This window comes from Gellertiella sp. DMC107 (genome assembly GCF_056313605.1).
This window is the reverse complement of sequence record NZ_JBQUZZ010000001.1, coordinates 1,073,650-1,187,579: the sequence shown is the minus strand read 5'-3', so window position 1 is coordinate 1,187,579 and position 113,930 is coordinate 1,073,650. Positions and strand designations below refer to the sequence as shown.

The 113,930-nt window shown below is 63.9% G+C and carries 101 protein-coding genes (1 of these 101 running past the window's edge); 51 read left to right on the top strand and 50 right to left on the bottom strand.

Annotated features, from left to right (window positions below; all coding sequences use genetic code 11):
* Positions 1-351: 351 nt before the first annotated feature.
* Entirely contained in the window at positions 352-1,431 is a 1,080-nt protein-coding gene (locus tag ACT54B_RS05505) for a GlxA family transcriptional regulator (RefSeq protein ID WP_476043523.1), read from the top strand.
* On the opposite strand, the gene ACT54B_RS05500 is transcribed toward ACT54B_RS05505, so the two are convergent.
* The 6 genes from ACT54B_RS05500 to ACT54B_RS05475 form a co-directional block, all read right to left on the bottom strand.
* Positions 1,432-3,369, bottom strand: a complete 1,938-nt coding sequence (locus ACT54B_RS05500) for a beta-galactosidase (protein ID WP_476043424.1) — start codon at positions 3,367-3,369, stop codon at positions 1,432-1,434.
* On the bottom strand, positions 3,369-4,463 hold the full coding sequence (locus tag ACT54B_RS05495; RefSeq protein WP_476043423.1) for an ABC transporter ATP-binding protein: 1,095 nt from the start codon (positions 4,461-4,463) through the stop codon (positions 3,369-3,371). Before ACT54B_RS05495 ends, ACT54B_RS05500 begins: the two co-directional genes overlap by 1 nt.
* A complete protein-coding gene (locus tag ACT54B_RS05490) occupies positions 4,456-6,561 on the bottom strand; it encodes an alpha-galactosidase (RefSeq protein WP_476043421.1) in 2,106 nt (701 codons plus the stop codon). Before ACT54B_RS05490 ends, ACT54B_RS05495 begins: the two co-directional genes overlap by 8 nt.
* A complete protein-coding gene (locus ACT54B_RS05485; RefSeq protein WP_476043420.1) occupies positions 6,558-7,409 on the bottom strand; it encodes a carbohydrate ABC transporter permease in 852 nt (283 codons plus the stop codon). Before ACT54B_RS05485 ends, ACT54B_RS05490 begins: the two co-directional genes overlap by 4 nt.
* Complete coding sequence (locus ACT54B_RS05480; protein WP_476043418.1) at positions 7,409-8,314, bottom strand: carbohydrate ABC transporter permease; 906 nt, start codon at positions 8,312-8,314, stop codon at positions 7,409-7,411. Before ACT54B_RS05480 ends, ACT54B_RS05485 begins: the two co-directional genes overlap by 1 nt.
* An 82-nt stretch (positions 8,315-8,396) precedes the next feature.
* Positions 8,397-9,626, bottom strand: a complete 1,230-nt coding sequence (locus tag ACT54B_RS05475) for an ABC transporter substrate-binding protein (RefSeq protein ID WP_476043416.1) — start codon at positions 9,624-9,626, stop codon at positions 8,397-8,399.
* 158 nt (positions 9,627-9,784) lie between these two features.
* Here ACT54B_RS05475 and ACT54B_RS05470 point away from each other — a divergent pair, with 158 nt between their 5' ends.
* Entirely contained in the window at positions 9,785-10,690 is a 906-nt protein-coding gene (locus tag ACT54B_RS05470; RefSeq protein WP_476043415.1) for a helix-turn-helix domain-containing protein, read from the top strand.
* 25 nt (positions 10,691-10,715) lie between these two features.
* Here ACT54B_RS05470 and ACT54B_RS05465 read toward each other — a convergent pair whose 3' ends face one another.
* From ACT54B_RS05465 to ACT54B_RS05400, 14 genes are all read right to left on the bottom strand, one after another.
* On the bottom strand, positions 10,716-11,420 hold the full coding sequence (locus ACT54B_RS05465) for a L,D-transpeptidase (RefSeq protein WP_476043414.1): 705 nt from the start codon (positions 11,418-11,420) through the stop codon (positions 10,716-10,718).
* A 256-nt stretch (positions 11,421-11,676) separates the two neighbouring features.
* Entirely contained in the window at positions 11,677-12,432 is a 756-nt protein-coding gene (locus ACT54B_RS05460; RefSeq protein ID WP_476043413.1) for an amino acid ABC transporter ATP-binding protein, read from the bottom strand.
* Entirely contained in the window at positions 12,429-13,109 is a 681-nt protein-coding gene (locus ACT54B_RS05455; protein WP_476043412.1) for an amino acid ABC transporter permease, read from the bottom strand. The genes ACT54B_RS05460 and ACT54B_RS05455 overlap by 4 nt, the downstream gene beginning before the upstream one ends.
* A 79-nt stretch (positions 13,110-13,188) precedes the next feature.
* Complete coding sequence (locus ACT54B_RS05450; protein ID WP_476043411.1) at positions 13,189-13,962, bottom strand: amino acid ABC transporter substrate-binding protein; 774 nt, start codon at positions 13,960-13,962, stop codon at positions 13,189-13,191.
* Positions 13,963-16,077: 2,115 nt separating this feature from the next.
* Positions 16,078-18,639 (bottom strand): GcvT family protein, encoded by a 2,562-nt coding sequence (locus ACT54B_RS05445; RefSeq protein WP_476043410.1) that lies wholly within the window; start codon positions 18,637-18,639, stop codon positions 16,078-16,080.
* Between the two features lie 203 nt (positions 18,640-18,842).
* Complete coding sequence (locus tag ACT54B_RS05440) at positions 18,843-19,463, bottom strand: RBBP9/YdeN family alpha/beta hydrolase (protein WP_476043409.1); 621 nt, start codon at positions 19,461-19,463, stop codon at positions 18,843-18,845.
* Positions 19,464-19,615: 152 nt separating this feature from the next.
* Complete coding sequence (locus tag ACT54B_RS05435) at positions 19,616-20,413, bottom strand: SDR family NAD(P)-dependent oxidoreductase (protein WP_476043408.1); 798 nt, start codon at positions 20,411-20,413, stop codon at positions 19,616-19,618.
* A gap of 29 nt (positions 20,414-20,442) precedes the next feature.
* Positions 20,443-21,612 carry a zinc-dependent alcohol dehydrogenase gene (locus ACT54B_RS05430; protein ID WP_476043407.1) on the bottom strand — a complete coding sequence of 390 codons (1,170 nt, stop codon included), beginning with the start codon at positions 21,610-21,612 and terminating at the stop codon, positions 20,443-20,445.
* Positions 21,613-21,799: 187 nt separating this feature from the next.
* On the bottom strand, positions 21,800-24,910 hold the full coding sequence (locus ACT54B_RS05425) for an efflux RND transporter permease subunit (protein WP_476043406.1): 3,111 nt from the start codon (positions 24,908-24,910) through the stop codon (positions 21,800-21,802).
* A 55-nt stretch (positions 24,911-24,965) separates the two neighbouring features.
* On the bottom strand, positions 24,966-26,114 hold the full coding sequence (locus tag ACT54B_RS05420) for an efflux RND transporter periplasmic adaptor subunit (protein WP_476043405.1): 1,149 nt from the start codon (positions 26,112-26,114) through the stop codon (positions 24,966-24,968).
* A 17-nt stretch (positions 26,115-26,131) separates the two neighbouring features.
* Complete coding sequence (locus ACT54B_RS05415) at positions 26,132-26,752, bottom strand: TetR/AcrR family transcriptional regulator (protein WP_476043404.1); 621 nt, start codon at positions 26,750-26,752, stop codon at positions 26,132-26,134.
* Positions 26,753-26,911: 159 nt separating this feature from the next.
* On the bottom strand, positions 26,912-27,070 hold the full coding sequence (locus ACT54B_RS05410) for a DUF3309 domain-containing protein (RefSeq protein ID WP_476043402.1): 159 nt from the start codon (positions 27,068-27,070) through the stop codon (positions 26,912-26,914).
* A 186-nt stretch (positions 27,071-27,256) separates the two neighbouring features.
* Complete coding sequence (locus ACT54B_RS05405) at positions 27,257-27,427, bottom strand: CsbD family protein (protein ID WP_476043401.1); 171 nt, start codon at positions 27,425-27,427, stop codon at positions 27,257-27,259.
* A gap of 143 nt (positions 27,428-27,570) precedes the next feature.
* Positions 27,571-28,953, bottom strand: coding sequence for a response regulator (locus ACT54B_RS05400; protein ID WP_476043400.1), 1,383 nt, complete (start codon positions 28,951-28,953; stop codon positions 27,571-27,573).
* Between ACT54B_RS05400 and ACT54B_RS05395 the strand changes: the two genes are divergently transcribed.
* The 3 genes from ACT54B_RS05395 (at position 28,952) to ACT54B_RS05385 (ending at position 29,936) form a co-directional block, all read left to right on the top strand.
* On the top strand, positions 28,952-29,086 hold the full coding sequence (locus tag ACT54B_RS05395; RefSeq protein ID WP_476043398.1) for a hypothetical protein: 135 nt from the start codon (positions 28,952-28,954) through the stop codon (positions 29,084-29,086). The genes ACT54B_RS05400 and ACT54B_RS05395 overlap by 2 nt on opposite strands.
* A 167-nt stretch (positions 29,087-29,253) precedes the next feature.
* Positions 29,254-29,541, top strand: coding sequence for a hypothetical protein (locus ACT54B_RS05390; RefSeq protein ID WP_476043397.1), 288 nt, complete (start codon positions 29,254-29,256; stop codon positions 29,539-29,541).
* Between the two features lie 8 nt (positions 29,542-29,549).
* On the top strand, positions 29,550-29,936 hold the full coding sequence (locus tag ACT54B_RS05385; RefSeq protein WP_476043396.1) for a hypothetical protein: 387 nt from the start codon (positions 29,550-29,552) through the stop codon (positions 29,934-29,936).
* Between the two features lie 67 nt (positions 29,937-30,003).
* Here the strand turns inward: ACT54B_RS05385 and ACT54B_RS05380 are convergent, their stop codons facing one another.
* Positions 30,004-32,979 carry an NAD(P)-dependent oxidoreductase gene (locus ACT54B_RS05380; protein ID WP_476043394.1) on the bottom strand — a complete coding sequence of 992 codons (2,976 nt, stop codon included), beginning with the start codon at positions 32,977-32,979 and terminating at the stop codon, positions 30,004-30,006.
* Between the two features lie 267 nt (positions 32,980-33,246).
* The gene (locus ACT54B_RS05375) at positions 33,247-34,623 is read right to left on the bottom strand and encodes an NAD(P)/FAD-dependent oxidoreductase (protein WP_476043393.1); all 1,377 of its coding nucleotides are present in this window, start codon (positions 34,621-34,623) and stop codon (positions 33,247-33,249) included.
* Between the two features lie 130 nt (positions 34,624-34,753).
* Between ACT54B_RS05375 and ACT54B_RS05370 the strand changes: the two genes are divergently transcribed.
* From ACT54B_RS05370 to ACT54B_RS05335, 8 genes are all read left to right on the top strand, one after another.
* Entirely contained in the window at positions 34,754-36,109 is a 1,356-nt protein-coding gene (locus tag ACT54B_RS05370) for an amidase (RefSeq protein WP_476043391.1), read from the top strand.
* Between the two features lie 116 nt (positions 36,110-36,225).
* Entirely contained in the window at positions 36,226-37,302 is a 1,077-nt protein-coding gene (locus ACT54B_RS05365; protein WP_476043390.1) for a LacI family DNA-binding transcriptional regulator, read from the top strand.
* A 1-nt stretch (position 37,303) separates the two neighbouring features.
* Positions 37,304-38,050 (top strand): transporter substrate-binding domain-containing protein, encoded by a 747-nt coding sequence (locus ACT54B_RS05360; RefSeq protein ID WP_476043389.1) that lies wholly within the window; start codon positions 37,304-37,306, stop codon positions 38,048-38,050.
* Between the two features lie 98 nt (positions 38,051-38,148).
* Positions 38,149-39,795 carry an amino acid ABC transporter permease gene (locus ACT54B_RS05355; protein WP_476043387.1) on the top strand — a complete coding sequence of 549 codons (1,647 nt, stop codon included), beginning with the start codon at positions 38,149-38,151 and terminating at the stop codon, positions 39,793-39,795.
* Positions 39,779-41,170 carry a GH1 family beta-glucosidase gene (locus ACT54B_RS05350; protein ID WP_476043385.1) on the top strand — a complete coding sequence of 464 codons (1,392 nt, stop codon included), beginning with the start codon at positions 39,779-39,781 and terminating at the stop codon, positions 41,168-41,170. Before ACT54B_RS05355 ends, ACT54B_RS05350 begins: the two co-directional genes overlap by 17 nt.
* Positions 41,171-41,172: 2 nt before the next feature.
* Positions 41,173-41,853, top strand: a complete 681-nt coding sequence (locus tag ACT54B_RS05345; RefSeq protein ID WP_476043384.1) for an SDR family oxidoreductase — start codon at positions 41,173-41,175, stop codon at positions 41,851-41,853.
* Positions 41,854-41,967: 114 nt separating this feature from the next.
* Positions 41,968-42,801: an aldo/keto reductase gene (locus ACT54B_RS05340; RefSeq protein WP_476043382.1), complete on the top strand. Its 834-nt coding sequence runs from the start codon at positions 41,968-41,970 to the stop codon at positions 42,799-42,801.
* Between the two features lie 32 nt (positions 42,802-42,833).
* Positions 42,834-43,934, top strand: a complete 1,101-nt coding sequence (locus ACT54B_RS05335; protein ID WP_476043381.1) for a M24 family metallopeptidase — start codon at positions 42,834-42,836, stop codon at positions 43,932-43,934.
* Here ACT54B_RS05335 and ACT54B_RS05330 read toward each other — a convergent pair.
* The 5 genes from ACT54B_RS05330 to ACT54B_RS05310 form a co-directional block, all read right to left on the bottom strand.
* Positions 43,931-44,926, bottom strand: a complete 996-nt coding sequence (locus ACT54B_RS05330) for a P1 family peptidase (protein WP_476043380.1) — start codon at positions 44,924-44,926, stop codon at positions 43,931-43,933. The genes ACT54B_RS05335 and ACT54B_RS05330 overlap by 4 nt on opposite strands.
* A gap of 62 nt (positions 44,927-44,988) precedes the next feature.
* Positions 44,989-46,152 carry an N-acetylglucosamine-6-phosphate deacetylase gene (gene nagA / locus ACT54B_RS05325; RefSeq protein WP_476043378.1) on the bottom strand — a complete coding sequence of 388 codons (1,164 nt, stop codon included), beginning with the start codon at positions 46,150-46,152 and terminating at the stop codon, positions 44,989-44,991.
* The gene (locus tag ACT54B_RS05320) at positions 46,149-47,174 is read right to left on the bottom strand and encodes an SIS domain-containing protein (protein WP_476043376.1); all 1,026 of its coding nucleotides are present in this window, start codon (positions 47,172-47,174) and stop codon (positions 46,149-46,151) included. The genes nagA and ACT54B_RS05320 overlap by 4 nt, the downstream gene beginning before the upstream one ends.
* 29 nt (positions 47,175-47,203) lie before the next feature.
* Entirely contained in the window at positions 47,204-47,974 is a 771-nt protein-coding gene (locus ACT54B_RS05315; RefSeq protein ID WP_476043375.1) for a GntR family transcriptional regulator, read from the bottom strand.
* A complete protein-coding gene (locus tag ACT54B_RS05310) occupies positions 47,971-48,858 on the bottom strand; it encodes a glucosamine kinase nucleotide-binding domain-containing protein (RefSeq protein WP_476043374.1) in 888 nt (295 codons plus the stop codon). The genes ACT54B_RS05315 and ACT54B_RS05310 overlap by 4 nt, the downstream gene beginning before the upstream one ends.
* 209 nt (positions 48,859-49,067) lie before the next feature.
* Between ACT54B_RS05310 and ACT54B_RS05305 the strand changes: the two genes are divergently transcribed.
* The 8 genes from ACT54B_RS05305 (at position 49,068) to ACT54B_RS05270 (ending at position 57,143) form a co-directional block, all read left to right on the top strand.
* Positions 49,068-49,991, top strand: coding sequence for an N-acetylmuramic acid 6-phosphate etherase (locus ACT54B_RS05305; RefSeq protein WP_476043372.1), 924 nt, complete (start codon positions 49,068-49,070; stop codon positions 49,989-49,991).
* Positions 49,992-50,033: 42 nt separating this feature from the next.
* A complete protein-coding gene (locus tag ACT54B_RS05300; protein WP_476043371.1) occupies positions 50,034-51,290 on the top strand; it encodes an ABC transporter substrate-binding protein in 1,257 nt (418 codons plus the stop codon).
* A 307-nt stretch (positions 51,291-51,597) separates the two neighbouring features.
* Entirely contained in the window at positions 51,598-52,548 is a 951-nt protein-coding gene (locus ACT54B_RS05295) for a carbohydrate ABC transporter permease (protein WP_476043369.1), read from the top strand.
* A gap of 19 nt (positions 52,549-52,567) precedes the next feature.
* On the top strand, positions 52,568-53,407 hold the full coding sequence (locus tag ACT54B_RS05290) for a carbohydrate ABC transporter permease (protein WP_476043367.1): 840 nt from the start codon (positions 52,568-52,570) through the stop codon (positions 53,405-53,407).
* Positions 53,404-54,459, top strand: coding sequence for a Gfo/Idh/MocA family protein (locus ACT54B_RS05285; RefSeq protein WP_476043365.1), 1,056 nt, complete (start codon positions 53,404-53,406; stop codon positions 54,457-54,459). The genes ACT54B_RS05290 and ACT54B_RS05285 overlap by 4 nt, the downstream gene beginning before the upstream one ends.
* 13 nt (positions 54,460-54,472) lie before the next feature.
* On the top strand, positions 54,473-55,471 hold the full coding sequence (locus ACT54B_RS05280; protein ID WP_476043363.1) for an ABC transporter ATP-binding protein: 999 nt from the start codon (positions 54,473-54,475) through the stop codon (positions 55,469-55,471).
* A gap of 44 nt (positions 55,472-55,515) precedes the next feature.
* Entirely contained in the window at positions 55,516-56,427 is a 912-nt protein-coding gene (locus ACT54B_RS05275; protein WP_476043361.1) for an ROK family protein, read from the top strand.
* Positions 56,424-57,143 carry a copper homeostasis protein CutC gene (locus ACT54B_RS05270; protein WP_476043360.1) on the top strand — a complete coding sequence of 240 codons (720 nt, stop codon included), beginning with the start codon at positions 56,424-56,426 and terminating at the stop codon, positions 57,141-57,143. The genes ACT54B_RS05275 and ACT54B_RS05270 overlap by 4 nt, the downstream gene beginning before the upstream one ends.
* 199 nt (positions 57,144-57,342) lie before the next feature.
* Here ACT54B_RS05270 and ACT54B_RS05265 read toward each other — a convergent pair whose 3' ends face one another.
* The 4 genes from ACT54B_RS05265 to ACT54B_RS05250 are packed head-to-tail and all read right to left on the bottom strand — an operon-like array spanning position 57,343 to position 61,131.
* Positions 57,343-58,380, bottom strand: coding sequence for a sulfate/molybdate ABC transporter ATP-binding protein (locus ACT54B_RS05265; RefSeq protein WP_476043358.1), 1,038 nt, complete (start codon positions 58,378-58,380; stop codon positions 57,343-57,345).
* 7 nt (positions 58,381-58,387) lie between these two features.
* On the bottom strand, positions 58,388-59,254 hold the full coding sequence (gene cysW, locus ACT54B_RS05260; RefSeq protein WP_476043357.1) for a sulfate ABC transporter permease subunit CysW: 867 nt from the start codon (positions 59,252-59,254) through the stop codon (positions 58,388-58,390).
* Positions 59,238-60,095 (bottom strand): sulfate ABC transporter permease subunit CysT, encoded by an 858-nt coding sequence (cysT, locus tag ACT54B_RS05255; RefSeq protein WP_476043355.1) that lies wholly within the window; start codon positions 60,093-60,095, stop codon positions 59,238-59,240. The genes cysW and cysT overlap by 17 nt, the downstream gene beginning before the upstream one ends.
* Positions 60,096-60,105: 10 nt before the next feature.
* Positions 60,106-61,131 (bottom strand): sulfate ABC transporter substrate-binding protein, encoded by a 1,026-nt coding sequence (locus ACT54B_RS05250; protein ID WP_476043353.1) that lies wholly within the window; start codon positions 61,129-61,131, stop codon positions 60,106-60,108.
* Between the two features lie 376 nt (positions 61,132-61,507).
* Between ACT54B_RS05250 and fba the strand changes: the two genes are divergently transcribed.
* The gene (gene fba / locus ACT54B_RS05245; RefSeq protein WP_476043351.1) at positions 61,508-62,572 is read left to right on the top strand and encodes a class II fructose-bisphosphate aldolase; all 1,065 of its coding nucleotides are present in this window, start codon (positions 61,508-61,510) and stop codon (positions 62,570-62,572) included.
* 321 nt (positions 62,573-62,893) lie between these two features.
* Here fba and ACT54B_RS05240 read toward each other — a convergent pair whose 3' ends face one another.
* Both ACT54B_RS05240 and ACT54B_RS05235 read right to left on the bottom strand, forming a co-directional pair.
* Positions 62,894-63,532, bottom strand: coding sequence for a TetR family transcriptional regulator C-terminal domain-containing protein (locus ACT54B_RS05240; protein ID WP_476043349.1), 639 nt, complete (start codon positions 63,530-63,532; stop codon positions 62,894-62,896).
* 209 nt (positions 63,533-63,741) lie between these two features.
* A complete protein-coding gene (locus tag ACT54B_RS05235; RefSeq protein WP_476043347.1) occupies positions 63,742-65,157 on the bottom strand; it encodes a helix-turn-helix domain-containing protein in 1,416 nt (471 codons plus the stop codon).
* 155 nt (positions 65,158-65,312) lie between these two features.
* Between ACT54B_RS05235 and ACT54B_RS05230 the strand changes: the two genes are divergently transcribed.
* The 4 genes from ACT54B_RS05230 to ACT54B_RS05215 are packed head-to-tail and all read left to right on the top strand — an operon-like array spanning position 65,313 to position 69,360.
* Positions 65,313-66,845: an acyl-CoA carboxylase subunit beta gene (locus ACT54B_RS05230; RefSeq protein ID WP_476043345.1), complete on the top strand. Its 1,533-nt coding sequence runs from the start codon at positions 65,313-65,315 to the stop codon at positions 66,843-66,845.
* A gap of 11 nt (positions 66,846-66,856) precedes the next feature.
* Positions 66,857-67,093, top strand: coding sequence for a DUF4160 domain-containing protein (locus tag ACT54B_RS05225; protein ID WP_476043343.1), 237 nt, complete (start codon positions 66,857-66,859; stop codon positions 67,091-67,093).
* Entirely contained in the window at positions 67,074-67,358 is a 285-nt protein-coding gene (locus tag ACT54B_RS05220) for a DUF2442 domain-containing protein (protein ID WP_476043341.1), read from the top strand. Before ACT54B_RS05225 ends, ACT54B_RS05220 begins: the two co-directional genes overlap by 20 nt.
* Positions 67,359-67,365: 7 nt before the next feature.
* Entirely contained in the window at positions 67,366-69,360 is a 1,995-nt protein-coding gene (locus tag ACT54B_RS05215) for an acetyl-CoA carboxylase biotin carboxylase subunit (RefSeq protein ID WP_476043339.1), read from the top strand.
* An 11-nt stretch (positions 69,361-69,371) separates the two neighbouring features.
* Here ACT54B_RS05215 and ACT54B_RS05210 read toward each other — a convergent pair whose 3' ends face one another.
* Entirely contained in the window at positions 69,372-69,563 is a 192-nt protein-coding gene (locus ACT54B_RS05210) for a ribbon-helix-helix domain-containing protein (RefSeq protein WP_476043337.1), read from the bottom strand.
* A gap of 111 nt (positions 69,564-69,674) precedes the next feature.
* Here ACT54B_RS05210 and scpA point away from each other — a divergent pair, with 111 nt between their 5' ends.
* From scpA to ACT54B_RS05190, 4 genes are all read left to right on the top strand, one after another.
* Positions 69,675-71,816 (top strand): methylmalonyl-CoA mutase, encoded by a 2,142-nt coding sequence (scpA, locus tag ACT54B_RS05205; RefSeq protein ID WP_476043335.1) that lies wholly within the window; start codon positions 69,675-69,677, stop codon positions 71,814-71,816.
* 159 nt (positions 71,817-71,975) lie between these two features.
* Entirely contained in the window at positions 71,976-72,134 is a 159-nt protein-coding gene (locus ACT54B_RS05200) for a hypothetical protein (RefSeq protein ID WP_476043333.1), read from the top strand.
* Between the two features lie 132 nt (positions 72,135-72,266).
* Complete coding sequence (locus ACT54B_RS05195; RefSeq protein WP_476043331.1) at positions 72,267-73,268, top strand: glycosyltransferase family 4 protein; 1,002 nt, start codon at positions 72,267-72,269, stop codon at positions 73,266-73,268.
* 35 nt (positions 73,269-73,303) lie between these two features.
* A complete protein-coding gene (locus ACT54B_RS05190; RefSeq protein WP_476043329.1) occupies positions 73,304-74,221 on the top strand; it encodes a glucosamine inositolphosphorylceramide transferase family protein in 918 nt (305 codons plus the stop codon).
* Positions 74,222-74,227: 6 nt separating this feature from the next.
* Here ACT54B_RS05190 and kynA read toward each other — a convergent pair whose 3' ends face one another.
* The 3 genes from kynA to ACT54B_RS05175 are packed head-to-tail and all read right to left on the bottom strand — an operon-like array spanning position 74,228 to position 77,896.
* A complete protein-coding gene (gene kynA, locus ACT54B_RS05185) occupies positions 74,228-75,061 on the bottom strand; it encodes a tryptophan 2,3-dioxygenase (RefSeq protein WP_476043327.1) in 834 nt (277 codons plus the stop codon).
* Between the two features lies 1 nt (position 75,062).
* Positions 75,063-76,262: a kynureninase gene (gene kynU, locus ACT54B_RS05180; RefSeq protein WP_476043325.1), complete on the bottom strand. Its 1,200-nt coding sequence runs from the start codon at positions 76,260-76,262 to the stop codon at positions 75,063-75,065.
* Positions 76,263-76,267: 5 nt separating this feature from the next.
* Complete coding sequence (locus tag ACT54B_RS05175; protein ID WP_476043323.1) at positions 76,268-77,896, bottom strand: AMP-binding protein; 1,629 nt, start codon at positions 77,894-77,896, stop codon at positions 76,268-76,270.
* A 219-nt stretch (positions 77,897-78,115) separates the two neighbouring features.
* Here ACT54B_RS05175 and ACT54B_RS05170 point away from each other — a divergent pair, with 219 nt between their 5' ends.
* Entirely contained in the window at positions 78,116-78,943 is an 828-nt protein-coding gene (locus tag ACT54B_RS05170) for an alpha/beta hydrolase (protein ID WP_476043321.1), read from the top strand.
* Between the two features lie 112 nt (positions 78,944-79,055).
* On the opposite strand, the gene cydB is transcribed toward ACT54B_RS05170, so the two are convergent.
* The 5 genes from cydB to ACT54B_RS05145 form a co-directional block, all read right to left on the bottom strand.
* Positions 79,056-80,060 (bottom strand): cytochrome d ubiquinol oxidase subunit II, encoded by a 1,005-nt coding sequence (cydB, locus tag ACT54B_RS05165; protein WP_476043319.1) that lies wholly within the window; start codon positions 80,058-80,060, stop codon positions 79,056-79,058.
* Positions 80,050-81,438, bottom strand: a complete 1,389-nt coding sequence (locus ACT54B_RS05160) for a cytochrome ubiquinol oxidase subunit I (protein ID WP_476043521.1) — start codon at positions 81,436-81,438, stop codon at positions 80,050-80,052. The genes cydB and ACT54B_RS05160 overlap by 11 nt, the downstream gene beginning before the upstream one ends.
* Positions 81,439-81,652: 214 nt before the next feature.
* Positions 81,653-82,009, bottom strand: a complete 357-nt coding sequence (locus ACT54B_RS05155) for a YbaN family protein (RefSeq protein ID WP_476043317.1) — start codon at positions 82,007-82,009, stop codon at positions 81,653-81,655.
* Positions 82,010-82,110: 101 nt separating this feature from the next.
* Positions 82,111-83,226 (bottom strand): HPP family protein, encoded by a 1,116-nt coding sequence (locus ACT54B_RS05150; protein ID WP_476043315.1) that lies wholly within the window; start codon positions 83,224-83,226, stop codon positions 82,111-82,113.
* An 80-nt stretch (positions 83,227-83,306) separates the two neighbouring features.
* Positions 83,307-83,504: a heavy-metal-associated domain-containing protein gene (locus tag ACT54B_RS05145; RefSeq protein WP_476043313.1), complete on the bottom strand. Its 198-nt coding sequence runs from the start codon at positions 83,502-83,504 to the stop codon at positions 83,307-83,309.
* 163 nt (positions 83,505-83,667) lie between these two features.
* On the opposite strand from ACT54B_RS05145, the gene ACT54B_RS05140 reads away from it, so the two are divergent.
* On the top strand, positions 83,668-86,133 hold the full coding sequence (locus ACT54B_RS05140; RefSeq protein ID WP_476043311.1) for a heavy metal translocating P-type ATPase: 2,466 nt from the start codon (positions 83,668-83,670) through the stop codon (positions 86,131-86,133).
* A 1-nt stretch (position 86,134) separates the two neighbouring features.
* On the opposite strand, the gene cueR is transcribed toward ACT54B_RS05140, so the two are convergent.
* On the bottom strand, positions 86,135-86,524 hold the full coding sequence (gene cueR, locus ACT54B_RS05135; protein ID WP_476043309.1) for a Cu(I)-responsive transcriptional regulator: 390 nt from the start codon (positions 86,522-86,524) through the stop codon (positions 86,135-86,137).
* A gap of 198 nt (positions 86,525-86,722) precedes the next feature.
* On the opposite strand from cueR, the gene ACT54B_RS05130 reads away from it, so the two are divergent.
* Complete coding sequence (locus ACT54B_RS05130; protein WP_476043307.1) at positions 86,723-88,159, top strand: aldehyde dehydrogenase family protein; 1,437 nt, start codon at positions 86,723-86,725, stop codon at positions 88,157-88,159.
* 78 nt (positions 88,160-88,237) lie between these two features.
* Here ACT54B_RS05130 and ACT54B_RS05125 read toward each other — a convergent pair whose 3' ends face one another.
* Positions 88,238-88,450, bottom strand: coding sequence for a hypothetical protein (locus tag ACT54B_RS05125; protein ID WP_476043305.1), 213 nt, complete (start codon positions 88,448-88,450; stop codon positions 88,238-88,240).
* A 224-nt stretch (positions 88,451-88,674) separates the two neighbouring features.
* Between ACT54B_RS05125 and ACT54B_RS05120 the strand changes: the two genes are divergently transcribed.
* Positions 88,675-89,622, top strand: a complete 948-nt coding sequence (locus ACT54B_RS05120) for a phosphoribosylaminoimidazolesuccinocarboxamide synthase (protein ID WP_476043520.1) — start codon at positions 88,675-88,677, stop codon at positions 89,620-89,622.
* 14 nt (positions 89,623-89,636) lie between these two features.
* On the opposite strand, the gene ACT54B_RS05115 is transcribed toward ACT54B_RS05120, so the two are convergent.
* Positions 89,637-91,574 carry a polysaccharide biosynthesis protein gene (locus ACT54B_RS05115; protein ID WP_476043303.1) on the bottom strand — a complete coding sequence of 646 codons (1,938 nt, stop codon included), beginning with the start codon at positions 91,572-91,574 and terminating at the stop codon, positions 89,637-89,639.
* Between the two features lie 257 nt (positions 91,575-91,831).
* Between ACT54B_RS05115 and ACT54B_RS05110 the strand changes: the two genes are divergently transcribed.
* Both ACT54B_RS05110 and ACT54B_RS05105 read left to right on the top strand, forming a co-directional pair.
* Positions 91,832-93,283, top strand: a complete 1,452-nt coding sequence (locus ACT54B_RS05110; RefSeq protein ID WP_476043301.1) for an APC family permease — start codon at positions 91,832-91,834, stop codon at positions 93,281-93,283.
* Between the two features lie 92 nt (positions 93,284-93,375).
* Positions 93,376-94,032: a GntR family transcriptional regulator gene (locus ACT54B_RS05105; protein ID WP_476043299.1), complete on the top strand. Its 657-nt coding sequence runs from the start codon at positions 93,376-93,378 to the stop codon at positions 94,030-94,032.
* Positions 94,033-94,041: 9 nt separating this feature from the next.
* Here the strand turns inward: ACT54B_RS05105 and ACT54B_RS05100 are convergent, their stop codons facing one another.
* Positions 94,042-94,755, bottom strand: a complete 714-nt coding sequence (locus ACT54B_RS05100; RefSeq protein ID WP_476043297.1) for a type 1 glutamine amidotransferase — start codon at positions 94,753-94,755, stop codon at positions 94,042-94,044.
* Positions 94,756-94,865: 110 nt separating this feature from the next.
* Here ACT54B_RS05100 and ACT54B_RS05095 point away from each other — a divergent pair, with 110 nt between their 5' ends.
* The 3 genes from ACT54B_RS05095 to ACT54B_RS05085 all read left to right on the top strand — a co-directional run bounded on the left by ACT54B_RS05095 (position 94,866) and on the right by ACT54B_RS05085 (position 97,837).
* A complete protein-coding gene (locus ACT54B_RS05095; protein WP_476043295.1) occupies positions 94,866-96,128 on the top strand; it encodes a cytochrome P450 in 1,263 nt (420 codons plus the stop codon).
* 84 nt (positions 96,129-96,212) lie between these two features.
* Positions 96,213-97,487 carry a type I glutamate--ammonia ligase gene (locus ACT54B_RS05090; protein ID WP_476043293.1) on the top strand — a complete coding sequence of 425 codons (1,275 nt, stop codon included), beginning with the start codon at positions 96,213-96,215 and terminating at the stop codon, positions 97,485-97,487.
* Positions 97,488-97,522: 35 nt separating this feature from the next.
* Entirely contained in the window at positions 97,523-97,837 is a 315-nt protein-coding gene (locus tag ACT54B_RS05085; protein ID WP_476043291.1) for a 2Fe-2S iron-sulfur cluster-binding protein, read from the top strand.
* A gap of 115 nt (positions 97,838-97,952) precedes the next feature.
* On the opposite strand, the gene ACT54B_RS05080 is transcribed toward ACT54B_RS05085, so the two are convergent.
* A complete protein-coding gene (locus ACT54B_RS05080) occupies positions 97,953-98,972 on the bottom strand; it encodes an ABC transporter substrate-binding protein (RefSeq protein ID WP_476043289.1) in 1,020 nt (339 codons plus the stop codon).
* Between the two features lie 518 nt (positions 98,973-99,490).
* On the opposite strand from ACT54B_RS05080, the gene ACT54B_RS05075 reads away from it, so the two are divergent.
* From ACT54B_RS05075 to ACT54B_RS05040, 8 genes are all read left to right on the top strand, one after another.
* Entirely contained in the window at positions 99,491-100,546 is a 1,056-nt protein-coding gene (locus tag ACT54B_RS05075; protein WP_476043287.1) for a glycoside hydrolase family 5 protein, read from the top strand.
* 82 nt (positions 100,547-100,628) lie between these two features.
* The gene (gene ung, locus ACT54B_RS05070) at positions 100,629-101,342 is read left to right on the top strand and encodes a uracil-DNA glycosylase (RefSeq protein WP_476043285.1); all 714 of its coding nucleotides are present in this window, start codon (positions 100,629-100,631) and stop codon (positions 101,340-101,342) included.
* Positions 101,343-101,568: 226 nt separating this feature from the next.
* Positions 101,569-102,996, top strand: coding sequence for an aldehyde dehydrogenase family protein (locus ACT54B_RS05065; protein WP_476043283.1), 1,428 nt, complete (start codon positions 101,569-101,571; stop codon positions 102,994-102,996).
* Between the two features lie 152 nt (positions 102,997-103,148).
* A complete protein-coding gene (locus ACT54B_RS05060) occupies positions 103,149-104,042 on the top strand; it encodes a DMT family transporter (protein WP_476043281.1) in 894 nt (297 codons plus the stop codon).
* Positions 104,039-105,565 (top strand): alkaline phosphatase family protein, encoded by a 1,527-nt coding sequence (locus ACT54B_RS05055; protein ID WP_476043279.1) that lies wholly within the window; start codon positions 104,039-104,041, stop codon positions 105,563-105,565. Before ACT54B_RS05060 ends, ACT54B_RS05055 begins: the two co-directional genes overlap by 4 nt.
* Before the next feature lie 73 nt (positions 105,566-105,638).
* On the top strand, positions 105,639-106,289 hold the full coding sequence (locus ACT54B_RS05050; RefSeq protein ID WP_476043277.1) for an exopolysaccharide biosynthesis protein: 651 nt from the start codon (positions 105,639-105,641) through the stop codon (positions 106,287-106,289).
* Positions 106,290-106,326: 37 nt separating this feature from the next.
* On the top strand, positions 106,327-106,779 hold the full coding sequence (locus ACT54B_RS05045; RefSeq protein WP_476043276.1) for an RbsD/FucU family protein: 453 nt from the start codon (positions 106,327-106,329) through the stop codon (positions 106,777-106,779).
* Between the two features lie 4 nt (positions 106,780-106,783).
* Positions 106,784-107,578 carry a carbon-nitrogen hydrolase family protein gene (locus ACT54B_RS05040; RefSeq protein WP_476043274.1) on the top strand — a complete coding sequence of 265 codons (795 nt, stop codon included), beginning with the start codon at positions 106,784-106,786 and terminating at the stop codon, positions 107,576-107,578.
* 33 nt (positions 107,579-107,611) lie between these two features.
* Here ACT54B_RS05040 and ACT54B_RS05035 read toward each other — a convergent pair whose 3' ends face one another.
* Entirely contained in the window at positions 107,612-108,415 is an 804-nt protein-coding gene (locus ACT54B_RS05035; protein WP_476043272.1) for a MurR/RpiR family transcriptional regulator, read from the bottom strand.
* A gap of 244 nt (positions 108,416-108,659) precedes the next feature.
* Complete coding sequence (gene nth / locus ACT54B_RS05030; RefSeq protein WP_476043270.1) at positions 108,660-109,445, bottom strand: endonuclease III; 786 nt, start codon at positions 109,443-109,445, stop codon at positions 108,660-108,662.
* 23 nt (positions 109,446-109,468) lie between these two features.
* Between nth and ACT54B_RS05025 the strand changes: the two genes are divergently transcribed.
* The 4 genes from ACT54B_RS05025 (at position 109,469) to ACT54B_RS05010 (ending at position 112,976) form a co-directional block, all read left to right on the top strand.
* Positions 109,469-109,966, top strand: coding sequence for a DUF2244 domain-containing protein (locus ACT54B_RS05025; RefSeq protein ID WP_476043268.1), 498 nt, complete (start codon positions 109,469-109,471; stop codon positions 109,964-109,966).
* Between the two features lie 66 nt (positions 109,967-110,032).
* Positions 110,033-110,920, top strand: a complete 888-nt coding sequence (locus ACT54B_RS05020; RefSeq protein ID WP_476043266.1) for a methylated-DNA--[protein]-cysteine S-methyltransferase — start codon at positions 110,033-110,035, stop codon at positions 110,918-110,920.
* Positions 110,921-111,242: 322 nt separating this feature from the next.
* A complete protein-coding gene (gene tal, locus ACT54B_RS05015) occupies positions 111,243-112,199 on the top strand; it encodes a transaldolase (protein ID WP_476043264.1) in 957 nt (318 codons plus the stop codon).
* 99 nt (positions 112,200-112,298) lie between these two features.
* Positions 112,299-112,976: a DUF1345 domain-containing protein gene (locus ACT54B_RS05010; RefSeq protein WP_476043262.1), complete on the top strand. Its 678-nt coding sequence runs from the start codon at positions 112,299-112,301 to the stop codon at positions 112,974-112,976.
* A gap of 127 nt (positions 112,977-113,103) precedes the next feature.
* Here ACT54B_RS05010 and ACT54B_RS05005 read toward each other — a convergent pair whose 3' ends face one another.
* Positions 113,104-113,930: the 3' portion of a gamma-aminobutyraldehyde dehydrogenase gene (locus ACT54B_RS05005; protein ID WP_476043260.1), read on the bottom strand. 601 nt of this gene lie beyond the right edge of the window; only the last 827 of its 1,428 coding nucleotides appear in the window; its start codon lies off the right edge, out of view — the gene reads right to left on this strand; its stop codon occupies positions 113,104-113,106.

The window sequence follows — 113,930 nt, the reverse complement described above, 5'->3', positions numbered from 1 at the left end:
ACCTGAAGGCCGCAGGTTCAAATCCTGCCCCCGCAACCAATCACAAAAATCATTCACAAAAAAATCCCAAAACGCCCAACAGGGCGCATAAAGCGTTCAAACCATAATATCCCCACCCTGAATACCAAGCGGCAACTCCAACACGTTCGCCTTCCCAGGTCCTACCCCTCAGCGGCTAGCCTTCACACAACACGACAAAAACACAGACTGGCCAACAAGAGCAGCTTCTCTCTTGAATGAGATGCTTCGCTCTGCAAATGCTCTCAGCAGGAACATCAAGCGTCGAAGTCTTGTGGTATTAAAGCTTCTTGATCGCTGGCTGACCAATGTGCGGGAAGAATTGTCCAGATGATGAGGCGTGAGAACCCACCTGTCGTGACAGGAAAAGGAACAGCCCGAAAGCCGGTGCACGAGCCGCAGTTGAAGGTGGCATTCGTTCTTGCCCGATCCTTTACGCTTTCGGCCTTTGCCCTGTTTGTCGATACGCTTCGGCTGGCCGGAGATGAACTGGACATGTCGCGGCGGGTGACGGCCGACTGGCAGGTTATTGGCAGCACCCGGTTCCTGATCTCGTCCAGCTGCGGCGTTCAGGTGGCGCCGACGTCGGATTTTGTGGACCCCAGTCGTTTCGATTATGTGGTTGTCGTCGGCGGCTTGCTCAATACATCGATGCCCATCGACAGCGAGACCATGGCCTTTCTCAAGCAAGCGGCCGCGAAGCGCGTTCCTTTGCTCGGGGTTTGTACCGGTACGTTCATCCTCGCCGAAGCCGGGTTGATGGGAAATCATGAAACCTGTGTCAGCTGGCTTCACTATAACGAGTTCCGGGAACGCTTTCCTGACCTGAGGGTAAGGTCCGACCGGCTGTACAGCCTCGATCGACAGCGCGGCTCCTGCGCCGGCGGCAGCAGCGCGGTCGATCTGGCGGCCACTCTTGTGCGTCGACACATCAGCAAGGATGCTGAGCGAAACGCACTGGAGGTATTGCAGGTGGAGCGCGCCCGCAGCGTCCATGACATTCAGCCACGGCGCCCGCTTGCCATTGCCTGTGACGACAGCCGGGTGAAGGCGGCGCTGATCCTGATGGAAAGCCATCGGGGCAACAGAATACCGATAAAACGACTGGCTGAATCCGTCGGTCTATCGAGGCGGCAGCTGGAGCGGCTCTTCACCGACGAGCTGAAAATGTCCTTGGGCAATGTGTACAAGAAAATCATGCTCGAGAAAGCAAAGAGGCTTGTGCAAACGACGAGCATGCCCCTCGTCGATATCGCGCTCGAATTCGGTTTCCACAGCGCCTCCACCTTCTCGCGCAACTTCAAGCGTAATTTCGGCGTTGCGCCGACGTCATTCCGGGCGGCCATGACGGATATGTCGCCGGAGGCTCGGGAGCGCCAGGGGTCTGCGCCAAGCAATGCGGATGACATCTGATCACGGTTCGGTCCATGCGGCGACGGAGCAGGGTTCAAGCACAGGGCCACCCAGCACGAATGTATCCGGCGCCGCCTCGATGATGTGCGGGGCCGGGCCGTAATTGAAGGCGAACACCGTGTTGCCCCGACGGCGGAGACGAATATGGGGCGGCAGGCTTCGTATGGCGAGTTCTGCCCGTCCGGCCAGCTCTGCGAGCAGTGCGCGGAGCGTTTCTCCCTCCGCCCAGCCGGCCAGATAAAAATGGTTGCCCTTACGTGTCAGCGCCGGCGAGCCATCGGAAAAATGGGCCAGCACCTCGCCTGTCGCGTCCAGATATTCCCGCCAACGGCTGAAGGCGCCGGTCAACAGACCTTCCACGGGGGCCGTGAGACCGGGCCGCAAGGAGGATACCTGGGTGACGCGAACACCGGTGAGACCCGCGAGGGGCCCCGGCGGCAGGTTGACGGGGATGCGGAAGCTTCTGTCCCGCGAGCCGGAGCGGGGGCCGTAAAGCACTAACCCGTCAGCCTCGGAGAAGGCTTTTTCCGCTGCTTCGTCTATGTGCATGAGGCAGGGAACGAGGATGAGGCTATACCCCTTGAGCGACGTACCGGGGCGGACGAAATCCACGTCCTGTCCCAGTGTGCGGATCGCCTCGTACCAGCGAAACGCCAGCTCCTCATAGCGGAAATCCCGGCCCTGCGGCTGGATCATGGTGGACCAGTAGGTCTCGTAGTCATAGACGATGGCGACGCGTGCCTTGTCCGTTTCCGGTAGCGAGCCGATGCCGGCGAGCTCCTGGCCTGTCTGCTCTGCCTCGCGGCCACCCGGCGACAATTCGTCGAGGCCCGGGAGGTTGAGGCCCGCATGCATCTGTTCCTGCGCGAAAGGCGCCTGCCGCCAGCGGAAATAGCTCACGACTTCGGCGCCATGGGCCAGCGCCTCCCAGGTCCACAGACGCACCATGCCGGGCTTCGGCACGGGGTTCCAGGGCGCCCAGTTGACGGGCCCCGGCTGCTGTTCCATCACCCAGAAGCGGCCCTTGCCGACCCCGCGATAGAGATCGTGATGGAAGGCGGCGATATCGGGATGGGAGGTTTCCGCCCAGCGATTGCGCTCGTCCTCAGAGAAGGGGAACTTTTCGACGAAGCCGATCGGATAGCTGTCCCAGGAGGCGAGATCGAGATTGTCACCCACCTTCCAGTGGTCGAAATCATTGACGAAGCCCATGAAGTTATGGGTGATCCAGCGGCCCGGCGAATGGGCGCGGATGATCCCGCACTGCATGCGGTCATAGGCGGCGACCTGATCTGAATGAAAGCGCCAGAAATCCAGCCGGGTTGCAGGATTGGGCTCCGTCACCGTCAGGATCGGCAGTTCCACCTCGTCGAAACTGTTGACTTCCATGGACCAGAAGACCGAACCCCAGGCCTCGTTCAGCTGTTCGGGTGACTGGTAGCGCAGGCGCAGCCAGCGGCGGAAGGCTTTGCGGTCTTCCGGGCCCCAGGACAGCGTCGTGTCATGGCAGCCATATTCATTGTCGGTCTGCCAGCCGACAAGCCCCGGGTGATGGCCGTAGCGACGGGCGACGATGTCGACGATGCGGGCGGATTCCTTCCACCAGGTCTCGGAGGAGAAGGTATAATGGCGGCGGGACCCGAAGCCGCGCGGGCGGCCCTGTTCATCGACGGGCGCGATGTCCGGATGCTCGTCCATCAGCCATTTGGGCGGTGTGGCGGTGGGCGTGCCCAGAACGATCTTCAGGCCGGCGGCGTGGAGCGTGTCCATCGCCTCGTCCAGCCAGCCGAAATCAAAACGGTCACGGGAGGGCTCAAGCCGCGACCAGGCGAATTCGCCGATGCGGACGAAGGAAATGTCCATGGCCCGCATGCGCTCCGCATCCCGTTTCCAGGCGCTTTGCGGCCAGTGTTCCGGATAATAGCATACACCCAGCATCAGCGCGTCAGGTCCCCGTTGTGAATGGCGAGACCCGAGGCGTCGAAGAGATGGCAGGCAGCTGCGGGAACCGGCACCGCAATCGTATCGCCCGGCTTCGCCCGGGTAAGACCGTCGGTCTTCACCGACATCTCCGTCCCGTCGGACAAGGTGACGTAGAGAAGCGTTTCGGAGCCCAGATGTTCGGCAAGCCGGACCGTACCCGAAAGGATGACGTCCCCTTCCTTCCGGTCAAGATGTTCGGGACGAATGCCGAGCGTCAGGCGCGCTTCCCCGTTCAGCACCGGGTTGGCGGTCGGCACCAGAAGTGTGACGCCCCCCGGCATGTCGACAAGAATGCCGCCCTCGGCAGGCCGGGCGGTCACCGGCAGGAAATTCATCTTCGGCGAGCCGATGAAGCCCGCGACGAAAAGATTGCGCGGCCGGTGGTAGAGTTCCAGCGGAGAGCCGACCTGCTCGATCAGCCCACCCTGCAGCACCACGATCTTGTCGGCCATGGTCATGGCTTCCACCTGGTCGTGGGTCACGTAGATCATGGTCGACTTGAGGTCCTGGTGCAGCTTGCTGATCTCGATGCGCATCTGCACGCGCAGCGAGGCGTCGAGGTTGGAAAGCGGCTCGTCGAACAGGAAGACATCCGGGTTGCGCACGATGGCGCGACCGATGGCAACGCGCTGCCTCTGCCCGCCGGAAAGCTGGGCGGGCTTGCGCTCGAGCAGCGGCTTCAGCTGCAGCATGTCTGCCGCCGCCGCCGTGCGGCGGGCAATCTCCTCCTTCGGATGTCCCGTCATGCGCAGGCCGAAACCGATATTCTCGGCCACCGTCATGTGGGGGTAGAGCGCGTAGGACTGGAACACCATGGCCACGCCCCGTTCGGCGGGGTCCACGTCGGTCATGTCGCGGCCGCCGATGGAGAGCGACCCTGACGTGATGTCCTCCAGCCCGGCCACCATGCGCAAAAGGGTGGATTTGCCGCAACCCGAGGGGCCGACGAAGACACAGAATTCGCCGTCATCCACCTGAAGGTCGATGCCCTTGATGATGTCTACGGCGCCAAAGGATTTGGTGACGCGGTTCAGCGTGACGTTACCCATGACTCTTGTCTCCCTCCACGGGTTCTAGTTCGAGAAGCAGCCCGCTTTCGGGCCGTAGCATCGGCAGGGGCAGGCCCGCATGGCGGAGCGCTGCAAGCGAAAAGGTGGTCTCTCCGGCCAGAAGCCGTTTCTGGCCGTCCGAGATGCGGATGAAATCCGGCTCGGCGGGGTGGACCGCCGCGATCTTCCAGAGGCGGTGATCGTCCTCCACGGCCACCGGCATGGTAAGCGGAGGCGGTTGTTCGCCGACCATTTGCGGCCCCTGCGCCACGAAAAGGGCGATGCACCCGGCGCTTGCGGCCCCCCAGGCGTAGCGGCCATCTACGGGGTCCAGCCTGAACTGGCCATCGCTTTCGTGCAGCAGCGGGCGCAGGCGCTTGTGCGTGGCAATCCAGCCTTTGAGGTCCTGCCGTTCATCGGCCGACAGCGTCAACGGGTTGAGTTCCACGCCGAGATGATAGGCCAACGCGACGATTGCGCGGAAGGACAAGGAAAGCCGGCGATGGGTCTGGTGGTTCGGCGAGGCCGAGATGTGCGAGCCGAGGATTTCCGGCGGCAGGAACACCGAGGCGCCGCGCTGGATTTCCAGCCGTTCCAGCGCATCGGTGCAATCCGAGGTCCAGACCCGGTGCGTGTGGCGGAGCACGCCGAAATCGATGCGGCCGCCGCCGGAGGCGCAGGATTCGATCTCGACATCGGGGAAGGCCTCGCGGATCCGCTGCATCAGGGCATAGACGGCGCGGGTCTGGGCGGAGGTCATCGCCCGTCCGTCGGCGCCGCCCGCATGGGCAAGATCGCGGTTCATGTCCCACTTGATGTAGGAAACGGGCAGATCGGAAAGCACGGCTGCGATTGCACCGAACAGATAGTCGGACACTTCGGGCCGCGTCAGGTCGAGCACCAGCTGGTTGCGGGAGAGCAGCAGCGGCCGCCCCTTCACCTGCAGAACCCATTCGGGATGGGCGCGGTAAAGGTCCGATTGGGGGTTCACCATTTCCGGCTCGAACCAGATGCCGAATTCCATGCCTTCGGACACGACATGCTCGGCGAGCGGCTTCAATCCGTCGGGATATTTGCGCCGGTCGATGAACCAGTCGCCGAGGCTCGTCGTGTCGTCGTCGCGGCGGCCGAACCAGCCATCGTCCAGCACGAAGCGTTCGATGCCGAGTGCCGCTGCCGCATCGGCCTGGGCCATCAGGTCTTCCGGCTTGTGGTCGAAATAATTGCCTTCCCAGGTGTTGAGCGTCACCGGGCGCGGCCGCATGGCGCCGCCGGGCCAGGCGAGAACCTCCTTGCGCAGGAAGGCGTGGAAGGCCGCGCTGTCGAGGCCTGCATGGGCCTTCGGTGTCTGATGGGTCGCACCCGGCTTCAGCCGGATCTCGCCGGGCTCGAAAAGCTCTCCGAGATGCACGAGGCGTCGGCCGTCGTCGAGGCGGTCGATGGCGATCCGGTGGTTGCCGCTCCAGCCGAGATGGAATCCGAAACCTTCGCCGCCCGCCCGGATGAAGCCGAAGGGGAAGCGGTCATGGGAGGTGCGGCCGCGGCGGCTTTCCTGCATCCAGAGACCGTCACCGAGACGGGTGGTCCGGCTCTGGAATTCCCGTCCCCACATGCCGGTATAATGGTCGAGCACCGCATCGCCGGCCGGAAGCAGGAAGCTCGCGGCCATCAGCCGGTCCAGCGTGTAATCGCTGTCGCCCACATTGGTCAGTGCCGTCGCAATGGAAAGAATGCCGGTTTCGCTCGCCTCGAGGGAAAGAACGATCTCCAGCGCGCTCACCGGATCGCGGGCCGAAAGCCGGGTCATTCCCGGCGAAACCGAAACGGTCCAGCCGGTGAATTCCACGGTGAAGTCGCGGCCATCCCGATGCCCGGCAATGGCGGGCCAGCCGAAGAAGCCCATGCCGCCCGTCGGCAGCAGGACAGCGGCCGGCACGGCTTCGTCCATGCCGTTGATGCGGCTGGCGCGGTCGACGACGTTCGAAAATGCCGGGGCTTCGGCCTTTTCCCCGAAAGCCAGGATTTCGGGCATGCCCCGGTCGGGCAGACCCAGCACCAGTCCGAGGGCTCCGGCCCTGATGGTCACGGTCCGGGTCATCCCTTGGTTGCTCCCAGTGTCAGGCCGGCGATGAAATGCCTCTGCATCAGGAAGAACATGAGAACTGGCGGCAAGGCGGCCACGATGGAGCCTGCCGAGACGAGATGCCAGGCGGCCACCCACTGGCCGTTGAGGGAGTTCAGACCCGCCGTTACCGGCATGGCCGACTGGCCCTGCACCAGCACGGTCGCCCAGAAATAATCGTTCCAGACGAAGGTGAAGATCAGCACCGAAAGGGCGGCAATGGCCGGGCGCATCAGCGGCAGCACCACATGCACGAAGATTCGCCATTCGCTGACGCCTTCGACGCGCGCGGATTCGATGAGGGCGAAGGGAAGGCCGCGAATGAAGTTGCGCATGAAGAGGGTGCAGAAACCCGTCTGGAAGGCGACGTGGAACAGGACGAGCCCGGTAACCGTATCATAGAGCCCGAGCTTCAGCGTGAGATCGCGCACCGGCACCATCAGGATCTGGAACGGAATGAAATTGCCGGCGACGAACAGGAAGAACAGGACGAGATTGCCGCGAAACCGGTAGATGGCCAGCGCGAAGCCTGCGAGGCACGAGAGCCCCACCGCGCCGATGACGGTCGGAATAGTGATCTTGAAGGAGTTCAGGATATAGGCGCCGATGGGCGAATCCCGGAAAACGGCGGTGTAATTCTCAACGCCCGCAAAGCTCGACGGTATGCCGAAATAGTTGCCGGCGGCGAGATCGCCGGACGGCCGCACCGAGGTGATCGCGACGCCGATCAGCGGCAGGAGCCAGATGACGAGGGCAATCGGCAGGACGATCTGGTAGGCGGTGGTGGCGAAGCGGCCGGATTTCTGGACGGGGGTCGGAAACATCAGGAATTCCTTTCCTGCCGGAACATGCGCACCAGGAAGATGCTGATGAAGACCATCATGATGACGAAGAGCACCACGGCAATCGCCGCGCCATATCCCATGCGGTAGCCGTATTCGGACAGCGCCTGCTCGTACATGTAGAAGGACAGGACCCGGCTGGAGCCATAGGGGCCGCCTGCGGTCATCACCGAGACGAGGTCGAAGGAGCGCAGCGCACCGATGACGGTCACGACGAGCGCGATGAAGGTGGCGGGCCTGAGCTGCGGCAGCACGATGTTCCAGAACAAGCGGAAGCCTCGTGCGCCATCCATGCGGCCGGCCTCGATCTGCTCCGGATTGATGTTGTTGAGACCGGTCAGGTAAAGGATCATGCAATAGGCGATCTGCGGCCAGAGGCCGGCGGCGATGATGCCGTAGGTGACGTAGCGCTCATCCGCGAGAACCGCGACTTCCGTGCCGGTGATCGTCTTGATCAGCGTCGACAGCAGGCCGAAATCGGGCGCGTAGAACCAGGTGAAGATCAGCCCCACGACCACCTGGCTGATGACGAAGGGGAAGAAGAACAGCGACTTGTAGAGCCGGATGCCGGCGACCGTCTGGTTCAGGAAAAGGGCAATCGCCAATCCCGCCGGAACGGCGAGCAGATAGAGCAGAAGCCAGAGGATATTGTTGTAGAGCGAGGTGTAGAAGGCCTCGTCCTGGAAGAGTTCGACATAGTTGTCGAGGCCGATCCAGGTGCGGGGGCCGAGACCGTCCCAGTCCTCGAAGCTGATCCAGATGGACTGGAAGATCGGCAGCACGACATAGACCAGGAACATCAGGATGCCCGGGGCCAGGAAAAGCCAGGGCGCCCACTGGCGCTGATTGCGCTTCCAGAAGCCGGAAGCGGTGGATCCGTTGCTCATCGTCGTATCCCCGGATATTCGCAAAAAAGGTGCTGCCGGATGAAGAGGACGCATCCGGCAGCGGCTGTCTACAGGAGGAGGATCACTTGTAGACGCGGCCCCTTACCTTTTCGAGCTTTTCCAGGATGGCGTCGGTATTGTCCGGCTTGACCATGAATTCCTGGAAGCCTTCCATGCCCGCCTTGGCCATTTCGGCCGGGGCGTCGCGGTCATAGAACTGGGCGAGCGCATAGGCGTTCGACAGCATGGTGAAGCCGGCGTCGAGGAACTTGTCGGTGGGCTTCTCCGACTTGTTGTTGACCGGCAGCTGGCCGAGCGTCGCGTTCATCTTGGTCTGCGCTTCGGGGGAAGCCAGATAGGCGAGGAACTTCTTCGCATCTTCCTTGTTCTTGGCGCCCGAGGGAATGTGGAACGTATCGGTCGGGGCTTCCTCGGCCATCGGCAGGCCCGCGGTAATTTCCGGGAACTGCATGAAGCCGATCTGGTCTTCCTTCAGACCGCCGTCCTTCATGGTGGCAACCGCGAAATTACCCATCAGATACATGGCGGCCTTGCCCTGCACCAGCTGCGGAATGGCATCCTGCCAGTCGAGCGCGGCATGGTTTTCGAGGAAGTAGCCGGGCTTGACCAGCTCGCCCCACTTCTCGAACACGGCCTTCACCTTGGGATCGGTGTAGGGCACCTTGCCGGAGGTCAGGTCCATGTGGAATTCGTAGCCGTTCACGCGCAGGTCGAGATAGTCGAACCAGCCGCCCGTCGGCCACAGTGCCTTGGTGCCGATGGCGAAGGGCGTGATGCCGGCAGCCTTCAGCTTTTCGCAGGCGGCGAGCAGTTCGGCCCAGGTCTTCGGCGGCTCGATGCCCTGTTCCTTGAAAATGTCGGCGCGGTAGTAGATGCCCCACTGGTAGTAGGTGTAGGGCACGCCCCACTTCTTGCCGTCGATGGTCATCGAGGCGGAGGCGGACTTCAGCTGGTCGTCGAGACCGTTGGCGGTCCAAACGTCGGTCACGTCCTCGAAGAGGCCGGCCTTGACAAAGGGCTCCATGCGGTTGCCCGCATACCAGGCCGCCACGTCAGGCGCATCGGCCGTCAGGAAGTTGCGGATGGCGGACTTGTAGCCCTCGTGATCGAAATTGTTCCACTTGACGGTGATGCCCGGGTTCTTCGCCTGGAAGTCGGCGATGAGCTCTTCCATGGCTTTCTTCGGGGCGGGGTCGGACTGGTCCGAATTCAGGACGATTTCCCCCGCGAAGGCGGAGCCTGCCAGCATGGTACCAAGCGCAAAAGCACTGAATGTCTTCAAAACGGTCATGTAATCCTCCCTGACCTGATCTGCGGAACGAAGCCGCTGCCGCGCAACTCTCCCTTACGCGATGACCGGATCATGCGGCCGAGCGACCGCCGATTTCTACCGCCCTTGCAAAATTCAATTCCGGTATCCTAAGATCTCCGCCGATCAGGAGGAAGACCGTGACCGCTGAAGACGAATCCGTTCCGGTGCATGAGGGGCCGACGCGCCACCCGCTGGTGGTGTTCGGCGACCATCGTTTCTGCGCGGGCGAGCGGCTGGACGTGCGCCGGATGAGCGGACCGCACATGCACAGCCAGGTCGAAATCAATTTCATGATCGACGGCCGCATCACCTACTGGTTCGACGGCCGCATGCTGCAGATCTCGGAAGGGCAGCTCTGCCTCTTCTGGGGCATGGTCCCGCACCAGGTGGTGGAGGTAAGCCAGCCGGCCAATTTCGTCTGCCTTTATGTGCCCATGTCCGTGCTGGTCAATCTGCACGGCATGGCCGATTTCCGCGATGCGGTGTTCCGCGGCGGTCTGGTCGAGGCGCTGCAACTGCGCCCCTATGACCGCGACGTCTTCCTGCGCTGGCGGGAGGAGCTGCTCTCGGGCGATGCCGAAATGGAGCAGATCGTCCGCGACGAGCTGGTGGCCCGCATCCGCCGCATCGGCCGGGAAGGCTGGCGCGACCTGCGCGAGCAGGGCTCCGCCATTGCCGGCTCCCGGCATCACGATCACGACCGCCTGCCGAAGGTGGAGGTCATGCTGCGCTATATTGCCGAACACGCGCTTGGCCCGATCTCCGTGGAGGAGGTGGGCGAGGCGGCCGGTCTGCATCCGAACTATGCCATGACCATCTTCAAGAAGATGGTGGGCCTGACGGTCAATCAGGCGATTACCCGGCACCGGCTGGATACCGCCCAGTCGCTGCTGATCTCGTCCGACATGCCCATCGCCTCGGTTGCCTTCGAGAGCGGCTTCGGCTCGCTCTCGCGCTTTTACGAGGCCTTCGAGGGCCGGTTTGCCACGACACCGGCCAAATATCGCAGCGGCTTCGGGGCCGCGACGGCGCGGACGGCCTGAAAGGCCCTGCCGCGCCGGGTCCGGATCACTGCAGCACGACGATGCGGGCGTGGTAGGGCACCCGCTCGTAGAGGTCGATCACGTCCTGGTTCATCAGCCGCACGCAGCCCGAGGAGACGGCCTTGCCGATCGAGCGCCAGTCCGGATTGCCGTGCAGGCGGTAAAGCGTGTCCTGGCCGTTCTGGAAGATGTAAAGCGCACGGGCGCCGAGCGGATTGGTGACGCCGGGATCCATGCCGCCATTTTCGATGGAATAGCGGGCGAGTTCCGGCTGGCGGGCGATCATGTCCTGCGGCGGCTTCCAGCGCGGCCACTTCTGCCGCCAGTGAATGACGCCCTCGCCCTGCCAGGCAAAGCCCTCGCGGCCGATGCCGACGCCGTAGCGCATGGCCGTTCCGCCGGGCTCGACCACGTAGAGCAGGCGCTGCGGCGTATCCACCACCACGGTTCCCGGCGGTTGGCCGGTCGGGTCCGGCACGCGCTGGCGGTAATATTTCGGGTCCATCTTCTGGTAGGGAATGGCGGGGATGATGTGACCGTCCTCGATCACCTGGCCATACATCGCATCCAGTTCCGGATCGCCCGGTTCCATGATCGGGCGCTCGGCAAATTGCGGAACGGGCGGCGGCGCCATGGCCACCGGCCGGTAGGTGGTGCAGCCGGCCAGCGCGCCGGTTGCGGAGAGGGACGTCAGAAGGAATGTCCGTCGTGACAGGGTAATCTTGCTCATTTATTTTCGATCTCAAGAAGAAACAGATGAATCACGACACGGCGCGATTGAAGAAAGCCCACTGGAACGCGCGAAGCGGCCACAAGTTTGTCCCATTGCTGCCGATCACGCGGATTGTGAACCGGCTTGTCTGTCGCTGTTGCCGGAAGGACACGGTCCGTTGCGTCCCGGTCTCCGGGCGCCTTCCCGAGGCGGCGCATAAATCGGCCCGCATTCCTGACCATGCGGGCCTTCTGTCTGGTGTCACCCGATCCCGTCAGATGCCCTGGGCGGCGTTGATCGAGGCGATGAAGCGCCTGGTGCGCTCGGAGGCCGGCGCCTGGAAGATCTGTGCCGACGGTCCGGTTTCCACGATGCGGCCCGCTTCCAGAAAGACGACATGATCGGCGATCCGCGAGGCGAGGCGCAGATCGTGGGTCGCCATCACCATGGTCGTTCCCTCCCGCGCCAGCGTGCCGAGAACATCGACCACTTCCTGCGACAGTTCCGGATCGAGCGCCGAGGTCGGTTCGTCGCAGAGAAGCACGCGGGGGCTGGGGGCGAGCGCCCGCGCGATCGCCACGCGCTGCTGCTGCCCGCCGGAGAGCGAGCCCGGCCAGGCATCGGCCTTGTGGGCCATGTCCACCTTGGAGAGAAGCTCCATGGCGCGGGCGCGGGCCTTGTCTGCCGGCCAGCCGAGAACGGTGACGAGACCTTCCATCACGTTCTCCACGGCGGTGCGGTGGGGGAAGAGCTGGAAATTCTGGAAGACCATGCCCGTCTGGAGCCGCAGCCGGCGGATATCCTTCCAGCCGGTCTTCTGGCCGGGGGCAAAGCCGAGGCTTTCCGTGCCGATGCGGATCGTCCCGGCCTGCGGGATCTCCAGCAGGTTGATGCAGCGCAGAAGCGTGCTCTTGCCGCCGCCGGACGGCCCGATCAGCGCGGTGACGCTGCCTTCCGGCAGGGTGAGGCTGATGTCGTTCAGGATGACGGCGTCGCCGAAGCGTTTTTCGAGATGGGAGATGTCGATCATCGATTGGCCTCCAGCATGCCGCCATAGCGGGCGAAACGGGCCTCCAGCCGCACCTGCAGGGCCGAAAGCACCGAGCTCATGGCGAGATACATCAGCGCCGCCTCGATATAGAGGATCAGCGGTTCATAGGTGGTGGCGACGATGCGCTGGGCGGACTGGAACAGTTCCGGCACGGTGATGGCCGCAGCCAGCGACGTATCCTTGACCAGCGAGATGAAGGTGTTGGAAAGCGGCGGCACGGCCACGCGGGCGGCCTGCGGCAGGATGGTGCGCATCATCGCCTGGCGCCAGGTCATGCCGATGGAATAGGCGGCTTCCCACTGGCCGCGCGGCACGGACGAGATGACGGCGCGGATGATTTCCGACGAATAGGCGCCGATGTTCAGGGTGAAGCCGATCAGGGCCGCCGGGAAGGCATCGAGCAGGATGCCGAGGCTCGGCAGGCCGTAGAAGATCACGAAGAGCTGCACCAGAAGCGGCGTGCCCCTGATAATCCAGACATAGAAACGGGCAACCGCCACCAGCGGCGCGGGGCCGAAGAGGCGCGCAATCGCGGTGGCGAGCCCGAGCGCGAGGCCGAGCACGAAGGAAATCAGCGTCAGGGGAATGGTGAAGGTGAGGCCCGCGAGCAGCAGCGTCGGAGCCGAGTCGATCATCAGTTGAAGCCAGTGGGGCACGGGCGTGATCCTTGAAGAGGAATGCCCGGCACACGATGCCGGGCATGTCGAAAAGCGGCAAGCGAACGGATGGTTCCGCTTACTTCGAAACGTCCTGGCCGAAATACTTGTCGGCGATGGTCTTGTAGGTGCCATCGGCCTTGATGTCGGCCAGCGCCTTGTTGATCGCTTCCAGCAGTTCCGGCTCGCCCTTGCGGATGATGATGCCGGAATAATCGGCATTTTCCTGCTCGGCGGCAATCTTCACCGGGGCATCGGCCTTGTGCTTCTTGAAGTCGAGGAAGGAGAGGCTGTCATTGATGGTCGCATCGGCGCGGCCGGTCAGAACCAGCTGGATCGACTGGTCGAAGCCGTCGGTGCCGACCAGTTCCGCGCCGTTTTCCTCGGCGATCTTGCCGAAATTGCTGGTCAGCGACTGGGCGGATTTCTTGCCCTTCAGATCGGCAAAGGTCTTGATATCGGCATTGTCGTCCTTGACGATCAGCACCGCCTTCGAGGCGATATAGGGCTCGGAGAAATCATATTTCTGCTTGCGGGCCTCGGTGATGCCGACCTGGTTGATGACCGTGTCGTAGCGGTTGGCATCGAGGCCCGCGATCAGGCCATCCCACTTGCCCTCGACGAATTCGGCCTTCACGCCGAGCTTGGCGGCAATCGCCTCGCCGATCTCCACGTCGAAGCCGACCAACTTGCCGCTCTCGTCGTGATAGGTGAAGGGCGCATAGGTGCCTTCGGTGCCGATCTTCAGCGCGCCGGCGGATTTGACGGCGGCAAGGTTCTCGCCGGCCGTGGCGGGCAGCAGGGCGGCGGCCTGGAAAGCGGCGGCGAGGGCGATGGTTTTCAACCAGTTCATGGACTTGATCCTCTCGATGAAAAGTTGTCTTGCCCCACCTATCGCAGAAAATAGGCGCGCCGGAGTGGAAGGAAACACTGAAGAAAAACCAAAATGGCAAAAACTTTTTCTTTCCGGTAAAATTTTTGAGGTGCAGGGTCGAGCGGACCGCGTCTTGAGGGGAGGGCGGCTTTCTCCCCGCCTTTCGCGGCTTTGCGCCGGGTGGCTGGGTGCTTTGCCTCTTCCGTCGGCTCCAGCTGATTGGGGTGGCCCGGTCCCCGCCTGTACCACTGCGAGGGGCAGCGGCCTGCCATCGCGGGCCTGATCTTCAAGACGGGACCGTCTTTCCAACCCCGACGACATGCCCGCAAAATCGCCCCCTCCTTGTTCCCCTTGTGGGGGCGTGGGGAGGGGGCAGTCATGCCATGCCATGCTTCATCGATCCCGCGCTTTTGGAAAAGCCGGGTTATGCCTCATTTCCCCCCTCGGGACACGAGGGGTCGGCCGGGGCGCGGGGAGCACCTCGTATGAATAAGTTTATATGGCGCTTTCCGCGCCCCGTTTCGGCTTTATGCGATGCAACTCCGGCTTCTCTGCACCAAGCCTACGGTCCGCCGGGTATTTCGCATGCGCCCGGCGACGGGCGACCGGATTGACCGGTCTTGTTCGCACCGGACCGCTATTTTTCACGCGACCCGGCCCGCAGCAGTTTTTCGTCGTCACACAGACGGACCCCCCGACATTGGCGACGGGGAGCGGAAGCCATTTTCTGCACCGTCTCCTCCTGCGCATCTGCGAGAGCGCAGGAAGAAAGACCGGCTCCACCTGACCGGGATCGCAGGGCCCCCGGCGTTACCAGAGCGGAACGAGGAATATTATCCCACAGGTTTTGCTGAGGGGGATGACGGGGGTGCAAATTTATCTGCGGGGGAAAACAGGGGGTTAGGGGAGGGAGTGAGTAGTGAGTAGTGAGTAGTGAGTAGTGAGTAGTGAGTAGTGAGTAGGCAAGGTCAGTTGTCCGCGTAAGAGCCCTGGAAGCCGAACGCCGGCGGTTGTCTTTCCTCTCCCCAGCGGGGAGAGGATGCCGGCAGGCAGGTGAGGGGGCGGCTGGCACGGACCGGAGCCATCGCATTGTTTGGAACATATGGGGGTGCGGCAAACTCAAGGGTCTCCCTCCCCCTCACGGCGAGCGAAGCTCGTCCGGATGTGGGGAGGGGCAGGGGTGGGGGTAGGCCGAGGAACTGAAGGTGTTGTGAGTGAAAATACATTGAGGCCTTCGGCCACTTTTTTCGCTCCGACCCCCACCCCTAACCCCTCCCCACAAGGGGGAGGGGAATAACTCCCGTTCTGCCAATCCGCCCCCTCATCTGCCCTGCGGGCATCTTCTCCCCGCTGGGGAGAAGAGGGGGTCGCCGACCTTTTCGCAGAACAACGGACGCCGAACGCTTGCGGTTGTCTTTCCTCTCCCCCGCGGCGAGCTTCGCTCGTCCGCCGAGGGAGAGGATGCCGGCAGGCAGGTGAGGGGGCGGCAGGCGCTGACCGATGAAGCCGCTTGGTTTGGTGATGATCAGGGCGGCAAATTCGACCGTCTCCCTCCCCCTTGTGGGGAGGGGCAGGGGTGGGGGTAGGCCGAGGAACTGAAGGTGTTGTGAGTGAAAACATATTGAGGCCTTCGGCCACATCTTATTGCTTACAGACCCCCACCCCTAACCCCTCCCCACAAGGGGGAGGGGAACCCCGCCGTCCTGCCAATGGCCCCCTCATCTGCCCTTCGGGCATCTTCTCCCTCGGCGGACAAGCTTTGCTTGCCGCGGGGGAGAAGAGGGAGTCGCCGACCTTTCCGCAGAACAACGGACGCCGAACGCTTGCGGTTGTCTTTCCTCTCCCCCGCGGCGAGCGAAGCTCGTCCGCCGAGGGAGAGGATGCCGGCAGGCAGGTGAGGGGGTCTCTGGCACTGACAGAAGCCATTGCGTGATTTTACGGAGATCAGAGAGCGGCAGACTCGACCGTCTCCCTCCCCACAAGGTGAGGGGGCGGCAGGCACGGACCGTAGAAATCGCAGGGTTTACACCCCACAAAACGCGGAAAGGCCGGTCTTGCGACCGGCCTTTGCCTTGATCCGTCCATCAAGCCCGATCAGGTGCGGGGCTTGAGGTTCTGGGGGTCGTAGAGCGGCTTGTAGCCGACGCCGGCGACTTCGACCGGGTAGGTTTCGCCGAAATATTCCACTTCCAGCTTGCGGCCTTCCTGGCAATAGGACCAGGGCAGGTAGGCGAGCGCGATGTTCTTGCCGATGGTCGGGCCGAAGGCAATCGAGGTGGTGTAGGAGCGGCGGCCGAGCTCGTCGATCAGCACCTCCTTCGTCTCGGGATCCATGACCGGGAGCGTGCCGACCGGGTAGCGCTTGACGCCGGTCTTGTCGGTGTTCTCGGTCATCACAAGCGTGCAGAGCATGGCCGGCTGGTTGGCGCGGGCCTTGTACTCCAGGTGCTTTTCCTTGCCGCGGAAATCCGCTTCCTTCACCTTCGGACGGGCCAGATCGCATTCGATCAGGTTGTAGTAGGTAAGGAGGTCGGCATTCTGCAGGCGCAGGCTCTTTTCCATGCGGCGGCTGTTGGCATAGGTTTCCACGCCGAAGGCCATGACGCCGGTGGAGCGCAGCGCATCCCAGACGGCCAGGCCGTCTTCATACTTCATGTGCAGTTCCCAGCCCTGCTCGCCCACATAGGAGATGCGGAAGGCGGTGACCGACTTGCCGGCAATCTCGATCTGCTTGATCGCGGCGAAGGCGAAGTTTTCCGGGTCGAGACCGGCCGGATCCGTGACGACCTTCTTGAGGTTGTCGCGGGCGTTCGGGCCCCAGATGCCGATGGTGATGTACTTCTCCGAAACGTCGGTGACGGTGACGTTGAAGCCCTTGTCCTCGGCAACGCGCTTTACGTAGTGATAGTCGCGCGGGCCGGCATCGGCGCCGTCGATGACGCGGCAGCGGTCGGCCATGCGGATGACGGTGAGGTCGGCGCGGACCATGCCCTCGTCATCGAGGAAGTGAGTGTAGATCCCCTTGCCGATATTGGCGTCACCACCGATCTTGGCGGCGCAGATCCATTCCATCAGCTCCACATGATCGGGGCCTTCCACGTCGAACATGTAGAAGTGCGAGAGGTTGACGATGCCGCAATCCTCGCTCATGGCCAGATGCTCGGCATTCGACACGCGCCAGAAATGGCGGCTGTCCCACTCGTTTTCGCGGACCGGAACGCGGTCGCCGTATTTTTCGAGCAGGTGCTCGTTGGCCGCGTAGCCATGGGCACGTTCCCAGCCGCCGAGTTCCATGAAGTAGCCGCCGAGCGCCTTCTCGCGCTCGTAGAAGGGCGAACGCTTGGCATCGCGGCTGGTCGCATAGGGTTCGCGCGGGTGAACGGCCGGGAAGTAGATCTTCTGGGCGGCTTCGTAGCAGCGGTTGGCGATGAATTCCTCGGTCAGCTGATGCGGGTAGAAGCGCGCATAGTCGATCGAGTTGTGGTCGATATGGGTGCGGCCGTCGGTCATCCAGTCGGCAATGAGTTTACCGTAGCCCGGGCCGTCCTTGACCCAGATGGCGACGCAGTACCAGAGGCCGCGCACCTTCTGGCTCTCGCCGCAGGAGGGGCCGCCGGCGGCCGAAACCTGCAAGAGGCCGTTGAAGGAATGGCCTTCGTTATAGCCGAGTTCGCCGAGGATCGGGGTCAGCTCGATGGCGCGTTCCAGCGGCTCGAGGATCTGTTCCATCTCGAGGTCGCGCTGCGAGGGCGAGAGGCGGGCCTCATGCTTTTCGAGCAGTTCGCGCGGGTGGCACATGCGGGGATTGGTGGTTTCGTAATAGCCCCACTCGATCTGGCCGCCTTCGGTGGTCTTCGGGTCGCCGGTGTCGCGCATATAGGCGGAGTTGCCCTGGTCGCGCAGCAGCGGGTAGCCGATTTCCTTGCCGGTGCCTTCGAATTCGTTGTACGGACCGAAGAAGGTCAGCGGGTGGTCGACCGGCATGACCGGCAGGTCTTCGCCGACCATTTCGGCGATCAGGCGGCCCCAGAGGCCGGCGCAGACGATGACGTGATCGGCCATGATCGTGCCGCGATGGGTGACGACGCCCTTGATGCGGCCGTTCTCGACGATCAGCGACTGGGCGGGCGTGTTGGCGAAGGACTGGAGCTTGCCGCTCTTCTCGGCCGCATCGACCAGCTTGCCGGCAACGGTCTGCGAGCGCGGGATGACGAGGCCGGCATCCGGATCGAACAGGCCGCCCATGACCTTGTCTTCCTCGATCAGCGGGAAGAGCTTCTTGATCTCGGCCGGGTCGACATAATGGGCGCGGGTGCCGAAGGCCTTGGCGGACATCAGCTTGCGCTTGATTTCTTCCATCCAGGTATCGTCGCCGGTGCGGGCGACTTCCAGGCCGCCGATGCGGGCGTAGTGGCCCATCTTCTCGTAGAAGTCGATGGAATACTGGGTGGTCCAGACCGACAGATAGTCGTGGCTGGTGGTGTAGCAGAAGTCGGAAGCATGGGCCGTCGAGCCTATGTCCGTGGGGATGCCCGACTTGTCGATGCCGACAATGTCGTCCCATCCGCGTTCGATCAGGTGGTGGGCGATGGATGCGCCGACAATGCCACCGAGACCGATGATGACTACCTTCGCCTTTGTGGGAAACTCTGCCATGGGGGTGCGACCTCAATTTGTTATCGGCCGGACTCTAGGGCGAAGCCAAGGGGAATTGAAGCCTGTCTGCGACATTCTTGGGGGACTGCACGACCACTTTCAGGGCGCTCACGGGAAAGGCCATGGCCTGTCTACGACCGAACGCGGCTTCTGGCCCCCGTCCCGTGTCGCAGCCGGGCCACCGGTGCCGCCTGCAACGCCCGTCAGGCATGGCGTTGCGGGCGTTCCCCCGGCGTCGCAAATCCGTAAGCGGGGCCGGTCGCGCGGGTCGCTTCCGCCCGTTCCACCAGCGCATCGAACAGGCGATAGCCGCGGTTGAAGCGTCCGTAGCCGCTCGACAGGTTGATATGGCCGGCATAGCCGATGTCGTGGAGAGACGATCCCCAGCGCGCCGCGAAATGCTCCGCCCGGTCGAAGGCCATGTAGGGGTCGTCGCGGCTCGCGACCAGCACCGAAGGGAAGGGCAGCGGGCTTTCCGGCATGGCGCCGAAGCGGACGAGGCCCGGATGGATCCGGCCCGTGGCCGTGAGGTCGCAGGGCGCGACGAGAAGGGCGCCGCGGATCTTCGCTGCGACCGGGCGGTGGGCCATGTGGGCCGTCAGCACGCAGCCGAGACTGTGGGCGACGAGATAGGCGCCCTCGCTTGCGGCCAGCGCCGCTTCGAGATTGGCGCTCCAGGCTTCGAGATCGGGAAAGTCCCAGCTCTCCTGCTCCACATAGCGGGCGCGCGGACGCTCCTCGGCCCAGAGATATTGCCAGTGGCCTTCCGGCGAACCGGCGAGGCCGGGGATGATGAGGGTCTCGGGATGATCGGAAACGGTCATGGCGGCCTCCAGCTCTCTTCGTTCGCTGCCAATCTGACGGATCGGGACCCGGAAACGAAGAATGGAACTGCCAAATTCTATAAATTCAGTAGAAAATATATGCCGGCCCGCCGGAAGCGGGCCGGAAGGGGTTTCGGGTTCGCCCCGGAGCCTTACTGTTTCTCGCCGCTGCCGGGGGCTGCCATGCGGGCATGCTGCTCGGCCAGGATGCCCGACGGCGTGACATTGGCGAGCGTCGATTGCAGCTTGTTCTTCCAGCCGGTGACGATATCGCCCTCGTTTTCCATCATGGCGTCGAAGCCGGCGCGGGCGACGTCGGCGGCATCGTCCTTCTCCGACTGGCCGACGGAAGTATCCTCCAGTCCCGCCCGTTCGAAGAAGCGGGTTTCGGTGGCGCCGGGCATCAGGCAGGTGACGGTCACGCCGCTTTCTTCCAGTTCCTCGCGAAGGGCGAAGGAGAAGCTGTTGAGGAAGGCCTTGGTGCCGTTATAGACGGCCTGGTAGGTCCCGGGGATGAAGCCCGCGATGGACCCGGTGATCAGGATGCGACCCTGGCCGCGCGCCCGCATGGCGCTGCCGATGCGGTGGATCAGGCTGATCGTGCCGGTGATGTTGGTGCCGACCACATGCAGGGCCTCGTCGAGGTCCTGGTCGAGGAAGGCGTGGCCGAGGCCACGGCCCGCATTGGCGAGGAGGATATCGACCGGCTGACCCTTGTCGGAGACGAAGGTGAAGAAATCCTCCGCCCCGGATTTGGTGGCGAGGTCCACCTTCATGGCGTCGACGGAGACGCCGAGGCCGCGCAATTCGCGCGCGGCGCTCTCGATCTGCGGCTCGTCCGCCGCGATGATCAGGTCGTAGGCGCGGCTGGCCGCGATCTTCGCAAGTTCGAAACCGATGCCGGACGAAGCGCCGGTCACGACGGCGAGGGGACGTATCTGGCTGCCCATGGGAATGCTCCTTGGCTTGGTGGGGACGATCAGGGTTTGAGGACGACCTTGATGCAGCCGTCCTTCTTGTCGCGGAAAGTCTTGTAGAGGTCCGGCCCCTCATCCAGCGTCGCCCGGTGGGTGATGACGAAGGAGGGATCGATCTCCCCCTTCTCGATGCGGTCGAGAAGCGTGGGCAGATAGGACTGCACGGGCGTCTGGGCCATGCGGAAGGTCAGCCCCCGGTTGATCGCCGAGCCGAAGGGGATCTTGTCCAGGAAGCCGCCATAGACGCCGACGATGGAGACGGTGCCGAAGTTGCGGCAGCAATGGATCGCCTGACGCAGCACATGCGGCCGGTCCGTGCCGAGGAAGGTCGCGACCTTGACGCGGTCGATCATGGCATCGACGCCCGACATGGCGTCCGCCTCGGTGCCGACCGCATCGATGCAGGCATCCGCCCCGCGTCCGCGGGTCAGCTCCATGATGCGGTCGTAGATGTCGTCCTTCATGAAATCGAGGGTCATCGCCCCGCCGTCCCGGGCGAGCTGCAGCCGTTCCGGCACGGTATCGATGGCGATCACCCGCTCCGCACCGAGGAGGAAGGCGCTGCGGATCGCCATCTGCCCGACCGGACCGCAGCCCCAGATGGCGATGGTGTCGCCCGGCTGGATGTTGCAGAAATCGGCGGCCATGTAGCCGGTCGGGAAAATGTCGGAGAGGAAGAGCACCTGCTCGTCGGTCAGATGATCCGGGACCTTGATCGGTCCGACATCGGCGAAGGGCACGCGCAGATATTCCGCCTGTCCGCCGCTATAGCCGCCGAGCAGATGCGAATAGCCGAACAGGCCGGCGGGGGAATTGCCCCAGAGCTTGGTGGCCTTTTCCCGGTCGGGGTTGGAGCGCTCGCAGCCGGAATAGAAGCCGCGCTTGCAGAACCAGCATTCGCCGCAGGAAATGGTGAAGGGCACGACGACGCGGTCGCCGACCTTCAGCGCCTTGTTGTCCTTGCCCACCTCCACCACTTCGCCCATGGTCTCGTGGCCGACGATGTCGCCCGAATGCATGTCCGGGATCATGCCGTCGAAAATGTGCAGGTCCGAGCCGCAGATGGCGCAGGCCGTCACCTTGATGATGGCATCGCGGCCGTCCTGAATGGTCGGGTCGGGGACGCTTTCGCAACGGATGTCGCTCTTGCCGTGCCAGGTCAGTGCCTTCATGAGATCGTCTCCTTGTCGGTTGCCGGCTCCGCCGGACAACCCTGATCGCTTGCGCGCCCCGTCAGTGCGAAACTCGCAAGCGGGTCATTCGATCCGGGGAAACGGGATTTTTGCGGGAAGACGAGAGGCGAAACGCAAACGGCGCGCCAAAGGGCGCGCCGTCTTGTTGCTGGTGCGGGCGGTCCGGTCAGACCGGCATGGCCATGGTTTCGGCCTCGGCGCGGGGCGGCGGGCCGCCGCGTCCGAAGAAGAGCGCATAGGCCGCCGGCAGCACGAGAATGGTCAGCACCGTCGCCACCAGAATGCCGCCCATCATCGCATAGGCGAGCGGTCCCCAGAAGGCGCCGCGCGAGATCGGGATGAGGGCAAGCACGGCGGTGAGCGCTGTCAGCACGATCGGGCGGAAGCGGCGCACCGTTGCCTCCACGATCGCTTCCATCTTCGACATGCCGGCGGCGATGTCCTGGTCGATCTGGTCCACGAGGATGATCGAGTTGCGGATGATGATGCCGAGCAGCGCGATGACGCCGAGGATCGCCACGAAGCCGAAGGGCGCACCGCTGATCAAGAGCGCCGCCGCCGCGCCGATGATGCCGAGCGGGCCGGTGGCAAGCACCACCATGGCCTTGCCGAAATGCTGCAGCTGGACCATGAGCAGGAGCACGATGATGATCAGCATGACCGGCACCTTCGCGGCAATCGAGGCCTGGGAGGTGGCCGATTCCTCGACGCCGCCCTGGATCTCGATCTTGTAGCCGGGCTCCAGTCCGTCGCGGATCGGCTTCAGCTGGTCGAAGACCGAGAGCGCCACCTCGTTCGACTGGACATCGTCGGGCACGATGCCGCGCACGGTGATCGTCGGCATGCGGTCGCGGCGCCATTCGATACCGTTTTCCATGACCGGTTCGACGCGGGCCACCTGCGAGACGGGCACGAAGCGGCCATTGTCGGTCGGCACGTAGACCGAATTGACGGCGGTCAGCAGGCTGCGGTTCGCCTCCGGCTCGCGGGCGACGATGGCAATCGTTTCCTCGCCGGAGCGGAACTCGGAGAGCGGCGCGCCGGACATGGCGGCCTGCAGCATCTGGCGGACGCGCTGCGAGGAGACGCCGAGCGCACGGGCGCGGTCCTGATCGATCACCAGGCGCATGGCGGGCACCTGCTCCAGCCAGTCGTCATGGATCGCCCAGAGGAGCGGATTCTTGCGGTAGACGGCTTCCACCTCGCTGGCGATGCGGCGCACCTCCGCACGGTCGGGGCCGGAGACGCGCATCTGCACGGGCCAGCCGACCGGCGGCCCCAGGAACAGACGGTCGACCTTGGAGCGCACATCCGGGAAATCCTTGGCCAGAATGCCCCGCAGCTTCAGGATCAGACGTTCACGGCTGTCCACATCCTTCGCCATGACGAGAAGCTGGGCGAAGTTCGGATTGCGCAGCTGCTGGTCGAGCGGCAGGAAGAAGCGCGGCGCGCCCTCGCCGATGAAGGTGGCGACGAAGGTCTTGTCCTGGTCGTCGAGGATCTTCGCTTCGAGCGCCTTGGCCTGCCGTTCCACTTCGCCGATGGCGGTGCCTTCCGGCAGCCACATGTCGACGAGGATTTCCGGCCGCGAGGATTGCGGGAAGAAGTTCTGCGGGATGAAGCGGAAGCCGTAGATGCTGGTGGCGAAGACGGCGAGCGTCAGCATCAGCACCACGACCCGGTGACGGACCGCCCAGGAGACGGTGCCGCGCAGGCGCCGGTAGAAGGGCGTGCCGAAAATGTCGCGCTCCTCGCCCTCGTGATGGGGGCGGTGCTTGAGGATCATGTAGCCGAGCCAGGGGGTGAAGAGAACGGCGACGATCCAGGAGCAGACGAGCGCGATGCCGACGACGTAGAAGAGCGAGCTGACATATTCGCCGGCGGTGGAAGCGGCGAAGCCCACGGGAATGAAGCCCGCGGTGGTGATCAGCGTGCCGGTCAGCATGGGGAAGGACGTGGAGGTATAGGCGAAGCTGGCCGCCTCGAGCTTGGGCAGGCCCTCCTCGAGCTTCCGTTCCATCAGCTCGACCACGATCATGGCATCGTCCACGAGGAGGCCGAGCGCGATGATGAGGGCGCCGAGCGAGATGCGTTGCAGCTCGATGCCCATCTGGTCCATGACCGCAAAGGTGGCGGCGAGCACGAGGGGAATGGTGATCGCGATCACGATGCCGGAACGCCAGCCGATGGAGAGCAGCGAGACGATCAGCACGATGACCAGCGCCTCCATGAGGGCCTGGCCGAATTCGGCCATGGCTTCGCGCACCACTTCCGGCTGGTTGGAGATCTGGCCGATGGAGACGCCGACCGGCAGGGTCTCGCGGAAGCGTTCATAGGTCGCCTCGACGGCGGTGCCGACATCGGTCACCTTGAAGCCCTTGGCCATGACGACGCCGATCTCGACGCTGTCGGCGCCATTGAAGCGGAACTTGCGGGCGGGCGGATCCTCGAACCCTTCCTGGACGGTGGCGATATCGCCGAGGCGGAAGACCTGGTTGCCGGCGCGCAGGCGCAGCTGCTTCACGTCCTCCACGGAGGTCACGCCGCCATCGACGGAAATGCGCACCGACCGGTCGGGCGTGGTGACGGTGCCGGCGGGGTCCATGTCGTTCTGGCCGGCGAGCGCCTTCGAAATGTCGAGCATGGTCAGCCCGCGTTCGGCCAGCGCCTTGGTGGAGACGTCGATGAAGATCTTCTGCGGCTGGTCGCCGAGGATGACCGCCTTTTCGACGCCGGGTGTCGAAAGCAGCATGTCGCGCGCCTTGATGGCGAACTGCTTCAGTTCCGGATAGCTGAACCCCTCGCCGGACAGCGCGTGCAGCGTGATGTAGGTATCGCCGAACTCATCGTTGAAATAGGGACCGTAGAGGCCGGCGGGCAGCTCGTTCCTGATGTCGCCCACCTTCTTGCGCACCTGATAGAAGGCATCCTTCACCTGCTCGGCATTGGTATCGCCGGCAATGTTGATGGTGATGATGGCGCTGCCGGCGCGGGCGAAGGATTTCACGTAATCGAGATGCGGCGTTTCCTGCAGCTTGCGCTCGATCTTGTTGACCACCTGGTCCTGCATTTCCTCGATGGAGGCGCCGGGCCAGGCAACCTGCATGATCATGGCGCGGAAGGTGAAATCCGGGTCTTCCTTCTGGCCCATGCGCAGGAGCCCGAGAGCGCCCATGATGATGATGAGGCCGAAGAGGAAGCGGATGATGCTCTGATGCTGGATCGCCCAGCGCGACAGGTTGAAACCCGCGCCGTCATGAGTCGAATGGGTCGACATGGCACACCTTGGAAAAACGGAAGCTCGGGGGACGGGTCTTCACGACCCGGGCGGGTCAGAGAACGGGCTTGGATGCCTGCGAGACGGCAACGGCTTCGCCGAAGCCCTCGGGCAGCTTTACCTTCAACCGGTCCGTCATGAACTGGGTGCCGGCGGCGACCACGATGTCACCGCGGGCGAGGCCCTTGTCGATGGCAACGCCTTCCGGGGTAAAGGGACCCGGCGTGACCTCGCGCGGGCTGACGGTGGCATTGGCCGCATCCACGACCCAGACGACCGTGCGGCCATCGGTCTTGGACAGGGCCGACAGCGGCAGGTTGACGACGGGCTGTGCCGTCTTGCGGGCGGCCTCGATGGTGGCGGTCATGCCGAGGCGGATTTCGGGATTGTCCTTCAGCGAAACGCGGACGGCAAAGGTGCGCGACAGCGGATCGGCGCTGGCGGCGATCTCCCGGACCGTGCCCTTCATCTTCAGCGAGGGATCCGCCCAGAAGCCGGCCTTGACCTCCTGTCCGACCGAGAAGGCGGCAATATCCGTCTCCGGCACGGCGATCTGCACTTCCTTTTCCTCGTCGGCGGCGACGACGACCGCCACATTGCCGGCGCCGATCACCTGGCCGGCATCGGCCTGCACCAGCGTGACCACGCCATCGCGGTTGGCGACGAGATCCGTATAGGCGAGCTGGTTGGTCACCTCGTCGACGGCCGCCTCCGCGGAGGTCAGCGCCGAGCGGGCCTGATCGAGGGTGAGCTTGCGCTGTTCCAGGAGCGCGAGCGGAATGGTGCGCTGACGGAAGAGCTGGTCGGCGCGCTTCCAGGCGGCATCCGCCGTATCGAACTGCTGGCGGGCGGCATCGAGATTGGCCTTGGCGCGGTTTTCCGAAAGCGCGATATCGGCCCGGTCGAGCCGCATCAGCACATCGCCCTTCCTGACGCGATCACCGATATCGACGTGGCGCTCGACGATCTTGCCGTTGATGCGGAACCCCAGATTGACTTCCGTGCGGGCCTTCACCGAGCCGGAATAGACGAGCGTGGAGGCGACGTCGACGGGCTCCACCTTGATCACCTTGACGGGGCGAACTTCCTTCGCCACCTCGGCCTTTTCCTCCGAACAGCCCGACAAGGCGGCGGCCGAAAGGGAAAGGAGGGTGACCAGAACGGCGGTCTTGAACGTGCGGCCAAAGGCGGTGGGCTGCATCATGATATCGGTCCTTGTCTTCAAAGTCCCGCGGCCGGGCCGGGAGAGGGTGCAGTCTTCAGGGCGCGCAGCAGGAAATCCGCCACTTGCTCGGGGGTTGCCCGGTTGTTGCGGGGCGGGCACTGGGAAACGCATTGCGGATGAACGAGCGCCGCCATGCCGGAGGCGAAGCATTTTGCCGAGACGACCGCATCCTGCGGCGGAAATTCGCCCAGGCGGATGCCGTCCTCGATCATCGTCTGGATGATCCGGCACTGGCCGTCGATGTAGTTTTCAATGACGCTCCACTGGTTCTCCATGGCGATGACCACCATTTCATGCACCTTTTCGGCATCGATGAAGATGTCCACCGTGCGCTGGTGCATGTCCCGGACGAACTGGCGCAGGCGCGCCTCGGCGGAAAGGTCGAGGTCGGCGATGGAGCGGGCGAGCTCCTCGTTGCGGCTCAGCATGGCCTTGGCCAGCGCCTCGTGAATGTCGGCCTTGGAGCGGAAGAACCGGTAGATATTGGCGGGCGACATGCCCAGATCCTTGGCGATATCGGCGACATTGGTCTTGGAATATCCGTAGATCCGGAAAAGCTTCTCGGCGCTTTCGAGAATCCGACGGACATTCTCGTCGTGGATGGCTTCGGCTTGCATCGCGGCTTCCTGAAAAATGAATAGTGACGAATTTAATAATTCGTCAGTTATCAAAAATCAACCCCTGCGCGGAAAAAGGGTCGAGGAAACGATCGGGGGGCGAAAAACGAAAAAGCCCGGCGCGAGGCCGGGCTTTGTCATTCAGGCCGTTTCAAGGGGCTATATGCGTCCCATCAGCATCAGGACGATGACGATGACGAGCACGAGGCCCAGGCCGGAGCTCGGATAATAGCCCCAGGCGGTGCTGTGCGGCCAGACGGGCAGGGCGCCGATCAGGACCAGAATGAGAATGATGATGAGAATTGTACCGACACTCATGATAGTCTCCTTTCCCAAGAGCCCTGGCGGTCGAGGGTACCGCATCGGGCTGTTTGGCTCTTAAAGGCGGAAGCCGCTCAGTTTGTTCCCGCTCGCTTCGAAGGAAAATCGCGGGAGGAAGCCCTGGCCCCTTGCGCAGGACGTGAGAGGATCCGGGGCCGCCAAGGCCCCGGACCGTCATGACGATCAGTCGCGGGCAGCATCCTTGAGGCTGCCGACGGCGTTTTGCACCTTGCCCTTGGCCTGCTGCATCTTGCCGTCTGCGGTCAGCTTGGCGTCGCCCATGACCTTGCCTGCGGCTTCCTTGACGGAACCGGCGGCCTGGTTTGCGGCACCCTTGATGCGATCCTTGTCCATGGTGATCTCCTTCCTTTCGTGGGGGGATCCCGGCGTCGTGCAGGGATCCTGTCTCGTTGAGGAGAAGGCAGTGGCGGGGAGAGCCGCCAACCTTGCTCGTCAAGGCAGGTAGGGTCTTCACGGCTCGCTCACAGGATCGGAATCTACTCAATTTCCGTGGTGGGGAGCGCCAGGATAAGCCGCGCAAGTTGTGGCAGCGATCGCGATCCGGTGCGCCGCATGATGGCGGCGCGATGGTTTTCGACGGTGCGCTGGCTGATGCCGAGATCGGCCGCGATGTTCTTGCTCGGATGACCGTCGAGAACCATGGCCATGATCTGGCGCTGGCGGCGGGTCAGGCCCTTCAGCGCCTGCAAGGCCTTTTCCCGGTTGCCGTGATCGGTCTCCGCGTTGCGGGCCCGTGAGAGCGCGGTGCGGACGCAGGCGAGCAGGGCGGCCTCGGTCACCGGTTTTTCGAGAAAATCGCTGGCGCCGAGCTTCATCGCGCTCACGGCCATGCGCACGTCGCTGCTGCCGGTCATCAGGATGGAGGGGATCGGATGGCCGCGGCGCCCCATTTCCTCGAGCAGGTCCAGCCCGCTCATGCCCGGCAGATAGGCGTCGACCAGAAGGCAGCCCTGCGCCTCGCCGCCATAGGCTTCCAGAAAGGGCTCGCAGCCGGGGAAATCCCGCACGGCGATGCCCTGCACATCCAGCACCTCCCGCAGCGCCGCGCGGATCGATGCGTCGTCGTCGATCACGTAGACCAGCGGCGGCGAGCCATCGGCGGAAAGGATGGGCCGGTCGCCCTGATCCCGGTCGAAGGGCAGCAGCACCTGCTGGCCGGCCGGATGCGGGGCGGAGAGAATGCCGTTCAGCGTCGCGAGCGTTTCGCCCATGCGTTCCACGATGGCGCGCTGGCGCGGATCTTCCACCTGCCGCTTGAGCAGGCCGTGCAGCAGAACCAGGGTTTGCAGCGGTTGCCGCACCTCATGGGCGAGACCGGTCGAGAGAACCGGAGCGACGCTTTCCACCGCGGCGGAGGAGGGCTTCGGCCGCAGGCTGCCGCCGAGGATGGAGCCCGCCGAGGCCACGCGCCCCCCGGCTGCCCGAAAGGCGGCAAAGCGTCCGGTGTCCTCGCTCTCCTCCGGGTCGGTCCATACGAGGAGGGCGTCCGCCGAGGCGCAGCCGAGCGAGGCGAGGAGCCGATCGAGCCGCGCCGGGCCGGCGGCGGGCGTGGCGGGGCGAAGGCAAAGCCGGCCATTCTCGAAAATGAAATGCCGTCCCGCCGGCAGAACCAGCGCCTCGCCCGGATTCAACGGCGAGCCATGGGTGGCCATGACCAGCGCCAGCCGTTCGTCCAGCGCCTCCGTCAAGGGGGCGACGAGATCGTCGCTTTCCGGCAGGAGCAGGATACAGGGCAGGCCCGGCCCCTCCTCGAGGGCCAGCAGGGCCGCGAGAAGCGCCGGAAGATCGAATCCGGGCGGCTCCCCGATCGGCAGGAGGATGGTCAGGCCCGGACCTCGGGCGGTAGGGGTATCGGGCATGGCTGTGTCCCGTGACAGCGTGCAATCCATGAAAAGAGGCCCGGTGCAGGCACCGGTCTTCCCCCTGAAACGCAGCGAAGTGGAAAGCGTTCCCGTTCTCTGGCCCGAAATATGGGTGGAATTACTCTCTTGAAGCCCGTTCCGTCCGGAAGAGCAGAAAAACAGCGCCGTTTCCGTGAGTAATTTCCGAACCTGCGTTCAGGGCGCTGCGTTCCTAAATGGATGCAGGGAGGCGTGCCTTGCCTCTCTCGCATGCCGCGCGAATCGCGGCTCGTTGTCTATCTCGGAGTTACGTAATCCATGGCCACTTCTTCCAGCGACGATATCGCCGCCCTGCGCGAGGACCTGAACAGCCTGCGGCAGGACCTGTCCAGCCTGATTTCCAACCTGAAGACGGATGCGGCCCGGAACATGTCTCGCGGCGCAAGCCAGCTCGACGAGAACATGCAGGCCTTCTACCGCTCGGCGCTGAACAGCGGCGAGGAACAGGCCCGGCAATTGGGCAAGAAGATCGAGGATCATCCGCTGCTCGCCATCATGCTGGTGCTGTGCGCCGGCTATCTGGGCGGCCGCATGCTGTCCCGCTGAGCGATCCCATGCGGGAGATGCTTCGCCTGCTCATCCATGTGGCGGACAGCCAGATGGCGCGCGAACGGCCCTCGCTGGTCACGCGGGCGATCTGCGGTCTCGTGGCGGGGCTTCTGATGCTGGCGGCCCTCGGGCTGGCGCTGGCCGCATTGTGGATCGCGCTTCTGCCGAGCCTCGGTCCGGCGGGCGCACCGCTCGCCATCGCGGGCCTGCTCTTCGTGCTGGCGCTGATCTTCCTGGTCGCCGCCCGCCGCCGGCCCGTGCTGGTCGTCCGCGATCCGGCAACGGATCCTCGCGCGGCTGCGGCCGCGTCCAATCCCCTTGCGGCCAACAAGAGCGCGCTCCTTCTCGCTCTCTTCACGGCCGCTTTCCAGAGCGGGGCGCGTCGGTCGTGACCCGTCTCTGAAAAGAAAAGCCCGGTCTCGCGAGAGACCGGGCTTTTTCATGGGTTGATGGCAGGTCTCAGGCCTTGAAGGGGCCTTCGATGCCGAAGGCCTGCATCAGGGCCTTGTGGGTGTTGAAGGCCTTCAGCAGGTCGGCGCCGTAGCGCTCGACCAGCATGCTGCGGCGTTCTTCGTGCTGAACGGAGGCCAGCGCGCCCCAGATGGCGGCGAGCTTTTCCGCCGAGTCGCGTGCCGCATCGAGCGCCTTGCGGTCGGCGGCAAGCGCCAGAACGTCCTGGCCGGTGGTGGCGCCGACGCCCTTGACGGTCTTTGCACCGCCGGAAGTGTAGCCGGCCGGCAGATCGCCCTTGAGGTTCACGACGCGCTTGAACTGGATCAGGTCGAAGATCTGGTCCACGGCCTGCTTTGCGCCTTCGACGCGCGAGACGTGCTCGGTGTCGGCGGCGGCGTGCGGCAGGAGTTCCAGCTTGCCCGGATATTTCTGGCCGAGCGGCAGGTAGGGCACCATCGGGCCGGAAACGGCACCGGTTTCCGCATGGGTGAAGAGGTCGGCATCGATGGCCGCATAACGGACCTTGCCGGAGGCGAGCGCCCGGTCGAGCGCATCGGCATCCACGCCTTCACCGCGGTCGTAGTTCAGCAGCACCGCACCGTCATTGGCGGCGGCAAAGACGCTGTCGCCGATGAAGCCCGCATTGGCGAACGTGCCGGTTTCGGCATTCAGGGCACCTAGGCCGGTGTGGAGCGAGAGCACGTCCGCACCCTTGGCGGCGTCTTCCTTCGTCGCGGCCCAGGTGAAGCCTTCGCTTTCGATCCAGTCCTTGTGGCGCTCGCGGGCGAAGATCTTCACCTTCATGCCGAAGGCGCTTGCAAGCTTGGCAAGCTCGCGGCCGATATTGCCGTAGCCGAACACGGCCATGACCTTGCCTTCGAGCTTTTCGGTCGGGAATTCGCGCAGGTTGCGGCCCGTGTCGAACTTTCCGGCGGCGGTCAGGTCGTGCATCTTCTCGACGGCGAGATCGGGCAGGACCTTCAGAAGCGCCTTCATGGCCATCTGCGCCGTGGCGCGGGAGTTGAAGCTCGGCGTGTTCATCAGAACCGCATGGCCGCCTTCGCCATTGCCGCCGCCCCAGGAGGCGGAGCCCATATTGCCGGTGCCGGCGCCGATGCGGACGCCGCCGAATTCGAACTGGGCAGCCTTCGGCAGGAAGGTCGCAGCCGCGATCACGGCATCATACTGGCCATTGCCGGCAACGGCCATGATTTCCGCTTCGGTGGAGATATCCGGCACATAGAAGAAGTGCAGCTTGCCCTTTTCAAGGCTCTGGCCGTCCTCGTAGCCCTTCTCGTGGAAGACGCCGCCCTTGGATTCGACGTAAGCCTTCACTTCCGAATGATCGGGCTCGCCCTTGGCATCGAATTTCAGGCCGACGCGGTCGCAGACCAGCACCTTGTAGGCGCGGTTCGGATCGTCCTTGCGCTCGGTGGCGGACGCCTTGGCTTCCGCTTCGAAGGTGACGCCCTGCTTTGCCAGTTCCTCTTCGAGCACGGCGATCTTGGCGCGGTGATAGGCGTAATGCAGGTTGTCGAGCAACGCGGTCACGTCCGAGATCGGGCGGATGCCGCCGATCCAGGCGCGGTAATCGCCGGGCGTGCCCGGGAAGGCGTTGATGTAGCGGGCGACATCGAGGCCGGCTTCGTAGGCGCCGTTCGGATGGGTCACGCCGTCATAGGAGAGGATCGCCTTCGAATAGGCGACGATGCGGGCATGGACGGCCGGATCGGTGATGTCGGCATCCTTGACCTTCAGCAGCGTCACGGCCGCGCCGCGGTGATCGACGCTCGACACGCCGAGTTCGAAGAGCGGATGGGCAGCCACCCAGCGGTTCACTTCCTCGCGGTTGGCAACCGAGCGGCGGTTGAGATCCGAGACGGTGCCGATGCGCTTTTCGGCGCGCAGCAGGCCGAAGGTGGTTTCGGCAAAGGCCAGCGTCGAGAAGGTGTTGATCACGCCGCCGAGCATCTTGTTCTGTTCGGGATCATAGATCGGGCCGACATTGACGGTGCGTTCGCCGGTGAGCGGCTTCTTCGGATCGACGGGCGCGGCGATCTTCAGCTGGCGCGGGATGGCCCAGGAGGGCTGCTTCTGGTTCTTCTCGACCAGCGCAAGGGCAGCCGGCGTGAAGGAGATGATGTAATAGCCGGAAATGCCGCCGATCGCCTTCTGGAAGGGCATGAACATGCAGCACTTGGTGATGACGTCGTTGACGAGCTTTTCGCCCCAGGGCATGGCGCCGAGCATGGAGGTGGCGTCGAGAACGACGTGGTGCTCTTCCGGGTTCATCGCGATCCAGGCGAGCAGCTGCTCGATGTCGCGGGCGGAATAGGTGGTCGCACCTGTGGTTTCATGGCCGACGCCGATGAAGAGCTTGATGCCCATGGCCTTCAGCTCTTCGGCAGTCGGCACGATGCCTTCTTCTTTGGCGAAGTGGATGCGGCTTTCGTCGCCATTCTTCGCATAGCGCATCATCTCGATGATCTGCGCACCCCAGGACTGGCGGAAGAAGCCGGAGGACTTCGCCTCTTCGCTTTCCGGACGCAGCGTGTCGACGAAGACCTGCTGGGAGGGATCGTTGGTGGTGATGAGGTGCAGGGCGGCGGCGGTGAAGCCGGAATGGCCGCCGCCGAGGCCGACGGCCATCTTGTTGGCCTTCGGGAATTCGAAGTAGCGGTGGATCTCGCGCATCATGTCCAGCAGGAACTTGTCCGCCGGATAGCCGCGATGCATGGAGCGGCCGATTTCGGCAGCCGTGAACGGCCCGAGATCGTTGCCCCGGTCGTCGAGCTTGCGGTAGTTCTGCTCCAGCCAGCGCTCGAATTCGAACTTGATGAAGCGGCTGTCAGCCTCGTCGGCGGCGCCGTCGGTGATCGGGCCGACGCCGAAGAAGGGGTTCGCGGTGCGGGCCGGCCGGCCCTTGCGGGTGGCCTCCAGCGAAGCTGCGCGTTGGGCTTTGAGCGTTTCTACATTGGACATGGACAACCCCACCGATAGGAATGGTACTGGAAAAGTTGCGGCATCTTATCGATGGCGCGTCCCGGCGTAGGCTTGGTTACGTCACATCTTGTCTAAAAACGCCCTGCGAAAAGATTGTTTCATGAAGTGGGAGTCGTTTTTGATCAAGCGGAGGTCATTTTTCATCCCTTGCGCATGAAAAGCCGCCGATCGGAGCGAATATCGCTCCGATCCCGGCGCTGCGGTGCCTGTCGGGGCAGGCTCCACGGCAGAGCTGAAACGATTGTTTCAGCGGCCGGTCAGCCGGTTGGCGATGCGGGCGAGCGGCGAGGGGCCGGCGCCGGGCCGCGCCTCCTGCCGGTCGGCCATGTGGAAAAGCTGGTACATGCTGTGGACGCCCAGCCAGCGGAAGGGTTCCGGTTCCCATTCCCGTACGCGGCGGTTGACCCAGGGCAGGCGGGTGCGCTCGGTGTCCTCGTCGAGGATCAGGTCGGCCAGCGTCCGGCCGGAGAGATTGGAGGTGGAGACGCCCACCCCCACATAGCCGCCCGCCCAGCCGATGCCCGTGTCGCGGTCGAGGCCGACCGTCGCGCACCAGTCGCGCGGCACGCCCAGCACGCCGCACCAGGCATGGTCTATGGCAATCTGTCTCACCTGCGGGAAGTGGCGGTGAAGGATTTCGGTGAGCTGGCGGATCGTCTCCTCCTGCGTCCGGCCGTTCCGGTCGGTTTTCGAGCCGAAGCGGTAGGGCACGCCCCGGCCGCCCATGGCGATCCGTCCCTCGCGGGTGCGCTGCGCATAGCAATAGGCATGGGCGCCGTCGCCCAGCACCTCGTAGCCGTTCCAGCCGATCTCGCGCCAGAGGTCTTCGGGAAGCGGTGCGGTGACGATCTGGGCGCTGTTCAAGGGCAGCCAGGTGCGCGAGAGGCCGGGAAGGCCTGCGGTGAAGCCCTCGGTCGCGCGGATGATGATGCGGGTGCGCAGCTTGCCGCGGCTGGTCGAGACCAGACCCTTTTCGAAATCCGTCACCGCCGTGTTCTCGTAGATCCGGACGCCGAGCCGCTCGACGGCTTTCGCCAGCCCCTGCACCAGCTTGGCCGGCTGGACGCGGGCGACGCCCCGGGTGATCATCGCACCCTTGATATTGTTGACGGCGATGCGGGCGCGGGCCTCCTCCTCGCCGATCAGGTGAATGTCCTCCTCGGCGACGTTCCAGGCCTTTTCCGAGGCATAATCCGCCTGGATGCGCTGCCACTGCACGTCGCTGGTGGCGGCGCGCATCTCGTCGGTCCTGACGATGTCGGCATCGATGCCTTCCGCCTCGCAGACGCGGATGACTTCCTCGACCGTGCCCATCATGGCGGCGACCATGGCGCGGACGCCGTCGCGCGAGCCTGTGGTCAGATATTTGTCCCGCGACCAGGCAAAGCCGCCGGAAAGCCAGCCGCCATTGCGGCCGGAGGCGCCGAAGCCGGCAAATTCCCGCTCGACAATGGCGACATCCAGCCCCGGATGGGCCTTTTTCAGATAGTAGGCGGTCCACAGGCCCGTATAGCCGGCGCCGATGATGACCACATCCGCTTCCGTATCGCCCGAAAGGGGCGGCCGCCGGGCGGGCAGGCCGCCGATGTCCCGATACCAGAAGGAGATGTCGCCATTGATCATGTTGCCCTCGCGCGGCTGTCTTTTCCGGACCCTGCCACGGCGTGGCGGAGACTGGCAAGGCCCGCGCAAATCGCATTGCACGGCCCCTGACGGGATGCGATACCGGAGCCGAGACCGAAGGAGACCGCCGATGACCGCCCGTTCCATTGCCCAATTGTCCGTCCTCATCCAGTCGGGGGCGCTCGATCCCCGCGATCTCGCCCGCGAAACGCTCGCGGCCATGGCCGGGCACGACGATCCGGCGATCTTTCTGAAACGCACCGAGGACCGGGCGCTTGCCGAGGCGGAGGCCGCCGCGAAGCGCATCCGCGAGGGGCGTTCGCGCGGGGCGCTGGAGGGCATTCCGCTGGCCTGGAAGGACCTCTTCGCCATGGAAGGGCTCGCCAATCCGGCGGGCTCGGTGGTTCTGGCCGATGGCCCGCCCGCCAGCTGGGACGCGGCGGTGGTGGAGCGACTGGCGCGGGCCGGCATGGTCAGCGTCGGGCGCGTCAACATGAGCGAGTTCGCCTTTTCCGGCCTGGGCTACAACCCGCATTTCGGCACGCCGCGCAATCCGCGCTCCACCGACGGGCACCGCATTCCCGGCGGCTCCTCCTCCGGTTCGGCGGCGGCGGTCGCGGCGGGGCTCGTGCCGGTGGCGATCGGAACGGATACGGGCGGCTCGATCCGCATTCCCGCCGCCTTCACCGGCATTGTCGGCTACAAGGCGACGCGCGGGCGCTATCCGATGGACGGCGTGTTCCCGCTGGCGACCAGCCTCGATTCGCTCGGACCCCTCTGCCGGAGCGTCGGGGATGCGATCCTCGTGGATGCGGCCATGCGCGGGCACACCACGCCCGATATCGCCGCCGAAACGCTCTACGGACAGGATATCGTCGTGCCGGAAACCGTGGTTTTCGACGGGATCGAGGACGGGGTCGCGGCCGCCTTCGAGGCAGCGCTTGCCCGTCTCGAACAGGCGGGCGCCCGCATCCGCCGGATGGCGTTTCCGGCCTTTTCCGCAATCCTGAAGCTGATGGCCGACTACGGTCCGCTGGTGACGGCGGAGGCCTTCGCGCTGCACAGGGAGCGGCTCTCCGGCCCGGAGGCGAGCCGCATGGATCCGCGCGTGGTCCAGCGCTGCCGGCTCGGCGAGAAGATTTCCATGCCCGCCTATATCGCCATCCTGGAGGCCCGTGCCCGGCTGATCGCGGCGGTGGACGATCTGGTCGGCGGCCGGGCGATCCTCGCCACGCCGACGCTGCCGCATGTGGCGCCGCTCCTCGATCCGCTCCTTGCCGACGACGAGACCTTCTTCCGGATCAACGGCCTGACGCTGCGCAACACCATGCTCGGCAATTTCCTCGACTGGTGCGGCGTGTCGCTGCCCTCGGGCACGGGCGAAGCGGGCATGCCGGCGGGCATCCTGCTTTCGGGCCTGCCGAACCGCGACGACCAGCTTCTGGCGCTGGCACTGACGGCCGAGCAGGTGCTGGACCGGCTGTAGAAACGCCCCTTCCGCCTCCGGGCGCATGTCAGCAGTGAAATGCGGATAAAAACGTTTATATTTTTTGTTGAAAACGATTTTATCTTGCTTTATGCCTAGGGTCGGGAGGACGAGGAATGGGCAAGCCGACACGCCGGGTGGAAATGCCGACAATCAAGACGCTGGCAGACATGACCGGCTTCTCGATCGCGACCGTTTCCAAGGCGCTCCGGGACTCGCCCGTGGTGGCGCCCGCCACACGGCAAGCCATCTTCAAGGCTGCGGAAGAGGTGGGCTACACGGCCAACCAGCGCGGACAGGCGCTCCGGACCGGCAAGACCTACCAGATCGCCGTGCTGATGCCGCTGACGGCGGCCTCCGGCTATGAATGGGACGGCGTGGAATATACCCAGATCCTGTCCGGCATCAGCCAGGGGCTCGACGGCAGCGGCTACCGCATCTCCGCCCATATCGTGACGGATGCGGAGGACGGGGCCGCGATGGCCCGGCAGATCGCCGGTCTCGGGCTGGCGGACGGCCTGATCTTTTCCGGTATTCTCGCGGACGATCCGCGCATCAACCTGCTGGCCGATACGGGCTTTCCCTTCGTGACGCTCGGGCGCTGCCGGCGCGACATCGACTATGCGCATGTGGACGTGGACAATGAATGGGCCGCCCATGCGGCGACCGCGCGGCTGATCGCGGGCGGGCACCGGCGGATTGCGCTCGTCAATCCGTCCCGGCGCTTCTCCTATTCGCTCGACCGTATCGACGGTTTCGTGCGCGCCTTTCGCGACGCGGGCCTTGCGCCCTCGCTCGATCTCGTGGTCGAGGGCGATCTCTCGACCCGCTTCGGCAAGGAGAGCGCCGAGGCGCTGCTGCTCGATCCCGATCCGCCGAGCGCCTTCGTCTGCGTCAACGAATCCACGACGCTCGGCGTGCTCTCGGGGCTGGCGCAGCGCGGCCTGCTCATCGGCGGGGACGTGGATGTGGTCGCCTATGACGATATCAATGTGAGTGCCTATTTCACGCCGCCGCTCACCACGCTTTACCTGCCCATCGAACAGCTTGGCCGCACGCTCGGACAGTTTATCCTGCGCCGGATCGCCGGCGAGGGGCCGTCCGTCCTCAGGCAGACCTTTCAGCCGGCGCTCGTTCCGCGCCAGCCGGATAATTCAAGACAGACCCCGAAACCTATGACTGGAGGAGAATAGGATGAGAAGGACAATTCTTGCACTGGCCATCGCGGCCCTTTCCGCGTCGTCTCTCATGGCTGCCGATCTCGGTGGCAAGCTGCTGAAGGTGGGCTCGGACACGACCTCGCCGCCGATGGAAAGCGTCGATCCCGCCACCGGCCAGATCGTCGGCTTCGACGTGGATGTGGTGAATGCCGTCTGCGCCAAGATCAACTGCAAGGCCGAATTCGTCACGACCGGCTGGGACGGCATCTTCGCCGCGCTCGACCAGGGCAATTTCGATTTCGTCGCCTCGGGCGTCTCGATCACCGAGGAGCGCAAGAAGGCGATGGACTTCACCGATCCCTATATCGTCAACAGCCAGGCCGTGCTGATGCGGGTGGAAGACGCGGTCACCTCGGCCGACGACTTCAAGGCCAAGGGCCTGAAGCTCTCCGCCCAGGCCAATACCACCGATGCGGACGTGGCCGCCGGTATCGTCGGCAAGGAAAACGTGCTGGCCTATGACACGTTCAGCGCCTCGGTTCTGGCGCTGAAGAACAAGGACGTGGACGGCGTGGTGATCAACGGCGCCAATGCGGATGCCTATGAGAAGGAATTCGCCGGCGAGCTGGTCGTCTCGATCCGCGGCCTGTCCTCCGATCCGCTCGGTCTGGTGTTCCGCAAGGGCGACCCGAACGTGGCGGCCTTCAACGAGGGCATCAAGGCCCTGCAGGACGACGGTACGCTGGACAAGCTGATCCAGAAGTATTGGGGCACGAACTGATATAAGCTGTTCCCGGGGGCACGTGTCCGGGCCGGAAGAGCCAGCCTCTTCCGGCCGCGCCGTCCCCTGCTGTCTTGAATTCCATTCCGGAGGAAGGAATGTCTTTCCTGAAACGGGTCAGGCCGAGCAATCTGATCATCCTGACCGCCACGCCGTTCATCCTGTATCTGTTTGCGACTTCAGCCGATTACATGCGCTCGCTCCGGGCGCTGGCGGGCGTGGAAAACGGGTCGGGCATCCTCGTTCCGGGCTATCTGCTGCTTCTCGCGCTTTGCGTATCGGGCCTCGTCCTGCTGTTTTACCGCAAGGATCAGGGCTTGCGGCGGCTGGTGCGGCCGGTGGCGGGCTTCGTTCATCTCGGCGCCCTGATCGTGCTGATGCGCGGCGAGCTCGCCCATCCCTATATGGCCTCGGCCCTTGCCAATGGCGTGGATGCCTTCGCCTCGAAACTGGTGGTCCCCGGCGTCAATCCGCGCCAGCTCACGCCGGAAGCGGATCTCTGGCTGAAGGATGTGCTTGCCCTGATCGTCCCGCTCTACGGGCTCCTGTCGTTCTTCGGCCTTGCGGCCCATGCCTTCGGCAGGGCAAGGGGCGTGCCGCTCGTGGCACGGGCAGGGGGGCTGATTGCCGGGGTAACCAATGGCCTGCTGCTGGCATTCCTGCTGCTGTTTGCCCATGTCGCCTTCGCGGCGGGCGTCGCCACCACACTCCGGGCGGCCATTCTCGCCTATGTGCTGGCGGCGCTCCTCGGTCTCACCTGGGTGGGGCTTCTGCAGCTGCAGTACAGCCGCCGCACGGGCCTCATTTCCAGCCTGATCGTCGCCCTGCTGCTTTCTGGAGCCGCCTACCAGCTGCTCCAGCCGCCAGCGCCCTATGTGCTGGCCGGAACGCTCGAGGGCAAGATCGGCATTCTCCGGGGAACGCCGTCCTCGCTGGTCGGCGCGGTCCGTTTCGGCACCTATCCCGGCGGTCCGGAGACGGAAACCGGGGTCCGCACCTTCCTCGCGCCTGAGGACGGGATCAAGGCGGTGGAGGGCAAGCAGGGCGTCAGCGCCGTGCTGTTTGCGGCCGAAGCGCCGCCCGCCAACTGGCCGGTGCTCTGGAAGACCACGGCGCTCGATGACCGTTCGAAATCGACCGGGATCACGCTTGCGGTGCTGGGGATCATTCTCGGCATCCTCACCTTCGGCGGCATGCTGCATCGCCGCCATCCGCTGGCCATCGGTTCGGAATTCGTCATCGACACGATCCGTGGCATTCCGATGCTGGTCATCGTTCTCTATGTGGGCCTGCCGCTCTCCGGGGCGCTGAAGGATGCCACCGGCGGCGCGGTCGATCCGCCCAACATGATGCGCGGCATCGTGGCCATGGCGATTGCCTATTCGGCCTATCTGGCGGAAATCTTCCGGGCCGGCATCAATGCCATTCCGGCCGGCCAGACGGAGGCGGCGAAATCCCTCGGCCTCAACCGCTGGAATACGGCCCGTCACGTGGTGTTGCCGCAGGCCTTCCGGGTGATCATTCCGCCGCTCGGCAACGAACTGATCGCCATTCTCAAGGACACGTCGCTGCTGTCGATCCTGTCGATCCGCGATATCACCCAGCGCATGCGGGAATTCCAGTCGGCAAGCTTCCTGCCCTTTGCGCCGTACAATTCCGCGGCTATCTTCTACATCTTCCTGACGCTTGCGGCCGCAAGTCTGGTGAATACCGTCGAAAGAAAATATCATGTCAAGCATCGCTGAATGGCGCGAGGAGCTGATCCACCGTGCCTCCTGCATCCGCGTTCCCGCCGATTTCGTCTTCGGCAGCGCCACCTCCGCCTACCAGATCGAAGGGGCGGCCGCCCTCGATGGCAAGGGGGAGAGCATCTGGGACCGCTTCACCCGCAAGCCGGGGGCGATTGCGGACGGATCCAACGGGGATGTGGCCTGCGATCACTACCACCTCTTCCCGCGCGACATCGACCTGATGAGGCAGATGGGGCTTTCGGCCTATCGCTTTTCCCTCTCCTGGCCGCGCCTGCTGCCGGAGGGTTCGGGCCGCATCAATCGGGCCGGGGCGGATTTCTACAACCGGCTGATCGATGCGCTGCTGGAAGCGGACATCGATCCCTTCCTGACGCTCTACCACTGGGACCTGCCGCAGCGGCTGCAGGACAGGGGCGGCTGGTACAATCGCGACACGGCGATGCGCTTTGCCGATTATGCGGCGGAAGCGGCCGCTCTTTTCGGGGACCGGGTCAGCCACTGGACGACGCTCAACGAACCCTGGACCTTCTGCTGGTGGGGCCATGCGACGGGCGAGGATGCGCCGGGCCTTTCCGACGGCGTGCGGGGCGGCGTGGTTTCCAGCCACCATGCACTGCTTGCCCACGGTCTTGCCGTGCCGATGATCCGCAGCGAGGCCAAAGGGGCCGAGGTGGGGATCACGCTCGATGTCAATGTCACGGAGCCGGCCACCGACCGGGAAGAGGACATCGAGGCGGCGCGCCGGTTCGACGGAGCCCAGAACCGCTGGTATCTGGAGGCGATCTTCAACGGCGCCTATCCGGAGGACATGCTCGATCTCTACCATCCGCGCTTCCTGCCGGAGATCCGCCCCGGCGATCTTGAGGCCATCCGCGCGCCGATCGATTTCCTCGGCATCAACAATTACCGCCGTTCGGTGATCAAGGCCGGTCCCGAACTGCCGCCGCTTTCCTATGAGCGCGTCTCGCCGGAAGGCTCCGACTATTCGGCGCTCGGCTGGGAAATCTGGCCGCAGGCGATCGAGGATATTCTGGTGCACGTGCACGAGACCTACAGGCCGGCGAAGATCTATGTGACGGAAAACGGCATGGCGACTGCTCCGGAAGTGCCGGATGCGCGCGGCCGGATCGAGGATGCGGACCGCGCCGCCTATCTGGTCGGCTATATCGAGAAGGTGGCGTCGGCCGTTGCCAAGGGGGTGCCGGTCAAGGGCTATTTTGCCTGGACGCTCACCGACAATTTCGAATGGGCGCTCGGTTATACCGCGCCCTTCGGCCTGATCCATGTGGATTTCAAGACGCAGGAACGGCGTCTCAAGTGGAGCGGTGAGGTCTATGGCCGCATCGCCCGGGAAGCGGGGGAGCGCTGATCATGGCGGTGAAGGGGACGGTTCTGATCACCGGCGGGCATCGCGGGCTCGGCGCCATGCTTGCCCGCCTGTTCGCCGCCGACGGTTACCGCGTGATTGCCGCCGGCCGTCGGGAGGACAGCACGATTGCCGGCGTGGAGGCCCTGCCGCTGCGGCTCGAGGACGAAGGCTCGATTGCCGAGGCCGCCCGCCGGCTGGAGGGACAGGGCATCGACATCCTCATCCACAATGCGGCGATCCGGGGTGCGACGGAGGGGCTCGACGCGGTGACATCAGGGGACTTCATCGAGACCATGCGGGTGAATGCGCTGGCGCCGCTTCTGCTCACCCGGGCGCTGCTGCCCAATCTGCGGGCCGGGCATCGCAAGGTCGTTGCCATGATCTCCAGCCGCGCGGGCTCCAACAGCGAGGGGCACCGGGACAATCCCGACGGGGACTATGCCTATCGCTGCTCGAAGGCGGCGCTGAACATGGCAACCACCAAGCTTGCGGCGGATTTCCGGCCTGACGGCATTGCCGTCATGGCCTTTCATCCCGGCTGGGTCCGCACCGACATGGGCGGGGACGAGGCGGTGCTGACCGTCGAGGAAAGCGCGGCCGGCCTCATGACGCTGATCGCCTCGGCCGGCCTCGCAGAGACCGCGAGCTTCCGCACCCATGACGGACAGCCGGTCGGCTGGTGACTCATGGCCATCAAGTAAAAAAATTTTGTACTGGTCAAAATTGCCCGCTGATTTTATACAGTAGGGCGGTGAAGGCCGAAGCGCGCCGCTTCGCCTCTTTCCAGGGAGGACTGCATGCGACACGTCGTGCTGAAGGGGGGCGAACGGGTTTCCGCGCTCGGGCTCGGAACCTGGAAGATGGGGATCGGCGAGCCGGACGAGGCCGGCCAGATCGAGGCGCTCCAGACGGGCATCGATCTCGGCATGACCCTGATCGACACGGCAGAAATGTACGGCAACGGCCGTTCCGAAGCGTTGGTCGGCAAGGCCATTCGCGGCCGGCGTGACGGGGTCTTCCTTGTCTCCAAGGTCCTGCCGGAAAATGCCTCCCGCGAGGGCACCGTCGAGGCCTGCGAACGGTCGCTCCGGCATCTCGGCACCGACCGCATCGACCTCTACCTGCTCCACTGGCGCGGCCGCCATCCGCTGGCCGGAACGGTGGAAGCCTTCGAGCGCCTGCGCGCCGACGGCAAGATCCGCCACTGGGGCGTCTCCAATCTCGACCCCGCCGACATGGCGGAGCTTTCCGGCCTGCCGCAGGCGCAGAACTGCGTCGCCAACCAGGTGATGTACAATCTCGCCGAGCGCGGGATCGAATGGGATCTGCTGCCCGAGGCGGAGAAGCGGCAGATCGCCATCATGGCCTATTGCCCGCTGGGCGAGGGACAGCTGATCGATCATCCGGAGCTTGCGGCGATCGGCCGCCGATACGGCGTTTCGGCGGCGACGGTCGCGCTGGCCTGGCTTCTCACCCGGCCCGGCGTGATCGCCATCCCCAAGAGCCGCAGCGCGAACCGCGTGCGGGAGAATGCGGCGGCGGCCGATCTGGTGCTTGCGCCGGAGGATCTTGCCGCGCTCGACCGGCTGTTTCCGCCGCCCCGCGGCCCGCAGCCGCTGGCCATGACCTGACTTTTCGACCCCAGCCCCACCCGGAGATGACTATGCCTGATTATGCTGCCCGGCTGGCTGCGCTTCGCAGCCGCATGAAAGCCTCCCATACCGATCTCGTCGCCGTCGGACCGAGCTCGCACATGTTGTGGTTGTCCGGTGTTTCGCCGCATGGCGACGAGCGCCCGGTGATGCAGATCGTGACCGCCGACAAGGCGGCCTTCCTGATGCCGAAGCTCAATGCGGATGCGGCGCGCAAGGACACGGACCTGCCCTTCTATCTCTGGGCGGACGACGAGGGCGCAAACGGGGCGCTCGACACGCTGCTCACCGAATTCGGCGTCAAGGACAAGGCCGGTCTCCAGGTGTCGCTCGACGAGACGATGCGCGCGGATTTCGCCCTGCTGCTGCTCGGCGCCCTGAAGCAGCCCGGCCATGCCTTTACCGGCGAGACCGTCGGCTGGCTGCGGGCGCGGAAGGATGAGGAAGAATATCGCCTCCTCAAGGAGAATGCGCTCCTCAACGACGAGGCCGCGATGGCCGCCTTTGCCTCGCTGAAAGAAGGCATCAGCGAGATCGAAGTGGCCGAGGTGGTCAAGAATTTCTATCTCGAGCGCGGCGCGGTGGCCGAATTCACCATCGTCGGCTTCGGCGAGAACGGCGCCTATCCGCATCACCATTGCAGCGACCGCCGGCTGAAGGCGGGCGACAGCGTGCTCATCGATATCGGCGGCCGCAGCAAAGGCTATCCGAGCGACATGACCCGCATGGGCTATTTCGGCTCCAAGCCGGACGGTCTCGACGAGATCCACGCCATCGTGGACCGGGCGGTGAAGGCGGCGATTGCGGCGGCGAAGCCGGGTGTCACGGCAAAGACGGTCGATGCGGCAGCGCGCGGCGTGATTGCCGAGGCGGGCTATGGCGAATTCTTCCTGCACCGCACCGGCCATGGCCTCGGCATCGACATTCACGAAGGCCCCTACATCACCGCCACGTCGGATGGGGTGCTGGAGGAAGGCAATGTCTTCTCCATCGAGCCGGGCATCTACCTCAAGGGGCGGTTTGGCGTGCGGCTGGAGGAAATCGTCATCCTGCGCAAGGATGGCGCCGAAGTGCTGTCCGGCCTCTCGCGCTCGCTGGTGAAGGGCGGCTAAGCGCCGCTTCCATGCACGTCCCTCCAGGCGGGCTTCGTGCCCGGCTGGGGCAGGGCGGTCGCCTCGTAGAGGCCGCGGGCCACGGCGCGGGCCATGGTCACCATGGCCATATGGCAGATATCCATGAATTCCATCGGCGTTGCCACGAGCTTTTCCCCCGTGGCGGCGCCGAACACCGTATCGCCGTCCGACGGGAAATGGGCGGGATGGATGGCGCGCACCAGCCCGTCCTGTCCGAGGATCGAAAGGCGATGGCATTCCGCCTTGGTCAGGCGCGCATCGGTAACGACCATGCCGATGGTGGTGGCGGTAGGCTCCATGCCCTTGACGAAGAGGGCGGTCTCCTCTGCCCCAAAGCGGGGCGGGTAGCCGAGCCCGCCGAATTCCTCCGCCACTTCGAAGGGTGCGGCCCAGAAATGCGGGCCTTTGCCGACGGTCGGGCTGCCCAGCGCATTGACGGCCACGAGGGCTGCGACCCGGTGGCCGGCGGCGGTGACGGCACTTGCCGAGCCGAGGCCGCCCTTCAGCCGCGCCGTGGTCGCGCCGGTTCCCGCGCCCACCGTTCCGAGCGGGAAGGCGCCCTTCGATGCCGCCCGGTAGGCGGCGTATCCCATGCGCTGGTAGGGGTTCTGGTCGCCCCAGTCCTTGTTGCCGCCATTCATCAGATCGAACAGGATCGCCTGCGCGGCAATCGGCACGATGGTGTTGCCGAAGGCAAGGCCGCGCCCGTCCTGCCTCAGGCCATCGAGAACCCCGCCCGTGGCGTCGAGGCCGAAGATCGAGCCGCCCGACAGCACGAGCGCATCCACCGCCTGCACGCTGTTTTCGGGGCTGAGCATGGCGCTGTCGCGGCTGCCCGGCGCGCCGCCGAGAATGGCGATCGAGGCGGTGGCCTGCCGGTCGAAGACGACCACCGTCACGCCTGTCGCCCGGTCGAGATCGGTGGCGTGACCGACGGAGAGGCCGTCGATATCGGTGAGCAGGTTGAGCATCGGCACGTCCTTCCGGGGTGGGTCGGCGGCCAGTATAGGCCGCCCGTTCCGGGCAGGAAAGGTCAGGCGGCGTGCACGCAGACGCCGGCGATATAGGTGGCCTGGTGATCGAGCGCCTCGGTGAGGATGACGAAATCCGCATCCATGCCGGTCTGAAGCCGGCCCTTGCCGCCGGCGACGCCGGCGGCCTCGGCGGGGTAGAGGCTTGCCATGCGCAGGGCCTCGCCAAGCGGAAGGCCGAGCGTCTCGTGGACGAAACGGACCGAGGACAGCATGTCGATATCCGCGCCTGCCAGCGTGCCGTCCGCCAGCGTCAGTCGTCCGTCCTTCCGGTAGATCTGCCGGCCGTTCAGGGTGAAGCCGTCGAGATCGGTGCCGATGGTGGACATGGCGTCGGTGACGAGGAAGATGCGGCCGGGGCCGTTCTTCGCGGAAAGGGCGATGCGCATGGTGACCGGGTTGACGTGGAAACCATCGGCGATCAGGCCGGCATGCAGCATGCCTTCCTCCAGCGCCGCGCCGACCACGCCGGGCTCGCGATTGCCGAGCTGGCTCATGGCGTTGAAGAGGTGGGTTACCGCACGGGCACCGGCGGCCGCATAGTCGAGCGCGGTATCCGCATCGCAATCCGTATGGCCGAGGCTGACGAGAATCCCGGCGGAGGAGAGCGCATCCACCTGCTCGGGCGTCACGTTTTCCGGGGCGACCGTGGTCATCAGGACCGGCATCTGCCCGACGGCGCCGATCAGGCTGTCGAGGTCTGCCGGCTCCATCGGCCGGATCAGGGAGGGATCATGCGCGCCCTTGCGGGCGACGGACAGATGCGGTCCTTCGAGATGCAGCCCGAGAAAGCCGGGTACACCGGCGCGGGTGGCCTCGATACCGGCGGCCAGGGTGGCGCGGGTGATGTCGACCCGGTCGGTGATCAGCGTGGGCAGAAGCGCTGTCGTGCCGAAACGGGCATGGGCGGCACAGATGGTGGCAATGCCTTTGACGCTCTGGTCGTCGTTCAGCATGACGCCGCCACCGCCATTCACCTGGAGATCGATGAAGCCCGGCACGAGGAGGGCGTTCTCGGGCAGTGCGACGATCCCGGCGCCTGCGGGCACCTCGTCCTCGTCCACGATGCCGGCAACGCGGCCGTTCTCGACGAGAAGCACCGCCTCGTTGATCCAGCTCTCGCCGGTAAAGATCCGCGCGCCCCTGAAGGCGATCTGATGGCTCATCGGGTTTCCGTCACTTTCTTGAGGGCTTCCGGCTTGTCGGGATTGTATCCGAGCGCGCGCGACCAGGCTTCGACGAAGCCGTAGAAGGGAATGATCAGGCACAGGGCATCGGTGAGGAAATGCCCCGTTTCCACGAAGGGGAGACGCCCCGCCCGTGCCGACTGCGCGGAGGTGGCATAGACCGAGGCGCGCTTCTCCGCCAGCCCGTCCGCAACCGTGGCGATGGAATTTTCCGCCGCATCGCGGGCGGCAAAGGCGATGACCGGAAATTCCGGTTTCACGAGCGCGACCGGCCCATGCAGCACTTCCGCCGCCGAATAGGCCTCCGCATGCAGGCCGGAGGTTTCCTTGAACTTCAGCGCCGCCTCGCTGGCGATGGCGAGAGAGGGGCCGCGGCCCAGCATGTAGAGCGACGAGGCGTCCTTCAGGTCATCGGCCAGAACCGGCAGCCAGTCGAGGCGGACCGCCTTTTCGAAATGGGCGGGAAGCGCCCGGATCGCGGCCGAGAGTTCGGCATCGCCCGTCCATTCGGCCAGCAGGATCAGCCCGGCCAGAACCGAGCTGACATAGGATTTGGTGGCTGCGACCGCGAGTTCGGGTCCGGCCGCAATGTCGATGGCGTGACGGGAGGCGGCGGCAAGCGGCGAGCCCAGCGTGTTGGTCAGCGCAATGCTTTCCGCGCCGCTGCGGGTCGCGGCTTCCGCCATGGCCACGATGTCGGGGCTCTTGCCCGACTGGGAAATGGCAATCGTGGCGGCGCCCGAGAGATCCAGCGTCACGTCATAGATGGAGGCAAGGGACGGGCCGACGGAGGCGACCGGTTTGCGGGCGACAAGCTCGATGGCATATTTCAGGAAATGGGCCGCGTGGTCGGAGGAGCCGCGCGCGATGGTGGCGACATAGGCCGGGTTGCGCTCGCGCAGCGACAGGCCGGCCTGGCGCAGGCCGGCGGCCGATCCGTCGATCAGTCGCGCCGCCGCCTCCGGGATCTCGTCGATTTCGCGTCGCATGTGGGTCTGCATGGTCATTCCTCGTTCAGGGCCGGGCCGCGTCATTCCGCGGGGTCGTTGTCGGCAAGGGTCATTTCGGCGACGAAGTCGTAGGCGTCGCCGCGATAGAGGGAGCGGGTGAATTCCACCACGCGCCCGGAGGCAAGGTAGGACACACGCTCGATGGACAAACCGGCGGCGCCTGCGGGAATGCCGAGAAGCTCCGCATCCGGCTCTTTCACGTTGCAGGCGGAAATGCGCTGGATCGCCCGCACCGGCCGCGCTCCGCAGCGGTCGAGTTCGGCATAGAGCGAGGTGGTGACATTTTCCGGCTCGGGCAGGAATTCGGTGGAAATGCTGGCGCGCTCGATGGCGAGCGGCGTGCCGTCCGCCATGCGCAGACGGCTGATGCGGGCCACCATGGTGCCGGCGGACAGGCCCAGCATCACCATTTCATCGGTGGTGGGGTGGAAGACGCCCTGTTCCAGCACCTCCGCATGGGTGGTGAAGCCACGGCGCGCCATGTCCTCGGTAAAGGAGGTCAGGCGCGAAAGCGATTGCTGGACCTTGGACACCGGCTTCGACACGAAGGTTCCCGAGCCGTGCCGGCGCACCAGAAGCCCGTCGCGCACCAGATCGTCCACCGCCTTGCGCACCGTGACGCGGCTGACATCGGCGATTTCCGCCAGGTCCCGTTCCGGAGGCAGCGCATCGCCCTGTTCCAGCTTGCCGCTGCGGATGGCCTCTTCGAGCACTTGCCGGAGCTTCATGTAGAGCGGGCCGCGTCCGGTCTTTTCCAGTGCATCGGCCGAAAGGATGGTCGAGAGAATCATGCCGCCGCTCCGGTCCTGTGCAGAAAACGTTGGCGGGCCAGCGCAATGGCGCCGTCGAGCCCGTCCCCACGGGCCGGCCTCAGGCGGGCGCGATGCCGCTCGGCCAGCCAGGGCGCATACTGATCGGACAAGCCGCCCACCAGGCAGAGCGGAAGCGGCCCGCCCAGCGTGTAGAGCCGGTCCAGCGCCTCGTCGACCGCATGGGCCGCGAGGCGGATCACCCGCAGACCCGCCGCATCGCCGAGTTCCGCATGGGCAAAAACCTGGGCGGCCCGGGCGGCGAAATCCGCTGGCTGGGCCGTGGCGGCAAAATCCACCATGTCCGAAGGCTTGCCGCCGAATTCGTCCAGCAGGGCGCGGGCGAGCGGGGAGGGCGTGCGGATGCCGTCATAGGCGAGGATCGCCTCCTGCATGGCCGCCTGGCCGATGCGCGCGCCGCTGCCGAGATCGGCCAGCGCGAACCCCCATCCGCCAATGGTGCGCAAGACATTATCCTGCCGGATGAAATAGATGGTGCCGGTGCCGATCACCGCCACGCTTCCGTCGCCGGATCCCAAAGCGCCTTCCAGCGCCACGAGACCGTCGGAATCGATCGCGGCCCGCACGAAGGGCAGCTTCTTGCGAATGTGATCGACCGCGCGCGGCACGGTGCTGCCGGCCAGACCCAGAAAGACCGGAATATGGGCCAGCCGCCAGGCCTCGATCCCGGCCTTGGCCAGCGCCTGCGACGCGGCGGACAGGATATTGTGGGCAGCGAGGTCAGGGTCCGTCAGAATATTGGCCGGGCCGCTGACGCCGCGGGCGAGTATCAGCCCGGACGCGTCCGCTATCGCCGCCCTGCAAAACGTTCCGCCACCATCGACGCCCAGGATGAAGTCTGACATGGATCACCTCCGGCCGGTATAATACCAAAAAAATACCATTAACCAAGGCGGTTTTTGCGGCGGTCGGGGTAATTTTCATAAAAGCCTGTTTTTCATGGCAATTCTTGTAAATCTGAGGGGCTTTTGCGGAGGTCTCGAACAGAATTGTTAATTTTCATATGGACAATTGGTATTTTTTTGGCATTATCCCGATCAGGTGGAGGCGAGCAATGTCAATCGAACGGACAGAGTTGAGGCATGAAAGCGGTGCGGCGCTCGATGCGCTGCCGCCGCTTGGTATGCTGGATCTTCTGTTTGAGGGACAGGTGGCTGCCGCCGGCATCGTCGGCGCGGCGCTGCCCAGCATTGCGGCGGCCGCGGAGGCCATGGCGGCTGCGGTTCGGGCCGGCGGCCGGCTGATCTATGCGGGCGCCGGGTCTTCCGGCCTGATGGCGATGGCGGATGCGCTGGAGCTGTCCGGAACCTATGGCATCGAGGCCGAGCGCATCCTCATTTTGATGGCGGGCGGCCTGCCGGGCGCGGGTGCGGGGCATCCGTCTCTTCCCGGCGGTCCCGAAGACGATGCGGAGGCGGGCCGCGGAGCGGTGCAGGCGCAGTCGATCGGGGCCGGCGATGTGGTGATCGCGGTCACGGCCAGCGGTTCGACGCCCTATGCGCTGGCGATTGCCGAGGCGGCGCGCGCCCGTGGCGCTGCCGTGATCGGCCTTGCCAACAATGCGGGTGCGGCCCTGTTTTCCCATTCGGATTTCGCGGTTCTGCTGCCGACGCCGCCGGAGATCGTGGCGGGGTCTACCCGTCTCGGGGCCGGCACGGCGCAGAAGATCGCGCTCAATCTCCTGTCCACGCTGATGGCGTCGCTGCTCGGGCATGTTCATGCCGGGCATATGGTGAACCTCAAGGCGGACAATCAGAAGCTTCGTGCGCGAGCCCAGCGCATGGTGTCGGATATTTCCGGCATCGGTACGGAAGAGGCGGCGACCCATCTCGCCAAGGCTTCCGGCTCCGTGAAGATCGCCGTGCTGCTCGCCGCCGGGGCGAGCGGAGTGGAGGAGGCCGAACGGCTTCTCGCGGCGGGCGGCCAGCATCTGTCGACCGCGCTCCGGCACCTGAAAGACCGCAAGGCAAAAGTCTAGAACAGGAGCGCCATCGGGGCGCTTCAACCGAGGGAGAACAAAATGACCCGTACCATCGTCAAGGCCATGCTCGTATCCACGAGTATCCTGGCATCCATCAGCGCCGCCAAGGCGGACACCACCCTGACCATCGAGAGCTGGCGCAACGACGACATCAAGATCTGGCAGGAAAAGCTGATCCCCGCCTTCGAAGCGAAGAACCCGGGCATCAAGGTGAATTTCGCCCCGACCGCGCCGACCGAATACAATGCCGCGCTCAACGCCAAGCTGGACGCGGGTTCTGCCGGCGACCTCATCACCTGCCGCCCGTTCGATGCGTCGCTCGAACTCTATAACAAGGGCCATCTGGCCGATCTTTCCGGCCTGAAGGGCATGGAGAACTTCTCCGACGTCGCCAAGTCCGCCTGGACCACCGACGACGGCAAGGCCACCTTCTGCGTGCCGATGGCTTCGGTCATCCATGGCTTCATCTACAACAAGGACGCCTTCGAGAAGCTCGGCATTGCCGTGCCGGCAACCGAAGACGAGTTCTTCGCGGCGCTCGACAAGATCAAGGCCGACGGCACCTATGTTCCGATGGCCATGGGTACGAAGGATCTCTGGGAAGCCGCGACCATGGGCTACCAGAACATCGGCCCGAACTACTGGAAGGGTGAAGAAGGCCGTCTGGCGCTCATCAAGGGCGAGCAGAAGCTGACCGACGCCGCCTGGGTCGAGCCCTACAAGACGCTCGCCAAGTGGAAGGACTATCTCGGCGACGGCTTCCAGGCGCAGACCTATCCGGACAGCCAGAACATGTTCACGCTCGGCCGCGCCGCCATCTATCCGGCCGGTTCGTGGGAAATCTCGGGCTTCAACACCCAGGCCCAGTTCAAGATGGGCGCCTTCCCGCCGCCGGTGAAGAAGGCCGGCGATACCTGCTACATCTCCGACCACAACGACATCGGCATCGGCCTCAATGCCAAGAGCGCCAATGCGGATGCGGCCAAGACCTTCCTCACCTGGGTCGCCTCGCCGGAATTCGCCGAAATCTACGCGAACTCGCTGCCGGGCTTCTTCAGCCTGAACTCCACCCCGGTGAAGATGACCGATCCGCTGGCCCAGGAATTCGTCTCCTGGCGCGACAAGTGCAAGTCGACCATCCGTTCGACCTACCAGATCCTGTCGCGCGGCAAGCCGAACCTGGAAAACGAAACCTGGACCGCTTCGGCCAATGTCATCAACGGCACCTCGACCGCCGAAGATGCCGCCAAGAAGCTCCAGGAAGGCCTGGACAGCTGGTACAAGCCGGCGAAGTAAGGTGTGAAACGGCCCTGCGCCTCAACCCGAACCCGGGGATAGCGCAGGGCCATTCATTCCCCACTCCCGCCTTCGGTGACGGCGGGAGTGGCCATTGAAAACGTACGGCGGCGTTCCCCTCCCCCTTGTGGGGAGGGGTCAGGGGTGGGGGTAAGCCTGGAAAAGACCCGGCTTCGTACCGACGGAAAAGCCATGTGCGTTCCGCAGACCCCCACCCCTAGCCCCTCCCCACAAGGGGGAGGGGAACGTCACCCGACCATGCGACTGCATGCATGGAACTTATTCAATCCGATCAGGGGGAGCGATCATGACATCGATGGATGAGACCGGGGCCACGGCACCGCTGAAGCGGCCGACCCGCTGGCATATCCTGGTGTTTCTGACGCCGGCGCTCATCATCTATTCCATCGTGATGATCCTGCCGCTGTTCCAGACGCTGTGGCTGTCGCTGTTCAACGTGACGAAGGACGGTACGCCCGTCTTCGTCGGCCTCGGCAATTTCCAGGTGCTGTTCGGGGACGCCCGCTGGGCCGCCGATTTCTGGAATGCGCTGAAGAACAACCTGATCTTCTTTGTCGTGCACATGCTGGTGCAGAACCCGATCGGGGTGGCGCTGGCCGCCATGCTGTCGATCCCGAAGCTGCGTTTCGCCTCCTTCTACCGCACGGCGATCTTCCTGCCGACGCTTCTGTCCTTCGTGATCGTCGGCTTCATCTGGAAGCTGATCCTGTCGCCGCTCTGGGGTGTCGCGCCCTGGCTGATGAGCCTTGTCGGCGCGAAAAGCCTGTTCCTGCCCTGGCTCGGCCTGCCGAGCACGGCGCTGATCACCGTGTCGCTGATCTCGGTCTGGCAGTATGTGGGCATTCCGATGATGCTGATCTATGCGGCGCTGCTCAACATTCCCGACGAGGTGATCGAGGCCGCCGAATGCGACGGCATCACCGGCTGGGCGCAGTTCTGGAAGATCAAGCTGCCGCTGATCCTGCCGGCCATCGGCATCATCTCGATCCTGACTTTCGTCGGCAATTTCAATGCCTTCGATCTGGTCTACACGGTGCAGGGGGCGCTCGCCGGTCCCGATGGCTCGACCGATATTCTCGGCACGCTGCTCTACCGCACCTTCTTCGGCTTCCAGCTGCAGCTCGGCGACCGTTCCATGGGCGCGACGATTGCCACCGTGATGTTCCTGATCATCCTCGCCGGCGTGTCGCTCTACCTCTTCATCATCCAGCGGCGCATCCGCCGCTACCAGTTCTGATCCCCGGGGGAGGTTCGTCATGTCCAAGGCACGCACATCGCCCATCCGCGCCGGTTTCGTCCATCTGGCCCTCGGCACCTATACGCTGATCGCCCTCTTCCCTGTCTTTCTCACCATCGTGAACTCCTTCAAGGATCGCGGCTCGATCTTCCGCTCGCCGCTGCAATTGCCGGGCCCGTCGAGCTTCAGCCTGATCGGCTATGAAACGGTGCTGAAGCAGGGCGATTTCGTCGGCTATTTCACCAACAGCCTGACGGTCACCTGCGTCTCGATCTTCCTCGTACTGCTGTTCGGCGCCATGGCGGCCTTTGCCCTTTCGGAATATCGCTTCAAGGGCAATGCGCTGATGGGGCTCTATCTCTCGCTCGGCATCATGATCCCGATCCGTCTCGGCACGGTGGCGATCCTGCAGGGCATGGTAGCGACCGGGCTCGTCAACACGCTGACGGCGCTGGTGCTGGTCTATACGGCGCAGGGCCTGCCGCTTGCGGTCTTCATTCTTTCGGAATTCATGCGGACCGTTTCCGACGACCTCAAGAATGCGGGGCGCATCGACGGGCTTTCGGAATATGCGATCTTCTTCCGCCTCGTCCTGCCGCTCGTCCGGCCGGCCATGGCGACGGTCGCGGTCTTCACCATGATCCCGATCTGGAACGATCTCTGGTTCCCGCTGATCCTCGCGCCGGCGGAAGCCACGAAGACGATCACGCTCGGCAGCCAGGTCTTCATCGGCCAGTTCGTCACCGACTGGAACGCGGTTCTCTCGGCGCTGTCGCTGGCGATCTTCCCCGTTCTCGTTCTCTACATGATCTTCTCGCGGCAGCTGATCCGCGGCATTACCTCGGGAGCCGTGAAATGACCGGAAAACCCTTGCGCGTCGTCGTTGCCGGCCTCGGCAATATGGGCCGCAGCCATGCGCTCGCCTATCACCGAAATCCGGGTTTCGAGATCGCGGCGCTCGTCAACCGCTCGAAGCCGGCACTGGAGGGCGAGCTTTCGGGCTACGCGATCCTGCCGGATTTCAAGGCGGCGCTGGCCGAGCTGAAGCCCGACGTCGCCTCGATCAACACCTATTCCGACAGCCATGCGGATTTTGCCGTGACGGCGCTGGAAGCGGGCTGCCATGTCTTCGTGGAAAAGCCGCTCGCGACCACGGTTGCCGATGCGGAGCGCGTGGTGGCGGCGGCGAAGGCCAACGGACGCAAGCTCGTGATCGGCTATATCCTGCGCCATCACCCGTCCTGGATGCGGCTGATCGAGGAGGCGCGCGCTCTCGGCGGACCGTATGTCTTCCGGATGAACCTCAACCAGCAATCGTCAGGCCCGACCTGGGAAACCCACAAGGCGCTGATGCAGACCACGTCGCCGATCGTCGATTGCGGCGTGCATTATGTGGACGTGATGTGCCAGATCACCGATTCCCGCCCCGTGGAAGTGCGCGGCATGGGCCTGCGTCTCTCCGAGGAGGTGGCGCCGGGCATGTATAATTACGGGCACCTGCAGGTGCTGTTCGCGGACGGTTCGGTCGGCTGGTACGAGGCCGGCTGGGGGCCGATGATTTCCGAAACCGCCTTCTTCGTGAAGGACGTGATGTCGCCGAACGGCTCCGTCTCCATCGTGATGGAGAATGCGAAGTCCGACGATATCGACGCCCATACCAAGACGGCGATGATCCGGGTGCACAAGGCAAGGCGCGGGGCCGATGGCCGCTTTGCCGAGCCCGATCTCGACCTGAAGATGGACGGAGAGCCCGGCCATCAGGATCTCTGCGAACGGGAACAGGCCTTCCTGCTGAAGGCCATTCGCGAAGACATGGATCTCGGCCGCCACATGCAGGATGCGGTGGAATCGCTGAGGGTCTGCCTTGCGGCGGACGAAAGTGTAAGGACCGGCAAGCCGGTTCTGATTTAAGGGGGAATTTGCCGTGGGCGCGCTTCAGCTACAGAATATCCGCAAGACCTTCGGGGCCCATGAGGTTCTGAAGGGCATCGATCTCGACGTGAAGGATGGCGAATTCGTCATCTTCGTCGGCCCGTCGGGTTGCGGAAAATCCACACTCCTTCGCGTCATTGCGGGTCTGGAGGATGCGTCCACCGGCAGCATCCGCATCGACGGCCAGGAAGTGGCGACCGTGCCGCCGGCCAAGCGCGGCATTGCCATGGTGTTCCAGTCCTATGCGCTCTATCCGCACCTGACGGTAAAGGACAATATGGGCCTCGGGCTGAAGCAGGCGGGCACGGACAAGGCCGAGATCGAGAAGCGGGTGGCGAAGGCCTCGGCCATGCTGTCGCTCGAACCCTATCTCGCGCGCCGACCGGCCGAGCTGTCCGGTGGCCAGCGCCAGCGCGTCGCCATCGGCCGCGCCATCGTGCGCGAGCCGAAGCTCTTCCTGTTCGACGAACCGCTGTCCAACCTCGATGCGGCGTTGCGCGTGCAGACCCGGCTGGAGATTGCGAAACTCCACCGCGACCTCAAGGCCACGATGATCTACGTCACGCACGACCAGGTCGAGGCGATGACGCTTGCGGACAAGATCGTCGTGCTCTCGGCCGGCGCGATCGAGCAGGTGGGTTCGCCCATGGAGCTCTACAATCGCCCGGCCAATCTCTTCGTTGCCGGCTTCATCGGCTCGCCGCAGATGAACTTCATCGAGGGCGGGCGGCTCGGCGAAAGCGTCGCCACCATCGGCATCCGCCCCGAACATATTGCCCTTTCCCGCGACAGCGGCGAATGGCAGGGCAAGGCTGTGCATGTGGAGCATCTCGGCGCCGATACGATCGTCTATCTGGAAACGGAAAAGGCGGGGCTCGTCACGGTGCGCCTCTTCGGCGAGCATCACGTGAACCCGGACGATATCGTTTATGCCACGCCGGACCGCGCGCAGATGCACCGTTTCGACGCCAATGGCAGGGCGATCCGTTAACCCGGCAGGCGTATGGCCGGGTCCGGATCAACAGGAATAGACGCATGATCGTTTGCTTCGACATCGGCGGAACCGCCATCAAGGGCGCCTATGCGAAAGGCCCCGAGGACATCGAGACGCTGCCGCGCGTGCCGACGCCGCTCCACGACTTCGATGCCTTCGTCGGGGCGCTGAAGGCCGTGATCGCCGGCGCGCCGGACCCGGTCTCCTGCGTCAGCATCTCGATTACCGGGGTGATCGATGCGGAAAGCCGGCTGATCACGGTCGCCAATATTCCGTGCGTCCACGGTCGCGCCATCGAGGCGGATCTGGAGGCGGCGCTTCAATTGCCGGTCATCGTTTCCAACGATGCGGATTGCCTCGCCATGGCCGAATATGGCACCGGCGCCGGCAAGGGGCATCGCGTCGTCTTCGGCGTCATTCTCGGCACCGGCGTGGGCGGCGGTCTGGTGATCGATGGCGAGTTGATCAATTCGGATGGCGGCTTCGCGGGCGAATGGGGGCATGGCCCCGCCGCCCCCCGTTTCGGCGGCACGCCGGAGGTTCAACTGCCGGCCTTTGCCTGCGGTTGTGGCCTTTCGGGCTGCCTCGATGCAACGGTGAGCGCGCGGGGCATGGAGAAGATGCATCGCTTTCTCTGCGAGGAGGAAAAGACGAGCGAGGAGATCACCGCCGCCTGGCTTGCCGGCGAGGAGAAGGCAACCCGCACCATCGACGTGCTCTGCGACGTCACCGCGGGGCCGCTCGCCATGCTGGTCAACACGGTCGGCGCGGGCATCGTGCCGGTCGGCGGCGGGCTCGCCCGCTGCGTGCCTCTCATTGACGAAATCGACCGGCGGGTGCGGGCGCGCATCCTGAAGAAGCTCGACCGGCCGCTGGTCGTGCCAGGTCTCTGCACCATCGAACCCGGGCTTGTGGGTGCTGCGGTGCTGGCCTTCAACAGGGGGCATGCATGAGGAAACGGCTGCTGGAGGTCTGCGTCGACGATGCGGCCGGGCTGCAAGCCGCCATCGAGGGCGGCGCGGACCGGATCGAGCTGTGCAGCGCGCTTTCCGTCGGCGGCCTGACGCCTTCTCCCGGCCTTATGGCGCTGGCGGCGGACGCCCCGGTCCCCGTCTATGCGATGATCCGGCCACGCGCCGGCTCGTTTCTCTATGGAGAGGCCGATCTCCGGCAGATGGAAAACGATATCCGCACCGTGATCGGTTTCGGTCTGGAGGGGATCGTGATCGGCGCGAACCATGCGGACGGACGGCTGGACGGCGCGGCGCTTCAGCGTCTGCTTGCCGCGGCAGAGGGACTGCCGGCAACCCTTCACCGCGCCATCGATCTGGTGCCCGACTTCAACGAGGCGGTCGAGCGGGCGGTGGCGCTCGGCTTCGAACGCATTCTGACCTCGGGTGGGGAAAAGACGGCGCTTGCCGGCCTCGACCGGATCGCTCAGATGGTGGCCCGTGCGGCGGGGCAGATCGCGATCATGCCGGGGTCCGGCATCACGCTGGACACGGTCGACCCGATCCTCGCGCGCCTGCCAGACGTGGACATTCACGCTTCCTGCTCGTCCCCCGGGCGCGCGGAGCCGGAAAATGTGCTCTCGCTCGGCTTTGCTGCCGGGCCGCAGAAGCAAACCGATGCCGCGAAGGTGCGGGCGCTGAAGGCGCGCATTGCCTGAAGGAGGAGCGTCCGGGTCGACGGTTCGCCGTCATGCCAGGGCTCGTCCCGAGCATCGACAGGTCCATCGATTGTCCGACAGGTTGGCAGATCCTCGGCCCGGAGGCCGAGGATGACGTCGGGGATGCCGTATCCGTAACGGAAAAGCGGAACGCGTGACGGAAAGGCTGGTCCCGGGTCGATGCCCGGGATGTGTCGTTTCAGACGGGGAAGAGCTTCCAGCGGGTCGGGCGGAAAGCAATCCGTTTCGGATCGAGCCGGGCGGCCTGTTCCGGCGTGACTTCCAGTTCCACATGGGCGCCGCTCCCGAGCGCCACTTCCACATGGCGCGTGCCGGCGACGCGGCGGGTCGTGGCAATCCGTCCCTCGAAATGGGGCGCGTCGTCTTCCACCAGCACGATATCCTGCGGGCGGAAATAGAGCAGCGCCTCGCCATGCTTGTCTTCCGCGGCCGCCATGCCGAGACTCTTGCCTTCAAAGCGGATCTCGCCGCCGTCGACCGCGACCCTCAGGCAGTTGGATTCGCCGATGAAGCCGAAGACGAAGGGGGAATTGGGGCTGTCATAGACCTCGTCCGGCGTGCCGACCTGCTCGATCTTGCCCTGGCTCATCACCACCACGCGATCCGCCAGTTCCAGCGCCTCTTCCTGATCATGGGTGACGAAGACGGTCGTGTGGCCCGTGCGGTCGTGGATTTCGCGCAGCCATTTGCGCAGGTCCTTGCGCACCTGCGCATCGAGCGCGCCGAAGGGTTCGTCGAGCAGCAGCACGTTCGGTTCCACCGCCATGGCGCGGGCGAGCGCCACGCGCTGCCGCTGGCCGCCGGAGAGCTGCGTCGGGTAGCGGTTTTCCATGCCTGTCAGTTGCACGAGATCGAGCAATTCCTTGGCGCGGCGGCGGATTTCCGCCTTGGGCGGACGGGTGGCGCGCGGGCGCACCTTCAGGCCGAAACCGATATTGTCCAGCACCGTCATATGGCGGAAGAGGGCATAATGCTGGAAGACGAAGCCGATATTGCGCTGCTGCACGGTCTTTTCGGAGGCGTCGGTATCGCCGAAGAAGATGCGGCCTTCGGTCGGGGTTTCGAGCCCTGCGATCAGGCGCAGCAGCGTCGTCTTGCCGGAACCGGAGGGGCCGAGAAGCGCGATCAGCTCGCCGGAGCGGATATCGAGCGACACGTCGTTAAGCGCCGGAAACCGGCCGAATTCCTTGCGGATGTTTTGTACCTTGACTTCCATGGGTCCCTCAGTGGCGTCGGCTGGCGGAAAGTTCGGCGCTGAAACGGTGCTCGAGCAGCGATTTCAGCACCAGGGTGACCAGCGCCAGCAGCGCCAGCAGTGTGGCAACCGCAAAGGCGGCCACGAAATTATATTCGTTGTAGAGAATTTCCACCTGCAGCGGCATGGTGTTGGTCTGGCCGCGAATATGGCCCGACACCACCGAGACGGCGCCGAACTCGCCCATGGCACGGGCGTTGCAGAGCAGCACGCCATAGAGCAGGCCCCACTTGATGTTCGGCAGCGTGACATACCAGAAGGTCTGCCAGCCGCTGGCGCCCAGCGAAAGGGCTGCTTCCTCATCCGCGCTGCCCTGTTCCTGCATCAGCGGAATGAGTTCGCGGGCGACGAAGGGGAAGGTGATGAAGACGGTGGCGAGCACCAGTCCGGGCACTGCAAAGATGATCTGCACGCCCGCGCTCTGCAAGAAGGGACCGAGCAGCCCCTGCGCCCCGAAGAGCAGCACGAAGACCAGACCGGAAATGACAGGAGAGACGGAGAAGGGCAGGTCGATCAGGGTGGACAGGATCGCCTTGCCCTTGAATTCGAACTTGGCGATGGTCCAGGCGGCGACGACGCCGAAGACGAGGTTGAGCGGCACGGAGATGCCGGCCACCAGCAGGGTCAGCCGGATGGCCGAGAAGGTTTCCGGATCGGAGAGCGATTCCAGGAAGGGGACGATGCCCTTTCTCAACGCCTCGGCAAAGACCGCCAGCAGCGGCATGGCGAGCACCAGCAGCAGGAAGACCAGCGACAGGCCGATCAGGATGGCCCGGGCGAGCGGCGTTTCCGTGGTGACCGCATGATCGGTCGCGGGATTATGCGCCATAGCCATACCTCCTGCGGCTCCAGGCCTGAATGAGGTTGATGACGAAGAGCATCGAGAAGGAAATGAGCAGCATGACGACCGCGATCGCGGTGGCGGCCGGATAATTGAATTCCTCGAGCTTGATGACGATCAGCAGCGGAGCGATCTCCGACTTGAAGGGCAGGTTGCCGGCGATGAAGATGACCGAGCCATATTCGCCGACGCCCCTGGCAAAGGCGAGCGAAAAGCCGGTCAGCACCGCCGGGGCGAGGCCCGGCAGCAGCACGCCGAAGACCGTCTGCAGGCGGCTTGCGCCGAGCGTGGCGGCGGCCTCTTCCACCTCGCGGTCGATCTCCTCCATGACGGGCTGGACCGTGCGGACCACGAAGGGCAGGCCGACGAAGATGAGGGCGATGACGATGCCGACCGGCGTGAAGGCCACCTTGAGCCCCAGCGGCGCCAGAAGCGAGCCGATCCAGCCCTTGGGCGCATAGAGCGTGGTCAGCGCAATGCCGGCGACTGCCGTCGGCAGGGCAAAGGGCAGGTCGACCATGCTGTCGATGATCTTCTTGCCGGGAAACTGGTAGCGCACCAGTACCCAGGCGAGCAGCGTGCCGAAGACCACATTGGCGAGCGCGGCGATGAAGGCGCAGCCGAAGCTGATCCAGAGCGCATTCAGCGTGCGCTTCTCGAAGGCGAGCGACCAGAAATCATGCCAGCCGAGGGCGGCGGACTTGAAGAACAGCCCGGCCAGCGGAACGAGGACGATGAGTGTCAGCCAGACAAGCGTGTAACCGAGCGCCCACCGGAAGCCCGGTAGAACGCTCGGTTGTCTGAACTGCCACCCTGAAGAGGGCGATCGTGTCATGGGGGTCCGTTTACTGCGCCGGTTGATAGATCTGGTCGAAGAGGCCGCCATCGGCAAAGAACTCCGGCTGCGCCTTCGCCCATCCGCCGAAGTCGTCGATGGTGACGAGCTTCACCTCGGCAAAGCGGGCAAGATCGGCCTTGTCGGCGAGCTCGGGCTTGGCCGGGCGGTAATAGTGCTTGGCCGCCAGCTTCTGGCCGACATCCGAGTAGAGATAGTTCAGATAGGCTTCCGCCGCCTTGCGGGTGCCCTTGGCATCCACATTGCCATCGACCAGCGCCACCGAGGGCTCGGCCTTGATGGAGACGGACGGGGTCACGATCTCGAAATTGCCTTCGCCCAGTTCCTCGAGGGCGAGATAGGCCTCGTTCTCCCAGCTCAGCAGCACATCGCCCTGTTCGCGCTGCACGAAGGTGGTCGTCGCACCCCGCGCGCCGGTATCGAGGATCGGCACATGCCTGTAGAGCTCGGTGACGTAGGCTTTCGCCTTTTCCGCGTCGCCGCCATTCGCCTGCTTCGCCCAGGCCCAGGCCGCGAGGAAGTTCCAGCGCGCGCCGCCGGAGGTCTTCGGGTTCGGGGTGATGACCTGGACGTCATCCTTGATCAGGTCGCCCCAGTCCTTGATGCCTTTCGGATTGCCCTGACGCACCAGGAAAACGATGGTTGACGTGTAGGGTGCGGAATTGTTTTCCAGCCGCTTCTTCCAGTCGGCCGGGATCTTGCCGGTCTTTTGCGCGATCGCATCGACGTCGGCTTCGAGCGCAAGGGTGACGACATCGGCCTGGAGGCCGTCGATCACCGCGCGGGCCTGCTTGCCGGAGCCGCCATGCGAGGTTTCGACCGTCACGGCCTCGTTTCCGTCGGCCGCCCATTTTTCCGCAAAGGCGGCGTTGAAGTCCTTGTAGAACTCGCGCGTGGGATCATAGCTCACGTTCAGCAGCGTCTGGTCGGCACGGGCCGCCGGTGCCTGCATGCCAAGCGCTCCCCCGATGACCAGCCCAGCCGCCAGAAGCTGTCTTACCAATTTCGTCTTCATCGCCACCTCCTTGGTTTGCCATGAAACTCTAGCAAATTGGTCGTGTTTCAGAACGGATGATTTTCCCTCTTTCCACGCTCCCCGGAAAAACCTTACCCCGATTTAGCCACAATCGTAAACGGCCCGTGCAAAGGGAAGGGAAGGGCCGGTCCGGCCCTTGGCGTTCCCGGAGCCGAAACTGGCCTTCGCGCGACATCTGCGCCGGGAATCTCCGGTCCTGGAAAGATTCAACCGATTCAATCCCTGTCAGGCCTTTCCCGGCCCCTTTACGGCCCCAGATTATCGTCTTACAGGCAGTTTTACCCGGTAGGGCCGGGATCCCGACAGGCTTTCTAGTCCTGCGGACGGGAGTGGACCACCAACAGGAGGAATGAGCTTGGCTCGCGTTACCCTTAGACAGTTGCTCGATCACGCCGCCGAATACGGCTATGGCGTGCCCGCCTTCAACATCAACAACATGGAACAGGGCATCGCCATCCTCGAAGCTGCGGCGGCCACCAATTCGCCGGTCATCATCCAGGCGAGCCGCGGCGCGCGCGCTTACGCCAACGACATCATCCTGTCGAAGCTGATCGACGGTCTCGTCGAACTGCATCCCGACATCCCGATCTGCATGCATCTCGACCACGGCAACAACGAAGCCACCTGCATGTCCGCGATCCAGTACGGCTTCACCTCCGTCATGATGGACGGCTCGCTGAAGGAAGACGGCAAGACCCCCGCCGACTATGCCTATAATGCCGGCATCACCAAGCGCGTGGTCGACATGTCCCATTGGGGTGGCGTTTCGGTCGAAGGCGAAATCGGCGTTCTCGGCTCGCTGGAAACCGGCGAAGGCGAGAAGGAAGACGGCCACGGCTTCGAAGGCAAGCTCAGCCATGACCAGCTGCTGACCGATCCGGAACAGGCGGCTCAGTTCGTCCGCGATACGGGCGTCGATGCGCTCGCCGTCGCCATGGGCACCTCGCACGGCGCCTACAAGTTCAGCCGCAAGCCTGACGGCGCGGTTCTGGCGATGAACGTGATCGAGGAGATCCACCGTCGCCTGCCCGATACCCACCTCGTCATGCACGGCTCTTCTTCCGTTCCGGAAGAGCTGCAGGAAATCATCAACAAGTTCGGCGGCCAGATGAAGCCGACCTGGGGCGTCCCGGTCGAGGAAATCCAGCGCGGCATCAAGCACGGCGTCCGCAAGATCAACATCGACACGGACAACCGCATGGCGCTGACCGGCGCGATCCGCAAGGTGCTCTCCGAAAGCCCGTCCGAATTCGATCCGCGCAAGTATCTGAAGCCGGCCATGGAGGCCATGACCAAGCTCTGCAAGCAGCGCTTCGAGGAATTCGGCACCGCCGGCCATGCCGACAAGATCAAGCCGATCCCGCTCTCCGACATGGCCAAGCGCTACCGTTCCGGCAGCCTTGCCCCGAAGATCTCCTGATTTCGGCGATTGCGCGTCCCATGGGGCTGCGCTAATATAAAGGAGTGGAAGGACGGGTTGCTCCCCGCCCTTCCGTTTTTACCTGATGATCAGTTCGACCCGCACGATGGCCTGCCAGCCCGTGCGGGTTTTCCTTAGCTCAAACGTGATCCTGATAGGAAACCATTCCATGTCAGATCCTCCTGTGCGACGGCAAAGCTGTTGCCTCAGCCGGGGGAGCTCGTCTTCCCCGGTGCGCCGGGCAGGCGCGGCGCGGTCTGCTTCTGCCGTCGAACAGAAGAAAATTAACACATTCGGATATTCTGTAAAGAAAGCCTGATGTCAGGCGTAGGCGCCCCGGCGCAGGCCTTCCACCCAGTTGCGGCAGAGCGTCACGCCATCCTCCGGCCGGAAGCCGGTGGGATTGAGGCACCAGTTGAGCCACAGGCCATCGAACATGGCTGCGAACTGGATGGCGGCGAGGCGCGGATTGGCGACCCGGAAGCCTTCAGCCTCTGCGAGGTCGGAAATCAGGCTTTCCATCCGGCTGACATAAAGTCCGTTGTCCCGCTGCTGGGCCGCACTCATCTTCGGGGAATGGAGGACGAGACCCCAGAAGACGATCCAGACGCCCAGCGTCGACTGATCGAAGATTTCGGGCGAGAAGGAGGCCTCGATGCAGGCTTCCATGCGGGCGGCAGGCGTATCGTCCGCCTCGGCGATTGCCGCCGCAATGCCGCTCTGGATTTCCGCCGCCATCAGATCGAAGGCATAGGCGACCAGTTCGTTGACCTCTCCGAAGTGATGGGTGATGAGGCCCTGCGTGACGCCGGCTTCCGCGGCGATCTGCCGGACGGAAACGCCCGCATGTCCATTGCGCTGGATGCAGCGCAAGGCGGCTTCTCCAAGCTGCCGGCGGCGGTCTTCCGCGGTCTCGCGGCGGTAGCTCGCGCGCGGCTTCTGCATCATCTTCAATCTCATCAGGCCCAGCGGTCCTTCCGGCTGCGCCTTTCCCGGATATCGGAAAGGCATTCAACGAACTGATAATGAATAGAATATTTGATGCTATACGACTTTATAATAATAAGCTTAGCGGGTGGAGGGCGAGACGGGAAGGGGCGCAGTTCCGGCAAAAGCAGATGGCTGCCTTGCGCCTGGAAGGGGGCTTCGCACCGGGCAGGCCAGACCTGTCAGTCGGTAATCTCATAGGGAAGGGTGCCGCGCATGTCGTGGCGGATGACCAGCTTGCGTTTCAGGGGCGGCACGGCGCGGCTCGGGCAGCGCACCCGTTCGCAGATGCGGCAGGAGATGCCGATGGGATCGTAGGCGGCGCGGTTGGTGAGGTCGAGATCGTCGGCATAGACGAAATTATCCGCATAGGAAATTTCGCAACCGAGCGCGATCGAATAGCGTGGCCGCGCTGCGCCGAAGCGGGCATTGCCCTTGGTAATCTGGGTGGCCAGGCAGAGATAGCGCACGCCATCGGGCGTTTCGGCGAGCTGGCGGATGATGCGGCCCGGCATTTCAAAGGCCTGATGCACGTTCCAGAGCGGGCAGGCGGCGCCGAAGCGGGCAAATTGCAGCTTGGCGGCGCTGTGGCGCTTGGTGATGTTGCCCGCCCGGTCGATGCGGGCGAAAAAGATCGGGATGCCCTTGGCACCGGGGCGTTGCAGCGTGCTGAGGCGATGGCAGACCTGCTCCAGCGACGCGCCGAAGCGGGTGGCGAGGAGCTCGATATCGTGCCGCGCCTCGCGGGCCGCCTTCAGGAATTGCTGGTAGGGCAGAAGGAGTGCGCCTGCGAAATAATTGTGCAGCCCGATGCGGCAGATTTCTTCCGCCTCCTCGCTGCGGAAACCCGCTTCGGCGATGACCGTATCGAAGAGTGCCCCGTCCTGAAGCTGGGCAATCTGCAACGCCAGCTGGAAATCCCGGCTGGGGGCGGGGGCATAGGGATTGACCGAAAGGCGTCTCATGCGGGCATCGTACTGGCGAAGATGCTCGTCTTCCGGATTGCCGCGGACCACCTCGATCCCGTGCTCGCGCTGCAGATGCTGCACCAGAAGCGCGTGGTTTTCGCTCTCGCCCAGGCCGATCTTTCCGGCAAGCCGTTCGGCCGCCACATCGAGCGCATGGATGTAATTGTCGACGAAGTGAAAGAAGTCGCGCACTTCCTCGTAGGGCGTGGGTTCCGCCAGCCCGGCCATCTGCCCCAGGCGGTCGTCGAAGCTCGCCAGCTGCTCGCCGCTGCGGCGATAGGCCTGATGGGCGGTGATCAGCGCATGGGCAAGGCCCGGCGCGTTCTGCGTGACGAGCTTCAGCTCCTGAAGGCTCGGGCTATAGGTTTCGAACAGCGGATCGGACAGTGCCTCGGTCAGCGCCGACAGCAGCCGGTCGCCTTCCCCGGAGGAGAGATCGGCAATGTCGATCTGGAATTTCTCCGCCAGAGCCAGAAGGACGGCTGCCGAAACCGGCCGCTGGTTGTTCTCGATCTGGTTCAGATAGGAGGTGGAAATGCCGATGCGTTCGGCAAACTGGCCCTGCGTGGCCCGGTTTGCCTCTCTCAATTCCCTGACCTTGCGTCCGATATAAAGCTTGCCGATCGCCATTTCGCAAATTCGCAATTTTCACTTCGCAAATTTGTATCTTACGCATCTCTACCCGTTCAAGCGTTTTCTTCTTGAACCAACGGCGATATTGCGGAAGCCGGATGCGCCTGTAGGATGCGGGCGGCAGGAGTGAGTTGAGCGGGAGGAATACCCCCATGCGGGCAGTTCTGGAACAGTTGGAAAGCCGTCGGGCGGAAGCGCGTCTCGGCGGGGGAACCCGTCGCATCGAGGCGCAGCATGGCAAGGGCAAACTGACGGCGCGCGAGCGCATCGACGTACTGCTCGATCACGGCTCGTTCGAAGAATATGACATGTATGTCACCCATCGCTGCACCGATTTCGGCATGGAAGCGCAGAAGGTGGCCGGCGATGGCGTGGTGACCGGCTGGGGTACGATCAACGGCCGCCAGGTCTATGTCTTCTCCCAGGACTTCACCGTGCTCGGCGGTTCGCTCTCCGAGACCCATGCGCAGAAGATCTGCAAGATCATGGACATGGCGCTGAAGAACGGGGCGCCCGTCATCGGCCTCAACGATTCCGGCGGCGCGCGCATCCAGGAAGGGGTCGCCTCGCTCGCCGGCTATGCCGACGTGTTCAAGCGCAATGTGGATGCTTCCGGCATCATCCCGCAGATTTCCGTCATCATGGGCCCCTGCGCCGGCGGCGCGGTCTATTCGCCCGCCATGACCGACTTCATCTTCATGGTCCGCGACAGCGCCTACATGTTCGTGACCGGCCCTGATGTGGTGAAGACCGTGACTAACGAGATCGTCACGGCCGAAGAGCTTGGCGGCGCACGCACCCATACGTCGAAATCCTCCGTGGCCGACGGTGCTTACGAGAACGACATCGAGACGCTGGAAATGGTCCGGGCGCTCTTCGATTTCCTGCCGCTCAACAACCGCGAGAAGCCGCCGGTGCGGCCCTTCCATGACGATCCCGCGCGGATCGAGGAGCGCCTCGACACGCTGATCCCGGATTCGAACACCAAGCCCTATGACATGAAGGAACTCATCCATGCGCTGGCGGATGAGGGGGATTTCTTCGAGATCCAGGAAGCCTTTGCCAAGAACATCATTACCGGCTTCATCCGCATGGAGGGGCAGACGGTCGGCGTCGTCGCCAACCAGCCGATGGTGCTGGCCGGCTGTCTCGACATCGACTCGTCCCGCAAGGCTGCCCGCTTCGTGCGCTTTTGCGATGCGTTCAACATCCCGATCCTGACGCTGGTCGACGTGCCGGGCTTCCTGCCGGGCACCGCGCAGGAATATGGCGGCGTCATCAAGCATGGCGCCAAGCTGCTCTTCGCCTATAGCCAGGCGACCGTGCCGATGGTGACGCTGATCACCCGCAAGGCCTATGGCGGCGCCTATGACGTGATGGCCTCGAAACATATCGGCGCCGACATCAACTATGCCTGGCCGACGGCGGAAATCGCCGTGATGGGCGCCAAGGGTGCGACCGAGATCCTCTACCGCTCCGAGCTTGGCGATCCGGAAAAGATCGCAGCCCGCACGGCGGAATATGAAGAGCGCTTCGCCAATCCCTTCGTGGCGGCCGAACGCGGCTTCATCGACGAGGTGATCATGCCGCATTCGTCGCGCAAGCGCATCGCCCGGGCCTTCGCCTCGCTCCGCAACAAGCAGGTGGATACCCGCTGGCGCAAGCACGATACCATTCCGCTTTAAGGGGCATCGCGATGCCCACGCTCATGATCTGGAAAGGGCATCGCATGTTTTTCTACTCGAAGGAGATCGGCGAGCCGCCCCATGTTCACGTTCTCAAGGATGGCAAGCAGCTCAAGGTGTGGCTTTCCGATCTGAGAGTGGCCCGAAAGGCCGGCTTCGCTACCCATGAGGTCAATGATATCCTGAGGGTCATCGCTGAACACCAGCAGGAATTTCTGGAGGCATGGAATGACTACTTTGGACATTGATGACCGCCAGCTGCAAATCTCCGGCGTCGAGGTCACCGACAGCAGCATCATCTTCGTGATGGCCGATGGCCGCAAGATCGACGCCCCGCTCTGGTGGTATCCGCGCCTCTACCGTGCAAGTCCGGAAGCGCGCGGGAAATGGACCATACTGCCTTTCGGCGATGCCGTCGGGTGGGAGGAAATCGACGAATATATCAGTGCGAAGGCATTGATCATCGGAGGGGCTGCGCCCGGCGCCACTCCCCCAGCACAAGCCGCAGAATGAGCCCGACATGATCAAGAAAATCCTGATTGCCAACCGCGGTGAAATTGCCTGCCGCGTCATCAAGACCGCCCGCAAGATGGGCATCAAGACGGTTGCCGTCTATTCCGATGCGGATCGCAATGCGCTGCATGTGGAGATGGCCGACGAGGCGGTGCATATCGGCCCCGCGCCGTCTTCCCAGTCCTATATCGTGATCGACAAGATCCTGGATGCGATCCGCAAGACGGGCGCGGATGCGGTGCATCCGGGCTATGGCTTCCTGTCGGAAAACGCGACCTTTGCCGAGGCGCTGGAAAAGGAAGGCGTCACCTTCATCGGTCCGCCGGTCGGCGCGATCCAGGCGATGGGCGACAAGATCACCTCGAAGAAGCTCGCGGCGGAAGCCGGCGTCTCCACGGTTCCCGGCCATATGGGGCTGATCGCCGATGCGGACGAGGCGGTGAAGATTTCCGCCTCCATCGGTTATCCCGTGATGATCAAGGCATCCGCCGGCGGCGGCGGCAAGGGCATGCGCATTGCCTGGAACGACGAGGAGGCGCGCGAGGGCTTCCAGTCCTCGAAGAACGAGGCGAAGAGCTCGTTCGGCGACGACCGCATCTTCATCGAGAAATTCGTCACCGAGCCGCGCCATATCGAAATCCAGGTGCTTGGCGACAAGCACGGCAACACGCTCTATCTCGGCGAGCGCGAATGTTCGATCCAGCGCCGGAACCAGAAGGTCATCGAGGAGGCCCCGTCGCCCTTCCTCGACGAGGCGACCCGCAAGGCCATGGGCGAGCAGGCGGTGGCGCTCGCCAAGGCCGTCGGCTATCACTCGGCCGGGACGGTGGAATTCATCGTCGATGGCAAGGCCAACAAGTTCTACTTCCTCGAAATGAACACCCGCCTGCAGGTGGAGCATCCGGTGACCGAACTCGTCACCGGCATCGATCTGGTCGAGCAGATGATCCGCGTTGCGGCAGGCGAGAAGCTCTCCTTCGGCCAGGCGGATGTGAAGCTCAACGGTTGGGCCATCGAAAGCCGCCTCTATGCGGAAGATCCCTACCGCAACTTCCTGCCCTCCATCGGACGGCTGACGCGCTACCGTCCGCCGGCCGAGGGCAAGAAGGATGACGGAACAGTCGTCCGCAACGATACCGGCGTCTTCGAGGGCGGCGAGATTTCCATGTATTACGATCCGATGATCGCCAAGCTCTGCACCTGGGGCAAGGATCGCCTGACGGCGATTGACGCCATGGGCCGCGCGCTCGACGATTTCGAGGTGGATGGCATCGGCCACAACCTGCCCTTCCTCTCGGCCGTCATGGGGCAGGAGCGCTTCCGCTCCGGCAAGATCACGACCGCCTATATTGCCGAGGAATTCAAGGACGGCTTTACCGGCGTGCAGCCGAACGATGCGACCGCCCGCCGGCTGGCGGCCATTGCGGCGCTTCTCAACCGCACGCGGGAAGCCCGCGCGGTGGAAATCTCCGGCACCATCGGCAACCACAAGCGCGTCATCGGCAAGGACTGGGTGGTGACGCTCGGCGGGTCGAGCTTTGCGGTCACACTCGAAGGCGGCTCCGTCCGCTTCGAGGACGGGGCGACGCTGGTTGTCGGCGGCCAGTGGCAGCCGGGCGACAGCCATGCCCATTTCACCATCGACGGCCAGCGCCTCGGCGTGAAGGTCAGCCGCTCCGGCACGGGCTTCCGGCTCCGCCATGCCGGCATTGACGTGATCGCCCATGTGCGCGAGCCGCATGTGGCGGCGCTGGCAAAGCTGATGCCGGTGAAGCTGCCGCCGGATACGTCGCGCATGCTGCTCTGCCCCATGCCGGGTGTCATCACCTCGGTGCTGGTCGGCGAGGGCGATACGGTGGAGGCCGGTCAGGCGCTCGCCACCGTCGAGGCCATGAAGATGGAAAACATCCTGCGTGCGGAAAAGCGCGCCGTGGTGAAAAAGGTCGCCGTCAAGGCCGGCCAGTCGCTGGCGGTGGACGAACTGATCATGGAATTCGAGTGACGGGGAAGGGGTCAGGCGTCTTTGTCGTCAGCGCAAATCGACAGTGACGAGGTCGCGGAATGCTTCTTCTCGATTTGCTCGCGAAGGAGATCCAGCCCTTCTTGAGCCATCGCACTCATGCTCGGATAACGACCTTCGTCAACCAAGCGGCGCGCAAAAGCGTGAAGATCATCCGGTAGGGACAAAGAGATCTTTACGTTCATAGTAGGTCTCCTTTGATTAGGGGATATTTATATTAAAGCTAGGCCCAAGGGTCAATCAAGACGGGCAGACCCCTTTTGAGGGTGCCGGGGAATAAGCCGAGGAGGCAGGACATGACCAAGAAGACCATCGAGGACTGGAAGGCGCTGGCGGAGAGGGAGCTGAAGGCTCCGGCGGAGAAGCTCGTCTGGCACACGCCCGAGGGCATCGACGTCAAGCCGCTCTATACGGAAGAGGATCTGGCGGCCTCCACCCATCTCGGTTCGCTTCCCGGTTTCCAGCCGTTTACCCGCGGGCCGCGCGCGACCATGTATACGGGCCGCCCCTGGACGATCCGGCAATATGCGGGCTTTTCGACGGCGGAAGACAGCAATGCCTTCTACCGCAAGGCGCTGGCCGCCGGCCAGCAGGGCGTCTCGGTGGCCTTCGATCTCGCCACCCATCGCGGTTATGACAGCGATCATCCGCGCGTCGTCGGCGATGTCGGCAAGGCAGGCGTGGCGATCGACAGTGTCGAGGACATGAAGATCCTGTTCGACGGCATTCCGCTCGAGAAGATCTCCGTCTCCATGACCATGAACGGCGCGGTCATTCCGATCCTTGCCAATTTCATCGTGGCTGGCGAGGAGCAGGGCGTTCCCCGTGCCGCGCTTTCGGGCACGATCCAGAACGACATCCTCAAGGAGTTCATGGTCCGCAACACCTATATCTATCCGCCGGAACCCTCCATGCGGATCATTGCCGACATCATCGAATATACCGCCAAGGAGATGCCGCGCTTCAACTCGATCTCGATCTCCGGCTATCACATGCAGGAAGCGGGTTCGACGCTGGTGCAGGAGCTGGCCTTCACGCTCGCCGACGGGCGGGAGTATGTGCGGGCAGCGCTTGCCAAGGGCCTGAACGTGGATGATTTTGCCGGGCGCCTTTCCTTCTTCTTCGCCATCGGCATGAATTTCTTCATGGAAGCGGCAAAGCTGCGCGCGGCGCGCCTGCTCTGGTCGAGGATCATGGAGGAGTTCCAGCCGAAGAAGGCTTCCTCGCTGATGCTGCGCACCCACTGCCAGACCTCCGGCGTCTCGCTGCAGGAGCAGGACCCCTATAACAACATCATCCGCACGGCCTTCGAGGCGATGTCTGCGGTGCTCGGCGGCACCCAGTCGCTGCACACCAATTCCTTCGACGAAGCGATTGCGCTGCCGACCGAATTTTCGGCCCGCATCGCCCGCAACACGCAGCTGATCCTCCAGCACGAGACGGGCGTGACCAAGGTGGTCGATCCGCTCGCCGGCTCCTATTATGTGGAAAGCCTGACGGCCGACCTCGCCGAAAAAGCCTGGGCGCTTATCGAGGAAGTCGAGGCCATGGGCGGTATGACCAAGGCGGTCGCTGCCGGCCTGCCGAAGCGGATGATCGAGGAGGCCGCGACCCGTCGCCAGGCCGCCGTCGACCGGGGCGAAGAGGTGATCGTCGGCGTCAACAAGTACCGGCTCGAAACCGAGCAGCAGATCGACATTCTCGAGATCGACAACACGGCGGTGCGCGCCTCGCAGATCAAGCGGCTGGAGCAGATCAAGCGGCAGCGCGACCCGAAGCGGGTGGCCGATGCGCTGGCGGCACTGACCGACGCCGCCCGTTCGGGCGCGGGCAACCTGCTCGAAGCCGCCGTCGAGGCGTCCCGCGCCCGGGCGACCGTCGGCGAAATCTCCGATGCCATGCGCGCCGTCTTCGGCGACCATGCGGCAAAGCCCGAAGTGGTGCATGACGTCTATGGCAAGGCCTATGGCGACGATCCGGAATACCAGAACCTCGCCACCCGCATCCGCGACATGGCCTCCACGCTGAAGGTCAAGCCGAAGATCATGGTCGCCAAGCTCGGCCAGGACGGGCATGACCGCGGTGCGAAGATCATCGCTTCGGCCTTCGGCGATGCGGGTTTCGAGGTGGTTGCCGGTCCGCTCTTCCAGACGCCGTCGGAAGCGGCCGACATGGCGATTGCCGAAAGGGTGCATGTCATCGGCGCCTCGACGCTGACGGCCGGCCACAAGACGCTTCTGCCGCAGCTCGTGGACGAGCTGAAGGCCAAGGGCGCCGAGCACATCATCGTGGTGGCCGGCGGCGTGATTCCCCGTCAGGACTATGATTTCCTGATCGAGCGGGGGGTTTCTGCGGTGTTCGGACCGGGGACGAACGTGCTCGAAGCGGCGCGTGCGGTGCTGGACCTGATGCAGGGCAGATTGCGAAACGCAGTATAATCGATTTAGGCGGTAGTACTATAATCGATTGAATTTACTACAATCGATTTTATATTGTGTTACCAATAAATTAACCTTGCGCGGCAGGAAATTGAGGAACATATGCCTTCTTGAGACGTTGAGTGTAGCCCCAGAAGCGGGGCAAACAGGAGGCGAATGATGAAGACTGAAACGATTCCTCATGAACTCTGGCAGCGCCACGAAATGGAGTGGCAGGCAATCCGCGAGCGCCCCGCGAATGACACCGCGTTTACACCCCGGGTCATCTGGCAGCGCGACGAGGAGCGCCCGTCCGAGCGGTCTGACCGCCGGCGCTGAGCCGGATTCATCCGGAAGCATTCAAAAAGGCGCCCGTTCGGCGCCTTTTTTTGCGTTCAGGGGTTGGGGTATCCCTCTTGGCGCCGTGCTGTGATAGGGAAGTGCGGGATTCATCAGGGACTGGCCACACGCATGCGCATCCTTCACGTTCTGTTTTCCTCCCGCATTGCCGGCTCCGAGCGCTATTGCATCGATCTCGCCAATGGGCAGGCGGCGCTCGGGCATGAGGTGCATGTCGTGGGCCTGCGCGGCTCGCCCATGCAAGGGGAGCTGGCTGAAACGGTCAGGTTTCACGGCTTGTCCACGCCCCTTTTCCGGGGATGGCGGGTCAACCGCATTGCGGCCCGTATCGGCGCGGATATCGGCCATGCCCATCTCAGCCCTGCCTGCAAGGCGCTTGCACGCGGCACCGTAAAGCTTGCCCGCATCGCGACGCTGCATGTGGGGTACAAGCCCCGGCAGCATGCCAGCCTGGACGGCGTGATCTGCGTGAACCGGGCGCAGATGCAGCGGCTCGGCACCTTTGCCGGCAAGACCGGCCTCGTTCCGAACTGGCTGCCCGAGAACCGGTCTGCAGGCGATTTCGATCTGCGGGCGCAGCTGGGGGTGGCCCGCGAAACCCGTCTTGTCGGCGCGGTCGGCCGGCTTCACCCGAGCAAGGGACCGGACGTGCTGGTCTCGGCCTTCCTGAAAGCCAATCCCGCCAACGCGCTTCTGGTGCTTGCCGGCGACGGGCCGCAGCGCGGCGAGCTCGAAAAGCTGGCGAATGGCGATCCGCGAATCCGCTTCATCGGTCATTGCAACACTATTCCGGGCTTTCTGCGCAACCTCGATCTGTTCGTGTCTCCCTCGCGGGAGGAGACGGCGGGCCTTGCCATTCTGGAGGCCATGCAGGAGAACCTGCCGGTCATTTCCACGGCCACGGATGGCCCTTCGGAATATCTCCTCGGATACCCGGTCACGCTGGTGGAGCCGGGCTCGGTCGGGCATCTTTCGGCTGCGCTCGGACAAGCGCTCGATCCGGGCAATGTTGCCGGCCTTTCCCGCATCTGTTACGACTTGCGTCCCTTTTCCCGGGATGTCGGCGTTGCCAGTGTCCTCGATTTCTATGGGCAGGTCGCCCGCAAATCCTGACGGATGGCGGAGACCTGTCGAACCACGGCTGAACCATGTCCCTGAAGCCAAAAAGCGATTTCTGGACTGTGGGCCTCGTGCCCCGCACGGCGTCGGCGCTGCTGGAGCCGGGCGCGCTTGCCGCTGCCGCATCCGAAATTACCTGGCTGCCCGATGCCGGAAGCTGGCGTTATCTGGCCGATCCCTTTGCGCTCAGGCAGGGCGACACGACGCATGTCTTCGTCGAGGCCTATGATTACCGGACGAAACACGGCTTCATCGAGCGGCACGAATTCGGACCCGGCCTTGTCTGGCAGGGGAAGGCGGTCGCGCTCGAACGGCCCTTCCATCTTTCCTATCCCTTCCTGATCGAGGACGGCGGCGCAATCTTCATGGTTCCGGAAAGCCACAAGGCGGGCGAGATCGCGCTTTACCGGGCGACCTCTTTTCCGGATGGCTGGGTCAAGGAAACCGTGCTGCTCGGCGATATCCCGGGAGCGGAGGCGAGCCTCATCCGGCATCAGGGCCGGTGGTGGATGTTCTATACGCTCGTCGGCGCGGGCGCCCGCGACCAGCGCGAGCTGCATGTCGCCCATGCGGAGAGCCTGACCGGCCCCTGGACCATCCATCCGCAAAATCCGGTTCTGGTCGACAAGGCCGGCGCGCGGCCGGGCGGGACGCCCTTCATCGGCGCGGACGGATCGGTGATCCTGCCCGTGCAGGACTGCCACGCCACCTATGGCGGCGCCCTGCGCTTCCTGACCTTCCCGCTTCTCGACACCAAGCATGTGGAATGCCGCCATCTGCCGGTGACGCTGACGGGCGGGCAGGCTTCCCCCGCTTATCCGGACGGATTGCACACCTTCTCCGCCTCAGGGGAGATGACGCTGATCGACGTGAAGCGGATTTCCCGCTCCTACGGCCGGCATCTGGTCAATCTGAAACGGCGCCTGTTTCACAAGCGCCGCTTCTGAAGACGGTCAAAGCGCGGTGCGGACCCGCCAGAGCTCGGGGAAGAGCACGATTTCCAGCATGCGCTTGAGATAGGAAACCCCGACCGTGCCGCCGGTGCCGCGCTTCATGCCGATCACCCGTTCCACGGTCGTGACATGGTTGAAACGCCAGCGACGGAAGTAATCCTCGAAGTCGATCAGCTTTTCTGCCAGCTCGTAGAGTTCCCAATACTTGCGGGGATCGCGATAGACTTCCGCCCAGGCTTCCAGAACCTTCTCGCTTTCGCCGCGGGAGCCGTCCGGATTGACGACGGAGCCTTCGCCGATATCGAAGCCGGCGCGGGCGAGCAGGGCCACCGCCTCGTCATAGAGGGCCGGTTCGGCGAGGATGGCGTTCAGTTCCGCAGAGATGACCGGATCATGCTCATGCGGCTTCAGCAGCGTCAGATTGCGGTTGCCGGCCAGGAACTCGATGGCCCGGTATTGCCAGGACTGGAAGCCGGAGGACTGGCCGAGCGCATTGCGAAACTCGGTATATTCCGAGGGTGTCATGGTGCGCAGCACGTCCCAGGCGCTGTTCAGCTGTTCGAAGATGCGGGCGACGCGGGAGAGCATCTTGAAGGCGGGCTGCAGGTCGTTTTCCCGCAGGCATTTCAGCGCCGCGCGGATCTCGTGGATCGCCAGCTTCATCCAGAGTTCGGAGGTCTGGTGCTGGATGATGAACAGCAGCTCGTCATGGGCGGTCGAGAGCGGGTGTTGCGCATGCAGTACCTTTTCGAGGCTCAGATAGTTGGAATAGGACATGCGGCGCGAGAAATCGAGCACCGCACCCTCATGGGTCTGTTCGGTCTTCTCGGTCATCTCAGGTCACCTTGCCCTTCTTCTGGTATTCGGGCTTTTCGTAGAGCTTGTCCTTCATCACGCGCTCCAGCACTTCCGCCGCCTTCAGGGCATCGCCGGGGGTGACATAAAGCGGGGTGAAGCCGAAACGGATGATGTTCGGGGCGCGGAAATCGCCGATCACCAGATGGGCAATCAGCGCCTGCATGATCGCGAAGCCCTGCTCATGGCGGAAGGAGACCTGGCTGCCGCGCTGGTGCGGATCGCGCGGCGAGGCGAGCGTCAGCGTCGGGCAGCGGGCTTCCACCTCGCGGATGAAGATCTCGCAAAGCTCGATGGAGCGGGCGCGGACTTCGGCCATGTCGATCCCGTCCCAGACCGACAGAGCCGCATCGAGGGCCGCCATGGAGAGAACCGGCGGCGTGCCGGCGCGCATGCGGTCGATGGAGCCTGCCGGGCGATAGCCGAGCTCGAACTGGAAGGGCGCATCATGGCCGAGCCAGCCGGAGAGCGAGGGCGTGATCTTGTCCTGCAGGTCCGGGCGGACATAGATGAAGGCTGGCGCGCCGGGGCCGCCATTCAGGTACTTGTAGCCGCAGCCGATGGCGAAATCGGCGCCGGCGCCATAAAGGTCTACCGGGAAAGCACCGGCGGAATGGGCGAGATCCCAGATGGTGATGACGCCATGGGCTTTCGCCTTTGCCGTCAGCGCCTTCATGTCGTGCTTGCGGCCGGTGGCGTAATCCACTTCCGTCAGCATGAGGACGGCGACGGAGCCGTCGATGGCGGCGTCCACCTCTTCGGGCGAGACGACCTTCAGGCTGTGTCCCTTGCCCATGGTTTCGATGACGCCCTCGGCGATGTAGAGATCGCTCGGGAAGTTGCCGCTGTCCGACAGGATCACCTTGCGGTCGCCGGCGAGCCGGAGGGCTGCGGTGAGCGCCTTGAACAGGTTGATCGAGGTGGAATCGGCGGCGATCACCGACCCCTCGGGCGCGCCGACGAGGCGGCTGATCTTGCGGCCCACCTCGGCGGGCAGGTCGATCCAGCCGCAGGTGTTCCAGGCGCGGATCAGCTGGTTGCCCCAGCTGTGATCCACTTCGCGGGCCACGCGCTCACGGGCGACCCGGGGGAGTGCGCCGAGCGAATTGCCGTCGAGATAGATGACGCCTTCCGGGAGATCGAAGAGCGTGCGGGTCTTGTCGAAAAGAGATGCGGTCATGTCGGTCAGCCGTTCTTGCGGTTAGCTTTCAACTGGAAGCGCTGGATCTTGCCGGTCTGCGTCTTTGGCAGCGCCTCGGTATATTTGATCGAGCGCGGATATTTGTAGGGCGCGATGACCGCCTTCACATGGGTCTGGAGCTCCAGCGTCAGCACGTCGGAGGCCTCGATGCCCGGTTTCAGCACGATATGGGCCTCGACGATCTCGCCGCGGGCCTCGTCCGGCGCGCCGATGACCGCGCATTCCAGCACATGAGGATGGCTGAGAAGGGCGGCCTCCACCTCCGGTCCGGCAATGTTGTAGCCGGCGGAGATGATCATGTCGTCGGTGCGGGCGGCGAAGTGGAAGCGGCCGTCCTCGTCCTGGTAGAAGGCATCGCCGGTGAGGTTCCAGCCTTTCTTCACATAGTTCGCCTGCCGGTCGTCGGCCATGTAGCGGCACCCGGTCGGCCCGCGCACGGCAAGCTTGCCGACTGTGCCGCGCGGCACCTCGTTCATCTCCTCGTCGACGATCTTCGCCTCGTAGCCGGTGACGGGGCGGCCCGTGGTGGCGGGGCCGCGATCGTCCAGCCGGTTGGAGATGAAGACATGCAGCATTTCGGTCGCGCCGATGCCGTCGAGAATGGGCTTGCCGGTCTTTTCCACCCAGCTCTCGTAGACCGGTCCGGGCAGCGTCTCGCCGGCGGATACGGCAATGCGGAGCGAGGAGAGATCGGCTCCCTTGTCCATGGCAGCGAGCATGGCACGATAGGCGGTGGGGGCGGTGAAGCAGACGGTCGCCTTGTAGGTCTCGATGATCTCGATCATGTTCGGCGGCGTGGCATGTTCGAGAAGGGCGGCCGCCGCGCCGAAGCGCAAGGGAAAGATCGCGAGGCCGCCCAGCCCGAAGGTAAAGGCAATCGGCGGCGAGCCGACGAAGACGTCGTCAGGCCTTACCTGCAGCACGTCCTTCGCATAGGCATCGGCGATGATCAGCAGGTCCCGGTGGAAATGCATGGTGGCCTTGGGATTGCCTGTGGTGCCCGAGGTGAAGCCGAGCAGCGCCACGTCGTCCCGTCCCGTCCGTACCGCCTCGAAGCGGACCGGCTGGTTCAAGGCCACCCGGTCGAGCTCCGCATCGTGATTGGCGGTGCCATCGAAGCCGACGACCGTTTTCAGGAAACGGCTGTCCTTGGCGGCGAGCGCCAGCTCGTCCATGATCCGGGTGTCGCAGAGCGCCAGCGAAATTTCCGCCTTGTCGATGATCTTGGTGAGCTCGCCGGAGCGGAGCATGGGCATGGTGTTGACCACCACCGCGCCGGCCTTGGTCGCGGCAAGCCAGCAGGCAATCATGGCGGGGTTGTTGGCGGAGCGGATCAGCACGCGGTTGCCCGGCTTGACGCCATAGCTGTTGACCAGCGCATGGGCGAGGCGGTTCGACCAGTCGGTCAGCTCCTTGTAGGTGCGGCGGCGGCCATTGCCGATAAGGGCGGTGTTGTCGCCGAAGCCGCGCTCCACCATGCGGTCGGTCAGTTCATAGGCGGCATTGAGATATTCGGGATAGTCGAATCCCTCGAGCAGGAAAACCGGCCACTGGTCTTCGGGCGGCAGGTTCATACGGGCAAACGTATCCACGTGCGCGGACGGGCTTAACATCACAGGAGTCCCCCCTTGGCGATGATCGTCTTTTTGATAGATTGGGTGCGCCTCTCTAAAGACGCTGAACCACTCCGGGTTCTCTAAGGTCACCGCCTATGGGCGGGCCTGAATGGGCTGAAGGTTGCACAAGCGCCGTTATATTTCAAGCTTAAAATAATGGCCTTGATCAATTTGAAAGCGGTGCATAGGCTTTGCTTGCGAAACAGGGAGGAATGGATGTTCGGTCAAAGCGTGCGCGATTTCGAGATCGCCTATCAGAATGGGGCCCATATCGCCGGATCGGACCGCTGGCCGGGTGCCTGGAACGAGGCGGCGGAAGGTTTTCGCACGCGGATGGCGGTGTCCGGTCGCGCCGAACTGGACATTGCCTACGGGCCTCATGCCCGGCATCGCTATGATCTGTTCCTGCCCGAAGGTGCGCCCCGGGGGCTCGCGGTCATCGTGCATGGCGGCTACTGGATGGCCTTCGACAAATCCACCTGGTCGCATCTCGCCGAAGGGGCGCTCGGCCACGGCTTCGCGGTGGCGCTGCCCTCCTACCGGCTGGCGCCGGAGGCGGGCATTCCCGACATCGTCGCGGATATCGGCGCGGCGATCACGGCCGCCGCAGCCCGGATCGAAGGCCCGATCCATCTGACCGGCCATTCTGCGGGCGGTCACCTCGTCACGCGCATGGTCTGCCGGGAAAGCCCGCTCGCGCCCGCCCTGCAGGGCCGGGTGGCGCATGTGGTTTCGCTTTCCGGTGTCCACGATCTCCGGCCGCTGCTGCAGACCGGCATGCGCGAGACGCTGAAGCTCGACGAAGCCACCGCAGACCGGGAAAGTCCGGCGCTTCTTCGCCCGGTCGACAAGACCCGGCTGACCTGCTGGGTCGGCGGGGCGGAGCGGGCGGAGTTTCGCCGGCAGAATGCGCTGCTCGCCAATATCTGGACCGGCCTCGGAGCCCGGACTTTTGCCTGGGAAGAGCCGGACCGGCACCATTTCAATGTCATCGACGATCTGGCCGACCCGGCCTCGCTGCTCGTCGCGTGCTGGCTTTCCTGAGATCAGGTCAGCCAGATCCGGATGATATAGCCGACGATGGCCGTCACGCCCACGCCCATCGCCCAGAGCCCGACGAACCAGAGCAGCCGGGTCGTCCCGTTCCGCGCGCCCATCAATGATATCCGTCCTGATCGGAAATCTTGCCGCGGAAGACCCAGTAGGAATAGGCCGTGTAGCACAGGATCATCGGCACCAGCACGACGGCACCGGCCAACAGGAAGGCAAGGCTCGAATCCGGCGCTGCGGCATCCGCAATGGTGACCGATGGCGGCACGATATAGGGGTAGAAGCTGATGCCGATTCCCGCATAGCCCAGTATGAAAAGGCCCAGCGAGGCCAGGAAGGGCCGCTTGTCATGGCCCGCCTTGAGGCCGTTCAGGATCACGTAAAGGCAGCCCAGCACCAGAACCGGCACCACGAAGGAAAAGAAGGCGGTGGGGCCCTTGAACCAGCGTTCCAGATAAAGCGGCTCGGTGAACGGGGTCCACAGACTGAAGACCCCCATCGCCGCCACCGTGCCGAAGGCGGACAGCCGGGCAATGCGGCGCGCCTTTGCGTTCAGCTCGCCTTCCGTCCGCATGGCGAGCCATGTGGAGCCGAGCAGCATGTAGCCGATGACGAGGGCTAGGCCGGTTGCCAGCGAGAAGGGTGTCAGCCAGTCCCACCAGCCGCCGGCATAGGCGCGATTCCTGACCTCGATTCCCTGCACCAGCGCCCCCAGCGCGATGCCCTGGCAGAAGGTCGCCAGGGTCGAACCCCAGGCAAAGGCATGGTTCCAGAGATATTCCGCCCGCCGGGTGCGCCAGCGATATTCGAAGGCGACGCCCCGGAAGATCAGGCCCAGCAACATGAGGATGATGGGCATGTAGAGGGCCGGGAGCACGATGGCATAGGCAAGCGGAAAGACCGCCAGCAATCCGCCGCCGCCAAGCACCAGCCAGGTTTCGTTGCCATCCCAGACGGGCGCCACGGAATTCATCATCACATCCCTGTCCTTCTTGTGCGGAAAGAAGGGAAAGAGGATGCCGATCCCCAAGTCGAAGCCGTCCATGACCACATAGGCGAGCACCGCAAAGGCGATGATGGCCGCCCAGACGAAGGCAAGATCAATGACCATCGTGATGTCCTTTCGTGGCCGGGTGGGCAGGATTGGGCAGCGCCACGGTGCGCAGCGGTCCTTCGTCCAGCTCCTCGTCGGGATTGTCCGGCAGGCGCTTCATGAGGCGGAGGATGTAGAAGACACCGGCGCCGAAGACGAGGAAATAGACGATGATGAAGGCGATCAGCGAGGTGGCGACGGCCGGCGCCGCGATGGCGGAGCGGGACTCCGACGTCAGCAGGTGTCCGTAGATCGTATAGGGCTGGCGGCCGACCTCCGTCGTCACCCAGCCGGCGAGGACGGCCACGAAACCGGCCGGTCCCATTAGAAGCGCAAAGCGGTGCAGCCAGGGGGCACGTTCCATCGATCCCTGGATCCGGTGATAGAGGGCATAGACACCCAGCGCCAGCATCAGCATGCCGAGCCCCACCATGATTCGGAACGACCAGAAGACCACGGCGACCGGTGGTTCAAGTTCGTCGGGGACCGTATCCAGGCCGGCGACCGGCGCGTTCCAGCCATGGTGGAGGATCAGACTGGAGAGGTTCGGGATGGAAAGGGCGTAGTCCACCCGCTTTTCCGCCTGGTTGGGCAGGCCGAAGAGGATGAGGGGGGCACCATTCGGATGGCTGTCGAAATGGCCTTCCATGGCCATGATCTTGGTCGGCTGATGTTCCAGCGTGTTCAGGCCGTGCAGGTCACCGGCAAAGATCTGGATCGGTGCGGTCACCACGATCATGCCCATGGCCATGCGGAACATTTTCGCGGCACGGAGATCGCCGTCACGCTTCAGAAGATGCCAGGCCCCAACGGCGCCCACCACGAGCGCGGTCGTGAGATAGGCAGCCAGCACCATGTGCACGAGACGGTAGGGGAAGGACGGGTTGAAGATGATCGCCCACCAGTCCGCCGGAACGAACTGGCCGACATCATTGATGGCGAAGCCCTGCGGGGTCTGCATCCAGGAATTGACGGCGAGAATCCAGGTCGCCGATATCAGCGTGCCGAAGGCGACCATGAGGGTTGCGAAGAAGTGCAGCCCGGGGCCGACGCGGGTGCGACCGAAGAGCATGACGCCGAGGAAACCGGCCTCGAGGAAGAAGGCGGTCAGGACTTCATAGCCCATCAGGGGGCCGATGACGGGGCCGGCCTTTTCCGAGAAGACGCTCCAGTTCGTTCCGAACTGGTAGGACATGACGATGCCGGACACGACACCCATGGCGAAGGCGATGGCGAAGATCGTTTTCCAGAAATCGAAGAGATCCAGATAGACCCGCTGCTTCTTCCAGAGCCAAAGGCCTTCCAGAACGGCGAGATAGCTGGCAAGCCCGATCGAGAAGGCAGGGAACACGATGTGAAACGAGATCGTGAAGGCAAACTGGAGGCGGGCCAGCATTTCTGCATCGGCAAGAAGTGACACGACAGGCTTCCTTCCTGTTCGGGCGGCTGATCGCGCCGCCTTCGAGAACCTGCCCGTAATGTCTACCGGTTCTGCCGAATATCAAGATTACACTTTGTCCTAGTCCTACCCTAAAACTTGGGCTGATTGCCGCAGTGGCGGCTTGTCTCGCGGCAAAATGCGGCATTGGAACCGGCTTTTCGCGCGAAAATCAGCTGTTCGGCCGCGTGGCCACATAAAGGGCGGGTGCCGCCATCAGCACGAAGACCAGAACCGCAAGGCGCGGTCCGGGCTGGGTGGAATAGAAGAAGATGCCGTAGCTGGCCGTAATCATGGTGCAGGCGATCAGCTTGGCGCGGCGGGAGATCGCGCCGCGCTCCCGCCAGTTGCGCAGCGGCTCGCCGAACAGCGGATGGGCCAGAAGCCAGGCTTCCAGTTCCGGCGAGGACCGGGCGAAGCACCAGGCGGCGATGATCAGGAAGATCGTTGTCGGCATGACCGGCAGGAAGGCGCCGATAATGCCGAGCGCAACGAAAAACCAGCCTAGGCCCAGATAGACAAATCGCATGATGATCCCGGCTGCACGTTCGAAGGAGGGTAGTCTTATCTAGTGCAGTTCGGGGCGAAGGGGGAGGCGCATCCTGCAAAGCCTCCCACTTTCTTTGGGTCTCATGCGGGCTCGATCGCCGTACGCCGGGCGAAGAGCCCGGCGATGAGATCGGACTGGGTGAGCATGCCCACCAGCCGGCCTTCCGCATCGGTCACCGGCATGGCATGGAGGCCACGATCCGCCATGGCGGGCACGAGTTCGGCAATCGGCTGAGTCGCCCGCGCCGTTTCCACCGCAGCGGTCATGTAATCCGCAACCGGATGCGTGAGCTCGTTTCGGCCCTGTTCCGCGAGGGCCCGCATCAGATCGGACTGGGTGAAGATGCCGCGAAGCTGGCCGGTCGGCTCGGTCACCGGCAGGTCGCGGATATTGTGGCGGCCCATGGCCTGAAGGGCCGCGTCCAGCGTTGCACCGGGAGCCACCGCGACCACATCGCGCGACATGATGTGTTCCACCCGAATGCCGCCCGAGCGGCGGGTGAAGGTCTTTGCCTGCAATTGCAGCAGGATCGCCTCCAGGTCTTCCGGCGCGATGTCGAGAATCTCGTCATACTGGGCAAGCGCCGCTTCCAGATCCGGGCGAAGGATGCCGGTCCGCTGTGTCGGCGGCGGGTCCTGGGTCTTGTGGCTCACGGGCTTGGCCGCCGGCAGGGCATGCGGATAGCGATGGCCGGTGAGGTTGTTGTAGAGCAGGGCCGCGACCAGCAGCAGCAGGGAGTTCAATCCCGCCGGCATCAGCACGAAATGATAACCGGCCGCATGAATGGCGGGCGCGCCGAGGACGGCCGTGAGGGCCATGGCGCCGCCCGGCGGATGCAGGCACTTGCAGAGGATCATCGCGACGATGGCCAGCGAGACGGCGAGCGCTGCGGCCAGGATCACGTTCGGCACCAGCAGGGCGATCGTCACGCCCACCGCCGCGCTGATCATGTTGCCGCCGATGATCGACCAGGGTTGCGCAAGCGGGCTTGCCGGAACACCGAAGAGAAGCACGGCGGACGCGCCCAGCGGCGGAATGAGGAAGGGCAGGAGCGATCCCGGCACCAGCAGCGAGGTCAATAGGCCGGTCAGGCCGATCCCGATCAGCGCGCCGATGAAGATGCGCAGGATTTCGCGCGGCGGAATGCGGGGCAGCGCCGGCACCAGCCGTGCCAGGAAGACAGGAAGCGTATCCATGGGAAGAGATCTCGGACGGTGGCGGGCAAATGTCGGGGCAGGTTCATGCGAACCCGCCCCGAGAAGGAGCAACAGGCTGCTTATTTCACGGAAGAGGGGTAGCCTGCTTCTTCAAGCGCGGCGGCCACTGTTCCCTTTTCGGCTTTCGTTTCGATGCTGACGGTGCGGGTTGCGAGATCCGCCTTGACCGATGCGCCGCTATCCAGCGCCTGCACGGTCTTGGTGATGGTGGCCACGCAATGGCCGCAGCTCATGTCCGGTACGTTGAGTTCAAGCATGATCTGGTCCTTTCCGATCCTTTTGGGGACTTTACCCTTTTCTCCATCGTCCTTCCTGTCACTGGAAGGTCAACCGAAAAGTTTTGTATGATTGCGAAAGATTGCTGTTGACCTTCCAGTGACGGGAAGGATTACGCCTTGTTCCATCGATGAATTTCAAAGGATGAAGACCATGGCCGATCTTGCTTTTCGCCAGATGATCCCGGTGGAGGGAATGACCTGCGCGTCCTGCGTGCGGCGGGTGGAGAAGGCGATTGCCGCCGTTCCCGGCGTCCGTGCGGCGAATGTCAATCTTGCCACCGAACGTGCCGACGTGACGCTCACGCCCGAGGCTGCCTGTGCCGTGATCGCCGCCATCGAGAAGGCGGGCTATACGGTGCCGGAAGAGACGATCCTGCTCGACGTGGAGGGCATGACCTGCGCCTCCTGCGTGCGGCGGGTCGAAAAGGCGCTGCTTTCCGTCCCGGGCGTCGTCCAGGCATCCGTCAATCTCGCCACCAACCAGGCGACGGTCACGGCCCTTTCGACGGTAACCGGGGAAGCGCTCGCCGCTGCCGTCTCGCGGGTCGGGTATGAGGCAAAGCCGGTCAAGGACCGGGCGGAGGCCGGCTGGAGCCGCGAGGCGGCACGCGCCGACGAGCTTCGGGCGCTCACCCGCGACCTTCTCATTGCGGCGGTTCTTTCGATTCCCGTGGTGATCGTGGAAATGGGCGCCCACCTTTCCGACACGTTCCATCACAGCCTGATGATGCGGTTCGGCGAGCAGCCGCTGCGGATCATCTCCTTCGTGCTGACCAGCATCGTGCTGTTCGGCCCGGGCCTGCGGTTTTTCCGCAAGGGCATTCCCGCCCTCTATCGTCTTGCGCCGGACATGAACTCGCTTGTCGTTCTCGGCACGCTCGCGGCCTGGGCCTATTCCACCTTTGCCACCTTCTGGCCCGAGGCGCTGCCGTCAGGCACCACACAGGTCTATTTCGAATCGGCGGCGGTGATCGTCGTTCTCATCCTCTTCGGGCGGATGATGGAGGCGCGCGCCAAGGGCCGGACGAGCGAAGCGATCAGCAAGCTGATGAAGCTGCAGGCCAAGACCGCCCGTGTGCTCCGGGACGGCGGTTTCGTCGAGGTTCCGGTCGAGGCCGTGGCGGAGGGCGATCAGGTGCAGTTGCGGCCCGGCGAGCGGGTTCCCGTGGATGGGGAAGTGCTGGACGGCCAGTCCTTCGTGGACGAGGCGATGATTTCGGGCGAACCGGTGCCGGTCCTGAAGCAAAAGGGCGCGGTGCTGACCGGCGGCACGGTCAATGGCAGCGGCGGGCTTACCTATCGCGTCACCCGCGTCGGCGAGGATACGGTGCTCGCCCAGATCATCCGCATGGTCGAGCAGGCGCAGGGGGCCAAGCTTCCCGTGCAGGCCATGGTCGACCGGGTGACGGCCTGGTTCGTGCCGGCGGTGATGGCGGTGGCGCTGCTGACCTTTGCGCTCTGGCTGGCGCTCGGTCCCGAACCGCAGCTCGCCCACGCGCTCGTCAATGCGGTGGCGGTGCTGATCATCGCCTGCCCCTGCGCCATGGGCCTGGCCACGCCCGCCTCGATCATGACCGGCACCGGTCGTGCGGCGGAAATGGGCGCGCTCTTCCGCAATGGCGAAGCCCTGCAGGACCTGAAGGACGTGACGGTCGTCGCGCTCGACAAGACCGGCACGCTGACCGAAGGCCATCCCGTGATGACGGATGTCGCCATTGTCCCCGGACGGGACCGTGCCGAAATCCTTTCCCTTGCCGCCTCGGTGGAGGAGCGCTCCGAACATCCCGCCGCCAAGGCGATTGTGGACGCTGCCCGCCAGGAGGGGCTGGCTCCGAAGGCTGTCGAGGGCTTCGAGGCGGAGGCCGGTTATGGAGTGACGGCCCGCGTGGACGGCCGCAGCATCGCCATCGGGGCCCGGCGCTACATGGAAAAGCTGGGTGTCGATCTCGATGCCCTGGCCGAAGCGTCGGCCGAGCTTGCCGGGAAGGCACGCACACCGCTCTACATGGCGGTCGACGGGAGGCTTGCAGCCCTTTTCGGCATCTCCGATCCGGTGAAGAAGACCACGCCGCAGGCAATAGCTGCCCTGCATGGCCTCGGCCTGAAGGTGGCGATGATCTCCGGTGACGTGCGCTCCACGGCGGAGGCCATCGGCCGCGAGCTCGGCATCGATACTGTCATCGCCGAGGTGCTGCCGTCCGGCAAGGTGGATGCGATCCGCAGCCTGAAGGCGGGCGGCGCGAAAGTGGCCTTCGTCGGCGACGGGATCAATGATGCGCCGGCGCTTGCCGAAGCGGATGTGGGTCTTGCGGTCGGCACCGGCACGGATATTGCCATCGAAAGCGCCGATGTCGTGCTCATGGGTGGGGATCTCAAGGGCGTGGCCAATGCCATTGCGCTCTCGCGGGCCACGATGGCCAATATTGCCGGCAACCTGTTCTGGGCCTTTGCCTATAATGTGGTGCTGATCCCGGTGGCGGCAGGGCTCCTCTATCCCTTCACCGGCATCACCCTCTCGCCGATGCTGGGCGCCGGCGCCATGGCGCTTTCCAGCGTCTTCGTGCTCGGGAACGCGCTCCGGCTGAAGCGCTTCCGCCCGGTCGCCTGAGCTAGATCCGGCCCGCCAGCCCTTCGATGATGGGGCAGTCGGGCCGGTCATCCCCATGGCAGTTTCGCACCAGATGGTGCAGCGATGTCTTGAGCGAGGTCAGCTCGGCAATGCGGTTCTCGATTTCCCTGAGCTTCTGCTCTGCCAGCGCCTTCACCTCGCTGCTTTCGCGCGTCTCGTCGTCGTAGAGCGACAGCAATTGCCGGCATTCCTCGACCGAGAAGCCGAGATCGCGGGCGCGATGGACGAAATGCAGGCGGCGCACGTCCTTGTCGGAATAATCGCGATAACCGTTTAAGCGGCGGTCGGCGCGGATCAGGCCGATTTCCTCGTAATAGCGGATGGTCTTCGGTGGCAGGCCGGACTTGATCGATGCCGTACCGATGTTCATGGCGCACTCCTTGCAGGTGTTCGGGCCAAAGGCCGGATGCCCGACAATAAAGCTTCCAGTGGCTGGAAGCTCAAGCGGCCTTTTCCACAGCGAGGAAATTCCGCATTCTTGCGATCCGGCATTTGCGCCTTCGGCTCGAAGTGATATATCAGCCGGCAACCATCCTGCCTGAGACGGCCTGAACCCCGGAAGGACATCATGACCATTCACCAGAACCTCATCGGCGGCACCTGGACCGGCGCCAACGCCATCGAAAACATCAACCCGTCCGATACGTCCGACATCGTCGGTCTCTATGCACGGGCGGATGCGAGCGACGTGGCGGCGGCCATTGCGGCGGCGAAGGCGGCTTTCCCGGCCTGGTCTCGCTCCGGCATTCTCGAGCGTCACGCCATCCTGCGCAAGGCTTCCGACGAAATCATGGCCCGCAAGGAAGAGCTCGGCCGGCTGCTGTCGCGCGAAGAGGGCAAGACCCTTGCCGAAGGCATCGGCGAAACCATCCGTGCCGGTCAGATCTTCGATTTCTTCGCGGGCGAATGCCTGCGGCTGGCCGGTGAAACCGTTCCCTCGGTGCGCCCGAATATCGGCGTCGAGATCACCCGCGAGGCCGTAGGCGTGGTCGGCATCATCACGCCCTGGAACTTCCCGATCGCCATTCCGGCCTGGAAGATCGCGCCGGCGCTCTGCTACGGCAACACCATCGTCTTCAAGCCGGCCGATCTGGTGCCGGGCTCAGCCTGGGCGATCGTCGACATCCTGCACCGCGCCGGCCTGCCGGCGGGCGTGCTGAACCTCGTCATGGGCAAGGGCTCGGTCGTCGGCCAGGCCATGCTCGACAGCGGCGACATCAATGCCATCACCTTTACCGGCTCCACCGGCACCGGCAAGCGGGTCGCCATGGCCTCCATCGAGCATAACCGCAAGTACCAGCTGGAAATGGGCGGCAAGAACCCCTTCGTCGTGCTTGACGACGCGGATCTGAACGTGGCTGTCGAAGCGGCGCTCAACTCCGCCTTCTTCTCCACCGGCCAGCGCTGCACGGCCTCCTCGCGCCTGATCGTCACCGAGGGCATTCACGACCGTTTCGTCGCCGCCCTGACGGAGCGGATGAAGTCGGTCGTGGTCGACAATGCGCTGAAGGCCGGCACGCAGATCGGCCCTGTCGTCGACGAAAAGCAGCTCGCCCAGGACATGGACTATGTGGAGATCGGCAAGCGCGAAGGCGCAAACCTCGTCTTCGGCGGCGAGCGGCTGAACCGCGAAACCGAAGGCTTCTACCTGCAGCCGGCGCTCTTCACCGAAGCCACCAACCAGATGCGGATCTCGCGCGAGGAAATCTTCGGGCCGGTCGCCTCCGTCATCCGGGTGAAGGATTACGAGGAAGCGCTGGCGACCGCCAATGACACGCCCTTCGGCCTGTCTTCCGGCATTGCCACCACGAGCCTGAAATATGCGACCCATTTCAAGCGCAATGCCGAGGCCGGCATGGTGATGGTGAACCTGCCGACCGCAGGCGTGGATTTCCACGTGCCCTTCGGCGGCCGCAAGGGTTCGTCCTACGGTTCGCGCGAACAGGGCCGTTACGCCGCGGAATTCTTCACCACGGTGAAGACGGCCTATACGCTGGCCGGCTGATCCCCGCGCTTCGGTGAGAGATTTTTTGGAGGGGCTGCCCGCAGGCGGCCCCTTTTTCCATGGGCGGAAGCGCGCGTGTCAGCCCTTGGTGATCGCGATCAGGATCACGAAGATCGTGGGCACGGCCACCAGCGCGGGAATGATGATGGCCGGATAGCCGAACAGGAAAATCGCCAGCAGCCAGATCAGCACCATGTTAACGAGAAACAGCACGCGCGCCGTATCGGAGCCCTTGGCGGCTTCCTTCAGCATCCAGCCGAAGACGGGGATGTGATAGACGAGATTCATCATGATCGTTCCTTTCCGCTGGGAGGCGAGGTTCCGGCTCCTTGACATCTATCAGGCGGATAGGCCCCGGCTTGATAAAAGCCAATGCGGCAAACTGCCCGGAGCGCATGGCAGAATGTCGCGCCCCGCAGGACATGCTTGCTTGACAAAAGGCCCGCGAAAAACGAGTTTCCCGGCACATGAACGCACCCCTTGACCGGGGTTTCCAGACGAAAAGGCGGCACAGCTTGCGCATCCTCTCCGAAGCCCATTTCCCCGAACTTCCGAATTACTACCGCGGCAAGGTGCGCGAGAACTACGATCTGCCCGATGGCAGCCGGATCATCATTTCCACCGACCGCCTGTCCGCTTTCGACCGGATTCTCACCTGCATTCCCTACAAGGGGCAGGTGCTGACCCAGACGGCCCGCTACTGGTTCGAGAAGACGGCCGACATCTGCCCCAACCATGTGATCGCCTATCCCGATCCCGCCGTGGTGGTCGGCAAGCGGCTGGATATCCTGCCGGTCGAAATCGTGGTGCGCGGCTATCTGGCCGGCACGACGGGCACCTCGATCCTGACGCTCTACAAGAAGGGCGAACGACGGATGTATGGTGTTACCCTTCCCGATGGGCTCAAGGATAACCAGAAGCTGCCGGAACCGATCATCACCCCGACGAGCAAGGCCTTCGACGGAGGGCATGACGAGCCGCTGACGCCTGACGAGATCGTTTCGAAAGGACTGCTCACGCAGGCGCAGTGGGATACGCTGTCCCGTTACGCGCTCGCGCTCTTCAAGCGGGGCCAGGAGCTGGCGGCCAAGAACGGCCTCATCCTCGTGGATACGAAATATGAGTTCGGCACGGATGCGGACGGCACGATCATTCTGGCCGACGAAATCCATACACCGGATAGCAGCCGCTACTGGATTGCTTCCAGCTACGAGAGCGCTTTCGAAGCGGGCAAGCGGCCGGAAAGCTTCGACAAGGATTTCGTCCGTGCCTGGGTGGCCGAGCGGTGCGATCCCTATCACGACGAGATCCCCGAAATTCCCGCCAGCCTGATTGCCGAGACATCGAAGGTCTATATCCGGGCCTTCGAGGCGATCACGGGTGAACGCTTCCAGCCTGACGACACGGGCGAAACGCCGCTGGCGCGGGTCCGGGCAAACCTGAAGGCCTATTTCCCCGGCTGATCGGCGGGGGTTGCCTAGACGGCCCGGCGTGCCTGTTCGGCTTCGTCGGGCTGGTGGTCGAGGAGAACGTCCGACAGTTCTTCCTTCGGCGCGTAGCCGGACACGAGCTTCCGCAAGATGATGCGCATCGCATCGAAATCCCGGCGCGTCAGCGTCTCGTCCAGCCTGTCCAGCCAGCCCTTCAGCTCTGCCCAGGGCACCATGTCTTCATGGGCCTTCAGGATGCGAGGGTGGTCGGTCGGCTGCGGATTGTCGCCGATCAAGAGCTCCTCGTAAAGCTTTTCGCCTGGGCGCATGCCCGTGACCTCGATCTCGATATCGCCTTCCGGGTTTTCCGCGTCCCTGACCTGAAGACCGGACAGCTCGATCATCTTCCGGGCCAGATCGTAAATCTTCACCGGCTCGCCCATATCGAGCAGGAAGACATCTCCGCCGGCGGACATGGCGCCGGCCTGGATAACCAGCTGCGAGGCTTCCGGTATGGTCATGAAATAGCGGGTCACGTCCTGATGGGTCAGGGTGACGGGCCCGCCGTCCCGGATCTGCTGGCGGAACAGGGGCACCACCGATCCCGACGAGCCCAGCACATTGCCGAACCGGACCATGGAAAAATTGGTGGGATACTGGGCCGAGCGCTCGGCGGCCAATGCCTGCAGCACCATTTCCGCCATACGCTTGCTGGCGCCCATGATGTTGGTCGGCCGGACGGCCTTGTCGGTGCTGATCAGGACGAAATTGGCCACGCCACATGCCCGGGCCGCCAGCGCCGTCGCCATGGTTCCAAGGCTGTTGTTGCGGATGCCTTCCGCCGGATTGTGTTCGACCAGCGGAACATGCTTGTAGGCTGCGGCATGGTAGACCGTCGATGGCTTCAGCGCCCGCATGATTTCTTCCATGCGCGCCTGGTCGCGAACGGAGGCCAGGACCGGAAACAGCCGGACCGACTCCTTGTCCAGCTCCCTGTGGATCTCATAAAGCGCAAACTCGCTCTGCTCCACCAGGATCAGGGCTTCGGGACCCAGCGTGATGATCTGCCGGCACAGTTCGCTGCCGATCGAACCGCCGGCTCCGGTCACCATCACCACCTTGTCGCGGATGTTCATTTCCATCAGGCTCGACCGCGGCTGGATGGCATGGCGCCCGAGCAGGTCCTCGATGTCCAGTTCCCGGAGATCGCTGACCGTCACCTTGCCCTGCGCGATATCGTTGAGGTCCGGTACCGTGCGCACGTTCACGCGCACATTGCGGATCTCTTCGAGAATTTCCAGGCGTCGCTGGCGGGAAGAAGAGGGAAGGGCCAGGAGGACTTCGCGGACGTTGAGGCGTGGAATAAGGTCGGGCAGGGTGTCCGGAGACCAGATCGGTACGCCGCGCAAGATGCTGCCATGCAGCTTCCGGTCATCGTCGACAAAGCCCACGACTTTCAGTTCGGTGCTGCCCTCGAGCGCGGCGGCGATCTGGCGGCCGGCCGAACCCGCGCCGTAGATCAGCACATTCGGTTGGCCGTTTGCCCGCAACTGGCGGCGGTAGTCCGAGCCCAGCCAGTAGCGCGCGCCGAGACGCGAAATGGACAAGAAAACGAGCAGCAGCAGCGGCTGGAGAATGCCGACCGTCCTCGGGATGCCCGGCACGCTGATAATGGTGAAGGCGGCCATGAAGCCGAGCGAATAGATCACCATGGCGCGCAGGATCGCCATGAAGGCGGACACGCCGGCATAGCGGAAGATCGCGCGGTAAAGACCGAAGGAAATGAAGATCGGCAGGGCCAGAAGCAGCGAGACCCCGACAGGCAGCCATTCCTCGCCTTCGAGCGTCACCCACCCGTCCAGCCGCAGGCAATAGGCCAGCCAGACGGTCAGGACGCAGAGAAAAGAGTCCCAGGTAATGGCGATCAAGCGTTTATAGGCTCTCGGAATGGCCAAAACCGTCGCTATGATCTGCGTCTGATACATTGACTGAGCCTGATGATGCCACGTTGCGGGCTTCATAGCCCCAATCCTCATCGTTTATCAATCCTCTCCATTTCAGGAAAGTACAATCTCCAAGAGGTTACATGTCCATTACAACAATCTACCATAGCGCGCTTCTCGATAATTAACATGTGAAGTATCTTGACAAGGGTCCCCTTCGCTGAGACTGTGACCGTGCACCGGTATGCAGACGAACAAGAAGAAAGCTGCTGCGATCCGGTTCAACGGAGGAGGGACCCATGTCGAATTCCACACCGCAGGCTGGTGCAAACCAGCTGCGCAAGAACAGTCTCGGGGTCGGGGCTGTTACATTTCTCGTGATCTCTGCCGCTGCGCCGCTGACCGCGGTTGCCGGAGGGGTGCCGATCAGCATGCTTCTGGGCAATGGCGCCGGCATCGCCGCGTCGTTTGCCCTTGTCACGGCGGTGCTGCTGCTGTTTGCCGTCGGCTATGTCGCCATGGCGCGCCACGTGAAGAATGCCGGCGCCTTCTACGCCTATGCAGCCCGCGGGCTTGGGGGCAGGATGGGGGGTGCATCCGCACTGATCGCCATTCTGAGCTATAATGCGATGCAGATCGGCGTTCTCGGCCTGCTGGGGGCGGCCTCCGCGGGCACATTCAACCCGCTGCTTCATGTGGACCTGCCCTGGTGGGTCTGGTCGCTGATTGCCGTTGCCGCTGTTGCGGTGCTGGGCTATCGCCAGGTCGATCTGTCCGCCAAGATCCTGATGGTTCTGGTCTTGCTGGAATATCTCATCGTGCTTGTCATAGACGTCGCGATCTTTGCCAAGGGCGGCGATTCCGGCCTGTCGATGGCGCCGTTCAGCTGGTCGCAGATGATGAGCGGATCGCCGGCGGTCGGCATTCTCTTCTGCTTTGCCGCCTTTATCGGCTTCGAGGCGACGACCATCTATTCGGAAGAGGCGAGGAACCCGGAAACCACCGTGCCCCGCGCAACCTATATGTCGGTGATCCTCATCGGCGTCTTCTACATGATCACGGCCTGGCTGATGGCCAACGGAGCAGGCGTCGACAAGCTGGTGCCGACCCTTCAGGGGCTCACGGACCCCACGACCTTCCTGTTCGAGCTGGCCGGCCGCTACGTGGGCGAGCCCGTTCCGACGATCATGGGCTTCCTGTTCGTCTCAAGCCTGTTTGCGGCCGTACTCGCCTTTCATAACGGCGTGGCCCGCTACAAATATGTGGCCGGGCGGGAGGGGATCCTGCCTGACAGCATCGGGGTAACCCATGCCCAGTTCCAGAGCCCGCATGTGGGGTCGATGATCCAGACGGTCATTGCCGTTCTCGTGGTGGGCCTGTTCGCCTATCTGCAGCTGGATCCGGTCCTGGCGATGTTCACCTGGTTGACGCAGCTGGGCACGCTCGGCATTCTCGGCCTCATGGCCGTCACCTCCTTCGCGGTGATCGGTTTCTTCGTGCGCAATGGCGACATGGGCGAGAGCCCTGTTGTGACCAAGGTGCTGCCGGCCATTTGCGGCATCGTGCTTGTCTATCTGTTCGTCTATATCTTCCGGAAATTCGGCGACCTGATCCAGACACCCGGCCCGCTCGGGGTCATCCTGCCGTCGCTCGTCCTGGTGGCCGCGGTCATCGGCTTCCTCCTGTCCCATCGTCTCGCAGGGCGGGATCCGTCCCGCTTCCAGAAGCTCGGGTCCGGCGCCTATTCCTGAAAAATCGGCATGGGGGCTTCGGCCCCCATGCTTGGCGACCAACTTGATTTGTATATTTACGTTTCCCATAAAAATACATATAATGTCTGCCCATGGGCAATCAGACCGATCTCATCGTCAATCATATCGTCAAGAGCATCGAGGACGGCCGGCTCAATCCGGGTGACGTCATCGAGGAAAAGACGCTTGTCACCGAATTCGGCGTCTCGCGTACGCCTGTGCGGGAAGCCCTGCTGCAGCTCGACTCGCTCGGCATCCTCAAGCGCAAGCCGCGCGGAGGGGCGGAGGTCTTCAGGCCGACGCTGGAGGAGTTCCTCGCCATCCTGGAAGTGCATGGCAAGCTGGAAGGCCATGCGGCAGCACTTGCGGCCCGGCGCCTCTCGGCCGCCGATGCGGATGCGCTCGAACGCGCCTGCGCGGGTTGCGATGCCCATGTGCAGCGTTTTGGCGACCGGGAGCCGGATGCCTATTACCAGCACAACCTGAATTTTCACCTGACCATAGCGCTGGCCGCCCATAACACGGTGCTGCTCGATCTCATTCGCACCAATGGACGCAAGCTGCTTGCCTATTATCGGGCCCGCTACCGGTACAAGGGCAGCATCGGCAAATCGGCGGCGGAGCATCGGCAGATCGCCCAGCTCATTCTGGATCGCGATTCGGAGGCCGCCGAAAGGCTCATGGTCAACCATGTGACCTTTGACAGCGTCACCGCCATGGATCTGCTGGCCGTGCTGTTCAAGCCCTGAGCGGCGCGATCAGTCCTTGCCCTTGAGAAAATTCACGATCCATCGGGCGAAGAATGCTCCCTCTTCCGGCTCGCGCACGCTGAGACGGGCCTTCTCGAGTGTCTCCGGCGGCAGGATGCCGGCCATTTCCTCGACCAGACCCGTCATGAACGGAGCCGTCATTTCCGGGTGATATTCGGTGGTGAAGACGTGGTCGCCGATCCGGAAGGAGCCGATCGGGCAGAAGGCGTCGCCGCCGAGATTTTCCGCCCCGTCCGGCAGCCGGACGACCTGCTCCTTATGGGCGGAATAGAGCTTTACCTCCCGCTTCCGCGGCTGCATCCAGGGGGCAAAGCGGTCGTAATGGGTCACGGCCGTGCCGATACCCCAGCCCGCCTTGGCCTTTTTCACCTCGCCCCCCAAAGCGAGAGCGAGCGCCTGATGACCGAAGCAGGCCCCGAATTGCGGAATCTTCTGCGCCTCAGCCGCCCGGATGAAATCGAGAAGGCGGGCAATCCAGGGGTCGTCGCCGCCGACCGAGGCCGGGCTGCCGGTGATCACGTAGCCGTCAAACGCGTCCACGCTCCCGGGAAAGATGTCGTCCTTCACGGGGACCGTCTCGAAGTGCCAGTCGGGCGCAAGCGGTTGCAGGAGTTGCGTAAAGCGCACGCCGTCATGGGGGAAATGGCTGGCGAATTCCGAGGTGTCGTTGCTGGTCAGAAGGATCCCGATCTTGCGCGGCATGGCGCTCTCCCTGTGCATGCAGTTTTGCGGGTTTTGTGTGCAAAAGCCTATTGTAAATATACTTAACATGTGTTCTATTTTTTCACAATGGTCAAGCAAGGAGGAATGCGATGACGGTTTGGGCTGCAGCGGACGATGGGTTTGCCGATCTTTCCAACCATGATTCCTTCACGGCGGGACCGCCCTATGCCACCTTTGCCCGGCTGCGCCGGGAGGATCCGCTTGCCTGGTGCGATTATGCGGGCGGCAAGGGGTTCTGGTCGGTGACGCGGCATGCGGATATTCTGGAACTCAACCGTGACAACCAGCTGCTCAGTTCCGCGCGGGGTATCCGCATGGAAGACCAGACCTATGAGGAATATCTCGCACGTCGGACCTTTCAGGAAACCGATCCGCCGGACCATACGCGGGTGCGGACGCTTGTGGCCAAGGCCTTTTCGAAGCCGGTGGTGGCGTTATTCGAAGGGCAGATCCGTCGTCTCTGTGACGATATTCTCGATCAGGCCCTGCCGCTCGGCGAATTCGATGCGGTGAAGCGGATTGCCCGTCAGTTGCCGATGCGCATGCTCGGCCAGATCATCGGCACGCCGGACGAAGATCTGGATTGGCTCGTGGAAAAGGGCGATGCGCTGATCGCCAATACCGATCCGGAATTTACCGCCCATGTGCTCGACAAGACGGATACGGACGCCTACCGCTTCATGCCTTTCCGCTCGCCGGCCGGTGCCGATCTCTTCGATTATGCCCAGCGCCTGATGGAGGACAAGCGGCGGCGAGGGGATGACAGCGGCGTGCTCAGCCTGATCACCAAGCCGGATGCGGAGGGCAACGTGATCTCGGAAACCGAGTTCCGGAACTTCTTCTGCCTGCTGGTGGCGGCCGGCAACGACACGACCCGCTATTCGATCGCGGCCGGTCTCTACGCGCTTGCCACCCGACCGGACCTTCTGCAGCAGCTGCAATCCGGCAAGGACGGGATCTGGGATACGATGGCGGACGAGGTGATCCGCTGGGCTTCGCCAACCATGTATTTCCGCCGCACCGCGACCCGCGATTTCGACATGCACGGCAAGACCGTACGCGAGGGCGACAAGGTGCTGCTGTGGTTCCTGTCGGGCAACCGCGATGAAACGGTGTTCGAGGACCCGATGAACGTCAATCTGATGCGCACGCCGAACCGCCACGTCGCCTTCGGTCAGGGAGGGGCCCATGTCTGCCTCGGCATGTGGCTCGCCAGGCTTGAAGTGCGGCTGCTTTTCCAGGAGCTTGCAAAGCGGCTGAAGAGCATCGAACAGACCGGTCCGCAGGCTTATCTCAGATCGAATTTCGTCGGGGGCATCAAGTCGCTGCCGGTGAGGGTCGAACTGAACTGAGGCGGATCGACCGCCATGACGACAAGGCCAGGACATGGCCGTGACGATGAAATGACATTCAATCGCCATTCTGGGAGGAACGGCATGACTCATGAACGTTTGCGGGTGCTCTTTTGCGATCACCTGAACCTTGCCCGTGGCAAATATCTGCCGATCAAGAAGGCGTCTTCCGGCAGCACACGGGTGTGTCAGGGTACCTTTGGCGTCACCTATGACAAGGATCTGATTCCGGCCCCTGGCTCGAAGGTGCTCGAGGGGCTACCCGACGTGGAAATCCGCTTCCGGGAGGAGGACATCCGCGACAGCTGGTATCCCGACACGAAGGTCGTTGTCGGCGATCTTTATGAGGACGGACAACCCTTCGGCGCCTGCGGCCGTCACGCGCTGAAGCGTGCCATTGCCGACTGGAATGCGCTCGGTTACGATCCCATGGTCGGTCTGGAGCTGGAAGCCTTTGCTTTCCAGGAGCGGGAAGACGGCTCCATCGTGCCCTATGACACGCCGAAGGCCTATGTCTATTCCACCGGTCCTTTCGCGGATCCGCACGGTTTTACCGAAGCGATCTGGGACCGGGCAAGTGCGCTCGGCTTTGCCATCGACAGCCAGACTTCGGAATTCGATACGCCGCAGTTCGAATTCACGCTCACCTTCGATCATGCCCTCAAGGCCGTGGACGATATTTTCCTGTTCCGGCAGCTGGCCCGGGAAGTGGCGCTGGAACACGGCATCATCCTCACTTTCATGCCGAAGCCTATTCTTTCGAAGGGAGGTTCCGGCCTGCACGTGAATTTTTCCTTCCGGGACCGGGAAGGCCAGAACGCCGTCGGCGAGCCGGATCGCCTGAGCGCGGTGGCCGAAGGGGCGATTGCGGGGCTCATGCATCATCACAAGGGCATGGCGGCACTGGTGGCGCCGACGGTCAACTCCTACCAGCGGCTGAAGCCTTCTTCCATGAGCGGATACTGGCGCAACTGGGGCGGGGATCACCGGGGCGTGACGACCCGCATTTCGGCGGAGCGTGGCCCGAAGGCGCGCATCGAGCACCGGATGGGCGACGGGGCGGCCAATCCCTACACTCTCGTGGCGACCGTGCTGCAAGCCGCCCGTCTCGGTTTCGTCAACACCTATCCGCTGCCGCCGGCCGAAACCTCCGACTGCCTCGTCGAAACGGATGCCCGTGAAGGCGTGGCGGACGATCTGTCCGGTGCGCTCGACGCCCTGGAGGCGGACGGCGCGCTGATGGATGCGGTGGGTCGGCTGCTTTGCGAAAACCATGTTTTCATCAAGCGGGACGAGGTCACCAAGACCGCCGAACTGGAAGGCGATGCCCTCCGGGATTTCTACATTCACTATATCTGAGCCTTGAAGGGCCGATCAGAAAGGATGAGACCGACATGGCTGAAGTCAGCTGGATCCTGCCGGACGGCAAGACAATCACCGCTTCCGTCGCCGATGGCGTCAACATGATGAATGCGGCCGCCATGGCCAATGTGCCCGGCATCATCGGCGAATGCGGCGGCTGTCTTTCCTGCGCCACCTGCCACGTTTATGTGGACGAGGCCTGGGTGGAGAAAACGGGAAGCCCCGACGGCACCGAGGACGCCATGCTGGATGCCACGGACGCGCCGCGGCGCGAGACGAGCCGGCTGTCCTGCCAGATCGTCTCCTCGCCCATGCTCGATGGGCTGGTGCTGCACGTGCCGGCCTGAACTGAAGACGGCTTAAGGGGCGCGCAGACCCGGCGCGCCCCTGCCATGGATACCCCACCTCGCCAGCCAACGGGCTGGCGCTTTTTTTCGTTCCGGGGCCTCGGCCGACGATCCGTCAGGCCTTGCGCAGTTCGATGCCGACGCTCTTGTTCACATAGGAAAGATCGGCAACGGCCGTGAGGTCGATGCTCCCGGCTTCCAGAAGACCCGCCTCCACGCACAGATCGTGGAAGGCCTTGATGCGCTGGTCCGACAGGGCGCCGATGCCGAGGCTTTCGCTCTCGCCGCTATCCACGATGCCGAGGCTGCGCAGGGCCTCGTTTTCCCAGGTCAGGCGGGCAGCGGACTGTTCCGGGTTGGCGGCGACGATCGCCTGAATGCCGGCTGCCGGATCGCCATAGAGATAATTGTACCAGCCGATTGCTGAGGCATCGAGGAACTTCTGCACCACTTCAGGCCGTTCGACCAGGATTTCGTCGCGGGTCTGCACCATGCAGGAATAGGTGTTCCAGCCTTCGTCGGCCAGAAGCCAGCTGTCGATTTCCACATTGGCGCTGAGTGCCGCATAGGGTTCCGAGACCGCGTAACCCTGCTGTACGAGCTGGGTATCGGCGAAAAAGGGCTCCATGCTGTAGTCATAGGGCGCAACCTGCTCCGGCTTGAAGCCCTTGGCCTTGACCATCCATTTCCAGTAGGCCTGCTCGCCGCTCTTGGAGAGCAGGATCTTCGGCGCCCGCGCCAGATCGGCAAAGTCCTTGTAGACGCCGCGATGCGCCATCATGATCTGCGGGTCCTTCTGGAAGTGGGCGGCGACCACCTTCAGCGGCAAGCCATTCTTCACGTCTTCGAAGGGCAGCAGCAGATTGCCCGACATCAGGAAATCGACCTCGCCGGAAACGAGCATCGGCCGGGTATCCACCTGTGGGCCGCCGGAGGTGATTTCCACCTCCAGCCCCATCTTTTCATAGGTGCCATCGGCGAGGGCCTGATAATAGCCACCATGAGCGCCCTGGGCGAGCCAGTCGGTGGCAAACTTCACCTTCACCTTGTCTTCTGCCCGCGCCGGAAGGGATAATCCCGAACCGGCGAGAAGTGCGGCTGCGCCCAGAGTGAATTGACGCCTGTTCATATTCATGTTCTGCCATCCTTGTGCTTGATTGCGGGTTCCCGGCCTTTGAGGGCGGGCTTGAATTGGCCTCAGACTGTGTCCGCCCGCGGAGGACGCCGGGGCGCATGCATTTTCGGGGCCGGCCGCTCCGGTCATTCGACCCGGCGGGTGTTGAGCAGGAAGCGGCAGGCCGTAACCGGTGTCTAACAGGACAACATTGAGATTTAGTAAAATAGAAGATTCTTACCTTGCGCGCTGCCTCCCGGGTCGGGCGCCTGGATGCAGCCTGCGCGCAGGCACCGGGAGCAGAGGGCGTGAACCCGCGTTTAAGACTTCATCCCTAAGCTTGCGCGCGGCGGCGCAAGGCCGCGCTTTGAATGAAACCGGAGCCAGCGAACGATGAAGGTTCAACTTGAGGACAGAGACCGTGACGGGTGTCCGCCTTTCTCCGCCCCGGTACCGCGCCTCCCCCGGCAAAGCGGACCGGCCCAGCCTTTTGCGACCGATCGGATGGCCTCCACCGGCCTGTGCGGAAAGCGAAGCGCATGATGCCCCTCTACCGTCTTGCAGCGCTGGCTTTGCTCGTCTCCGCCGTTGTCCTGGCGGCGCCGGACGTGCGTGCCTCCGGACATCTGTGCTATCGCGGCGTCAATCTCTCCGGCGCAGAATATGGCGGTCGCGGCGGGCAGCATGGCACGGACTATATCTATCCCGGGGAGGAAACGATCCAGTTCTTCGCCCACAAGGGCATGAATGCGATCCGGCTTCCCGTCCGATGGGAAAGGCTGCAGCCCCGGCTGGGGGAGCCGCTTGCGGACGGGGAGCTGGCGCTTCTGCGGCAGACCATATCCCTTATCCGCAAGGCCGGGATGGCGGCGATCATCGATCCGCACAACTACGCCTATTACGACAAGGACCGGATCGGCGTCGGAACGGTCGAGCCGGAGGCGCTGGCGGATTTCTGGGCCCGCATGGCACGGGAATTCGGCAATCAGGACGGCATCGTCTTCGGTCTGATGAACGAGCCCCATGACATCAGCGCGCCGGACTGGCTGAAGGTCGCCAATCTCTCCATTGCGGCCATTCGGGCGGAGGGCGCAGGCAACCTCATTCTGGTTCCCGGCACGATCTGGACAGGCGCGGCCACCTGGTTCGACGACCGGCCCGGCGGCTCCAATGCGGCGGTCATGGCGGGTGTTCAGGACCCTTCCGGCCATTTCGCCTTCGAATTTCACCAATATATGGATCGCGATTTTTCCGGGAAGCACCGGACCTGCGAACGGGCGGAAGACGTGACGAAGGCGCTCGTGACCCTTTCCGGCTGGCTGCGGCAACAGGGGAAGCGCGGGTTTCTGGGCGAATTCGGCGGCTCTTCCGACCGCGCCTGCCTCGACGGCCTCGCCGCCATGACCGGCGTTCTCGCCGACAACAGCGATGTGTGGATCGGCTGGACCTATTGGGCCGCCGGCGAATGGTGGCCACCCGAAGAGCCGCTCAACATCCAGCCCCGGGCCGGCCAGCCGGATCGGCCGCAACTGGATATCCTCCGCTCCGCGCTGAAGGCCGGGCCTGCCGATCCGGACCGCTGCGCCTCTCCGTGAAAGGCGCGCCTGCCGGTTTGATCCGCCGGGCACGGCCCTGTATGAAAGGTTGCAAAGCCCGTCAACACAGGGAGGCCCCGATTTGAGCGGCAGCGACGTCAGGCTCGAGGACAGCTGGAAGCAGGCGCTCGCGCCGGAGTTTTCCAGTCCCTACATGCAGGAACTCCGATCCTTTCTGGTCGCGGAAAAGGCGGCCGGCAAACGGATCTTTCCGAAAGGGCCGGATTATTTCCGGGCTCTGGACCTGACCCCCATCGAGCGGGTGAAGGTGGTTATCCTCGGACAGGACCCCTATCACGGGGCCGGGCAGGCGCACGGCCTGTGCTTCAGCGTGCAGCCCGGGGTGCGTATTCCGCCGTCGCTGGTCAATATCTACAAGGAACTCCAGAGCGATCTGGGCATTCCGCCGGCCCGTCACGGTTTCCTCGAAAGCTGGGCGCGGCAGGGCGTGCTTCTGCTCAACAGCGTGCTGACGGTCGAGGAGGCCCGCGCCGCCTCGCATCAGGGCCGGGGCTGGGAACGCTTCACCGACGCGGTGATCCGGGAGGTCAACGAACGGGTCGAGCACTGCGTGTTTCTGCTGTGGGGGTCCTACGCACAGAAAAAGGCGAACTTCGTCGACCGCAACCGGCATCTGGTGCTGCGCTCGCCGCATCCCTCGCCGCTGTCGGCCCATCAGGGCTTTCTCGGCTGCCGGCATTTCTCGCAGGCCAATGACTGGCTGGACAAGATGGGCCGGGGGCGAATCAACTGGCAACTGCCGGAGACGGTCGAGGCCGCCGACAGGGGGGCCTGATGCCTGCCCGAGGGGCGATCGGGCGGCGCCTTTCCGAATGCGCCACGGCCTTCGTCGCAAATGGGAGAACCCGGCGTATAACAGCGGGAACCGCCCGGATTTGAGGGTTGCGACCTCTCTTTCTGCTGGCGGACGGCAATGGCTGTGCTACGCCTTTCACCGGACATTCGGGGCTTTCGGCCGAGAGGCCAGGCTTCGGGACTGAGAATAACAGTGGGAGTGAAGCATGAGCCATCATCTGCAGTTCTTCATCGACGGCGCCTGGGTCGACCCGGTCACGCCGGCGCGCATCGACGTGATCGATCCCTCCACGGAGGAGGTCTATACCCAGATTTCGGCCGGGACGAAGGCCGATGTGGACCGGGCCATCGCGGCGGCGAAATCCGCCTTCGAGACCTTCGCCTTCGTGCCGAAGGAAGAGCGGCTGGCGCTTCTGAAGCGCATTCTCGAGGTCTATAACGATCGCTACGAGGATATTGCCAAGGCGGTCAGCCAGGAAATGGGTGCACCGATCTCCTTCGCCCGGAATGCGCAGGTCTGGGCCGGGCAGGCCCATATGGAAGCAACCATCCGCGCCATGGAAGAGTATGAATTCAGCCATCGACGCGGCGGCACCATGATCGTCAAGGAGCCGATCGGCGTCTGCGCGCTGATCACGCCCTGGAACTGGCCGCTGAACCAGATCGTCTGCAAGGTGGCGCCGGCCATCGCTGCCGGTTGCACCGTCGTGCTGAAGCCTTCCGAAATCGCTCCCATTTCCGGGATCGTCTGGGCCGAGATCATGGAAGCGGCGGGCACGCCGAAGGGTGTCTTCAACCTGGTCAACGGCACCGGGCCCGATGTGGGACAGGTCATGGCCGGTCATCCGGACGTCGACATGGTGTCCTTCACCGGCTCCACACGCGCCGGCATCATCGTCGCCAAGACGGCGGCCGATACGGTGAAGCGCGTCGCGCAGGAACTGGGCGGCAAGTCTGCCAACATCATCCTGCCCGATGCGGATCTGGAAAATGCCGTCAGCCAGGGCGTTCAGGCCTGCTTCGGCAATACCGGCCAGTCCTGCGATGCACCGACGCGCATGCTGGTGCCCGCCGACCGCCATGACGAGGCTCTGGGCTATGCCAAGGCCGCAGCCGAGGCAATGAAGGTGGGCGATCCGCGCTCGGAGGAAACCGACCTCGGTCCCGTGGTCTCCGAAATGCAGTACAACAAGATCCAGGGCCTGATCGAAAAGGGCATCCAGGAAGGCGCAACGCTGGTTACCGGCGGTCTTGGCCGTCCCGATGGCTTCAACCGTGGCTATTACGTGCGCCCGACGGTGTTCGGTCACGTCAAGCCCGGCATGACCGTCGAGCGGGAGGAAATCTTCGGGCCGGTGCTGTCGATCATCTCCTACCGGGACGAGGACGAGGCGGTGAAGATCGCCAATGATACGGTCTACGGTCTGGCCGCCTATGTCCAGTCGACCGACATCGAGCGCGCCCGGCGCATTGCGGCCCGTCTCCGGGCAGGCACGGTCAACCTCAACTATCCCGACTGGGATACGATGGCGCCCTTCGGCGGCTACAAGCAATCCGGCAACGGCCGTGAATATGCCGACTGGGGCATTCACGATTTCCTCGAGATCAAGGGTATCGTCGGCTACGGCGATTGACGATCTGGGCCGGGGGCGTCCTGCGGCGCCCCCGGTCAAACCGGGTCATTCCCGATTTTGTCTTTGAATTATTTGTACCTTTTTCGGATTTCCCACGGCATGGCCTTCCGATAGCCTCGGCATGGCTTCCGCTTCGCTTTCCGATGGTTTCCATGACCCTTTCCGAACAACGCCAATACCGGCTGGGCGCCTTCTATGTGGCGGCCTCGGCTCTTGCCTGGTCGCTTTCCGGCATGTTCATCCGTTCGGTCAGCACCGATCTGATGACGCTCCTGTGCCTGCGCGGCATTTTCTCCGGCACGGCCGTCTTCGCCTTTTTCTTCTATCTGGAGGGGCGGCGTGGATTTGCGATCCTGAGGAGCCAGGGCTGGCCCTTCGTGATGATCACCTTCTTCTCCGCCGCCAGCATGATGTCTGGCATCGGCTCCATGTGGTACGCCTCGGTGGCCGATGCCATGGTGATCTATGCCACCGTGCCATTCATGACGGCAGGGGTCGCCTATATCATGATCCGCGAGCGGCCGAGCCGGTCGACGCTGATTGCCGCCGCCGTGGCGCTGGGCGGTGTGCTGATCATGCTGGCAGACCGCAGCGGCGGGGCGGGAAGCCTGTTCGGCAAGTTTCTGGCCTTCGTCATGGCGCTGACGGTCGCCTTCATGGCCACGATGATGCGTCAGTACAAGCAGATGAACATGCTGCCCTCCATGGCCGCTTCGGCCTGGCTTTGCAGCCTGGCGACTGCCGGATTTGCCCATCCGCTCGGTGTTTCCGCGCATGATCTCGGCTTGATCGTTACCTTTGCCCTGGTGCAGAATGCGCTGGGGCTCATCCTCTACACCTTCGGCAGTCACCGCATTCCGGCGGCGGATGCGAGCCTACTCGTTTCGCTGGAAGTGCCGTTGACGCCGCTTTGGGTGTGGATATTCATGAACGAGACACCGACCCATGCCACCATCGCGGGCGGTATCGTCGTGGCGGTGGCGCTCTTCTCCCACATCTTCGTGGAAATGCGCCGGAACCGCGTGCAAGCAGGAGCGCTTTCGTGAAGCCCAATGTTCTTCTGATCACCGCCGACCAGTGGCGGGGAGACAGTCTGTCCGCCGTCGGGCATCCGGTCGTGAAGACCCCGCATGTGGATGCGCTCGCGGCGGAGGGTGTGCTGTTCGCCCGGCATTATGCCAGCGCCGCTCCCTGTTCTCCGGCGCGGGCCGGCCTTTATACCGGCCTCTATCAGATGAACCACCGGGTTTGCCGCAACGGCACCCCGCTCGATCGCCGTTTCGACAATGTGGCGCTGGCCGCGCGGCGGGCCGGATATGACGCGACCCTTTTCGGCTATACGGACACGGCGCCCGATCCGCGCCATCTCGACCGCAACGATCCGCATCTGACCAGCTACGAAGGGGTGTTGCCGGGCTTCACCGTGCGCCAGCTGCTGACCGAGGACGAAAAGCAGTGGCTCTCCTGGCTGAGAGCGCGGGGGCATGAGGACGCCGTCTCCCGCGACGTGCACCGGGCGCGTGATTCCCGGCCGGGCGAGATCAGCCGCAATCCGCCCGCCTATTCCGCCGAGGAAACGCAATCCGCCTTTCTGGCCGGCGAATTTCTTCGCTGGGCGGGAGAGCAGGACAAGCCCTGGTTCGCCCATGTATCCTTCATCCGGCCGCACCCGCCTTTCGTGGTGCCGGAACCCTATAACGGCCTCTATGACGCCCAGCCGGACGCCGCCTTTCCGCGGGCGGCGGACCGCGAGGCGGAAATGGCGCTGCATCCCTATCTTGCCTTCGACCTTCCCCGCCAAAGGCAGGCCAGCTTCATTCACGGGGCCGAGGGCGCCGTTGCCGACTGGACGGCGGCAGACATCGCCGCCATCCGTGCCATTTACCATGGCATGATCAGCGAGACGGATGCACAGCTCGGGCGGATCTTCTCCACCTTGAAGGCGATGGGACAGTGGGAGAATACCATCGTCGTCTTCACCTCCGATCATGCGGAGATGGCGGGCGACCACTGGTCTTTCGGCAAGGGCGGGTTCTTCGAGGGCAGCTATCACATTCCGCTGGTCATTCGTGATCCACGACAGCCTGCCGGGCGAGGGCGCCGGATCGACCAGTTCACGTCGGCGGCGGATATTTTCCCCACGCTTGCCGATGCCTGGGGCGTGCAACCGGCAAACGGCCTTGACGGCCGCTCTCTCCTGCCTTTCCTGAGGGGAGAAATGCCGGCCTCCTGGCGCGACAGTGCTTTCTTCGAATTCGACTTCCGGGATCTGGAGACCGGCAGCGCAGAGGCGCATTTCGGCCTTCGTCCGCAGGAGTGCAATCTCGCCGTGATCAGGGGAGAGCGGTACAAATACGTGCATTTCAACCGCCTGCCGCCGCTGCTTTTCGATCTGGAGCGCGATCCCGGCGAACGGGTCAATCTGGCCGATGACCCGGCCCATCTCGCCATCCGCCTCGCTTTCGCCGAAAAGCTTCTGTCTTTGAGAGCCTCGCATCTGGATCAGACGCTGGCGCTCACCACATTGACTGCGAACGGCCCCCTCGCCACGGCAGGGCTCCCGGACTAGTCGCAGGTCCTGTCGTGCGGGCGCCAATCGGTTCAGGATGCAGACGGGACGCGAAACACAAGCGGGAGTCGGCGTGACGCCACAGGACAGTGAGATCCATCCATCCGGTCACGGAGAGGGCGAACGCCGCCTGTCCGCGACCCTCGAAGACCTTGCCCAGGACGAGAGCCGTGAACGCATTTCGGTGCGAGACATATTCGAAGCCATGGGGGACCGGGCATTCGGCGCGCTGATGCTCGTCTTTGCCCTGCCAAACGTGATCCCGACGCCACCCGGCACCTCTGCCGTGCTGGGCGCGCCGCTGGTCTTTCTCACCGCGCAGCTGGCCTTCGGGCTGAGGCCCTGGTTGCCGGCCTTCATCGCGGATCGCTCCATGACGCGAGGCGATTTCTCCGCCTTGACCAGCCGCATCGCGCCCTGGCTTGCCCGGGCCGAGCGCCTGCTGAAGCCGCGAATGGGCGCTTTGGTCAGGACTCCGGCGGAAAATGTCATCGGGGTCGTCTGCCTTCTTCTCGCGATTATCCTGACATTGCCCATCCCGCTCGGAAACATGCTGCCGGCTCTCTCCATCTGTCTTTTCTCGCTTGCCATTCTCGAGCGCGACGGGCTTTTTTCCCTGCTTGGCCTCGTCTCTTCGGTCTTGTCCTTCGTCGTTGTGGGCGGTGTGGCCTATGCCATCGTCAAGACATTGATCTTCCTCGTTTCGTCTGCTCTGATGGCTTGAACGGAGGAAGGGGCTGGATGCCCCGAACGGAGGATCTATGCTCAAGGGAATCTCGCCGCTGCTCGATGCGGATCTGCTGCACGCCTTGCGGTCCATGGGGCATGGGGACGTGGTTGTGCTGGTCGACACCAATTTCCCCGCCGATAGCGTGGCGCGCAGCACTGTCGTCGGTCGCCCGCTGAAGATCGGCTGCAGCACGGCGGCGGAGGCCACCCGGGCGCTTCTGGGTGTGATGCCGCTGGACACGTTTGTGGATCACGCCGCCTTCCGCATGGAAGTGGTGGGTGCGCCGGACGAAATCCCCGATATCCAGCGGGAAGTCCAGGCGGAAATAGACCGAGCCGAAGGCGCCGGATTCACGCTCGCGCCGATCGAGCGCTATGCCTTCTACGAGATGGCCAAGACAGCCTATTGCATCGTGCAATCGGGCGAGCGCCGTTTCTACGGTTGCTTTGGCTTCAAGATGGGCGTCATTCCGCCGGAGGCGTGAGATCATGCTGATCGCTGCCCTGCAGATGGAGCCCGTATCCGGCGATGTGGCGGCCAATCTTGCCAAGATCGAGCGTGGCCTGCGAACCGCCGCCGCTATGGGCGCCCGCCTGCTGGTTGCGCCAGAACTGGCGCTGACCGGCTATGCGCTCGGCGCCCGCTTCCAGACGATTGCGGAAGACCGCGACGGGGCCATGGTGACCGAGATCCGGCGCATGGCGCGGGCATACGGCATGGCGGTCGCGGTCGGTTTTCCGGAAAGAGCCGGCGAGGCAGTCTATAATTCGGCCCTCCTCGCCCTTCCGGACGGACCCTGCCACATTTACCGCAAGTGCCATCTTTACGGACCGAAGGAGAAAGCTGCCTTCGCGGTCTCCGCGGCGGCGCCGGAGGTCTACGACCTCAACGGGATGAAGGTCGGCATGCTGATCTGCTACGATGTGGAATTTCCGGAGATGGTGCGGGGTCTTGCTCTTGCGGGCGCGCAGCTGGTCATCGTGCCGACGGCCTTGCCGGCAGGGCCTTCGGCGCGGCAGGTTTCCCGCATCATCGTGCCGGCCCGCGCCATGGAGAACCAGCTTTTCATCGCCTATGCCGATCTTTGCGGGTCGGAGAACGGGGCGTTCTACGAGGGGCGATCCGTGGTGGCCGCGCCCGACGGGGAATATCTTGCCCGGGCCGGTCGGGACGAAACCCTGCTTTTCGCCCGGATCAATCCCGGCGCCTATGCGGTCACCGAGGCCGAGACGCCCTATCTTGCGGACCGGCAGCCTGACGTCTACCGGCAAATGCGCGGCTGAAGTCCCGCCAAGCGGAGGGCCGCCGGTTGCGGATCAGGCCACTCCGTCTTCGGTTCGGGAGAAATAGCGCCGCAGCTCCACCATGCGCTGGGCCCGTTCCTGCGCTTCACTTCCGCGCAATTCCGCGACACCCTGAACCGCCAGCTCGATGAGGGCCGTGGTCGCCAGCGGATCCAGTCCGGCGCCCCGTTGCGCAGCCGGGAGCCGCACCACGATATCCCCTTGCGCCGCCAGATCCTTGCGGTCGGTATAGGTCAGACAGAGAAGACGGTTGCCGCTCTTGCGGGCGGCGGCGCAGAGCCGGCTCAGCATCGACTGGTCGGCGCGATCGTCCAGCGTCACGAGAAGCCCGCCATGCTGGCCCGTGCACAACAATTCCATGTAGATACCGTCGCTGCCATCGAGGTGATGGACGCCCGCCCGGATTTCCGACAGGCGCCAGGCAAAGACGGAGGCCAGAGGCCGCGACGCGCAGCCGCCGACGATGTGCACCGCGTGGGCTCGCGCCAGTTCGTCGATCATCGCCCGCCAGGCGGGCAGCTGCCGCAAGGCTCCGACCTGCTGTACCAGTTCGGCCTGATCCGGTCCGTGGGTGAAATCGCGTTGCGGTTCCCCGACACCCGGTATGGGCAGGCCGGAATCGGCGGGGAGAGCGGGAACACGCGGGGTCGGTGCCGGATGGGCATCGATATCGGCCCCGCGCAGAAAACGTCCCACGGTCATGGGACTGAGATCCAGCCGATCCGCCACGGCTGCGGCGGTTTCGAAGGAAATGTCTTCCGGGTGCTCCAGATAGTATCGGGCAAGCCGCTTTTCCGCAGGCGTTCCGGATTTCATGTATCGGTTGAATTTCTCAAATAGGTTATCCAACGGTGCTCGAGCCCCCAAAATAATTATGATGGACAGCGACAGGATTCCCCTTCAATCCCGGCATCCATCCAGACTCAAATAATCAATAAGTGTCAGTTTATATAAGGATGTTCTTTGTTTGCAAGCCCGCATTGTGGATAAAACGTCAAAAAGCGGAAAAACTTACAACCTGAATGGCATGACCTCGCCATGGGCGGAGGCGTGACGGGCTTCAGGGCTGTGGCAGCGGGGTGGGAATGGAGGCGGTCTTGCCTTCGAACTTGCAGAGATCGGCGATCGGACAGGCCTCGCATTCCGGTCTCCGGGCCTTGCAGATATAGCGGCCGTGCAGGATCAGCCAGTGATGGGCATGGAAGAGATAGTCCTCGGGAATGATCGCCATCAGCTTCGCCTCGACCTCGTCCGGCGTCTTGCCGGGGGCGAGCTTCAACCGGTTGCCGATCCGGAAGACGTGGGTGTCGACGGCCATGGTAGGCACGCCAAAGGCCATGGACAGAACCACATTCGCCGTCTTTCGGCCCACGCCCGGCAGGGTCACGAGTTCTTCGCGGGTGCGGGGCACCTCACCGCCGAAATCGCGGATCAGCTTCTCGCTGAGCGCGATCACATTCTTTGCCTTGTTGCGATAGAGGCCGATGGTCCTGATATGCTCGATCAGTCGTGCCTCGCCGAGGTCCAGCATCTTCTGGGGCGTATCGGCCACCTGGAACAGGGCGCGCGTCGCCTTGTTGACACCCACATCGGTCGCCTGCGCGGACAGGGCAACGGCCACCACCAGCGTGAAGGGATTGACATGCTCCAGCTCGCCCTTGGGCTCCGGGCGGAGCAGGGAGAAGCGGCGGAAAATTTCCCGGATCCCCGCCTCGCTATAGGCGGTCAGCGTCTTGCGCCCGCGGCGGGCGGGCTTGGCCTTTCCGGAAGGCTGTGCCTTGCGGCGCCGTGCCGCGTTTGACAATTCCCAATTTTCTGTGCTGGATTCCGGCTTCGGTGTCTTCATGTTCAAATCTATAGCGAGACGCGATGACGGAAATCAACGGCGACTTCACTCCCGATCATCCGGTCTTTGCAGCCGAGCTTGTGCCGCATCGTTCGCTTGGACGACGGGGATGGCGGGTGCTGATGATCCTGACCGGCCTACTGACCATTGCCCATGTGGCGGTTTTCCTGATGAGCGGGGCCTGGCCTGTCGCGCTGTTCTTCGGTCTCGATTTCCTCCTGCTCTACGGCGCATTCTACCTCAACTACCGGGCCGGGCTGGCGCGGGAGGAGGTCTTCGTGTCCCGCACCCGCCTTCTGGTGCGCAAGCACCAGCCGTCCGGCCGTTCGAGCGAAATCGGTTTCAATCCGTTCCGCGCGCGCTTCGATGTGCGGCGCCACGACGAATTCGGGATCGTGTCCATGTTGCTCTCGGGGGAGGGCCGCCGTACGGATATCGGCTCCTTTCTCAATCCTGACGATCGGGAAAGTTTTGCCAAGGCGCTGACAGGCGCGCTGGCGACCGTAAAGCGGCGCCTTTGAACCCGACAAGAAACGGGTGGCGGCGAAGGGCTTTTCGGTGTTCCCTGAGGCTCAAGGAGAAACACCATGACCATCAACCAGCCATTCTACAAGGACATCACCCCTGACGGCGGAGACTATGATACGGTCAGCCGCGTCATCGAGCTGGTCACCGAGGATTATCGCAGCCAGCCGGGACTGGAAGAGATCGCCCGGCGGCTCGGGCAATCCCCCACCCAGTTGCAGAAGACCTTCACCCGCTGGGCCGGGCTTTCGCCCAAAGCCTTCCTGCAGGCCGTAACGCTCGACCACGCCAAACGGCTGATCGCCCGCGAGGGGTTGCCGCTGCTGGAAGCGTCGCTGGAGCTCGGGCTTTCCGGTCCCGGCCGGCTGCACGATCTGTTCGTGACGCATGAGGCCATGTCGCCCGGCGAATGGAAATCGAAAGGCGACGGTCTGCTGATTCGCTACGGATTCCACGCCTCGCCCTTCGGCGTCGCGCTGGTGATGGCGACCGACCGGGGTCTTGCCGGGCTTGCCTTTGCAGACGGCGACGAGGAGGCCTGTTTCCGGGATATGGCGGACCGCTGGCCGAATGCCCGCTATGTCAGGGACCAGGACATGACGGCGCCTTACGCCGCCCGCGTTTTCGATCCCGCCGCCTGGAACGGCGACCAGCCCTTGCGCGTTGTGCTGATAGGAACGGATTTTCAGGTCCGGGTCTGGGAAAGCCTCCTGAAGATTCCGCTCGGGCGAACGGTGACCTATTCGGACATTGCCTGCGATATCGGACAGCCCACCGCCTCGCGTGCCGTCGGGGCTGCGGTCGGGCGCAATCCGATCTCCTTCGTGGTGCCGTGCCACCGGGCGCTGGGTAAAAGCGGCGCGCTGACGGGCTACCATTGGGGTCTCACGCGAAAGCGGGCCATGCTGGGCTGGGAAGCGGCCCGCGCAAACGGGCTCCTTCCCGAGTGAGCGGGGACGGACCTCGCGCGGGTCTCCTCGCGGCTTGACAACGGGCGGGCTCGCTGGCGATAGTCGGATCGCGACACCGGGCCCGTTTCGACCAGCCCGCCCGGGGAGGACAGCAATGGTAAGAACAGGCGCAAAGACGCTTCGAAATGCAGGGCCCTCGGCCTCTTTCGGCGTTTCCGCGCGATTTACCTGGCGATATTGGCGTGGTTTTGCGGCCCGTTTTGCAGCATTTGCCGCTGCCTGATTCCAACGCCGTCCGTTTCCTGCCCTTCCTGCGCCTTCCGGCTTTCCCGTTTCAAGCACTTACAAGGACAAGACTGCCATGACTTCGAAGCTTGACCAACTCCGCGCCATGACCACCGTGGTGGCCGATACCGGCGATATCGAGGCGGTCGCCCGCCTGAAGCCGGTGGATTGCACCACCAATCCCACCATCGTCCTCAAGGCGCTCGGCACCCCGATGTTTGCCGATGCGATCAAGGAAGCGGTTTCCTGGGGCAAAAGTCAGGGTGGTTCGTCCGAAGCGACAACGGCGGCCGTCGCGGACCGGCTGGCAATTTCGGTCGGCGCCGCGCTTGCTGGGCTGGTGCCGGGCCGCGTCTCCACGGAAGTGGATGCGGACCACTCCTTCGATACCCATGCCTCGGTGCTGAAGGGGCGGCAGATCATCAAGGATTACGAAGCGCGGGGCATTGCCCGGGAGCGCATCCTCATCAAGCTCGCCTCCACCTGGGAGGGCATTCGCGCGGCAGAAGTGCTGCAGAAGGACGGGATCGACTGCAATCTGACCCTGCTCTTCTCAAAGGCCCAGGCGATTGCCTGCGCCGATGCGGGCGCCTTCCTGATCTCGCCCTTCGTCGGCCGCATCCTGGACTGGTACGCGAAATCGACCGGCAAGACCTATACGGCCGAAGACGATCCGGGCGTTGTTTCGGTCCGCTCGATCTACAATTACTACAAGGCGAACGGCATCAAGACCATCGTGATGGGCGCGTCTTTCCGCAATGTCGGGGAGATCGAGGCGCTCGCCGGTTGCGACCGGCTGACGATCAGCCCGGCGCTTCTCGATGAGCTTTCCAAGGCCGAGGGCACGCTGGAACGCCGCCTGTCGCCCGAGAAATCCGAGCCGGATCAGCCCGTCACCATGGACGAGAAGACCTTCCGCTGGATGATGAACGAGGACCAGATGGCGACGGAAAAACTGTCGGAGGGCATCCGCCTCTTCGCAAAGGATCTGGTGGCGTTGCGCACCATGGTTGCCAAGGAACTGGCGGCCTGACGCCAAAGCGATTATTGGTTAGGATGAGGACGGCATCCCGCAGACGCGGGGTGCCGTTTTCCTGTGCAGGTCGCAGAAACGCGGGAAGGGGCGGGGAACATGGCGGGAGAGGCGGACCGGGATATACGATGGTCAGGCAGGGCGCTGTTCCGCCTGCATCCGGCGCTGGTGATCGGGCTTGGCGTGGGTGTCACGGTCTGGCTCGTGCTGCACACGGGATCGTTCCGCGCCGACAATTTCGTCATCGGCTGGGATGTGGGTGTCTTCGCCTATCTCGTCATCAGCTGGTATCTGATGCTGACGAGTTCCGTCGCGCGGATGAAGCGCCGGGCGACCGACATCGATTTGCCGGATGGACAGATCCTGCTGTTTTCGCTGGTTTCCGCCGTGGCCAGCCTGTCGGTGATCTTCCTGTTGCTGCAGAGCGCGCATCAGTCATCCGGGCATCCCTTCTCGGCGCGGCCGATCGAGACGGTGGGGACGCTGGCGCTGTCCTGGATCTTCGTGCACACGCTTTTCACGGTGCATTACGCCCATACATTCTATGCAAACGAGGGCTCGGCGCGGGGATTGAAGTTTCCGGAGGATTGCCGCGAGCCGGTTTATTGGGATTTCCTCTATTTCTCCTTCACCATCGGCGTTGCCGCGCAGACGGCGGACGTCTCGGTCACCAGCATGCCCATGCGGCGGCTGGTGCTGGCGCACTCGATCCTCTCCTTCCTGTTCAACACCACCATCCTGGCGCTGGCGGTGAATGTGGGGGCGAGCCTGATCTGAAGGTTTCGGGACGCCGTAGAAGGCCTTGGCCGTCCTCCTCGGGACAAGCCAGAGGAGGACGGCCGGAGATCTGCTCCCCGGACCAGTGCGGGGCCTCGTCGTATTGCGACCAGGCCCCGCTCTTCAATCATCCATGCGCGATCATCACGTGGCGGACGGCGGTATAGTCTTCCAGCGCGTAGATGGACATGTCCTTGCCATAGCCGGACTGCTTCACGCCGCCATGGGGCATTTCATTGGTGAGCATGAAATGGGTGTTCACCCAGGTGCAGCCATATTGCAGCCGCGAGGCGGTCTTCATGGCGAGCGAAATGTCCTTGGTCCAGACGGAGGAAGCGAGGCCATAGTCGCTGTCATTGGCCCAGCGGACCGCCTGATCGGTCTCGTCGAAGCGGGTCACGGACACAACGGGGCCGAAGACTTCGCGGCGAACGATCTCGTCATCCTGCATAGCGCCTGCCACGACCGTCGGCTGGAAGAAATAGCCCTTGTCGCCCAGCACCTTGCCACCGGCAGTGATCTCGATGTGCTTCAGTTCGGCGGCGCGGGAGACGAAGCTCTCCACCCGGTCGCGCTGGCGACGGGAAATCAGCGGGCCGATTTCGTTTTCGGTGTCGTCCGCCTGGTTCAGCTTGATGGTGGAGACGGCGGAGGAGAGGTCCGCGACCAGCCGGTCGTAGATTTTGGCGTCGGCATAGATGCGGCAGGCAGCAGTGCAGTCCTGACCGGCATTGTAGTAGCCGAAGGTGCGGATGCCGGCCACGACGGCGTCGATATCGGCATCGGCGTGAACGATCACGGGTGCCTTGCCGCCGAGTTCCAGATGGGTGCGCTTGACCGTCTTCGAGGCGGCGGCGAGCACCTTCTTGCCGGTCGCCACATCGCCGGTGATCGAGACCATGGCGATCTTCGGATGGTTGATCAGCGCGTTGCCAACGCTTTCGCCCCGGCCGA

What these genes read in the sequence shown, in the direction of transcription:
- ACT54B_RS05330 (WP_476043380.1), bottom strand. Translation starts at nt 44,926, where the DNA reads ATGCTCAACCTGCTCACCGATATCGACGGCCTCTCCGTCGGTCACGCC.
- ACT54B_RS05045 (WP_476043276.1), top strand. Translation starts at nt 106,327, where the DNA reads ATGCTCAAGGGAATCTCGCCGCTGCTCGATGCGGATCTGCTGCACGCC.
- ACT54B_RS05265 (WP_476043358.1), bottom strand. Translation starts at nt 58,380, where the DNA reads ATGGAAGTCAAGGTACAAAACATCCGCAAGGAATTCGGCCGGTTTCCG.
- ACT54B_RS05495 (WP_476043423.1), bottom strand. Translation starts at nt 4,463, where the DNA reads ATGGGTAACGTCACGCTGAACCGCGTCACCAAATCCTTTGGCGCCGTA.
- ACT54B_RS05195 (WP_476043331.1), top strand. Translation starts at nt 72,267, where the DNA reads ATGCGCATCCTTCACGTTCTGTTTTCCTCCCGCATTGCCGGCTCCGAG.
- ACT54B_RS05490 (WP_476043421.1), bottom strand. Translation starts at nt 6,561, where the DNA reads ATGACCCGGACCGTGACCATCAGGGCCGGAGCCCTCGGACTGGTGCTG.
- ACT54B_RS05060 (WP_476043281.1), top strand. Translation starts at nt 103,149, where the DNA reads ATGACCCTTTCCGAACAACGCCAATACCGGCTGGGCGCCTTCTATGTG.
- ACT54B_RS05250 (WP_476043353.1), bottom strand. Translation starts at nt 61,131, where the DNA reads ATGAAGACGAAATTGGTAAGACAGCTTCTGGCGGCTGGGCTGGTCATC.
- ACT54B_RS05105 (WP_476043299.1), top strand. Translation starts at nt 93,376, where the DNA reads ATGGGCAATCAGACCGATCTCATCGTCAATCATATCGTCAAGAGCATC.
- ACT54B_RS05075 (WP_476043287.1), top strand. Translation starts at nt 99,491, where the DNA reads ATGATGCCCCTCTACCGTCTTGCAGCGCTGGCTTTGCTCGTCTCCGCC.
- ACT54B_RS05020 (WP_476043266.1), top strand. Translation starts at nt 110,033, where the DNA reads ATGACCATCAACCAGCCATTCTACAAGGACATCACCCCTGACGGCGGA.
- ACT54B_RS05375 (WP_476043393.1), bottom strand. Translation starts at nt 34,623, where the DNA reads ATGATCAATGGCGACATCTCCTTCTGGTATCGGGACATCGGCGGCCTG.
- ACT54B_RS05430 (WP_476043407.1), bottom strand. Translation starts at nt 21,612, where the DNA reads ATGAAGGCACTGACCTGGCACGGCAAGAGCGACATCCGTTGCGAAAGC.
- ACT54B_RS05150 (WP_476043315.1), bottom strand. Translation starts at nt 83,226, where the DNA reads ATGGATACGCTTCCTGTCTTCCTGGCACGGCTGGTGCCGGCGCTGCCC.
- ACT54B_RS05350 (WP_476043385.1), top strand. Translation starts at nt 39,779, where the DNA reads ATGTCAAGCATCGCTGAATGGCGCGAGGAGCTGATCCACCGTGCCTCC.
- ACT54B_RS05320 (WP_476043376.1), bottom strand. Translation starts at nt 47,174, where the DNA reads ATGCAGACCCACATGCGACGCGAAATCGACGAGATCCCGGAGGCGGCG.
- ACT54B_RS05420 (WP_476043405.1), bottom strand. Translation starts at nt 26,114, where the DNA reads ATGATGCAGCCCACCGCCTTTGGCCGCACGTTCAAGACCGCCGTTCTG.
- ACT54B_RS05230 (WP_476043345.1), top strand. Translation starts at nt 65,313, where the DNA reads ATGCGGGCAGTTCTGGAACAGTTGGAAAGCCGTCGGGCGGAAGCGCGT.
- ACT54B_RS05300 (WP_476043371.1), top strand. Translation starts at nt 50,034, where the DNA reads ATGACCCGTACCATCGTCAAGGCCATGCTCGTATCCACGAGTATCCTG.
- ACT54B_RS05400 (WP_476043400.1), bottom strand. Translation starts at nt 28,953, where the DNA reads ATGCCCGATACCCCTACCGCCCGAGGTCCGGGCCTGACCATCCTCCTG.
- ACT54B_RS05310 (WP_476043374.1), bottom strand. Translation starts at nt 48,858, where the DNA reads ATGTCAGACTTCATCCTGGGCGTCGATGGTGGCGGAACGTTTTGCAGG.
- ACT54B_RS05370 (WP_476043391.1), top strand. Translation starts at nt 34,754, where the DNA reads ATGACCGCCCGTTCCATTGCCCAATTGTCCGTCCTCATCCAGTCGGGG.
- ACT54B_RS05345 (WP_476043384.1), top strand. Translation starts at nt 41,173, where the DNA reads ATGGCGGTGAAGGGGACGGTTCTGATCACCGGCGGGCATCGCGGGCTC.
- ACT54B_RS05460 (WP_476043413.1), bottom strand. Translation starts at nt 12,432, where the DNA reads ATGATCGACATCTCCCATCTCGAAAAACGCTTCGGCGACGCCGTCATC.
- ACT54B_RS05220 (WP_476043341.1), top strand. Translation starts at nt 67,074, where the DNA reads ATGACTACTTTGGACATTGATGACCGCCAGCTGCAAATCTCCGGCGTC.
- ACT54B_RS05485 (WP_476043420.1), bottom strand. Translation starts at nt 7,409, where the DNA reads ATGTTTCCGACCCCCGTCCAGAAATCCGGCCGCTTCGCCACCACCGCC.
- ACT54B_RS05425 (WP_476043406.1), bottom strand. Translation starts at nt 24,910, where the DNA reads ATGTCGACCCATTCGACTCATGACGGCGCGGGTTTCAACCTGTCGCGC.
- ACT54B_RS05410 (WP_476043402.1), bottom strand. Translation starts at nt 27,070, where the DNA reads ATGAGTGTCGGTACAATTCTCATCATCATTCTCATTCTGGTCCTGATC.
- ACT54B_RS05340 (WP_476043382.1), top strand. Translation starts at nt 41,968, where the DNA reads ATGCGACACGTCGTGCTGAAGGGGGGCGAACGGGTTTCCGCGCTCGGG.
- ACT54B_RS05225 (WP_476043343.1), top strand. Translation starts at nt 66,857, where the DNA reads ATGCCCACGCTCATGATCTGGAAAGGGCATCGCATGTTTTTCTACTCG.
- ACT54B_RS05175 (WP_476043323.1), bottom strand. Translation starts at nt 77,896, where the DNA reads ATGTTAAGCCCGTCCGCGCACGTGGATACGTTTGCCCGTATGAACCTG.
- ACT54B_RS05315 (WP_476043375.1), bottom strand. Translation starts at nt 47,974, where the DNA reads ATGATTCTCTCGACCATCCTTTCGGCCGATGCACTGGAAAAGACCGGA.
- scpA (WP_476043335.1), top strand. Translation starts at nt 69,675, where the DNA reads ATGACCAAGAAGACCATCGAGGACTGGAAGGCGCTGGCGGAGAGGGAG.
- ACT54B_RS05065 (WP_476043283.1), top strand. Translation starts at nt 101,569, where the DNA reads ATGAGCCATCATCTGCAGTTCTTCATCGACGGCGCCTGGGTCGACCCG.
- ACT54B_RS05505 (WP_476043523.1), top strand. Translation starts at nt 352, where the DNA reads ATGAGGCGTGAGAACCCACCTGTCGTGACAGGAAAAGGAACAGCCCGA.
- ACT54B_RS05085 (WP_476043291.1), top strand. Translation starts at nt 97,523, where the DNA reads ATGGCTGAAGTCAGCTGGATCCTGCCGGACGGCAAGACAATCACCGCT.
- ACT54B_RS05160 (WP_476043521.1), bottom strand. Translation starts at nt 81,438, where the DNA reads ATGCTGGCCCGCCTCCAGTTTGCCTTCACGATCTCGTTTCACATCGTG.
- cydB (WP_476043319.1), bottom strand. Translation starts at nt 80,060, where the DNA reads ATGGTCATTGATCTTGCCTTCGTCTGGGCGGCCATCATCGCCTTTGCG.
- ACT54B_RS05125 (WP_476043305.1), bottom strand. Translation starts at nt 88,450, where the DNA reads ATGATGAATCTCGTCTATCACATCCCCGTCTTCGGCTGGATGCTGAAG.
- ACT54B_RS05240 (WP_476043349.1), bottom strand. Translation starts at nt 63,532, where the DNA reads ATGAGATTGAAGATGATGCAGAAGCCGCGCGCGAGCTACCGCCGCGAG.
- ACT54B_RS05440 (WP_476043409.1), bottom strand. Translation starts at nt 19,463, where the DNA reads ATGACCGTTTCCGATCATCCCGAGACCCTCATCATCCCCGGCCTCGCC.
- ACT54B_RS05035 (WP_476043272.1), bottom strand. Translation starts at nt 108,415, where the DNA reads ATGAAATCCGGAACGCCTGCGGAAAAGCGGCTTGCCCGATACTATCTG.
- ACT54B_RS05215 (WP_476043339.1), top strand. Translation starts at nt 67,366, where the DNA reads ATGATCAAGAAAATCCTGATTGCCAACCGCGGTGAAATTGCCTGCCGC.
- ACT54B_RS05395 (WP_476043398.1), top strand. Translation starts at nt 28,952, where the DNA reads ATGGCTGTGTCCCGTGACAGCGTGCAATCCATGAAAAGAGGCCCGGTG.
- ACT54B_RS05380 (WP_476043394.1), bottom strand. Translation starts at nt 32,979, where the DNA reads ATGTCCAATGTAGAAACGCTCAAAGCCCAACGCGCAGCTTCGCTGGAG.
- ACT54B_RS05145 (WP_476043313.1), bottom strand. Translation starts at nt 83,504, where the DNA reads ATGCTTGAACTCAACGTACCGGACATGAGCTGCGGCCATTGCGTGGCC.
- ACT54B_RS05115 (WP_476043303.1), bottom strand. Translation starts at nt 91,574, where the DNA reads ATGTATCAGACGCAGATCATAGCGACGGTTTTGGCCATTCCGAGAGCC.
- ACT54B_RS05500 (WP_476043424.1), bottom strand. Translation starts at nt 3,369, where the DNA reads ATGCTGGGTGTATGCTATTATCCGGAACACTGGCCGCAAAGCGCCTGG.
- ACT54B_RS05390 (WP_476043397.1), top strand. Translation starts at nt 29,254, where the DNA reads ATGGCCACTTCTTCCAGCGACGATATCGCCGCCCTGCGCGAGGACCTG.
- ACT54B_RS05465 (WP_476043414.1), bottom strand. Translation starts at nt 11,420, where the DNA reads ATGAGCAAGATTACCCTGTCACGACGGACATTCCTTCTGACGTCCCTC.
- ACT54B_RS05450 (WP_476043411.1), bottom strand. Translation starts at nt 13,962, where the DNA reads ATGAACTGGTTGAAAACCATCGCCCTCGCCGCCGCTTTCCAGGCCGCC.
- ACT54B_RS05365 (WP_476043390.1), top strand. Translation starts at nt 36,226, where the DNA reads ATGGGCAAGCCGACACGCCGGGTGGAAATGCCGACAATCAAGACGCTG.
- nagA (WP_476043378.1), bottom strand. Translation starts at nt 46,152, where the DNA reads ATGAGCCATCAGATCGCCTTCAGGGGCGCGCGGATCTTTACCGGCGAG.
- ACT54B_RS05435 (WP_476043408.1), bottom strand. Translation starts at nt 20,413, where the DNA reads ATGGGCAGCCAGATACGTCCCCTCGCCGTCGTGACCGGCGCTTCGTCC.
- ACT54B_RS05190 (WP_476043329.1), top strand. Translation starts at nt 73,304, where the DNA reads ATGTCCCTGAAGCCAAAAAGCGATTTCTGGACTGTGGGCCTCGTGCCC.
- ACT54B_RS05355 (WP_476043387.1), top strand. Translation starts at nt 38,149, where the DNA reads ATGTCTTTCCTGAAACGGGTCAGGCCGAGCAATCTGATCATCCTGACC.
- ACT54B_RS05170 (WP_476043321.1), top strand. Translation starts at nt 78,116, where the DNA reads ATGTTCGGTCAAAGCGTGCGCGATTTCGAGATCGCCTATCAGAATGGG.
- kynA (WP_476043327.1), bottom strand. Translation starts at nt 75,061, where the DNA reads ATGACCGAGAAGACCGAACAGACCCATGAGGGTGCGGTGCTCGATTTC.
- ACT54B_RS05445 (WP_476043410.1), bottom strand. Translation starts at nt 18,639, where the DNA reads ATGGCAGAGTTTCCCACAAAGGCGAAGGTAGTCATCATCGGTCTCGGT.
- ACT54B_RS05210 (WP_476043337.1), bottom strand. Translation starts at nt 69,563, where the DNA reads ATGAACGTAAAGATCTCTTTGTCCCTACCGGATGATCTTCACGCTTTT.
- tal (WP_476043264.1), top strand. Translation starts at nt 111,243, where the DNA reads ATGACTTCGAAGCTTGACCAACTCCGCGCCATGACCACCGTGGTGGCC.
- ACT54B_RS05095 (WP_476043295.1), top strand. Translation starts at nt 94,866, where the DNA reads ATGACGGTTTGGGCTGCAGCGGACGATGGGTTTGCCGATCTTTCCAAC.
- ACT54B_RS05475 (WP_476043416.1), bottom strand. Translation starts at nt 9,626, where the DNA reads ATGACCGTTTTGAAGACATTCAGTGCTTTTGCGCTTGGTACCATGCTG.
- ACT54B_RS05270 (WP_476043360.1), top strand. Translation starts at nt 56,424, where the DNA reads ATGAGGAAACGGCTGCTGGAGGTCTGCGTCGACGATGCGGCCGGGCTG.
- ACT54B_RS05110 (WP_476043301.1), top strand. Translation starts at nt 91,832, where the DNA reads ATGTCGAATTCCACACCGCAGGCTGGTGCAAACCAGCTGCGCAAGAAC.
- ACT54B_RS05305 (WP_476043372.1), top strand. Translation starts at nt 49,068, where the DNA reads ATGTCAATCGAACGGACAGAGTTGAGGCATGAAAGCGGTGCGGCGCTC.
- ACT54B_RS05025 (WP_476043268.1), top strand. Translation starts at nt 109,469, where the DNA reads ATGACGGAAATCAACGGCGACTTCACTCCCGATCATCCGGTCTTTGCA.
- ACT54B_RS05285 (WP_476043365.1), top strand. Translation starts at nt 53,404, where the DNA reads ATGACCGGAAAACCCTTGCGCGTCGTCGTTGCCGGCCTCGGCAATATG.
- cysW (WP_476043357.1), bottom strand. Translation starts at nt 59,254, where the DNA reads ATGGCTATGGCGCATAATCCCGCGACCGATCATGCGGTCACCACGGAA.
- ACT54B_RS05360 (WP_476043389.1), top strand. Translation starts at nt 37,304, where the DNA reads ATGAGAAGGACAATTCTTGCACTGGCCATCGCGGCCCTTTCCGCGTCG.
- cysT (WP_476043355.1), bottom strand. Translation starts at nt 60,095, where the DNA reads ATGACACGATCGCCCTCTTCAGGGTGGCAGTTCAGACAACCGAGCGTT.
- nth (WP_476043270.1), bottom strand. Translation starts at nt 109,445, where the DNA reads ATGAAGACACCGAAGCCGGAATCCAGCACAGAAAATTGGGAATTGTCA.
- ACT54B_RS05040 (WP_476043274.1), top strand. Translation starts at nt 106,784, where the DNA reads ATGCTGATCGCTGCCCTGCAGATGGAGCCCGTATCCGGCGATGTGGCG.
- cueR (WP_476043309.1), bottom strand. Translation starts at nt 86,524, where the DNA reads ATGAACATCGGTACGGCATCGATCAAGTCCGGCCTGCCACCGAAGACC.
- ACT54B_RS05200 (WP_476043333.1), top strand. Translation starts at nt 71,976, where the DNA reads ATGAAGACTGAAACGATTCCTCATGAACTCTGGCAGCGCCACGAAATG.
- ACT54B_RS05140 (WP_476043311.1), top strand. Translation starts at nt 83,668, where the DNA reads ATGAAGACCATGGCCGATCTTGCTTTTCGCCAGATGATCCCGGTGGAG.
- ACT54B_RS05090 (WP_476043293.1), top strand. Translation starts at nt 96,213, where the DNA reads ATGACTCATGAACGTTTGCGGGTGCTCTTTTGCGATCACCTGAACCTT.
- ACT54B_RS05415 (WP_476043404.1), bottom strand. Translation starts at nt 26,752, where the DNA reads ATGCAAGCCGAAGCCATCCACGACGAGAATGTCCGTCGGATTCTCGAA.
- ACT54B_RS05385 (WP_476043396.1), top strand. Translation starts at nt 29,550, where the DNA reads ATGCGGGAGATGCTTCGCCTGCTCATCCATGTGGCGGACAGCCAGATG.
- ACT54B_RS05235 (WP_476043347.1), bottom strand. Translation starts at nt 65,157, where the DNA reads ATGGCGATCGGCAAGCTTTATATCGGACGCAAGGTCAGGGAATTGAGA.
- ACT54B_RS05010 (WP_476043262.1), top strand. Translation starts at nt 112,299, where the DNA reads ATGGCGGGAGAGGCGGACCGGGATATACGATGGTCAGGCAGGGCGCTG.
- ACT54B_RS05275 (WP_476043361.1), top strand. Translation starts at nt 55,516, where the DNA reads ATGATCGTTTGCTTCGACATCGGCGGAACCGCCATCAAGGGCGCCTAT.
- ACT54B_RS05130 (WP_476043307.1), top strand. Translation starts at nt 86,723, where the DNA reads ATGACCATTCACCAGAACCTCATCGGCGGCACCTGGACCGGCGCCAAC.
- ACT54B_RS05155 (WP_476043317.1), bottom strand. Translation starts at nt 82,009, where the DNA reads ATGCGATTTGTCTATCTGGGCCTAGGCTGGTTTTTCGTTGCGCTCGGC.
- ACT54B_RS05290 (WP_476043367.1), top strand. Translation starts at nt 52,568, where the DNA reads ATGTCCAAGGCACGCACATCGCCCATCCGCGCCGGTTTCGTCCATCTG.
- ACT54B_RS05100 (WP_476043297.1), bottom strand. Translation starts at nt 94,755, where the DNA reads ATGCCGCGCAAGATCGGGATCCTTCTGACCAGCAACGACACCTCGGAA.
- ACT54B_RS05405 (WP_476043401.1), bottom strand. Translation starts at nt 27,427, where the DNA reads ATGGACAAGGATCGCATCAAGGGTGCCGCAAACCAGGCCGCCGGTTCC.
- ACT54B_RS05480 (WP_476043418.1), bottom strand. Translation starts at nt 8,314, where the DNA reads ATGAGCAACGGATCCACCGCTTCCGGCTTCTGGAAGCGCAATCAGCGC.
- kynU (WP_476043325.1), bottom strand. Translation starts at nt 76,262, where the DNA reads ATGACCGCATCTCTTTTCGACAAGACCCGCACGCTCTTCGATCTCCCG.
- ACT54B_RS05335 (WP_476043381.1), top strand. Translation starts at nt 42,834, where the DNA reads ATGCCTGATTATGCTGCCCGGCTGGCTGCGCTTCGCAGCCGCATGAAA.
- ACT54B_RS05080 (WP_476043289.1), bottom strand. Translation starts at nt 98,972, where the DNA reads ATGAATATGAACAGGCGTCAATTCACTCTGGGCGCAGCCGCACTTCTC.
- ACT54B_RS05295 (WP_476043369.1), top strand. Translation starts at nt 51,598, where the DNA reads ATGACATCGATGGATGAGACCGGGGCCACGGCACCGCTGAAGCGGCCG.